The sequence below is a fragment of the Microbacterium sp. I2 genome (assembly GCF_051364985.1).
In the GTDB taxonomy this organism is placed as follows: domain Bacteria; phylum Actinomycetota; class Actinomycetes; order Actinomycetales; family Microbacteriaceae; genus Microbacterium.
Genome location: NZ_JBLWIH010000010.1, coordinates 226,661 through 339,176 on the forward strand (window position 1 = coordinate 226,661; position 112,516 = coordinate 339,176).

A 112,516-nucleotide genomic window follows, 5' to 3' on the forward strand; every position below is an offset into this window, starting at 1 on the left:
CTCACCGAGGTGCTGGCGAGGCTGGAGGACGCGGCGGCCGAGGGGGAGCCGCTCGCGCTCCGCGACCACGCGATGATGGAACTGCTCTACGGGTCTGCAGTACGTGTCTCAGAACTGTGCGGCCTGGACATCGACGACATCGACGCCGAGCGGCGCACCGCGCGCGTCCTCGGCAAGGGCGCCAAGGAGCGGGTCGTGCCCTTCGGCCTTCCGGCGCTGCGCGCGGTCGACGCGTATCTCGTGCGCGGTCGGACGACCCTGCTCGCACGCCGCGCCGTGCCCGACGGTCAGCCCGCGCTCTTTCTCGGAGCCCGTGGCGGGCGGATCGCGCCGAGGACGGTCTATGCGCTCGTCGCGCGCGAGCTCGGCCCGGCGCTCGGCGGCACGATCGGCCCGCACGCCTTGCGCCACTCCGCGGCCACCCACCTGCTCGACGGCGGCGCCGACCTCAGGGCGGTGCAGGAGATCCTCGGGCACGCGAGCCTCGGCACCACGCAGATCTACACGCACGTCTCCAGCGAGCGCCTCACCGCGTCGTACCGGCTCGCCCACCCCCGCGCGTGACACGCAGCAGAGCCGGACCCGAGTCAGCGCGGAGCCTCAGCAGCACGGGAGCAGGATCGCGCGCGGAACTCCGCCCAGCAGCAGCATCGGGTTGATGTACTCGCCGTGCAGGCGCACCCCGAAGTGGAGCGACCCCGCGCTGGCATGCCCACCGGCGCCGATCGTGCCGACGAACTCGGACGCCGCGACGGCCGTCCCCGGGACGAGGACGGAGTCGATCGGCTCGAGCGTGGTCACGAGCCCGTCGCCGTGGTCGATCGTGAGGACGGGGCGGCCGGCGACCTGTCCCGCGAACGCGATCGTGCCTGCTGCCGGAGCCCGCACGTCTCGCCCTCCCACCGCCCGCAGATCGATGCCGCGGTGGCCCGGTCCATAGCGGTGCGGCGGTGCGACGAACGCACGCTCGAGCCGGTACCCGGCCAGCGGCCAGATCCACCGACCGTTCGCAACGGGCGCTTCCGTCGCGACCGGCGCGGGTGCGGCGAGCCCGCTTGCCGCCGGTGTGACGACGACGAGCAACGCGGTGAGCGCGAGTGTCACCACGATGCGACGAGGACGGATGCCGGAGGGCCGGTGAGGACGCATGACCCGAGCATCGTCGGGTCCGCGCGCGCAGCGGCTCTCACCACCGGGATCAGTGGACAGTCGCCCGCCGGACCGCGCAGGGGAGGAGTCGCTGCTGGTACACTGGGACCCGCACTCCGCTTGTCGGGGTGACTCCGCGTGCCCACAGCGCCGCGAACTCCGGTTCCCCGGTCCCTGAGCTTTGTCGAAGGGCGCGGCGCGGCATCCACTCCCTACGGTCCTCTCGATCGGTCTGAAAAGACCTGAGAGGCGGGCGTGTGCCGGGCACCAGGCACGCCGGTCGCAGACCGGCGAGAAGACAACCGCAACAGGCGCCCCGGCGCCGGAACAGGAGAACGGCCATGGCCGTCGTCACCATTCGCCAGCTGCTCGACAGCGGCGTGCACTTCGGGCACCAGACCCGTCGCTGGAATCCGAAGGTCAAGCGCTTCATCCTCACCGAGCGCAGCGGCATCCACATCATCGACCTGCAGCAGTCGCTCGCGTACATCGACAAGGCGTACGAGTTCGTCAAGGAGACCGTCGCACACGGCGGCACCGTCCTGTTCGTCGGCACCAAGAAGCAGGCGCAGGAAGTCATCGCCGAGCAGGCGACGCGCGTGGGTCAGCCCTACGTGAACCAGCGGTGGCTGGGCGGGCTCCTCACCAACTTCCAGACCGTGTCCAAGCGCCTCGCGCGCATGAAGGAGCTCGAAGAGCTCAACTTCGACGACCCGGCGGCGAGCGGCTTCACCAAGAAGGAGCTCCTCCTCAAGAAGCGCGAGCTCGACAAGCTGCACAAGTCGCTCGGCGGCATCCGCAACCTGCAGAAGACCCCGTCGGCGATCTGGGTGGTGGACGCCAAGCGCGAGCACCTCGCCGTCGACGAGGCCGCCAAGCTCGGTATCCCGGTGATCGGCATCCTCGACACCAACGCCGACCCCGACGAGTTCCAGTACCCGATCCCCGGCAACGACGACGCGATCCGTTCGGTGAGCCTGCTCACGCGCATCATCGCCGACGCGGCCGCCGAGGGTCTCATCCAGCGCCACCAGCCGACCGAGGAGTCCGCTGACGCCGAGCCGCTGGCCGACTGGGAGCGCGAGCTGCTCGAGCAGGGCGCGCCGGTCACCGGTGACGCCGAGGTCTCGATCGCCGCGACCGAGACCGAGGCTGACGCCGCCGGCGCCGCCGCTCACGACGAGGCGATCGCCGACGCCGCGGGCGAGACGACCGAGGCCGTCGCCGAGGCCGAGGCCGAGGCATCCGCCGTCGATGCCGAGGCTGTCGCCGACGCCGCCGAATCCGCCGTCGCGGATGCCGACGTCGCTGAGGCCGCAGCGGCGTCCGACGCCGACAAGTAACGGTTCTCCTCCATCAGCAACGCCTGGGCGGGGTCGCGATGCGGCCCCGCCCAGGCATCCGGGAATCCACCACAATCAAGGAGCCGCCACCCATGGCAAACTTCACGATCGCCGACATCAAGGCGCTGCGCGACCAGCTCGGCACGGGCATGGTCGACACGAAGAAGGCGCTCGAAGAGGCCGACGGCGATGTCGAGAAGGCCGTCGAGATCCTGCGCCTGAAGGGCGCGAAGGGCAACGCCAAGCGCGCCGACCGTTCCACGAGCGAGGGCCTGGTCACCGCCCGTGAGCAGGGCGGCAAGGTCACGCTCATCGAGCTGGCGTGCGAGACCGACTTCGTCGCGAAGAACGACCGCTTCATCGCGCTGGCCGACAAGGTCGCGGATGCCGCGGCCGCCGTCGCCGCCGACTCGGTCGAGGCCGCCCTCGCGGCGCCCGCCGGCACTCAGACCGTCGCCCAGCTGATCGACGACGAGGCCGCGATCATCGGCGAGAAGGTCGAACTGCGCCGCGTCCGCACCCTGACCGGCGACAAGTTCGAGGTCTACCTCCACAAGACCAGCAAGGACCTGCCGCCGCAGGTCGGCGTCGTGCTGGCCTACTCGGGGGACGACGCCGAGACGGCACGCAGCCTTGCGCAGCACATCTCGTTCGCGAACCCGTCGTACCTCACGCGCGACGAGGTCCCCGAGGCCGAGGTCGAGAAGGAGCGCGAGATCGTCACCGAGATCTCGCGCAACGAGGGCAAGCCGGAGGCTGCTCTCCCGAAGATCGTCGAGGGACGCGTGAACGCGTTCTTCAAGCAGGTCTCGCTCCTCGACCAGGACTACGCCAAGGACAACAAGCAGTCCGTGGCCCAGGTGGCCAAGGACGCAGGGCTCACCCTGACGGGCTTCGCCCGCTTCAAGGTCGGCGCCTGAGACATCGCGAGGGCCCGCATCGTATTCCGATGCGGGCCTTTTCTCATGCCCTTCGGTAGGTTGTCATAGGCGAGAGGACCACAGTGATCAACGAGACCACCGGACGCCGCCGCGTCCTCCTGAAGCTGTCCGGCGAGGCGTTCGGAGGCGGCCAGCTGGGTGTGAACCCCGACGTCGTCAGCCAGATGGCGCGCGAGATCGCAGCCGCGGTCGACCGAGTCGAGATCGCGGTCGTGGTCGGTGGCGGCAACTTCTTCCGCGGCGCGGAGCTCAGCCAGCGCGGCATGGACCGTGGTCGGGCCGACTACATGGGCATGCTCGGCACGGTCATGAACGCGCTCGCGCTCCAGGACTTCCTCGAGCAGGCCGGCGCCGCCACGCGGGTGCAGTCCGCGATCTCGATGACCCAGGTCGCCGAGCCGTACATCCCGCGCCGAGCCGAGCGCCACATGGAGAAGGGCCGCGTCGTCATCTTCGGCGCCGGCGCAGGGCTGCCGTACTTCTCGACCGACACGGTTGCCGCGCAGCGCGCTCTCGAGATCGGCGCCCAGGAGGTGCTGGTGGCGAAGAACGGCGTGGACGGCGTGTACACCGCGGATCCGAAGAAGGATGCCTCGGCCACCCGCATCGACCGGATCACGTACCTCGATGCGCTCCAGCGTGGGCTCAAAGTGGTCGATTCGACGGCCTTCAGCCTCTGCATGGACAACCGGATGGACATGCGCGTGTTCGGCATGGAGCCGTCGGGCAATGTCACCCGCGCGCTGCTCGGCGACTCGATCGGCACGCTGGTCACGGCCTGACGGCCACCCGCCGATACACTTGAGCAGCCCCATCAACGCGAAGGAGACACTGTGATCGCGGACGTCTTGGCCGAAGCCGGAGCGCGAATGGACCGCGCCGTCGAGGCTGCGAAGGAGGACTTCGCGACGGTTCGCACCGGGCGTGCGAACCCGCAGCTGTTCCAGAAGGTCCTCGTCGACTACTACGGCACCCCCACACCGCTCGCGCAGCTGGCTTCGATCAACAGCCCCGAGGCGCGGTCGCTGATCATCACGCCGTATGACAAGTCGGCGCTGAAGGCGATCGAGGAGGCGATCCGCGACGTCCCGAATCTGGGCGTGAACCCGACCAACGACGGCAACATCGTGCGCGTCACGATGCCCGAGCTCACGCAGGAGCGTCGTAAGGAGTACGTCAAGCTGGTGCGCTCGAAGGGTGAGGACCACAAGGTCCACCTGCGCGGCATCCGGCGCAAGGCGAAGGACGACCTCGACGCCCTCAAGAGCGAGGTCGGCGAGGACGAGCTCGGCCGCGCCGAGAAGGAGCTCGATGCCCTCACGCGTGCGCACGTCGACGCGATCGACGACGCGCTCAAGCGCAAAGAGGCCGAACTCCTCGAGGTCTGAGGTCCGTCCATGACCGACGCACCCGGGGGAGCCGACAGCGGGAGCGAACCGCGGGACGTCCCGCGCACGCGCCGCGAGATGGGCGAATCGCGCCGCGCTGTCGACCCCAACGACCCCGCTGCCATGCTGCAGTCGCACCTGCGGGCGGCGCGGAGCGAGCTCGAGAGTCAGGTCGCGCAGGCCAAGGCAGAGTTCGAGGAGGCCAACGAGCGCATCAAGGAGCGCACCGGGCGAGACCTGATCCTCGCGATCCTGATCGGCCTCGCCATCGGCGCGGTGCTGCTGGGCTCGCTGCTGTTCGTCAAGTGGGCGTTCCTGGTGTTCGCTCTGGCCGCAGTGCTGCTGGCGATCTTCGAGTTCTCGCGCGCCCTGTCGGCGAGTGGGCGCCGTGTCGACCTGGTTCCGCAACTCGCCTCCGGCGCCGTGATCGTCGTCGCGGCCTACTTCGTCGACGCCTGGCTGCAGTGGATCGTGCTGTTCGTCTGCCTCGCCGTCGTGATCGTCTGGCGCCTCGTGGCGCAGATGGCGTCCAACGACGGGCGCACATACGCACTGGTGCTGGGCGATGTCCTCGTCGGCGCCTTCATCCAGCTCTACGTGTCTTTCCTCGCGAGCCTGTGCATCCTGCTGCTCGCGCAGGAGGGCGGGGAGTGGTGGGTGCTCGCCTTCATCATCGTGGCCGTCGCGGTCGACACCGGCGCCTACGTCGCGGGCATCTCGTTCGGCAGGCATCCGATGGCACCACGGATCAGCCCCAAGAAGACGTGGGAGGGCTTCGCCGGCGCTGCCGTCGCCGCGATGGTGGCGGGCGTCCTCGTCGGCATGTTCATGCTCGGGCTCGACTGGTGGATGGGGCTTGTGCTCGGCATCCTGATCCTCGGCACGGCGACTGCCGGCGACCTGGGAGAATCGATGATCAAGCGCGATCTCGGCATCAAGGACATGAGCTCGTGGCTTCCCGGACACGGCGGCGTGCTCGATCGCCTCGACTCGATCCTTCCGTCGACGGTCGCGGCACTGGCCTTGTACTACCTCTTCACCCCCTTGGCGGCAATGTGACTCTCAGCACCGTGACTCTCAGCACCGTGACGGACGTCTCGTGACGGCTCCGGAAGCCGCGGCCCGCGCATCCTTCCCGGAGGCGCACGGGCGGGAGAAGGGCTACGACAAGCACGCGGTCGACGAGTTCATGGATCGGGCTCGCGCCGCGTTCGAGACCGGCTCCGACGATCTCTCCTCGACGGACGTCCGCCATGCCGCGTTCCCACTGGTGCGCCACGGGTACGCCATCGCCTCCGTGGACGCCGCTCTCGGACGCATCGAGGATGCCTTCGCGGCCCGCGAACGGGCGGACGCCATGTCGCGCGCCGGCGCGCGGGCCTGGGTCGGCCACACACGCGAGACCGCACAGACAGTGCTCGACCGTCTGTCGCGGCCACGTCGGCACCGGTTCGACCGGGTCTCGGCCCTGCGCTACGGCTACCGGATCGACGAGGTCGACCTCGTCTCCGACAAGATCTCGCGGTACCTCGAGACGGGCGATTCACTCACCGCCGAGCAGGTCCGCTCGGTGGCGTTCCGCATGCAGCGCGGCGGCTACCGCGAAGTGCAGGTGGATGCCGTCCTCGACGCCGTCGTCGAGGTCATTCTCGCCGTCCGGTGACGCGCCCAGGCCATCGGATGGCACGGTGCGGTGGCCATGGCTAGAATCGGGACCACTGTGACTTCCGGAACCGAGCTGACCCCCACCCGGCGCGCCCGGCGTCAGTCCGTCTCGACCGTCGTCGCCACGTCTGCTCCCGCGTCCGCGCGGCGCGCACCTGCGCCGACCCGATGGTCGCGTCGCCGCAGTGTGCTCGGTGTGTTCGCCGCGTTCGCGGCCGTCGGCTTCGTCGCCGCGTACATCGGACCGACCGGTCTTGCACTGACACAGGCCAGTGCCGAGGAGAGCCCGCCGATCTCGCTGTACGCCAGTTCGCTGGGCGACATCCAGCGGGTCGTCGCGGCCGAGGAAGCCGACCCCGCCGAGCCGACGGCGCTCGACCGAGGCGGGTACACGGTCTTCGTGAAGCCCAAGCCCACGCCCACTCCGACGGTTCAGGCGCGAGGCACAGGGTCCACGTCCGGGGGCTGGCGACCGCCTTTCGTGACTCCCGACCCCGGGTCCGCCCAGGCCATCGCCTACGACATGGTGCTCGCCCGCGGCTGGGGCGACGACCAATTCGCGTGCCTGGTGGCGCTGTGGAAGAAGGAGTCCGGCTGGCGCGTCAACGCCTACAACGCGTCGAGCGGTGCCTACGGCATCCCGCAGGCTCTTCCCGGCAACAAGATGGCGACCGCCGGTGCCGATTGGGAGACCAACCCCGCGACGCAGATCGCGTGGGGACTGGGTTACATCGGCGGACGCTACGGCACACCGTGCGGCGCGTGGGATCACTCGCAGCGCGTCGGCTGGTACTGAGCCATGCCGCGGTCTCATCGCCGCCGCCCCGAACCCAGCGGCGACGACTCGCTTGAGCGCCTGCTGGCGGGGTGGAAGCGCACCGAGATGCGGCGCGGCGTGGAGTGGACGGTGCAGCCGGTCTCGGCGGTGCAGGCGCAGAAGGCTTACATCTGTCCCGGCTGCGGGCGCCAGATCGACATCGGTGTCGCGCATCTGGTCGCGTGGCGCGCCGACGGCGTGCTCGGAGACGCGGCCGACCTGGCCGCGCGACGTCACTGGCATCAGCACTGCTGGAAGGTGGCCTGACATGGAGATCCGCGGTCCGATGCAGCTGCCTGCTCGGCGTGAGGAGATCGAGCTCCACACGCTGGACGGGCTGACGCTCGTGGGCGAGCTCGCCCTGCCCGAGGAACGAGACCCCGTCGCGACCCTGGTGACGCTTCACCCGCTTCCGACAGCGGGCGGGTTCATGGACTCGCACATCCTCCGCAAAGCCGCGGCGCGGCTGCCGGCACTGGCGGATCTCGCCGTGCTCCGCTTCAACACGCGCGGCACATCATCTCCGCGCGGCACGAGCGAGGGGGCGTTCGACGGCGGACGTGCCGAAGCCTTCGATGTCGCAGCCGCGATGGACTTCGTGCACGAGCGGGGGTTGCCGCGCCCGTGGCTCGTGGGATGGTCCTTCGGTACCGAGCTGGCACTGAAATACGGCCGCGATCACGCCATCGAGGGTGCGGTGCTTCTCTCGCCGCCGCTGCACCGCGCGACGGACGCCGAGGTCGCCGCATGGGCCGGCGACCCGCGCCCGCTGATCGTCGTGGTGCCGGAATTCGACGACTATCTCCGTCCGGATGCCGCCGCCGAGCGCTTCGCGAGCGTGCCCGAGGCCGTCCTCATCCCGGTGGAGGGCGGCAAGCATCTATGGGTCGGAGAGGCCCAGACGCGGCGTGTGCTCACCGAGATCGTCGCGGCGGTCCACCCCGATGCGCTGCCGCTGCCGACCGAATGGGATGGGCCGGTCTTCGTCGGCGCGTGATCAGCGCTCGTTCTGGCGCGGGATCACGACCTGGCGGTAGATGATCAGGATGCTCGCGGCCACGGGGATCGCCACCAGTGCGCCCAGCAGACCCAGCAGCGATCCTCCGGCGAGAGCCGCGATGACCACGACGGCCCCCGGCACCGCGACGGCGCGGCCCATGATGCGCGGCGAGATGATGTACGCCTCGATCTGCATGTAGATCAGGTAGTAGATCGCGGCGATGATCGGCGCCGTCGCGGGCGTCCCGAGGCCCGGGATCAGACATGTCAGCACGATGATCGTCGAGCCGGTGAGCGTACCCACCAGCGGGATCAGCGAGAAGAAGAAGGCGATGACGGCGAGGACGGCGGGGAACGGCGCCCCGATGATCGTGAGAAGGATCGCGCTCAGGACCCCGTTGATCACACCGAGACTCACCTGCCCGATGACGTAGTAGCCGACCGAATCGGTGATCTGCTCGCCCAGATCGATGAAGCGTGCGCGCTTGGATGCCGGAACGAGCTGGTAGACCGCTCGCTTGAGGTTCGGCGTCGAGGCCGTGAAGTAGATCGTCAGGATGAGGATGATGAATGCGCCGCCGAATCCGGCGATGATCGAGCCCACCACGGCGATGATGCCGCCGCCGATCTCGCCGCCGATCGCTCCGATATCCAGCGACGCGTACCAGTCCTCGACGTACGCCCACACGTCGTCGACGTTCAGCGTGGGGAAGACGGCGTGGAGCCAATCCTGGATCCCGCCGACGGGATCGTCGAAGACCCCGTCCTCGGCGAGCTTCTGGATCTCTGCCACGAGCTGGCCGATCTGCTGCACGATGATCGGCACGATCATCAGGATGATCCCGGCGAAGGCGGCGAGCACGGCGAGGATCGTGATGAGCACCGCTGCCCACCGCGGGAGCTTGCGCCGCTCCAGCCAGGAGACGACGGGCTCGAGACCCAGCGACAGGAACAGCGCCGTGCCGACGTACAGCAGGATCGTCGACAGCGTCTGGATGCTGCCGATCAGCAGCAGCCCCAGGCCGACACCGAGTGTGGCGACCAGCGCCACCCTGAACGGGTTGTGGATCTTCACCGGACGGATCCCCTCCTCGGCGTGATCGCCGCTCTGCCTTGTCAGGTCAGGATACGCATGACTGGCGTTCAGGCCGGGGAATGGTGCCTCCCGGGCCCCTTTCAGGTCATGTTCGCTAGTCTGAAATGTCGAATCGAAGGACCGTGCCCTAAACGCGTGTCCTCGGAAAGGTGTACTTCGTGCGTTTCGTGTGGGCCGTTGCGGCGTTCGTGCTCGCCGCCGTGATGATCGGGGCGGGCATCGCCCAGCGGACGATCTTCCAGGGACCCCGGACCGAGACCGCGTCGATCTCGGTCGAGGAGGATGCTCCCTACCTGATGATCGACGGGGCCGTGCTCAACCAGATGCCCGGCACGCAGACGCTGCGCGTGCAAGGGGAAGGCGACCTCTTCGCCGCCTACGGGCGCGCCGCCGACGTTCAAGCGTGGCTGTCGGACGCCGAATACAACCGGGTCACGGTGGACCGCGATGGCGAGGTCGTCACCACCCTCGTCGAGCCTGAGCCGGTGGATCCGGCCGACGCCGAATCCGGTGAGGCCGCGGACCCGGCGGCGACCGAGCCGCCGGCAACAGAGCAGGCGGCTCCAGGGGATGAGACGGGCGATGGCGCGACCGGTTCTCCCGGCCGCAATCCGGTCGGGTCCGACCTGTGGCTGGACGAGTTCCAGCAGTCCGACATCTTGATCGCCCCGCTGCAGCTGCCCGAGGACATGAGCGTCTTGGTGGCCACGGACGGCACCGCTGCCGCGCCGAGCACCGTCTCGGTGTCGTGGCCCCTGCAGACGACGACCCCGTGGGCGGGTCCGCTCATCGTGGGCGGTGGCATCCTGATGGCGATCGGCGTCTTCCTGTACATCCTGGGGATCCGCCATGCACGTCGCTCGCGCGGCCCGCGCCGCAAGGGGCTGCCGCTGCCTGTCACCGAGCCGATAGATCTCGCGGTCGACGGTGCCGACAAGGGCGTCATCAGCAGCTCGGATGCCCCGACCCGTCGTCGCGCGGTCACGTCGGGTCGCCGGGCATTCGCCGTCGTTCCCGCAGTCGCCGTCTCGGCGCTGCTGTTCACCGGTTGCGCAGCTGACGCCTGGCCGCAGTTCGGCGCGACGCCGACACCCACTCCGACCGCGACGGTGATCGCCCCGGAAGGTCAGCAAGCGCCCGCCGTGACCAAGCCCCAGGCGGAGCGCATCCTCACCCGCATCGCCTCGACGATCGCCGATGCGGACGCCGCGATGGACGCCGAGCTCGCAGCGACGCGCCTGGAGGGCGCGGCGCTGGCGGCCCGTGAGACGAACTACAAGATCCGCGGGAGCCTGGCCGACTACCAGGCTCCGGCCGGGATCCTCTCCAAGCCGCTGAAGGTCATCCTTCCCCAGGCGTTCGACGGCTGGCCGCGTTCGGTCATCGCCGTCGCCGATGACTCGGCCTCCAAGACGTCGAGCATCATGCTGATGACGCAGCAGGATGCCTGGTCGGACTACAAGCTGTCGTACATCGCCAGCCTCGAAGCCTCAACCCCGCTGCCCGACCTTGCCCCCGCCTACATCGGCGCGACGCAGGTCGAGCCGGATTCGCCGTTCCTGCTGATGGCGCCCGAAGAGATCGCGGCCGCGTACGCCGATGTCATCGACAACGGCGAGGAGAGCGCGTTCTACGACGTGTTCGACCCGGAGGGCGACCAGATGCGCGCCAGCATCGCGGCGGATCGCCAGCGACGCCTGGACGAGTTCAACCAGACGGGAACGGGGACGGGAACCTTCGAGTTCCAGGCGAGCGCCGGCACGCAGCCGCCGTTCGCACTCGCTACCATCGAGAGCGGCGCGATCGTGGCGGTCAACATCCACGAGACCGACACCGTCCGGCCGACCACCGAGGACGCCGTGATCAAGACCGAGAACAATCCGCGGGCCAAGGTGCTCACCGGTGCCGATCAGTCGGCGACGGGATTCACCACGACGTTCACGGATCAGGTCTTCTTCTACGTCCCTGGTTCCGGTTCGGGCGAGAAGATCCGCCTGCTCGGCTATTCCTCTGACATCCTCGACGCGAAGGTGATCTCTTGAGCGATCCCGCCCTCGGCCCCACTCTGCGCGGAGCCGTCGATCTGTCGACGCTTCGCAACCGCCCCGCCCAGCCGGCAACCGGCGGCCAGGCCGTGCCCGCCGGAGCACCCGGCCCTGCCGGTACCCCCGGCGAGGCTGTGGTGGTGCCCTCGTTGGTGATGGACGTCACCGACGAGACGTTCCCGCAGATCCTCGAGCTGTCGCGGGTCGTTCCCGTGGTGATCGATCTGTGGGCGGAGTGGTGCGGTCCCTGCAAGCAGCTGAGCCCCGTGCTGGAGCGCGTGGTGACCGAGCTCGCAGGTCGTCTCGTCCTGGCCAAGGTGGATGTCGACGCGAACCCGCAGCTCTCCCAGGCTTTCCGTGCGCAGTCGATCCCGATGGTCGTCGCCCTTGTCGGCGGCCAGCCGGTGCCGCTGTTCACCGGGGCCGTGCCGGAGCAGCAGGTGCGCGACGTGTTCGCGCAGCTCCTGCAGCTCGCCGCGCAGAACGGTGTCACCGGCACCGCTTCGGCGGACGCAGACCCGACCGCCGAGGCACCCGAGGCGCCTGCGGAGCCGCCGCTGCCGCCCCTTCACGCCGAGGCGTATGCCGCCATCGAAGAGGGCGACTACCCGCGCGCGTTCACGGCGTACGAGCGCGCGCTGGCCGAGAACCCGCGGGATGAAGAAGCACGGGCCGGTCTCGGCCAGGTCAGGCTTCTCGACCGCGTGCAGGGCGCCGATCTGCAGGCCGCGCGCGCCGCAGCCGCCGCAGCCCCCACGGACGTCGCCGCTCAGCTCGTCGTCGCCGACCTGGACCTCGCCGGCGGACATGTCGAGGATGCCTTCGCGCGCCTGCTCGACCTGTTCGCGCAGCTGCCTTCCGACGAACGCGGACCGGTGCGTGAGCGCCTGCTCGAGTTCTTCGCGCTCGTCGGCGATGCCGACCCCCGCGTCCTGTCGGCACGCGGGCGCCTCGCCTCGCTGCTGTTCTGACGGCAGCCCGACGCGAATCGGCTGGGGCTCCGTCAGCCTCGTGAGGGCGACGGGATGTGCGCCTGCGGGTCATGCCGCAGCCACAGCACGCCCAGCGGCGGCAGGACGAGCGAGGCTCGCCCGCTCTCCGCGGCGTGAACCACGCCGAGGTTGCCGACTCGCGAACCGCCGTACTCCTGCGCGTCGGTGTTGAGGATCTCGTGCCACACCCCGGCCTCGGGCAGGTCCAGCTCGTACGAGGTGACGGGCGAGCCGGAGAAGTTCGCCGCCACCACGACCGCGTTGCCGTTCCAGTCGCGGCGGGCGAACGCGATCACGTTCGGGTTCCAGCGAGGGGCGCCCAGGCGTGAGAACGCCGCGCCGTCGCTGTCTCTCGCCCACAAGGCCGAGTGCTCGCGGTAGACGCGGTTGAGCACGGCGACGAAATCGTGCAGCTGGGCATGGGAGGGCTGGTCGAGCAGCCACCAGTCGAGCGAGCGCCCCTCGGACCATTCCGAGAGCTGCCCGAACTCCTGGCCCATGAACAGCAGCTGCTTGCCGGGGTGACCCCACATGTATGCCAGGAACGCGCGCATGTTCGCGAGCTTCTGCCAGTGGTCGCCGGGCATGCGTGCCAACAGGCTGCCCTTGCCGTGGACGACCTCGTCGTGGCTGATGGGGAGCACGAAGTTCTCGCTGAAGGCGTACACGAACGAGAACGACATCTCGCCTTCGTGATGCGAGCGGTGGATGGGATCCCTCGCGATGTACTGCAGCGAGTCGTTCATCCACCCCATGTTCCACTTGAAGCCGAATCCTAGCCCCGCCTGGCTCGTCGGCGCCGTCACGCCCGGGAAGCTGGTCGACTCCTCGGCGATCATCGAGATGCCCGGATAGCGCTTGTAGGCCGTCGCGTTCACCTCCTGCAGGAACCGGATGGTCTCGAGGTTCTCGCGGCCGCCGTGGACGTTCGGCACCCATTCGCCGTCCTCGCGCGAGTAGTCGAGGTAGAGCATGGACGCCACGGCGTCCACGCGCAGGCCGTCGACGTGGAACTCCTCGAACCAGTACAGGGCGTTCGCGACGAGGAAGTTGCGCACCTCGTTGCGACCGTAGTCGAAGATGTAGGTCCCCCAGTCGCGGTGTTCGCCGCGACGCGGATCGGGATGCTCGTACAGGGGTTCGCCGTCGAAGCGTGCGAGAGCGAAGTCGTCCTTGGGGAAGTGGCCGGGCACCCAATCCATGATCACGCCGATGCCGGCCTGGTGCAGCCGGTCGATCAGATATCTGAGATCGTCCGGATGGCCGAATCGGCTGGTCGGCGCGTAGTAGCCCGTGACCTGATAGCCCCACGAGCCGCCGAACGGGTGCTCCGCCAGCGGCAGGAACTCGACGTGCGTGAATCCCTGCGCGGCGACGTAGTCGATCAGCTCTTCCGCGGCATCGCGGTAAGAGAGTCCCTGGCGCCACGAACCGAGATGCAGCTCGTAGACCGACATGGGCTGCGACACCGGCGCTGTGCGTGCGCGCTCCGACAGCCAGGCCCCGTCGCGCCACGTGTACGACGACTCCATGACGACGGATGCCGTCGCCGGCGGCAGTTCGGCATACCGGGCCATCGGATCGGCCTTCACGACCCATTGCCCACGCCTGCTCAGCAGTTCGAACTTGTAGCGGGTTCCGGCGCCGATGCCGGGGACGAACAGCTCCCACACGCCGCTGCCGCCCATGGAGCGCATCGCGTGGCCCTGTCCGTCCCAGCCGTTGAAATCGCCGACCACCCGCACCGCGCGGGCATTCGGCGCCCACACCGTGAAGGCGGTGCCGAGTGAGCCGTCGTGCTCGCGCACGTGCGCGCCGAGCACGCGCCAGAGCTCCTCGTGTCGTCCCTCGCCGATGAGGTGCAGGTCGAGCTCGCCGATGGTCGGCGTGTGCCGGTACGGATCGTCGGCGGTGTAGTCGGGGCCATCCGGGTAGCTCGCGACCAGTTCGTATCGGTCCGGCGAGCCGGCACGCGTCCCCTCCCAGATCCCTTCGCGCACGTGCTCGAGAGGCACGCGGGTGCCGTCGTCGAACACCGCCGTCACGCTGCGCGCCAGCGGACGGCGTGCCCGGATGGTCCAGGTCGTGGTGCCTTCGGCATCCGTACCGGGATGCATCCCCAGCACGGCGTGGGGGTCGTGGTGCGAACCCGCCGCGACGGCATCCAGTATCTGCTCGATCGGTGTCATCGCGGCTCCTTCACGTGGAGGATGTGGACGGGCTCGGTGAACGCGTCGAGCATCACGTAGTTGTGGTCGGACCAGGTCCAGCGGGCTCCGGTGACGAGGTCCTCGACCTCGAACGGCTCGCCGGGCTCGACGCCCCACACGCGCGTGTCGAGGTGGACCATCGTCTGGCGGACCGAGTGCGCGTCGGTGTTGACGACGACGATGATCGTGTCGTTCCGGCCGTCGGGTGAGAGCGCGCCGTCCAGGTGCTTGGAGTAGACCAGGATCGCGTCGTCGTCACTCCAGTGGATGCTGAGGTCGCGGAGCTGACGAAGGGCCGGGTGCGCGCGGCGGATCTCGTTGAGCCTCGTCAAGAACGGGGCGAGCGAGTCGCCGTGTTCGATCGCCCCCGCCCAGTCGCGGAACTTGTACTCGTACTTCTCGTTGTCGATGTTCTCTTCCGAACCCGGCCGTGCCACGTTCTCGAACAGCTCGTATCCCGCGTAGACGCCGTAGGTGGGGGCCGCAGTGGCCGCGATGGCTGCGCGGATCCGGTACGCCGCGCGCCCGCCGTACTGGAGGTACTCCGTGAGGATGTCGTGGGTGTTCACGAAGAGGTTGGGTCGCATGTAGTCCGCGGTCTCATGCGCGATCGACGTGAGGAATTCCTCGAGCTCGGCCTTCGTGTTGCGCCAGGTGAAGTACGAGTAGCTCTGCTGGAAACCGACGGCGGCGAGGCTCTGCATGACAGCGGGGCGGGTGAACGCCTCCGAGAGGAAGATCACCTCGGGACTCTCTGCGTTCACCGTGGCGATCAGCCACTCCCAGAATTGCAGCGGCTTGGTGTGGGGATTGTCGACCCGGAAGATCTTCACGCCCTGGGCCACCCAGTGACGCACGATCCGGAGGACCTCGGCGTAGATGCCGTCAGGGTCGGTGTCGAAGTTGACAGGATAGATGTCCTGGTACTTCTTGGGCGGGTTCTCGGCATAGGCGATCGTGCCGTCCGGGAGCACGGTGAACCATTCCGGATGCTCGGTGACCCAGGGATGATCCGGTGAGGCCTGCAGCGCCAGGTCGAGCGCGACTTCCATCCCCTCGCCCGCGGCGGCGCGGACGAACGCCCGGAAGTCCGCCGGTGTGCCGAGATCGGGATGGATGGCGTCATGTCCGCCCTCCGGCCCGCCGATCGCGTACGGGGAACCGGGGTCGCCGGGCAGCGCCTCGAGGGTGTTGTTGCGTCCCTTGCGGTTGGTGTGACCGATCGGGTGGATCGGCGGCAGGTACACGACGTCGAAACCCATCGCCGCGACGGCGGGAAGCCGCTTCATCGCGGTGCGAAAGGTCCCGCTCTTGATGGAGCCGTCCTTCATGCGTCGAGCGCCTTCCGAACGGGGGAAGAGCTCGTACCATGCGCCGACGCCGGCGCGTGCCCGCTCGACGAGCAGCTCGCGTTCTTCGCCGATCGTGACGAGCGACATGGCGGGTCGCACTCGGAAGATCTCCGCCAGAGCCGGATTCCGCACGACCTCGAGCGCGCCCTCGTCGTCCACCGACACGTCTCGCAACGTGGTGGCGGCGGCGGTGAGGGTGCGACGCTCGGCGGAGGGCCGCGCCTTGTCAGCGGCGGCGCTGTCGAACAGGCGTGCGCCAAGCTCGCGCATGAGGCCGGGATCCACCCCCGCGGCGATCTTGACGTCGGCAGCATGCTGCCACGTTGCGAAGTCGTCGCCGAACGCCTCGAAGCGGAACCGCCACACCCCCTCCTCGAGGACCGCGACTTCGGCCTGCCATCGGTCCCACCCGTCCAGAAGCGGACGGAGGCGATGAAGCGACTCGTCACCGGAGGGCGCGAACAGCCGCACCTGGACGCCGATGCGGTCGTGGCCCTCACGGAACGCCGTGACGCGGAAGGGCACAGCCTCCCCGGTGAAGGCTTTCGGGCGGAAGTCGCCCCATGGGACGGATGGCGCGGGCTGGGCCAGCGGAACGCGCCGCGACGTCGTCGGGGGCTCGGTCAGCGAAGGGCGGGCGTCGCGGACAGGGATGGCCGAGGCGCTCCGCCACGGGCGGGAGCGCGCGGAGCGCGTCGTCGTGACCACGTCTCGAACCTACCCTGCGACGGGGCGAGACGACAGGCGAGGGACCGGGCGGGCACGTCCGGTCGCGAGGTCGGTCACTCCACTCGGAAGAGGCGCATGGAGGTGCCGGGAAGGGTCACTGCGTCTCCGGGGCCGAGAGGCGAGCCGCCCTCGTCCGGCGCTTCATCGGCGCTCGACCACAGCGGAACGAAGCGCGTCGCATCGTCGATGCGGGGGAGCGTGACGTCGATCGCCCGCTCCGTGCCGTGGATCATGAGCAGCACCCGGTTGAACTCCTCGAATTCGGGAGTGGAGGCCGCCACGTACTGCAGTGTGCGGTGCGAAGGATCGGTCCACCGATCGATCGACATCGTCTCACCATGCTCGTCGTACCACTCCATGACGGATGCGGACGGGGTGTGCTCGCCCCATCGCGCGAACCGCACCGGACGCAGCGCCGGGTTGTCGCGCCGCAGCCGCAGGAGTCGCTGCACGTGGGCGTGAAGATCCTGCTGCCAGGGCGCGTGCTCCCACGAGAGCCAGGTAAGGGCGGAGTCGTGGCAATAGGCGTTGTTGTTTCCGCGCTGGGTCCTGCCGAACTCGTCGCCGGCGGTGAGCATCGGCACACCCGCCGAAAGCAGCAGGGTGCCGAGCAGATTGCGCATCGCCTTGCGCCGTGTCGAGAGGATCGACTCGTCGTCGGTGGGTCCCTCGGCGCCGTGGTTGAACGAGCGGTTGGTGTCGGCGCCGTCGCGATTGTGCTCGCCGTTGCCGAGATTGTGCTTGACGTCGTAGCTGACGAGATCGCGCAGGGTGAATCCGTCGTGGGCGGTGACGAAATTGACCCCTGCCAACGGGCCGCGCTCGGCGCTGAAGGTGTTGGCGGATCCGGCCAGACGGTGCGCGAGTCCTCCGATGCCGACCGGAGAGGTCGACGCGCGCCGCGCGTAGTCGACGTCGCTCAGCCAGAAGTTGCGGACGCGATCCCGGTAGCGGTCGTTCCACTCCGTCCAGCCGTCTCCGAAGTTCCCGGTCTGCCAGCCGCCCATCCCCACGTCCCACGGCTCGGCGATCTTCTTCACGTTCGCCAGGGCCGGATCGTCGATGATCGCCCGCAGCAGCGGGTGGTCGGGGGTGAAGGTGTGGTGCGCGTCGCGCCCGAGGGTCGCGGCGAGATCGAAGCGGAAGCCGTCGATCTGCACCTCCTCGGCCCAGTAGCGCAGCGAATCGAGCACGAGGCGGGCCGCAGCATCCGTCGACGTGTTCAGGGAGTTGCCGCAGCCGGTGACGTCGATGTACGCGCCGTCGTCGTCCTGACGGTAATAGGCGCGGTTGTCGATGCCCCGAAGGCTCGAGCGCGGGCCGCCGATGCCCTCTTCGGCGGTGTGGTTGTAGACGACGTCGAGGATGACCTCCAGCCCTGCCTCGTGGAGCAGCCGGACCATGCCCTTGAACTCCCGGAGAATCGCCTCGGGACCCTGCCTGCGTGCTTCTTCGGTGGCGTACTCGGGGTGGGGCGTGAAGAAGTTGAGTGTGTTGTATCCCCAGTAATTCGTCAGTCCGTGCTGCAGGAGTCGCGGCTCGGTCGCGAACGCGTGCACGGGGAGCAGCTGGATGCTGGTCACTCCGAGACTGAGGAAGTGCTCCACCATCGCGGGGTGGGCCAGTCCCGCATACGTGCCGCGGAGGGCGCCGGGGACGCCCGGATGCCGTTTGGACAGCCCTTTGAGATGCCCTTCGTAGAGCACCGTGCGATCCATCGGCACCGCGGGTTTGCCGACCCCGCCCCAATCGAAGGAGCCCTCGACGACGACGGACCGCCAGCCGTTGAAGCCTGTACGGACGAGGCCGCGCGAGTGGGGCTCGAGCAGAAGCGTCCCGCGGTTGAACGTGTTTCCGGCCGCCTGTGGTCCGTCCACGCGCACCGCGTACCGCGTGCCGGGCCGCAGCAGCGGCGTCGTGGCGGTCCAGATGCCGCCGTCTTCGGACGCGAGTGGCACGGTGTCGGTGATCCAGTCGAGGTCGGTGTCGTCGAAGACCACGAGCTCGACGGATTCGGCCGCTCCCGACCACACGCGCAGCGTGGCGGCGTCGGCTCCGAGCGTGACGCCGAGGTCGTCGAACCGTGCACCGAGCATGTCGTCGGGTGCGATCGCGAGGGCGGCGTCCGGGCTGACCATGCGGACTACCATAACGATGGTGTGAGTCGCCGGCGTTACGGGACTCGGTTCCGGGCGCGGCGGCACTCCGACCCAGCCGCGGCCCAGCCGTCGCAGGTACCTGACGCGGCGACGAGCGAGGGGGAACGACGGATGACGGTCTATCTCGACCACGCCGCGACCACGCCGCTGCGGCCGGAGGCCCGCGCGGCCTGGCTCGAGGCGGCGGAGGCTCTCGGCAACGCGTCATCGATCCACGGCCCCGGCCAGCACGCCCGACGGCTCCTCGAAGAGGCCCGTGAGCGGCTCGCGGCCGTGCTGGACTGCGATGCGATCGAGGTGGTCTTCACCTCGGGCGGCACCGAGGCGGTGAATCTGGCGGTCAAGGGCCTGTGGTGGAGTCGCGAGCCGGGTGCGGACGCGATCGTCCTGCCGGACGGCGAGCATCACGCCACGATCGATGCGGTCCATTGGCTCGAGGGCGAAGGCACCGAGGTCCGCGCCGTGCCGCTCGACGCCGACGGCCGCATCGGCCTGCACCCGTTCGCAGCGGCGCTTCCCGGCGCCGCTCTGGCCACTGCACTCGTGGCCAACAACGAGGTGGGCACGGTCAACGACGCAGCGGGGCTCTCGGTGGCCGCGGCCGACGCCGGCGTGCCGTTGCACCTGGATGCCGTCGCCGCCTTCGGGCATGTGCCGGTGGCGTTCCGCCGGTGGCGCGGCGGCGGCCCCTCGAGTGGCGGCCTGGCGGCGCTGAGCGTCTCGGCGCACAAGGTCGGCGGCCCCGTGGGCGTGGGAGCCCTTGTGGTCTCGCGGACGGCGAAGCTGTCGGCGCTCGTGCACGGCGGTGGTCAGCAGCGAGGGCTTCGTGCCGGGACGCAGGACGTCGCAGGCGCCGCCGCGTTCGCGGTGGCAGCCGAGCTGGCCGAGTCCGAGCGCGAGGCCGAGGCGCGGCGGCTCGCAGCGCTCCGCGACCGCCTGGTGGACGGCATCCGGAACAGCGTCCCCGGTGCCGAACTGCTCGGCGATCCCGTCGAGCGGGTGCCCGGCAACGCACATGTGCTCTTTCCTGGGGCTTCGGGTGAGACGTTGCTGTTCCTGCTCGACCGGGCAGGGGTCGCCGTCTCTACGGGGTCGGCGTGCCAGGCGGGAATCCCAGAGCCTTCGCACGTGGTCACCGCGATGGGAAGGACGGATGCCGAGGCCAGGCAGGTGCTGCGGTTCACCCTCGGGCGCACCAGCGCCGACGACGACATCACCGCGGTGCTCGCCGCCCTCCCCGGGGCCGTCGAGCGCGCACGAGCGGCGTCCGGCCCGCGTCCAGCCGGCCGTTCGTAGACTGGACCCATGCGGATCCTTGCGGCCATGAGCGGTGGCGTCGACTCGGCCGTCGCGGCGGCGCGCGCCGTCGAGGCGGGACACGACGTCGTCGGCGTGCACCTCGCGCTGTCACGCGCCGGCGGAACGCTGCGCACTGGCAGCCGCGGCTGCTGCACGATCGAGGACGCGATGGATGCCCGGCGCGCGGCCGATCGCCTCGGGATCCCCTTCTATGTGTGGGACTTCTCGGAGCGGTTCCGCGACGACGTCATCGACGACTTCATCGCCGAATACCAGGCCGGTCGCACGCCCAACCCGTGCATGCGCTGCAACGAGAAGATCAAGTTCGCGGCCCTCCTCGAGCGCGCCCTCGAGCTCGGCTTCGACGCGGTCTGCACCGGCCACTACGCGACGCTCGTGGACGGGCCTGAGGGGCTGGAACTGCATAGGGCGTCGGATGCCGCGAAGGACCAGTCCTACGTGCTCGGCGTTCTGACGGCCGAGCAGCTGGGACACACCTACTTCCCCCTCGGCGCGACACCCTCCAAGGCGCTCGTGCGCGCCGAGGCCGAGGCCCGTGGGCTCACGGTCGCGCAGAAGCCGGACAGCCACGACATCTGCTTCATCCCCGACGGCGATACGCGCGGGTGGCTCGCCGAGAAGGTCGGCGCGACGCAGGGTGATGTCGTCGACCGCTCCGGGGCGGTCGTCGGGACGCACGAGGGTGCGCACGCCTTCACCGTCGGCCAGCGGCGAGGATTGTCGCTCGGCGTGCCGGCACCTGACGGCAAGCCGCGATTCGTGCTCGAGGTGAGGCCGGTGTCGAACACCGTGGTGGTCGGGCCGAAGGAGGCTCTGGCCACGGCTGAGATCGCGGGGGAGCGCTTCACGTGGGCAGGACGGGCACCTCGGGCGACGGCATTCGCGTGCCATGTGCAGATCCGTGCCCACGCCGACCCGGTCCCCGCGGCGGCTCGCCTCGAGGACGGACTGCTCACCGTCGTGCCCGAGTCCCCGTTCGACGGCGTCGCGCCCGGACAGACCGCTGTGCTCTACGACGGCACGCGCGTCATCGGCCAGTTCACGATCGACCGCACCGTCTCGGCGGTTCCCGTCGAGGCGTGACGCCGGGCCGTGCGAGTCCGGCCCTGCGCACGTCGGGGCCCGCTTCTAGACTGACGGGGTGACGGATGCCCCACTTCCCGCCGACCCCGGTCTCGAAGGCGCGCGTGCCGAATCCCAACAGCTGATCGAACGCATCATCGGGGCGCGAGACGCCTACTACGGGCGCGACGCCGAGATCGTCGACGATGCGACCTACGACTCGTGGATGCACCGTCTCGAAGAGCTCGAGCGCCTGCACCCCGAGCTGCAGGGCCAGGATTCGCCGACGCAGACCGTCGGCGCGGCCGAGAGCTCGATGTTCGCGCCCGTCGAGCACGCCGAGCGCATGCTGAGCCTCGACAACGTCTTCAGCTCCGACGAGCTGCGCGACTGGTGTCTGAAGGCACGAGCGTCCGCCGGCCGCGACGTGCGGTGGCTCACCGAGCTCAAGATCGACGGCCTGGCGATCAGCCTCCGGTACGAGCGCGGGATCCTGACGTCGGCCGCGACACGCGGTGACGGGCGGGTCGGTGAGGACGTCACCACGAACGCGATCCGGGTCACCGGCATCCCGGAGCGCCTGTCGGGCACCGGGCATCCGGATCTCGTCGAGGTGCGCGGCGAGGTGTTCATCCCGGTCGCGGCGTTCGAGAAGCTCAATGCGCTGCAGGCCGACATGCGCGACCGTGTCGTCGAGGATGCCCGGGCGCGTGCCCGCGGCTTCGACGAGGCGAAGGCCCGCGTGAGTGCCGAACGCCGGTTCCCGTCGTTCGCGAATCCCCGCAACGCGGCGTCGGGCGGCCTGCGTCAGCAGCTCGACAAGAAGGACGGCCTCGAGCGCGAGGCAGGCCAGGCGCGGCTGGATTCGCTGCGCCTGTTCGTCCACGGCATCGGGGCCTGGGGGCGTCCGCCGGTGTCGTCGCAGAGCGAGATCTACGCGCTGCTCGCCGATTGGGGGCTGCCGACGAGTCCGTACTTCCGCACATTCGACGACATCGACGGAGTGCTGGGATTCGTCGAGTACTACGGCGAGCATCGCCACGCCGTCGAGCACGAGCTGGACGGGATCGTTGTCAAGGTCGACGAGCTCGAGCTGCACGACGAGCTCGGCGCCACGAGCCGCGCCCCGCGGTGGGCGATCGCCTACAAGTACCCGCCCGAGCAGGTCAACACGAAGCTCCTCGACATCGTGGTGTCGGTGGGTCGTACCGGCCGAGCCACACCGTTCGCTGTCATGGCCCCCGCGCGCGTCGCGGGCTCCGTGGTGCGCCAGGCGACCCTGCACAACCAGGACGTCGTCCGCGCCAAGGGCGTGCTCATCGGCGACACGGTGGTGCTGCGCAAGGCCGGAGACGTCATTCCCGAGATCCTCGGTCCCGTCGTCGAGCTGCGCGACGGCACCGAGCGCGAGTTCGTGATGCCGGCCGACTGCCCCGAATGCGGATCTCAGCTCGCTCCCGCGAAAGAGGGCGACATCGATCTGCGCTGCCCCAACACGCGGGCCTGCCCCGCGCAGGTGAGGGGGCGCGTCGAGCACATCGGATCGCGCGGAGCGCTCGACATCGAGGCGCTCGGCGAGGTCACCGCGGCGGCGCTCACGCAGCCGTCGGTGCCTGAGACGCCGCCGCTCGAGACGGAGGCGGGGCTGTTCGATCTGACCCTGGACCAGCTCGTGCCCATCGAGGTGGTGGTGCGCGATGCCGAGACCGGCGAGCCACGCGTGGACGCCAAGACCGGTGAAGTCGTGCGTCGGGCCCCCTTCCGTCGCAACCCCAGCGCTGCCGAGAAGAAGGCGGGGGCGACCGGACCGCAGCCCTCGGCCCAGGCGCTCACGCTGCTCGACCAGCTCGAGCGCGCCAAGACCAAAGAGCTGTGGCGGTTCCTCGTCGCGCTGAACATCCGGCACGTCGGCCCGGTCGCCGCCCGGGCGCTGGCGCAGTGGTTCGGATCGGTCGACGCGATCCGCGTGGCCACGCGCGACGAGCTCGCCGGGGTCGAGGGGGTCGGCGGCATCATCGCGGATTCGCTCACGGACTGGTTCGAGATCGACTGGCATCGCGAGATCGTCGACCGGTGGGTCGCCGCCGGAGCTCGGCTGACGACCCCCGGGCACCCCGGCCCCGGGGCCGCGGCGGCAGGCGGGGGAGTGCTGGACGGCCTCACGATCGTCGCCACCGGATCCCTCGACGGCTACACGCGCGAGGGCGCGCAGGAGGCGATCCTCAACGCCGGCGGAAAGGCCGCCTCGAGCGTCTCGAAGAAGACGGACTTCGTCGCGGCGGGGCCCGGCGCGGGCTCGAAGCTCGCCAAGGCCGAAGAACTCGGCATCCGGATCCTTGACGCGGCCCAGTTCCACCTCCTGGTGACGCAAGGCCCTTCCGCCCTCGAACCACCGGCGGAGTGAAGACATGACGCGACGGATCACTGTGGTGACCGGTGCGGCAGGCGGCATCGGGTCCGCGATCGTCGACGTGCTCCTCGCTCTCGGCGAGGGCGTCGTGGCGATCGACCGCGGTCCGACCGGACGAGCCGTGTCCGACGCCTTCGCCGAGGTGATCGGCGACGCCGGCGATCCCCGGGTGCTCGACGACGCGGTCCAGGAGGCATCCGGTCTCGGCCTGCTGACGGGCTGGGTGAACAACGCCGCGGTGTTCGACGACGTGTGGCTGGACACCGGCGCCGAGGGTGCGGTGAGCACGGCGATCACCGCCAATCTCCAGCCGGCGGTGAACGGATCGGCCGCCGCGGTGCGAGCGTTCCTGAACGCCGGCACCCGTGGTGCGATCGTGGCCGTCAGCTCTCACCAGGCCAGGCGCCCGGTGCGGGGAAGCTTGGCGTACGCCACGGCGAAGGCAGCGCTCGAGGGGCTCACGCGCTCGCTCGCGGTCGACTACGGACCGGACGGGATCCGCGCGAATGCGGTCGCGCTCGGGTCGATCCGGACGGCACGCTATGACGCCCATCTCTCGTCGCTGCCGGACCGCGGGCGGGCGGAGTTCGAGGCGTCGATCGCCGCACTGCAACCGCTGGGTCGCGTCGGTGACGCGACCGAGGTGGCGGCGGTCGTCGCGTTCCTGCTCTCCGAAGAGGCGTCCTTCGTCACCGGTGCCGTCGTGCCCGTCGATGGCGGGCGCGCCGCGCGGGGCGGCGATCCCGAGGAACGAAAGCGGACTACTTCCCGGTCGTGAGCGCGAGCAGGCGGTCCCGCACCTGACGGCGCAGCACCTTGCCGATCAGCGACTTGGGCAGTTCGTCGACCACGAAGACACGACGCGGCACCTTGTACGGGGTCAGGATGCCGCGGGCGAACTCGCGGACCGCCTCGACATCGACGTCGCCCGCGTCCGGGGCGCAGACGATCGCGGCGACGACCTCCTCGCCGGAGTGATCACTGGGCAGCCCGACGACGGCGACGTCCTCGACCATCGGATGCTGTCGCAGTGCGTTCTCCACCTCGGTGGGCGCGACATTGAAGCCGCCGGTGATGATGAGCTCCTTGATCCGGTCGACGATGCGCACGAAGCCGGCGTCGTCGATCGTGACGATGTCACCGGTGCGGAACCACCCGTCGGCGAACACGGCCTCGGTCTCTTCGGGCTTGCCGTAGTACCCGCTGAAGACCTGGGGGCCGCGTACGAGGAGTTCGCCGCGGTCTCCGGGAGCGACATCCTGTGTCGGGTCGTCGGGGTCGACCACGCGGCACTCGGTGCCCGGCAGCGGCAGCCCCACCGTACCGGGCACGCGATTGTCGGCGACGGGGTTGGCCATCAGCACCGGCGAGCATTCGCTCAGGCCGTAGCCCTCGACCAGGTACCCGCCGGAGGCCTCCTCGAATGGCACGACGAGCTCGTGCGGCAGGGCCATCGCCCCCGAGATCGCCACCTGGGTGCCGGCGAGCGAGATGCCCTTCTCTCGTGCAGCCTTCAGCAGCCGATCGGCGATCGGCGGAACGAGCGGGAGGAAGGTCGCCGGATGCTTCTTCGTCACGTCCAGCACCATGTCGGGGTCGAAACGGGGGAAGAGCACGAGGCGGGCACCCATCGACATCGCGAACGTGAGGCACAGCGTAAGCCCGTAGGCGTGGAACATCGGCAGCACGGCGTACACGACGCATCCGTCGCCGCGCACGATCGAGGGCACCCACGCACGCGCCTGCGCCGCGTTGGACAGGAGGTTGCGATGCGTCAGCGACGCCCCCTTCGGGCTGCCGGTCGTGCCGCTGGTGTACTGGATGAGAGCGAGATCGTCCGTTGCGGGCTTCGGGTGAGTCTGCGGGAGCGGGTCGGACCCGACCACGTCCTCCCATGCCACGGCGCCGATCACCCGTTCGGTCAGAGCGGCACGCGCTTCGCGGGCCTTGGCGATCGGCAGGCGCAGCGCCGCGCGTGTGCGGAAGGGCATCGCCGTGGTGATGTCGACGGTGATGATCGTCGAGACCGCGAGATCCGCAGGGAAGTCCTGCACGGACTTGACGATCTTGCTCCAGACGATCGCGTGCTTCGCGCCGTGATCCTCGAACTGCTTGCGCAGTTCCCGCGGCGTGTAGAGCGGGTTGTGCTCGATCACCACCGCGCCCAGGCGCAGGACGGCGTAGAAGGCGACGATGTGCTGCGGGCAGTTCGGAAGAACGATGGCCACCGGGTCGCCGGCGCGCACACCGCGGTCACGCAGACCAGCCGCGGCCCGCTCGATCTGCTCGTGGAGCGACCGGTACGACGTCGTGCGTCCGAAGAACTGCAGGGCGACCGCATCCGGATAGTCGCGCGCCGATGCCTCGACGATGTCGACCAGGGAGCCCGTGATGGGCGGCAGATCCGCGGGCACTCCCTCGGCGTAGCTGGCGATCCAGGGGCGCGGCGGGTCGTAGGTCGTCACGCGCCAAGCCTATGCCGGGCCCCCGCGCCCTCGGAGGTGCCTCGCGGTCCGAATAGACTGTCGTGGTGTCTGAAATCACCCCCGATCTCGTGCGTCACCTCGGTGTGCTCGCCCGGATCCAGCTCAGCGACGAGGAGGTCGAGCGCCTGACCGGCCAGCTCGACGTCATCGTCGACAACATCGCGAAGGTCTCGGAGGTCGCCACGCCCGACGTGGCGGCGACGAGCCACCCGATCCCGCTGCAGAACGTCTTCCGCCCCGACGAAGTGGGCGATCTGCTCACCCCGGCGCAGGTGCTCCAGAACGCACCGGATGCCGCCGACGGGCGATTCCGCGTCACCGCGATCCTCGGCGAAGAGCAGTAAGGGGCCCCCGTGACCGATCTGACGAAGTTGAGCGCCGCCGTGCTCGCAGACAAGCTCGCCTCGGGCGAGGTATCCAGCGTGGAGGCCACGCAGGCCCATCTCGACCGCATCGCGGCCGTGGACGCCGACATCCACGCCTTCCTCCATGTGAGCGAGCGCGCACTCGACGTCGCGGCCGGCATCGACACCCGCCGCGCGGCGGGTGAGCAGCTGGGGCCGCTGGCCGGCGTGCCCCTCGCGATCAAGGACGTGCTCGTCACGACCGACATGCCCTCCACGAGCGGTTCGAAGATCCTCGAGGGCTACATGTCGCCGTTCGACGCGACGGTGGTCGCACGCTCCCGCGTGGCGGGCCTCGTCCCCCTGGGCAAGACCAACATGGACGAGTTCGCGATGGGATCGTCCACCGAGCACTCGGCGTACGGCCCGACCCGGAACCCCTGGGATCTCGATCGGATCCCCGGCGGCTCCGGAGGCGGCTCGGCCGCCGCCGTCGCCGCTTTCGAGGCGCCCCTCGCGCTGGGCTCCGACACCGGTGGCTCGATCCGTCAGCCGGCGCACGTGACCGGCACGGTCGGGATGAAGCCGACGTACGGCGGGGTGAGCCGGTACGGCGCGATCGCGCTGGCATCGTCGCTGGATCAGGTCGGTCCGGTGACCCGCACCGTGCTGGATGCCGGGATGCTGCACGACGTCATCGGCGGGCACGATCCGCACGATTCGACCTCGCTGGCCGAGGCCTGGCCCTCGTTCGCCGCGGCCGCTCGCGAGGGCGCCACCGGCGACGTGCTCAGGGGCCTGCGTGTCGGCGTCATCAAGGAGCTGCCCGACAGCGGCTTCCAGGCCGGCGTGTCGGAGTCGTTCCGCACGGCTCTGGACGCGATGCAGGCGCAGGGTGCCGAGATCGTCGAGATCAGCGCACCCCATTTCGAGTACGGCGTCGCCGCCTACTACCTCGTGCTCCCTGCCGAGGCGTCCAGCAACCTGGCGAAGTTCGACTCGGTGCGCTTCGGCATGCGTGTCGACGTGCCCGGCGGCACTGTGGAGGACGTCATGGCGGCCACGCGCGACGCCGGATTCGGCGACGAGGTCAAGCGACGCATCATCCTGGGCACCTACGCGCTGTCGGCCGGATACTACGACGCGTACTACGGCTCGGCGCAGAAGGTGCGCACCCTCATCCAGCGCGACTTCGACGAGGCCTTCGCGCAGGTGGACGTGATCGCCACGCCGTCGGCGCCGACGACCGCGTTCAAGCTCGGCGAGAAGGTCGACGACCCGCTGCAGATGTACCTCAACGACGTCACGACGATTCCCGCGAACCTCGCGGGCGTTCCCGGCATCTCGATCCCCTCGGGACTGGCCGCCGAGGACGGGCTGCCGGTCGGCATCCAGTTCCTCGCTCCGGCGCGGCAGGACGCCCGCCTGTATCGGGTGGGCGCCGCGCTCGAGGCCGTGCTCGTCGACTCCTGGGGCGGACCGCTCCTCGACAAGGCACCGGTGCTGGACACGATGGGGGGCGCGCGCTGATGGCGAAGGACGCACTGATGGACTTCGACAAGGCACTCGAGTTGTTCGAGCCCGTGCTGGGTTTCGAGGTGCACGTCGAGCTGAACACCGAGACGAAGATGTTCTCGTCCGCGGCGAACCCGGCGAACTCCGCCAACCACGCCGCCGGGCCGAACACGCTGGTGGCGCCCGTCGACATGGGGCTGCCCGGCTCGCTGCCCGTGGTGAACGAGACGGCCGTGCGCTACTCGATCAGCCTCGGGCTGGCCCTCGGCTGCTCGATCGCTCCGTCGAGCCGGTTCGCGCGCAAGAACTACTTCTATCCCGACCTGGGCAAGAACTACCAGATCTCGCAGTACGACGAGCCGATCGCCTTCGAGGGTCACGTCGACGTCGAGCTCGCGGACGGCACCATCGTGCCCGTGCCGATCGAGCGTGCCCACATGGAAGAGGATGCCGGCAAGCTCACCCACGTCGGCGGGGCGACCGGCCGCATCCAGGGCGCGGAGTACTCGCTGGTCGATTACAACCGCGCCGGCGTTCCGCTGGTCGAGATCGTGACCAAGCCGATCTTCGGCACAGAGCACCGCGCTCCGGACGTGGCCAAGGCCTACGTGCAGACGATCCGCGACATCGTCCTCAGTCTCGGGATCTCTGACGCCCGGATGGAGCGCGGCAACCTGCGCTGCGACGCGAACGTGTCGCTCCGTCCGCGCGGCCAGGAGAAGCTGGGCACGCGTACGGAGACCAAGAACGTGAACTCCATGCGATCGGTGGAGCGGGCGGTGAGGTACGAGATCCAGCGGCAGGCGGCGATCCTCGCCGCCGGCGGCACGATCACGCAGGAGACGCGCCACTGGCACGAAGACACCGGAACCACCTCGCCCGGACGCCCGAAGTCCGACGCCGACGACTACCGGTACTTCCCTGAGCCCGATCTGCTTCCCGTGGTCCCGGCGCCGGAGCTGATCGAGCAGCTGCGCGGGGCGCTGCCGGAGCCTCCCGCCGCGCGTCGCCGTCGCTTGAAGGCCGAATGGGGCTTCACCGACCTCGAGTTCCAGGACGTCGTCAACGGCGGGCTTCTGGCCGAGGTCGATGCGACGGTGGCGGCGGGCGCCGCGCCGGCGTCCGCTCGCAAGTGGTGGACCGGCGAGCTCACGCGGATCGCGAACGCGATGAGCGCGGAGGGCACCGCGCGAGAGGTGTCCGATCTGGCCACTCCGGCGCAGGTCTCCGAGCTCCAGCAGCTGATCGACGAGGGCACGCTGACCGACAAGCTGGCACGCCAGGTGCTGGAGGGCGTGGTCGCGGGCGAGGGCTCGCCGAAGGAGGTCGTCGCAGCACGCGGACTGGCTGTCGTCTCGGACGACGGTGCGCTCATCGCCGCGATCGACGAGGCGCTCGCGTCGCAACCCGACGTGCTCGAGAAGATCCGCGACGGCAAGGTCCAGGCTGCTGGCGCTGTCATCGGCGCGGTCATGAAGGCCATGAAGGGCCAGGCCGACGCCGCACGCGTGCGCGAACTGGTTCTGGAGCGCGCGGCGCAGTAGTCCGGCTTCTCGTGCTCCGGGTCCGGCGATGGCCCGGAAGCACGCGATGTCGGCGGTGCGGCGCAGAATGGACCCATGGGGCGCGGCGACGGATCGGGCCGGCTCGTCTCACCCGAGGGTGCCGACGACGCCGGCACCGGCATCCTTCATGTCGACATGGATGCGTTCTACGCATCGGTTGAGCAGCTCGACGACCCATCGCTGCGAGGCAAGGCGATCATCATCGGTGCGCCCGACGGTCGATCCGTCGTCTCGAGTGCCTCTTACGAGGCACGCCGGTACGGCGTCCGTTCGGCGATGCCCGTGGGGCAGGCGCTGCGCCTGTGCCCGCACGCGATCGTGGTGCAGCCGCATTTCGATCGCTACCTCGCGCTGTCGGCGACGGTGATGGGCATCTTCCGCGAGATCACTCCGCTGGTCGAGCCGCTGTCGATCGATGAGGCCTTCCTGGACGTCCGCGGAGCCCGCAGGCTGTGGGGATCGCCGGGCGAGATCGCACGGATGCTGCGTGCCCGCGTCGTCGAAGAGACCGGGCTGACCTGCAGCGTGGGAGTGGCGGCGACGAAGCACGTGGCCAAGATGGCGTCGACCATCAGCAAGCCCGACGGGCTGCTCATCGTTGCCGAACACGACACGGACGCCTTTCTGCGGCCGCGGCCCGTCCGCGCGCTGTGGGGCGTAGGGCCGAAGACAGCGGAGGCACTCGAGGGCCGCGGCATCCGCACCGTCGCCGATGTGCTCGACACGCCACGGACCGTGCTCGACCGTGTTCTCGGCGGGGCGATGCGCGAGCGGATCTGGCAGCTGTCCCGGGGAATCGACCCGCGCCCGATCGACACGCACCGGGTGGAGAAGAGCATCGGTCACGAAGAGACCTTCCTCGAAGACATCGCCGACGACGCCATCCTTCGCGCGGAGTTGCGCCGGCTCGCCGATCGCGTCGGAGCGCGGCTGCGAGCGGGGGAGTGGGAGGCGGCCACCATCGCCATCAAGGTCCGCTTCGCGGATTTCACGACCATCACCCGCTCGCAGACCCTCACGGAGCCCACAGCGGTCGGCCAGCGGATCGGGGATGCCGCGCACGAGCTGTTCGCCGCGATCGAGCGGCCGCTTCCGGTGCGGCTTATCGGCGTCCGTGCGGAGCGCCTGCGGCCGGCGGGTGGCGCGGCGCCTGCGCTCTGGGACGACAACGAGGAGTGGCGGCGGGTGGAGGACGCGCTCGACGGCGCCGCGGCCAAGTTCGGTCGTGGCGCGATCACCCGTGCCACGCTGCTCGGCCGAGCACGCGCGGGCAGCACCCTGCCGTCGAAACCGCCTGCACCGGGTACGGACGGGCCGGAACGGGCATTGGGCTGACCGAGCACTGGGCTGAACGAGCACTGGGCTGAACGAGCACTGGGCTGAACGAGCACTGGGCTGAACTAGCACTGGGCTGAGGCCTGTGCGCCCGCTACCGTTGAGCCATGCCCAATATCGCACTGGAACTCGGCAAGCAGTCCGCGGCCCTCGGCGTCAAGAGCGCCTACGGGGAGCAGCAGGACGTCGACGGCATCCGCCTCATCCCCGTCGCACTGACCTGGTCGGGATTCGGAGGCGGCTCCGACGAGGCGGGGAACGGTGGAGGCGGCGGGGGCAGCTACGCCATTCCGGTCGGCGCATACATCCGGCGCGGGGACGACCTCCGTTTCGAACCGAACATCGTGGCACTCCTCGCGGTCGCCGTGCCGTTCGTGTTCATCGCCGGCCGCGCGCTCAGCCGTGTCATCCGCGCCCTCAAGAAGTAGTCCCGATCCGGTCGCGGTATCGCTGGACGCGGCCGTCACCGATCTCGTCGCCGCGATCACGCGAACCGCGGCGTCCAATCCCGTCGTCCTCGTCGACGGTCGCAGTGGAGCGGGCAAGACTTCTCTGACGCGCGCCCTCGTGACGCGCTGGCCGCTCCGGGGCCGAGTACAGCTCGTCGCTCTCGACTCGATCTACCCGGGCTGGGACGGCCTCGATGACGGTGTCGAAGCCGCGCGGGAGCAGATCCTCGTGCCGCACGCGCGTGGCATCGTCGGTGTGTGGCAGCGCTGGGACTGGGAGCTGCAGCAGCCCGCCGAGGCTCACGCGGTCGATCCGTCGCTGCCGCTGATCGTGGAAGGCGCCGGTCTCCTGACACCCGCGACGGCACGCCTCGGAGACATCCGCGTGTGGCTGGAATCGCCGGATGCATCGCGACGGCACCGCGCACTCTCACGTGACGGCGAGACGTACGCTCCCCATTGGGAGCGCTGGTCGCGCCAGGAGCAACGTCATATCGAGCGTGACGCGCCGACGCGCCACGCGACGCACGTCTTCCGCATCCCCTGATGCCCCGGATGCCTCAGGCTTCGTCGTCGAGCGCGGAAACGAGCCCGTCCAGGCGGTAACCGAGCCAGTCGTAGATGCCGAAGCGGGGGTTGTCAGGATCGTGATCCTCCGGCCCGGTGATTCCCAGGCGCGTGGCGAGGACGAGCCGGACGGCGGCCAGAGTCCGAAGCCACGCTTGCGCGACCTCGGGGTCCAGACGCACCTCCACCGATTCCATGAGTGCGGGGTCATCCGGGTCGTCGGGGATCTCAGGGGCGTCCGCGAGCGAAGCCAGGACGACGCCGGCGTCGGTTCGGCGGCGGTCGAGAAGGTGCGTCTCGGTGAGGTCCCGGAACTCCCGGGCATCGCGCTCGTCGGTATAAGCCGGCGGCACCAGCCTGCCGATGGCCGGATCGCCGTCGTCGGGCGCCGCGTCCGACACGAGCTCGAGGAACTGACCGACGATCCCGACGAGATGAGCCGCCTCCAGTCGGGCCAGCTCCATGACGATCACCCGGTCCGTCATTGCGGCTCCTGGCGGACGGTCGCCCACAGGCCGTAGTCGTGCATCGCCTGCGCGTGAAGCTCCATCTGCTCTCGCGCCCCGACAGCGACGACAGCATGCCCCTCGTTGTGCACGGCGAGCATCAACCGCTCGGCCTCGGCCCGGGACAGCCCGAAGTACTCGCGGAAGACATGGGTGACGTAGCTCATGAGGTTGACAGGATCGTCCCAGACAACGGTCTGCCACGGGCGGTCCGGGTGCGGATTCTCTCGAAGTTCGGATTCCCGCTCGATCGACGGTGTCGCCAGCGCGGACATCACGCCCACCCCAGTTCATGCAGGCGGGCGTCGTCGATGCCGTAGAAGTGCGCGATCTCGTGCACCAGTGTCGTGTGCACCTCGTCACGCAGCGCACCCTCATCGTCGCAGGCAGCCAGATGCGCCTCGCGGTAGACGATGATCCGATCCGGAAGCTCGCCGCCGCCGTACCGATCGCGCTCGGTGAGCGCCCATCCGTCGTAGAGGCCGAAGAGATCGAGACCGCCGTCAGCGGACCGGTCCTCGACGACGAACACGACGTTGTCGAGCCCTTCGACCATGTCATCGGGAAGGGCGTCGAGCTCATCGATCACGAGCTGCTCGAACGTCTCGGCATCCATCTCCATCATGATGCCTCGGTTCGCCGACACGGAGGGCCGCTGACGAGGCCCCGATCCGACTGCTTGGGGTGAGTAACGGGACTTGAACCCGCGGCCCCCTGGACCACAACCAGGTGCTCTACCAACTGAGCTATACCCACCATGTCTCCCGCTTGAGCGGGCAACCAGAAGATTCTCTCACACCTCTGGGGCAAACGACGAAACGACGGAGGCTGCCACGGCGCGTGCCCCGTCACTGGTCGGACCCGGCTCCGGCACGAAGACCGCCTGCCGGTAATAGGCGAGCTCGCGGATCGATTCGAGGATGTCGGCGAGGGCGCGATGGCCGCCGTCCTTGGCCGGCGCATGGATGTACGCACGGGGGTACCAGCGGCGCGCCAGCTCCTTGATGCTGGACACGTCCACGTTGCGATAGTGCAGCCACCGGTCCACGCGGGGCATGTACTTCGCGATGAACATCCGGTCGGTGCCGATCGTGTTGCCGGCAAGAGGTGCCTTGCCCTCCAGCGGGACGAACCGCTGGATGTACTCGAGCACCTGGAACTCGGCATCCGCGACCGTGACACCGTGGGGGATCTCGTCGATGAGCCCCGACGTGCGATGCATGTTCGTCACGAACTCGTTCATGTTCGCCAGCGCCGAGGCATCCGGCTTGATGACGATGTGGAAGCCCGGGTCGAGCACGCGCAGCTCGAAGTCGGTCACGACGACCGCGATCTCGACGAGTTCGTCGACTTCGAGATCGAGCCCGGTCATTTCGCAGTCGATCCACACCAGACGATCGTTCTCAGAAGCCCCCACCATGCGGTCCATCCTATTGACGCCCCGGACAGCGGGCTCGGCGGGGTCGCCGAGCCCGGAGCCCCTCCGGGAGGATTCGAACCCCCGACCTTGCGGGTAGAAGCCGCTCGCTCTGTCCCCTGAGCTACGGAGGGAAGGGTGGGTGACCAGATTACCCGGTCGCCGTCGCGCGGCGGATCTGGCGTGTCAGCGCGTTGCGGCGTAGCGTCGGCATCGGAGGCCTCGAAAGGAGTTCACCATGAGCACCACGCAGACTCACCGCCCGCTCTGGGTCGCCTACGGCGCTTCGGGCGTCGTCGGCAGCATCCGCAAGGACGATGAGGGCTACATCGTCACGATGGCGGGCGCCGACTCGTCGCTGGGCGCGTTCCCCAGCATGGAGATCGCGAAGGGTGCCCTCCACGCCCACATGACGCCGGGCAGCGACTGGCCCCAGTTCCGGGAGCATTAGACCCCGAGGGTCTTGTCCGGCGCGCCCTGTGAGGGCTCAGGACACCGTCTGATCCGCCCGCGCCGGGGCGCGAGCGGGTCGCTGAGTGTCGAGCAGAGGCAGCGCGACATGCACGAGCGGGCCGATCAGAAGTGCGAACAGTACGGTGCCGATTCCGACGGTGCCGCCGAGCAGCCAGCCGACCAGCAGAACGGTCAGTTCGACGAGCGCGCGGCACAGCCAGATCGGCCATCCGAGGCGCGAGTTCATGCCGGTCATGAGTCCGTCGCGGGGTCCCGGTCCGAATCGTGCCCCGATGTAGAGTCCTGACGCGAGCGCCACCAGCAGGATGCCGCCGAGAAGCAGGGCGATCTGCGGCAGGAGGCCCGCCGCGGGCGGGACCAGCCACAGCGTGGCCTGCATGCTGGTGCCGACGAGGAGGATGTTGGCGATCGTGCCCACCCCTGGCTTCTGCCTCAGCGGGATCCACAGAAGCAGCACGAAGAAGCCGAGGATGTTGGTGATCCACCCGATGCCGATGCCGGTGTGAAGCGAGAGCCCCTGAGCGAACACGGTCCAGGGGTCGACGCCGAGTCCCGCTTCGATGGTCAGTGCGCACCCTGCGCCGTAGAGGAACAGGCCGACGAGCAGTTGGGTGACGCGACGAGGCATGCCACCATCCAATCGCATGATTGGACTGCGCATGGCGGTCCAATCCGGCTAATGTGGCTGCATGGACTCTCGAGTGTCGGCAAGGGCGCTGTCGGTGGCCCTGGGTGGCTGGCGCACGAAGGAGCCGGTGTACGAGGCGCTGGCCGACGGCATCCGGCTGCTCTGCCTCGACAACCGGCTCGCACCGCGAACGGCGCTTCCGGCGGAGCGGGAACTCGCCGGCGCGCTTCAGGTGAGCCGCAGCACCGTCGCGGCGGCCTACCGCAGCCTGCGGGACTCGGGCCACATCGCCAGTCTGCGCGGCTCGGGCAGTGTCACGCTCCCTCTCGGACGGCACGACCCCGGACGTGCCGCCGCTGCCGACGGCACGATCGATCTGCAGCAGGCGAGTCCTCCGGCGTGGCCGGGACTCGCCGGTGTGATGGCCGAGGTGGCGCAGTCCGCGTCGTCGCTCGTGGCGCGCGTCGGCTACGACGTGCTGGGGCGCATCGAGTTGCGTGAGGCGATCGCCCGGCGCTACGAGCGCCGCGGCATCCCCACGCGCCCGAGCGAAGTGCTGGTGACGACGGGGGCGCAGAGCGCGATCCACCTGGTGGCGTCCGTGCTCCTCGGACGCGGTGACCGCGTCCTCATGGAGACGCCGACGTACCCCCACGCGGTCGATGCGCTGCGCAGAGCAGGGGCGCGTCCGGTCGGCGTGCCGGTGACGACCGATGACGGATGGGACCTGGACCGGGCCGAGCAGGCATTCGCGCGGACTCTGCCGGTCATGGCGTATCTCATGCCGGACTTCCACAATCCCACCGGCCGGTCAATGACGGCGGCCGAGCGTGATGTGTTCCTCCTCGCCGGCGAGCGGGCCGGTTCCGTGCTCGTGCTGGATGAGACGACTTCCGAACTCGATATCGACCGCGGCCCTGTCGCCCCTGGTTTCGACGCGACCGAATCCGGGACCATCGTGCGGATCGGCTCGCTGGGCAAGACCGTGTGGGGAGGGCTTCGCGTCGGCTGGGTGCGAGCCGAAGGCGATCTGATCCGGCGCCTCGTCGCCGCGCGACCAGCGCAGGACCTGGGCACGCCCGAGTTCGAGCAGGCGGTGGTGACCCATCTGCTCGACGACTTCGACGAGATCCTCACGCAGCGCTCGAACCTGCTGCGAACCGGGAGGGACGCCCTCGTCGGTGCGCTGGCCGAACACCTCTCGCAGTGGCGTGTTCCCTCCGTGCACGGGGGAGTGTCGCTGTGGATCGAGCTCGATGCGCCGCTCAGCTCGGCGGTGGTGATCGACGTGCGCTCACGCGGCGTTCTGTTGTCGGCCGGACCGCGCTTCTCGATCGAGGGCGGCCACGATCGCCACCTGCGGATTCCCTTCACGGCGCCGCCCGAGCAACTCGTCCGCGCTGTTCGCGAATTGGCTCGATCGTGGCGCGATGTCCGCGCCGGCGCCCCGGTGACGTCCGTCGACCGCGTGAGTGCGGTGGTGTGAAGCGCGCCTGACACCCGTCCCGGAACGGGGTGGCGGTGCCGAGCTCACCGGGCGAATCGGAGGCAGTCGATGGCCTCCTCGATTCGCCAGAATTCGCCGAGCTCGAGGAACGCGCGGGACGAGGCGCGAAACCGGCGAACCCGGTAGCGGATGCCGCTTCCGTCGGCGATCGCTTGGAGGTGACCGATCACATGCCCCTTGCGATCGATCACGCGCCACAGTGCAGGCGCCGCGGCTGCCAGTCGAACCGGTACTCCCGAAGGCAGCCGCGGGGGATCCAGGTGTGCATCACGTCGCAATGTCTGGTCCATTTCATCTCCCTTCCCCTCGAAGATATGTGCGACCTCCGACATTGCCGGCACGCTCGCTCAGCAGCCCTTCCTCCACAACAGGGACTCCGGACTCGCTTGTCCCCAGAACGCACCTGGAGCCACGACCGGCTCGCGCCGCGGGCGCAGGCTGAACATGCCGCCGGCGTTCACCGGGCACGGACGCCGGCGGCACCGGGGACGGTCCCCGGGCTGGCAAGAAGGGAAGCGACATGAACGACACGATCACCATCACGGGGAACATCGCGACGGAACCGGAGTTCAAACGGATCGGCAGCGGGGTGCCGGTCATCAACTTCCGCGTCGCGAGCGGACTGCGCAGATTCGATCGCGCTGCCAACACGTGGGTAGACGCGGGCACCAACTGGTACTCCGTCTCCGCGTTCCGCGGGCTCGCCGAGCACGCGTTCGATTCGCTGCACAAGGGCGACAGGGTGTTGGTCACCGGGCGACTGCGACTGCGCGACTGGGACACCGGAACGAAGCGCGGAACAGCGGTCGAGATCGACGCGGAGGCCATCGGCCACGATCTGCTGTGGGGGACGAGCACGTTCTCCAAGTCGAGCCGGCCGTCCGAGCGATCCGAGCAGGAGAGCACGTGGGGACCGAACGAGTCGGATTCGTGGGCGGCGCCTGGAGTCGACTCCGCCGGTGCGCCCGCCGGTGGCGATCCCGCCGCCGGCGCGGCGGGATCCGATTCGTCGCTCCTCGCCGTCGAGGCAGATGAGTCGAGTGACACGCGGGTGCTCGCGGGAGCCGAGGCGCCGTTCTGACGCGTTCAGGTGGCGCTCGGGATGCCGGGCCATAGACTCTCCCCGTGCCCCGACATCCCGAGCCCTCCCGCCCCCGGGGCGTGATCGCGACTGCCCGTGGGGCACGCTTCCTGGTCGCCGCGGCGGGTGCCGCCCTGCTGGCCGGCTGCACCGCTCTGGCCCCCGCACCGACTGGGACGGACGGCGGGACTGCCGGGCCCACTTCGACTCCCGAGCCCTCCTCCACGAGTTCCGCGCCGTCTGAGCCCGTCCTGGTGGTCGGCGGCTCGGCGGCCGAGAACCTCCCCGTCTTCACCTCCGTGACCAACTCCGTGTGGAGTTCGGAGCAGCGCGAATCGGGTCGTGCATATGTCGATGCGCTCGTGGCAACGGGATTCGACAAGGCCGCCATGCAGGTGACCGAGGACTTCTCGACGGTAGGCAATCCTGCCGAGAGCATCCAGTTCTCGGTGCGCTGGGGGGACGAGTGCCTGATCGGACAGGTAGGCTCCGCGACGGGCGAGCCGGTCACGGTCGTCGCGCCGGTGCTGGCTGAGGGAACGTGCCTCATCGGCCAGACGCGCTCGATCGACTGGTGACCCGGACCCGCGGGTAGGCTGGGACGCTGACGTCCGTACTCCAAGGAGAGCAGAAACCCGCATGGCTGAGTACATCTACTCGATGGTCCGCGCGCGCAAGGCGGTCGGCGACAAGCTGATCCTCGACGACGTGACGATGGCGTTCCTTCCCGGCGCGAAGATCGGCATGGTCGGCCCGAACGGCGCCGGAAAGTCGACGATCCTCAAGATCATGGCGGGCATGGACACGCCGTCCAACGGCGAGGCCAAGCTCTCTCCGGGGTTCTCGGTCGGCATCCTGATGCAGGAGCCCGAGCTCGACGAGTCCAAGACGGTGCTGGAGAACATCCAGGACGGCATCGCCATCAAGGCCAAGGTCGACCGCTTCAACGAGATCTCCGGCCTCATGGCCGACCCGGACGCCGACTTCGATGCACTGCTGGCCGAGATGGGCACCCTGCAGGAAGAGATCGATGCCGCGGACGCGTGGGATCTCGACTCCCAGCTGGAGCAGGCGATGGACGCGCTGCGCACCCCTCCCGGCGATGCCGAGATCGGTCCGCTGTCCGGCGGTGAGCGGCGTCGAGTGGCGCTGACGAAGCTGCTGCTGCAGAAGCCGGATCTGCTGCTCCTCGATGAGCCCACGAACCACCTCGACGCCGAGAGCGTGCTGTGGCTCGAGCAGCACCTGCAGAAGTATCCCGGTGCTGTCATCGCCATCACGCACGACCGGTACTTCCTCGACAACGTGGCCGAGTGGATCGCCGAGGTCGACCGGGGGCGTCTCATCGGCTACGAGGGCAACTACTCGACCTACCTCGAGAAGAAGGGCGAGCGCCTCGCCATCCAGGGCAAGAAGGATGCCAAGCTCGCCAAGCGCCTCGCCGAGGAGCTCGACTGGGTCCGCTCGAACGCGAAGGGGCGCCAGGCGAAGTCCAAGGCGCGTCTGGCCCGCTACGAAGAGATGGCCGCAGAGGCGGACCGCACGCGCAAGCTCGACTTCGAAGAGATCACGATCCCGCCCGGGCCGCGCCTGGGCAGCATCGTGATCGAGGCGAAGAAGCTCCAGAAGGGTTTCGACGGTCGCTCGCTCATCGACGGGCTCAGCTTCAGCCTTCCCCCGAACGGCATCGTCGGCGTCATCGGCCCGAACGGCGTGGGAAAGACGACACTGTTCAAGACCATCGTCGGCCTCGAGTCGCTGGACGGCGGGGAACTGAAGATCGGCGAGACGGTCAAGATCAGCTACGTCGACCAGAGCCGCTCGAACATCGACCCCAACAAGACTCTGTGGGAGGTCGTCTCGGACGGCCTGGACATCATCACCGTCGGCAAGACCGAGATCCCCTCGCGCGCCTACGTCTCGAAGTTCGGGTTCAAGGGGCCGGACCAGCAGAAGAAGGCGGGCGTGCTCTCGGGTGGTGAGCGCAACCGGCTCAACCTGGCGCTGACGCTCAAGGAGGGCGGCAACCTGCTGCTGCTCGACGAGCCGACCAACGACCTGGACGTCGAGACCCTGCAGTCTCTCGAGAACGCGCTCCTCGAATTCCCCGGCTGCGCCGTCGTGATCACGCACGACCGGTGGTTCCTCGACCGCATCGCCACCCACATCCTCGCCTACGAGGGCACCGACGAAGACCCCGACAACTGGTATTGGTTCGAGGGCAACTTCGAAGCCTACGAGGAGAACAAGATCGAACGCCTCGGTCCGGATGCCGCCAAGCCCCATCGCTCCACGTACCGCAAGCTCACACGCGATTGAGCCGAACGCAGTCGAGCTGCTCGATGCTGAGGCGATTGATCGTGGTGACGAACGAAGTGAGGAGCACGCGTGACTGAGACGAGCGAAAACGACGTCGCCGTCCCGTCCGGCCCCGCGCCGGGCGGGACGCCGCGCCGCCTGCATGTGCCGATCCATCTGCGATGGGGCGACCTCGACGCGTTCAACCACGTCAACAACACCGCGATGCTCAAGCTGCTCGAAGAGGCACGCGTCCGTGCGTTCTGGGCGCCGGAACCCGGCGAGGAGGCCCCAGAGACGGCTCTGCTCGACTCGAGCATCTTCAGCGGCGTGCTCACCCTCATCGCCCGCCAGGAGATCGAATATCTCGCGCCCGTGCCCTACCAGCGGCATCCGCTCGACGTGCAGATGTGGTTCGGCAAGCTCGGCGGTTCGAGCATCGAAGTCTGCTACGAGGTGTTCAGCCCGGTCGAGACCGCCTCGCCCGATCAGACGCTGTACGCCCGCGCCACGACGGTGGTGGTCAAGGTGGATGCCGCATCCGGCCGCCCGTTGCGGCTGAGTGCCGAGGAACGAGCCGCCTGGACGCCGTACCTCGGCGAGCCGATCGGGTACACGCACCGGCGCTGACGGCTCGCGGTCGCGAGCTGATCAGTCCGCGTCGGGGACGCGGACCATGATCTCCTGAGCGACGCTGGCCAGCAGGACGCCGGCGGCCGAGTACACGCGGCCCGTCGCCAGCCCGCGGCCTCCGCGCGCGCTCGGGGACTCCTGGACGTACAGCATCCATTCGTCGGCGCGTCCGAACCTGTGCCACCACATGGCGTGGTCCAGACTCGCGACCTTGAGCCCCGGCGTCGCCCACGCGATCCCGTGAGCCCGCAGGATCGATTCCTGGATGGTCAGGTCGCTGACGTATGCCAGCGCCGCGCGGTGGATGCCCGCCGCGTCCGGCAATTGCCGCCGCACCCGCATCCACACCGCCTGACGGGGGACCCGCTCGCCCTGCACGCTGGCATATATGGGCGATGGGATGTGGCGCAGGTCGACCGGCCGATCCGTGAAGAGCCGCTTGGACATCGGATGCAGTCCCTCGAGGTGCGACTCGACATCGGGCAGCTCGTCCGGCCCCGGAATGCCCTCCGGCATCGGCTCCTGATGCTCCAGCCCCGGATCCTCGTCCTGGAAGGAGGCGATCATGGAGAAGATCGGCACGCCGTCCTGGAACGCCTGCGTGCGGCGGGTCGAGAACGACCGGCCGTCGTGGATGCGGTCGACGGCGAACGTGATGCCCTTCGTGGAGTCGCCCGGCCGCAGGAAGTAGCCGTGCATCGAGTGCACGATGCGGCCGTCGGGAATGGTCCGCTCGGCGGCGACGATCGACTGTGCGAGCACCTGACCGCCGTAGACGCGCCCGAGCGGCATCGACTGCGACGTGCCGGTGAAGATGTCCTCGCTGGTGCGCGCATCGGATCCGCTGAGGTCGAGCACCGCGAGCAGCGAGGCGACCGGATCGGCTTCGACGGTCGGCTCGGCGTCGTTCACGGGGGCTCCTCTCCGGGGCGGCCTCCGCCCGTCGATCTGCTTGGTAGCTTAGGGCGATGTCTCCGCGCCTGCTCCTCGCCGACCCGGCCTCGGCCGCGGACGCGCTCACGTTCGCCGGCCGCGCCGCGCGCTTCACCACGGAAGGCGTTCGGCTGCAGGCGAGCGGCGGTGTGCTGGCCATGACCGCGGCGCCGCTGGCGCCGAAGGGCATCGGAGACGCCACGCCCACGGTCCTGGCGATGCGGACGCTGGCCGCGGATCCGGAGCTGGTGTGCGACCTCGTCGTCGAGGCATCCGTCCTGTCTGCGGTCCTCGACGAGCCGAGCGCCGTGAGCCTTCCCGAGACGGCGCTGTCACCGGCGTGGGCGGGCATCGCGCCGCCGCGAAGCGGATGGGAGCCCCGGGCATCGCTCGACACTGCGCTGCTCGCGGCCAAAGCACAGGGCGGGATCGCGCGGGTCGCGGACGAGGTGCCGACGGATGCCGGGGAAGACGCTGTGCGAGCCGTCCGCGCACACGTCTGGGGAGCACCCGACGATGAGCTGGGTGGTCTGCCACTGGGCGCCGCGTTCGCTGCGCTCAGCATGGGGTTCATCAGCGGCGGCGAGTCGGCCCGCGTCCTCGTGAGCGGCGCCTGGACGCGGGTGAGCCTGCAGCGCGGACACGTCCTGGTGCGCGGGCCGGTGGCGAGCGGTCTGGGGCCGGTACGGCGCACCGGCGGGCGCTGACGGCGTCAGACAGCCGCAGCGACAGCGCGCCCCGCGACGCGCCCCGAGAAGAGGCATCCGCCGGCGAACGTGCCCTCGAGCGCGCGATAGCCGTGCACCCCGCCGCCACCGAACCCGCTCGCTTCGCCCGCGGCATACAGCCCCGGAATCGGCTCGCCGTTCGCCCCGAGAGCGCGCCCGGACAGGTCGGTCTCGATGCCGCCGAGGGACTTGCGCGTGAGCACGTGCAGCTTGACGGCGATGAGGGGGCCGGCACCGGGGTCGAGGATGCGGTGAGGGCTCGCGGTGCGGATCAGGCGGTCGCCCCGGAAGGCGCGGGCAGAGCGCAGCATCGCGATCTGGGCGTCCTTGGTGAAGTCGTTGGCGACTTCGCGGTCGCGCGCCTCGAGTTCGAATCGCACTCGCTCCGCGTCGAGGACCTCGCCACCCGGCAGCGCCCGCATGCCGGAGATGAGGTCGTCCAGTGTGTCGCGCACGACGAAGTCGGCCCCGTTGTCCATGAAGGCCTGCACAGGCCCGGCGGCGCCCTTTCCGAGCCGGGACTTCGCGAGGAGACGGACATCCTTGCCGGTGAGATCGGGGTTCTGCTCGCTGCCCGAGAGAGTGAACTCCTTCTCGATGATCTTCTGCGACAGCACGAACCAGGAGTGGTCGTAGCCGGTCGCCCGCAGGTGCGCCAGCGTGCCCAGCGTGTCGAAGCCGGGGAAGAGGGGCACCGGCAGGCGCGTGCCGGTGGCGTCGAGCCAGACCGACGACGGTCCGGGGAGGATCCGGATGCCGTGATCCGGCCAGATGGGATCCCAGTTCTGGATGCCCTCGACGTAGTGCCACATCCGATCGCCGTTGATCAGTCGCGCGCCCGCGGCCTCGGTCACGACCTGCATGGAACCGTCGACGTACGCGGGCACACCGGTGACCATGGCCTCGGGAGGTGTCCCGAGGCGCTCGGGCCACCACTTCCGCACCAGCTCGTGGTTGCCCCCGATGCCGCCGGACGCGACGATCGTGGCTCCGGCGGTGATCGCGAACGAACCGACGGCCTCCCGAGAGCTGGCGACGCCGCGCGCGGCGCCCGAAGGCGCCAGGATGTCGCCCTCCGCCCCGACGACCACGCCCGACGTCGTGGTGAGCGACGTCACCTTGTGCCGGGGGAGGATCGTGATGCGGCCTCTGCTCTCGGCGTCCTCGACGGCGGCCTGGAACGGCGCCACGATGCCGGGTCCGGTGCCCCACGTGATGTGGAACCGCGGCACCGAGTTCCCGGGTCCGGTCGCGGTGTATCCGCCGCGCTCCGCCCACCCGACGATCGGGAAGAACCCGACGCCCTTCTGACGCAACCAGGATCGCTTCTCCTCGTGGGCGAACTGCAGATACGCCTCCGCCCACCGCCGCGGCCACAGGTCCTCATCGCGGTCGAAGCCGGCGTTTCCGAACCAGTCCTGGCGTGCCAGCTCGAGCGAATCGCGCACCCCGAGCCGGCGCTGTTCGGGGGAGTCGATGAAGAACAGCCCGCCGAACGACCACCACGCCTGACCGCCGAGATTCGTGCGCGGTTCCTGATCGACGATCGTCACGCGCTTCCCGGCAGCCGCGGCCTCACTCGCAGCGACGAGTCCGGCGAGCCCCCATCCGATGATGAGGACGTCGGTGGAGTGTGTGGCGAGGGGCATGTCGACTCCTTCGTCGGCGGGGTGGATGCGTCAGGGCGATGGGTCGGGAGGCGCCGCGGTGACCGGCAGGGATCCGGCGGCGCGGCCGTCGCTGGCAGGACCGATGCCCGTCGGCTCGAACGTGTTCACCATCGCGAACGCGGCGCGCTGGAGATAATCCCACAGCGTGGTCTCGTGCAGCGGCGGCAGATGGAGCTCGTCGACGGCTGTCCGCATGTGGGCGAGCCAGCGATCGCGAGCGTCCGGATTGACGTGGAAGGGCGAGTGGCGCATCCGCAGGCGCGGGTGCCCGCGCTGCTCGCTGTATGTCGACGGCCCACCCCAGTACTGCTCGAGGAACGTCGTGAGGCGCTCCTTCGCCGGGCCGAGGTCCTGCTCGGGGTACATCGGCCGGAGCACCTCGTCGTCGGCGACACCACGATAGAAGGCGTCGACGAGCCGGACGAACGTTTCGTGGCCGCCGACCTCGTCGTAGAAGCTCAGGGGTGCGGCGCCGGGCGCGGGGGTGGCGTCTGCGGGAGCGGAGTCGGTCATGGCGTCCCTTCCGGGGAGGTTCCGGGTGCGGCGTCGCCGCCGGGCTGCGGCTGCGACTTCTTGCTCGTGCGCTTCGGCCGCCACACCGGACGCTCGACTGCCGCCGGCGCGACCGGGTTGGGTTTGGTCTTCGGCGGGTTCGCGCCTCGCACCCGCAACGCCCCCTCGATGCCGGTGGGCATGATCGTGTTCAGCGCCGGGAGGGTGATGCCCATCTCGTCGACGGCGTGCTTCAGTCGCATCCGCAGTTCGCGCGCCACATCGTCCTTCGCGTTCGCACGGGTCTTCATCACGAGGCGGATGACGAGGGCATCGCCCGAGATGGACTCCAGCCCCCATACCTCGGGCTGCTCGAGGATCCGGGTGCGCCACTTCGGGTCCTTGGCGAGACCCTTCGCGGTGTCGAGCATGGCCTTCTCGACCTCTTCGATGTCGGAGTCGACGGCGACCGAGAGATCGATGATGACGCGCGACCAGCCCTGCGACAGGTTGCCGATCCGCGTGATCTCGCCGTTGCGCACGTACCACAGCGTGCCGTTGACGTCCCGCACGTGGGTCACGCGCACGCTGACGTACTCGACGATGCCGGTGGCGAGCCCGAGGTCGACGACGTCGCCGATGCCGACCTGGTCCTCGGCGACGATGAAGATGCCGTTGAGCACGTCCTTGACGATGTTCTGCGCGCCGAAGCCGAGGCCGGCGCCGATCGCCGCGGTCAGCAGCGTCAGCGACGCCAGGGCGTTGGGCGCGAAGACGTTGACGATCAGGAGCAGCGCGATCACGACGATCGTCACGTTGACGATGTTGTGCAGGATCGATCCCAGCGTGCGGGTGCGCTGCACGAGTCGTACCGAGGCGAGCGGGGAGCGCTCCAGCGCCTGGGTGTCGTCGACGTTGGCCTTGGATTTCGCGCCGCTCACGATGCGGTTCACGACGCGGTTGATGACGAGGCGCAGGACCCACACCAGCAGGATCGCGCCGAGGAGGATCCCCACGGCAGCGACGAGGTTCCACCCCGCGCGTACGAAGAAGTCACCGATCTCCTGCCAGAGAGCGGGGTCGGTGATTTCGGGGGTGTCGAGGGGAACGCGGATCATCGTCACGATCCTAACGACGGATGCCTCCGCCTCCGCTGAACGCCCGCTCCTGGCTCGTCAGTGATGTGTGTCGGGCGGGAGGGGTGCCGACGCGTCCACAAGGCGGTGGCGGTGGGCCAGGATGACGGCGTGCACCCGGTCTCTCGCCCCGATCTTCGCCAGCACGCGGCCGACATGGGTCTTCACGGTGGACTCGCTCACGAACAGATGCCGGGCGATCTCGGAGTTGGTCATGCCTTGGGCGATCGCGAGGAACACATCGCGCTCCCGATCGGTGAGGTCCGCCGTGGGATCGGGCTCCCCTTCGGCGAGCGCCGGAGCGGGCGCCGCGCGCAGACGCTCGACGAGCCTTCGCGTGACCGGGGGAGCGAGCACCGCGTCGCCGCGGTGCACGGCTCGGATCGCCGCGGTCAGCTCTGACCGCTGCGCGTCTTTCAGGAGGAACCCGCCCGCGCCGGCATCCAGTGCGCCGAAGGCGTACTCGTCCAGATCGAACGTCGTCAGCACGAGGACGCGAGTTTCAGGGTGCGCGCGCACGATCTCGCGTGTCGCGGTGATGCCGTCGGTGCGCGGCATCCGGATGTCCATCAGCACGACATCCGGCGCGTCCGCGAGCACGGCACGGATCGCCTCGTCGCCGTCCGCCGCTTCGCCGATCACCTCGATGTCGGGTTCTGCCTCGAGGACGAGGCGGAACCCGAGGCGGATGAGCTCCTGGTCATCGACCAAGAGGACGCGGATGGTTCGGGTCATGTGGCGTCATCCTCGAGCGGGGACCGCGGGCGTGGGAGGGAAGCGCGCACGATCCAGCGGTCGTCATCGACGAGACCCGCCGAGAGCGAGCCGCCGACGTGGGCGACTCGCTCGTGCAGCCCCGGGATCCCGTACCCGCCTCGTGAGCCGGCATCGGCCGAGCGCGCCCCCTTCCTGGCGCCGTCATTGACGATGAGCGCGTCGACGGCATCCTCGCGGACGACGACCCGCACGTCGATGATCGTCGCCAGCGGGGCATGGCGCATGGCGTTGGTGAGCGACTCCTGCACGATGCGGGTCAGGGCCAAGCGCAGGTCGGCAGGGAGAGCGTCCGGGCTTCCCTCGGTGTGCAGCACGACCGGGTAGCCGGCGCGCTGTGCGGCCTCGACGGCGGCGGCGACGTTCGCGGACTCGGCCGGTGCGAGCAGCGCCCCGTCCGCGACGTCGGGGTCGCGCAGCACACCGAGCATGGAGCGCATCTCGGTGAGCGCACCACGGGCGGTCGTGGCGATCTGCTCGGTGGCGGCCCGTGCGCGCCCGGCGTCGGGAGTGGCTGTGGCGCCCTCAGCGAGGGCGACGACCACCGTGAGGTTGTGAGAGACGATGTCGTGCATCTCGCGCGCGATTCGCGTGCGCTCGGCGGCGGCGGCGAGCTGCGCCTGCTGGTCGCGCTCCACCATCAGCTGGCGAGACCGGTCGATGAGTGCCTCGAGATAGCGCCGCCGGTTTCCGACGTTCGTCCCGATGAGACCGCCGATCAGCAGTCCGACCACTGCCGAGACCAAGGTTGACACCAGGAAGGGCAGTTCGGAGGGGAGGGCGATCGTCGCCGCGGCGGCGTAGACCACCAGCGCGCCGGAGGCCACACCGAACGCCGTCCAGCACGCCCGCGCCGAGCGGTACACCGCGACGGCGTAGAGCGCGAATGCCGGAATCAGGTGCGTCGTCGGCGCGAGGCTCGGTGGAAGAACGATCGCCGGGATCATGGCCGCGACGAAGACCGTCAGGGGGCGCGTGCGACGAAAGACGAGGGCGACGCAGGCCAGCACCAGGAGGATGATCGCGAACCAGGTCTGCACGGGAGTGGGGACGATCGCGAAGTCGGTGCGGAACGTCGCCGCCGGCGCCGACAGGAGCAGGGCCAGGAGCGCGACGAGCACATCGGCGAATCGCGGATGACGAGACCAGAAGCGGCGGAGAACGCCCGGCGGCCGAGGCAGATGCAGGCCGTCGTCGGTGCCGGGAAGGGCGCCGACGACGGCCTGCGATTCTGGACGCGACATCCGCTCGACTCTACGCGTCGCGCGTCCGCAGCACGCCCCAGCCGATCACCAGCGGGGCGAGCACCCAGCCGGTCAGGGCCAGCAGCGGAGCAGCCAGTTCTTCGGTGCCGGGTGACGCCAGCGCTGCCGCGGCGTTCATCGGCAGATAGTCCGCGAGGTCGACGATCCAGCGCCAGTCCTCGCCGGCCATCGAGAACAGGCTGAACACGATCGGCAGCACGAACAGCACGCCGACGGTGACGGCGATCGCGCCGGCGCCGTTACGCACCATGAAGCCGAAGCCGAGACCGATCAGCGTGAAGGCGACCATGGACAGGACGCCGAACGCGAGCGGGACGATGGACTGCGACGGCTCGGACCAGTCGATGCCCTCGGTGAGGATGGAGGCGGTCGCCGCGATGGCGATCGCGTAGATCACCACGCTGGTGACCGCCATGAGCACGGCCACGACGACGGCCTTGGCCAGCACGACCGCGCCGCGGCGGGGCTCCGCCGTGAGGGTGGAGCGGATCATTCCGGTCGAGTACTCGCCCGTGATCACGATCGCGCCCAGAACCCCCGCGACCAGCATCGTGAACTGCGTCGGCGACAGGATGGCGCTGACGGCCGGATAACCGGGTCCGAAGCTCGAGGATGCGGCGGCGATCATCATCGAGATGCCGATCGAGAGCACAGCGGCGACTCCGAGCGACCACCACGTCGACCGCAGCGTCACGATCTTGACCCACTCGCTGCGGAGCAGATGGGCGAAGCTGAGCCGGTAGGCCGAGGGTCGGGCGTCCGAGCGTGTCGTGGGCTCGGCGGTGAGGACGGTCATGCGATCTCCTTGGTCTTGTACTCGACGGAATCCCCGGTGAGCGCGAGGTACGCGTCTTCGAGGGAGCCGCTGCGTGAGGTGAGCTCGTGCACCGGGACGCCGAGCGAGGCCGCGAGGTCACCGAGAGCCGCCGCGGTGATGCCGGTGATCTCGGCCATGCCCGGCTCGGACGCCGTCACCGTGATCTCCGGGCCGGACACCGCGGCCACCAGCTCGCTGAGGCGCGGGGATCGGACCAGGACGGCGTTGCTGGTCCATGCCCGCACGAGTGCCGACAGATCGGCGTCCGCGAGGACCTGACCGCGTCCGAGGACGATGACGTGGTCGGCCGTCTGCGCCATCTCGCTCATGAGATGGCTCGACAGCAGCACGGTGCGTCCCTCTGCCGCCAGATGCCGCACGAACTGACGTACCCAGCGCACGCCTTCGGGATCGAGCCCGTTCACGGGCTCGTCGAGGATCAGGGTGTGGGGATCGCCGAGCAGCGCCGCCGCGATACCGAGCCGCTGCCCCATGCCCAGCGAGAACTTGCCGGCGCGCTTGCCTGCCACCGACCCGATGCCGGTGAGCTCGATCACCTCGTCGACGCGCGTGCGCGGGATGCCGTGGGTCGCGGCCATGGCCCGCAGGTGATTGCGGGCGGTGCGTCCGGTGTGGACTGCTTTGGCGTCCAGCAGCACCCCGACCTCGGTCAGGGGCGAGCGCAGCTGGGCGTAGGGGCGTCCGTTGACGGTGACGCGGCCACCCGTCGGACGGTCCAGCCCGACGATCATGCGCATCGTGGTGGACTTGCCCGCGCCGTTGGGGCCGAGGAAGCCGGTGACCTTTCCCGGTTGGACGGTGAAGCTGACATCGGCGACGGCGCGCTTGGCGCCGAAGCTCTTGCTGAGGTTCTCTGCGACGATCATGCAACCGACGCTACGGACAGACCCCCCTGCGTCACATCGGACGACAGGGGGGTCTTTCGCTGGTGGCGTGGTACCGGAGTACTACTCGGCGTCGCGTCCCTGCACCGACAGGGCGCGCTCCACGCCCGCGAGATTCTCGGCGACGAGACGGCGCAGCGCCGGCGCGGCGGCGGCATTGGCCTCGAGCCAGGCGCGGGTCGCGTCGCGAAGAGCGACGTTCGCGAGCGGCGCGGGGTAGAGCCCCGCGATCAGGTACTCGGCGATCTTGTACGTCCGCGACTCCCAGATGGGCAGCACCGCATCGAAGTAACGCGGCACGAACGCCTCGAGCAGGTCGCGCCCCGCGGGGTGGACGAACCCGAGCGCGGCCGACCGGACGAGCGTGTTGGGCAGCTCGTCGCTGTCGACCAGCGATGCCCACGCGGCAGTTTTCGCCTCGGCGGTGGGCAGGGCTGCCTTCGCCTGGGCCGCGAACTCGCCGCCCTTGGCGGTGTTGTCGGACGCGAGCGCATCGTCGATGTCGGCGGTGGTGACGAGCCCACCGGCGGCGAGCGACACGAGCAGCTGCCACGACAGGTCGGTGTCGATCTCGAGGCCCTCGAACACGACACCGCCGTCGCGCACCTGTCGCACCTTCTCCCACTGGGCGGCCGTCGCGGCGGCGCTGGCGAATGCGGTGACGAACTGCAGCTGGCTGTCGCTGCCCGCCTCGGCGCTCTGCGCGAGTCGCCAGAGTGCCTCGGCCACCTTCTCGCGCGTGGCCTCGCGCTTGTCGGGCGCGACGTACGAGTTCGCGGCGAGCTGCAGCTGGGCGAGCGTCGTACGGACAGTGGTCGACTCCGTCTCGGTGCCGATGTTGCGCAGCACCAGGTCGACGTAGTCGGAGGCGGAGCCCTCGGCATCGCGCGTCTGGTCCCACGCGGCACCCCACACCAGGGACCGCGCGAGCGGATCACTGATCTTGCCCAGGTGGTCGATCGCGGTCTGGAGTGAGCGCTCGTCGAGGCGGATCTTGGCGTACGCGAGGTCGTCGTCGTTCAGGAGCACGAGATCAGGACGCTTGCGCCCCTTCAGCTCAGGCACCTCGGTGAGGTCGCCGTCGACGTCCAGCTCGATGTGGTGTACGCGAACCAGCGCGTCGCCGTCCAGGTCGTAGAACCCGACTCCGAGGCGGTGGGGGCGGATCGTGGGGTAGTCGGCCGGGGCCGTCTGCACGATCGCGAAACGAGTGATGGTGCCGTCCACGTCGGTCGCGATCTCGGGGGAGAGGGTGTTGACTCCGGCGGTCTCGAGCCACTTCTTCGACCAGGTCGACAGCTCACGCCCGCTCGTGGTCTCGAGTTCGGACAGCAGGTCGCTCAGCTCGGTGTTGGACCACTCGTGCTTCTTGAAGTAGGCGGCCACTCCGGCGAAGAACTGCTCGATGCCCACCCACGCGGCCAGCTGCTTCAACACCGATCCGCCCTTGGCGTACGTGATGCCGTCGAAGTTGACCTGGACGTCTTCGAGGTCGTTGATCTGCGCGACGACGGGATGCGTCGAGGGCAGCTGGTCCTGGCGATAGGCCCAGGTCTTCTCCATCGCGTTGAACGTGGTCCAGGCCTCGGTCCACTCGGTGGCCTCGGCCGTGGCGATCGTCGACGCCCACTCGGCGAACGATTCGTTCAGCCACAGGTCATTCCACCACTTCATCGTCACGAGATCGCCGAACCACATGTGGGCCAGCTCGTGCAGGATCGTGACGACGCGACGCTCCTTGATGGCATCCGTCACCTTGCTGCGGAAGACGTAGCTCTCGGTGAAGGTCACGGCGCCGGCATTCTCCATGGCGCCGGCGTTGAACTCGGGGACGAAGAGCTGGTCGTACTTCGCGAAGGGGTACGCGTAGTCGAATTTCTCCTCGAAGTAGGCGAAGCCCTGGCGCGTCTTGTCGAAGATGTAGTCGGCGTCGAGGAACTGCCACAGGCTCTTGCGTCCGTAGACCCCGAGGGGGATGACGCGGCCCGAGGCGCTCGTGAGCTCCGAGAACGTGGCCTCGTACGGACCCGCGATGAGGGCGGTGATGTACGACGAGATGCGTGGTGTCGGCTCGAACCGCCAGGTCGCGGTGCCGTCGCCGTGCTTCTTCGGCTCGGGCGTCGGCGAGTTCGAGACGACCTTCCAGGGCTCGGGCGCCGTCACGGTGAACTGGAACGTCGCCTTCAGGTCGGGCTGCTCGAACACCGGGTACATGCGGCGCGAGTCGGGCACCTCGAACTGCGAGTACAGGTACACCTCGTCGTCGACCGGGTCGACGAAGCGGTGCAGTCCCTCACCGGTGTTCGTGTAGAGGCAGTCCGCGTCGATCACGAGCTCGTTCTCGGCTGCGAGGTCATCGAGCGCGATGCGGGAGTCGGCGAAGGCGCGGTCGGGGTCGATCGCCCGGCCGTTCAGCGTGATCTCGCGGATCTCTCGCGCGATGAGGTCGATGAAAGTCGATGCACCGGGGGTTGCCGTGAAGCGGACGACGGTGCGCGAGCCGAAGACCTCGGCGCCCTTCGTCAGGTCGAGCACGACGTCGTACGACTGCGTGTCGACGATCGCGCGGCGCTCCTGCGCCTCGATGCGGGTGAGGTTCTCTCCAGGCACTTGTTCTGCTCCCGTAGGTGGACGGTGACATCGCGCCGTCCGGTGCGGATGGCGCCGGCGACAACCGTCCCAGCCTATGCCAGCGCGCGTGCACGAGAGGAGCCTGGGGATAGGGAGCCCATGGACGAAGCGGGGCGGCGGCGGTGTCAGGATGGTGGGGTGACTTCTGGTGAGCAGCACATGGTTCCGTTCGCGTCTGCGGCCGCGGCATCCGGTCGCCCTCACGTCGAGGAGCCCGTCGCTTACGACGCGCTGCTGCTCGCGGGATTCGGCGGTCCCGAAGGCCAGGATGACGTCATCCCGTTCCTGCGGAACGTGACGCGTGGACGGGGGATCCCGGACGAACGGCTCGAAGAGGTCGCGCACCACTACCGTCACTTCGGAGGCGTGAGCCCCATCAATGCGCAGAACCGTGCGCTCAAGGCCGCCCTCGAGGCGGAACTCGCACGGCGAGAGATCGACCTGCCGGTGTACTGGGGCAATCGAAACTGGTCTCCGTACCTCGAGGAGGCGGTTCAGGATGCCGCGGCCGTCGGCCGCACGAACCTGCTCGCCCTGGCGACCAGCGCGTACTCGTCGTTCTCGAGCTGCCGCCAGTATCGCGAGGACTTCGCCCGTGTGCTGTCGGAGACGGGCCTCTCCGGCGCCGTGACGATCGACAAGGTACGGCAGTTCTTCGACCACCCGGGGTTCGTGCAGCCGTTCGTGGACGGGGTCCGCGACGCCGTCGCGACGTTCCTGGCCGAGGGCATCGCTCCCGGCGCGGTGCGCGTGCTCTTCTCGACCCACAGCATCCCGACGGCGGATGCCGAGCGCTCCGGCCCCCGTGAGGGCGACGAGCTCCACCGCGCGTTCGGCGAGGGCGGCGCCTACGCCGCGCAGCACCGAGCGGTGGCTGAGGTCGTCATGGCGGCGGTCGCGGCGGAAGTGTCCGGCGCCGAGCACGTCGCGTGGGACCTCGTCTACCAGTCGCGGTCGGGTCCGCCCAGCCAGCCGTGGCTGGAGCCGGATGTGAACGATGTGATCGAACAGCTGCCGGGGGCGGGCGTCGAAGCCGTCGCCATCGTGCCGCTGGGATTCATGAGCGACCACATGGAAGTGCTGTGGGACCTCGACACCGAGGCGATGGACGCCGCGGCCGCGGCCGGGCTGCGCGCTGTGCGCACACCGACACCGGGCATCGACCCGGTCTTCGTGTCGGGCCTGGTCGACCTCGTCGAGGAGCGCCTGCGCGGGACGCGCGCCACCGATCGCCCGCACGCCACGGACCTGGGCCCGTGGTTCGACGTGTGCCGTCCGGCGTGCTGCGAGAACGTGCGCGCGGGATTCAAGCCGGCGGCGGCCGGGATCGTTCCGTGACCGCCGTCGGCTGAACGATCCGTACGGTCCCTAGGATTGTGACCATGCGCATCCACATCGCGACCGACCACGCCGGCCTCGAGTTCTCGACGCAGCTGCAGCATCACCTGGCCGAAGCCGGCCACGAGGTGATCGACCACGGCCCGGTCGAGTACGACGCCCTCGACGACTATCCGGCGTTCTGCATCCGGGCGGCGCAGGCGGTCGTCCGCGACCAGTCCGCCGGCATCGAGACCCTCGGCGTCGTCTTCGGCGGTTCGGGCAACGGCGAGCAGATCGCCGCGAACAAGGTGCTCGGCGCGCGGGCCGCTCTGGTGTGGAGCATCGCCACAGCCGAGCTGGCGCGCGAGCACAACGACGCCAATGTGATCGCGATCGGCGCGCGGCAGCACACCTTCGAGGAGGCTGCGGCGTTCATCGACCGCTTCATCTCGACGCCGTTCTCGGGCGAGGAGCGCCACGCGCGCCGCATCGCGCAGCTGGCGGCGTACGAGCAGGATGGCACTCTCGAGCCCGACCCGCGGGCACCGATCCCTCGCCCGGACGTGCTTGCGGCCGACGACAGCTCGTTCGACCCCGAAGCGGGCTGAGGCGCGATGCCCGAAGGACACTCCGTCCATCGCATCGCCCGCCAGTTTGATCGCAACTTCGTCGGCCGGACGGTCGAGGCATCCAGTCCGCAGGGCCGGTTCGTCGAAGGTGCCGCCGTCATCAGCGGTCGCTCGGCGACCGAGGTGCGCGCGGTCGGCAAGCAGATGTTCCTCGGGTTCGACGACGACCTGTGGCTGCGAGTCCACCTCGGGATGTACGGTGCGTGGGACTTCGCCGGCGAGATCCTCGTCGACCCCACCATCGCGTCGGCCAACGGCCGCATGGGACAGACGAACCAGCGCGGCACCGATGTGGACGGGCCGATCCTCGACGATGCCGGCGAGAATTCCCTGACGTCGATCGGCGCGCCCCGGCGGGCTCGCGTGCACGTGCGCATGTCGGAGCAGACGACCGGTCTTGCCGATGAGGGCGACGAATGGCCGCCTCCGGTCGTCGGGCAGGTGCGACTGCGGCTGCTCACGCCGACGACCTGCGCCGATCTGCGGGGCCCGACAGCGTGCGAGCTCCAGACACCCGACGAGGTCGCCGCGACGATCGCGAAGCTCGGGCCCGACCCTCTCGTCGATGATGTGGCCGAGGGGGAGGAGCGGTTCACGGCAGTCGTCCGCCGCAAGCCGACGCCGATCGGCCTTCTCCTGATGGACCAGAACGTGGTGAGCGGCATCGGGAACGTGTATCGGGCCGAGTTGTTGTTCCGGGCGCGGCAGAACCCGCACACGCCGGGGCGCGAGGTGCCCGAGGATGTCGTGCGGGAGCTCTGGCGGGACTGGGTGCGGCTGATCGCCATCGGGGTCGAGACGGGTCAGATGATGACCATGGACGACCTCGACCCGGTGTCGTACCGCAAGGCGATGGCGAGCCGGGACGACCGGCACTGGGTCTACCACCGGGCCGGACTGCCGTGTCGTGTGTGCGGGACCTCGATCGTCGTGGAAGAGGCGGCGAGCCGCAAGCTCTACTGGTGCCCCCGATGCCAGGCGTGACGCGCGTCAGGTCCGCAGCTCACTCGTAGGCTGGTGCCATGCGCCAGAACCCGAGCTTCGCGATGACCGATGTGGCCGAGATCCGCCGGCTGATCGCCCGAAACCCGTGGGTGACTCTCGTGAGCTCGACCGACAACGGCCTGGTCGCGTCGCACTATGCCGTCCTCCTGGACGACGAGCGCGACGATCTGACCATCGTCGGGCACGTGGGCAAGCCCGACGATCTGGTCCACGGGCTCGGTGAGCGCGAACTGCTGGTCGTCGTGCAGGGCCCGCACGGGTACGTCTCGCCGGGGTGGTACGGCGACACACCGAGCGTGCCGACCTGGAACTTCGTCTCTGCGCACCTCAGCGGCATCCCCGAGATCCTCACTCCCGACGAGAATCTGCGCGTGCTCGACAAACTGGTGGCGCATTTCGAGAACGGGATGCCGCAGCCCCGCCTGCTGTGGGAACGTCCGAACGACCCCGATTTCGTGACGCGGCTGGAGAAGGGAACGGTCGGATTCCGGCTGACGCCCACGCGGGTGGTCGGCAAGCGCAAGCTGAGCCAGAACAAGTCGGACGAGGTCGTGGAGACGGTCATCGCGGAGCTCGACGGCGGCGGTGCGTACGCGGATCCGCGGCTCGCGGATGAGATGCGCCGCGATTTCGAGGCGCGCAAGGCCGCGCGGTGACAGCGGTCAGGGGAGAGTCGCCCGACGTCATCGCCGACGTGCGGCTGACCGGAGCGGAACGCACCGATCCGTTCGGGAACGAGCCGGTCGACGTCCACATCGCGGACGGACTCGTCGTCGATATCGCGCCGGCTCGCGCCCTGCCCCGCCGGGGACTCGTGCTCGAGGCGCACGGTCGCTGGCTGGTCCCGGGTCTGTGGGATCATCACGTGCACGTGGTGCAGTGGGCGCTCGTGGCACAGCGCGTGCCCCTGGGGTCGACGACCTCGGCCGCACACGCCGCGGCCGTGATGGGCGCGGCGCAGCCGCTGCCCGACGGTCGCCGGGTCGGAACCGGATTCCGGGACGCACTGTGGCCCGATACGCCGAGTCTCGCCGTCCTCGATGCCGCGACCGGCGAGACCCCGACCTATCTCATCAACGCTGACGTTCACAGCGTGTGGCTCAACTCTGCGGCACTGCGGCGAGAAGGCTTCGAGCCCGACGGCGTCGGCATCCTCCGGGAGGAGCCGGCGTTCGAGATCTCGCGCCGTCTCAACGCGGTGCCCGCCGACGTCGCCGACCCCCTCGTCGCGCGCATGGCGGACGACGCCGCATCCCGAGGTGTGGTCGGGATCGTCGACCTCGATATGGCGTGGAACGAGGAGGCGTGGGTACGTCGCGTCGCGGCAGGATTCGACGCGCTCCGGGTGTCGTTCGGCATCTATCCCGAGTTCCTCGACCGCGCGATGGCCGAGGGTCTGCAGACCGGCGACATCGCGCGAGGCGGGGGATCGGATCTCGTCCGCGTCGGAGCGCTCAAGGTGATCACGGACGGCTCGCTGGGCACGCGTACGGCCGCGTGCTCGCACGCCTACCCCGGAGACCCTCACAACCACGGCGTGATCACGGTCGACACGGCGACCCTCGTCGACCTCATGACACGCGCGACCGGTGCCGGCATCGCGTCGGCGATCCACGCGATCGGCGACGTCGCCAACTCCCATGCGCTGGACGCGTTCACCGCGACCGGTGCGTGGGGCACGATCGAGCATGCGCAGCTGGTCGCGCACGCCGACATCCCGCGTTTCGCGCGCCTCGGCGTGGGCGCCAGCGTACAGCCCGAGCATGCGCTCGATGACCGCGACCTGACCGATACCATCTGGGCGGACCAGACGGCGCAGCCGTACCCGTTGCAGGCTCTCGCGGACTCCGGTGCCACGCTCCTCTTCGGCTCGGACGCACCCGTCTCGCCCCTGGATCCGTGGGCCGCGATGGCCTCAGCCGTCTTCCGCACGCGCGACGGCCGCGAGCCCTGGCAGCCTCACCAGCGCCTCACTCCCGCGACCGCGCTGTCCGCTTCGACGCGGGGCGGATCGGCCACGCCGGCGCGTCTCGAGCCGGGTGACGTCGCCGACCTCGCCGTCGTCGAGCACGACCCGCTGCGGGCGGACGAGGCGTCGATGCGGACCATGCCCGTCTACGCGACGCTTCTGGCCGGCCGGCTCACTCACATCGTGTAATCCGCCACTTCGTGCGGGGGCCCGCCCCCCTGCGGTTCCGGGAGGGTGTCGGATGCCGTGCGCGGGTCTCGATCGCGAGGCTGGAGGCATGACTTCCGCTCCACCTGCCCCTCCTGCGCCGCCTCGCGTGCCTTCGCCATCCGGCGACGCAGCGGCTCCCCGCCGTCGTCGCGGACGCCGCCGACTCGTGATCGCTCTGGTCTCGGTGCTCGGAGTCGTCGTCCTGCTGATCGGCGCCGCCGCCGTGTGGTTCGCCACCAATTCCGTCCGACGCACACCTCCGGCAGCGGGCACGGTCGAGTTCATCGCGCCGCTGCCGGTGCCCGAGCTCGCCCCCTCGCGCGTCGAGGACGGCGTCCGGGTGTTCGAGCTCTCGGCTCAGGAAGGGACGACAGCGTTCGTGCCGCAGGGCGTGACCCCCACGTTCGGCTACAACGGTTCGTATCTGGGACCGACCCTCGTCGCCGCGCGCGGCGAGCGGGTGCGCGTCGATGTCGCCAACGGACTCTCCGACCCGACCACCGTGCACTGGCACGGCATGCACCTTCCGGCTGCGATGGACGGGGGACCGCACTCGCCCATCGCTCCCGGAGCGTCGTGGCATCCCGAGTGGGGCATCGACCAGCCCGCGGCCACCCTCTGGTACCACCCTCACCTGCACGGGCGTACGCGCGAGCAGGTCGACGCCGGTCTTGCAGGCATGTTCCTCGTTCGTGATGACGAGGAAGCGGATCTCGCACTGCCGCGCGACTACGGCCGGGACGACATCCCGGTGATCGTGCAGGATCGCGCCTTCAACGCCGACGGCTCGTTCGCCGGCGGAATCGGCATGCAATTCGACGGTGTGCTGGGCGACACGATCGTCGTGAACGGTGTGGTCTCGCCGTACCTCGAGGTGACCACCGAGCGGGTGCGCCTGCGCCTGCTCAACGGGTCGAGCGCACGGATGTACGACTTCGCGTTCGCGGATGGCCGCGAGTTCGACCTCATTGCGACGGACGGCGGCCTCCTGGAGGCCCCCGTCCCGTCCGAGAGCATCCCGCTGTCGCCGGGTGAGCGGGCCGAGATCGTGGTGACGATGGCGCCCGGCGAGTGGGTCGCATTGCAGTCCACAGCGCCTGACCCCGACCTGCACGCCGGGTCGGCGACTTTCGACGTGCTCGAGCTGAGGGGGGCCGCGTCGCTCGACGACGCGCCCGACGTGCCCGCACACCTGACCGACCTTCCCTCGCCGGATGCGACTGCGGCCGCCGCCGAGCGCACGTTCGAGATGTCCGGTCATGAGATCAACGACCGCGAGATGGACCTCGGCCGAGCCGACTTCACCGCCACGGTGGACACCAGCGAGGTCTGGACGGTGCGCAACGACAATCCCCTCCCGCACTCGTTCCACGTACACGACACTCAGTTCCGCGTGCTGAGCGTCGATGGGGAGGATCCGCCGGCGCAGCTCGCCGGCTACAAGGACACGATCGCGCTGGAATGGAATCGCGAATACCGGCTGCTGGTCCGCTTCGAGGACTATGCCGACGCGAGCACACCGTACATGTACCACTGCCACCTGCTGTGGCACGAGGACCAGGGCATGATGGGACAGTTCCTGGTCGTCGAACCGGGCCAGCAGCCCGACCTGACGCGTCCCGAGGGAGACAGTGATGACCACGACCACTGACGCGGTCCGCGTACCGCGGCCGGCAGGCACCGCTACCCCAGGCTTCTGGGCCACCTACGCGCGGTGGTGGCTGCACACACCGGGCAGCGCGCTGTACCTGCTCGTGGTCTTCGTCCTCGCGATGATCTCGATCGGCGTGCTCGCACCGTTCTTCTGGACGGGGGTGGGGCTGCTCATCCTCGTGATCGGGCTGCCGCTGGTCGTGCTGACCCTCCTGATCGCCCGTGGCTTCGGGATCGCCGACCGCTTCCTCCTGCAGGTCACCGGACTGCCCGGGATCGCCGAACCCGAGTGGAATCGCGACAAGACGGATGCCACCGGCTTCTGGGTCACCCTCACGCGGCCGGTGCGCAACGCGCACTACTGGGCCTACCTCCTCCACGGCATGATCCTGAATCCGATCATCAGCACGATCTCGTTCGCGGTGACGGTCACGTGGCTGAGCGTGGGACTCGGCGGCTTGACGTACTGGTTCTGGGGACTCTTCCTGCCGCGCAACTGGAATGAGGACGGCTCCGGGGGAGAGTGGGGTCACTACGTCTCGGACGCGGTTCCGTGGTTGTTCGGGGGCTGGAGCAGCTGGACGGTCGAGGTGGTGCTCTACCTGATCGCCGGTGCGCTGTTCACCTTCACCATGCCGTGGGTGCTGGGCGGCCTGGCCCGCGCACACCATGCCATCGCGCAGGGGATGCTCGGCCGGTGGACATCGGATGACCTCGTCACCGAGGTGCGCGCCGAGGCGGCGGCCCGTGGCGCCGCCGTGCACGCCGAGGATGTGGCGCTGCGCCGGCTGGAGCGAGACATCCACGACGGCCCGCAGCAGCGGCTCGTGCGCCTCCAGCTCGACCTGGCAGCCCTGGAACGCCGTGCCGGCGCGGGGGAGACGGATGCCGCGGCCGACCTCGCACGAGAGGCCCGTGAACACGCGAAGGCAGCGCTCGACGAGCTGCGCGCCCTCTCCAGCGGCGTCGCGCCGCCCTTGCTGCAGGACCGGGGCCTCGCGGCCGCGCTCGATGCGGTGGCGGCGGCGTCCCCGCTCCACGTGAATGTCGATGTCGATCCCGCCCTCGATCGGATCGTGGGCCCGGAGGTCGCACGGACGGTGTACTTCGTGGTCGCCGAACTGCTCACCAATGCGATCAAGCATTCCGGCGCGAGCGCCGCAACCGTGAAGGCATCGTTGCGTCGGCCCGTGCCCACGGCTGCGCCGACGCACCTGGACGTCTGGGTGGTCGACAACGGCCGCGGCGGCGCTTTCGCCGCGGGCGGACATGGTCTGGAGGGACTTCAGCAACGGGTCGCCGGCCTCCGCGGCGTGCTCGTCATCGACAGCCCGGCCGGCGGCCCGACCACGATCGGAGCGCACATCCCGCTCGGAGCGGGGCCGGCATGAGTCATCCGTATCCTGAACAGATGGCGTCGGCATCCGCACCCCTTCGCGTTGTTCTCGTCGAGGACTCCGTCCTGCTGCGGGAAGGCCTGATCCGTCTCTTCGACGAGGCCGGCTACGTGACGGCCGGAGCGTGGGGGGATGCCGAAGACATCGTCGACCGTGTGCGGGGCGCACGAGCGGACGTGGCGATCCTCGACGTCCGGCTTCCGCCCGCGTTTCGCGACGAGGGCATCCGTGCCGCGCTGACGCTGCGGTCGGCGCTTCCCGACGTGGGCATTCTCGTGCTCAGCCAGTACGTGGAGGGCGTCTACGCCCGTGAGCTTCTCGCCGGCGGCGAGGGCGGCGTCGGCTACCTCCTCAAGGATCGAGTCACGTCGCTCGACGAGTTCACGGACGCCGTCGAACGCGTCAGGGAGCGCGGCACCGTGCTCGATCCTCTCGTCGTCCAGGGTCTGCTCTCGTCCAGGCCGAACCCCCTCTCGGCGCTGACGCCGCGGGAGCGCGACGTCCTCTCGCTCATGGCAGAGGGTCGCAGCAACGCGAGCATCGCGGAGCGCCTGTACATCGGGGTCGGTGCCGTGGAGAAGAACATCAGCGCGATCTTCGCCAAGCTCGGGCTGGAGGAGTCCGGAACCGAGCATCGCCGCGTCCTCGCCGTCTTGGCGTTTCTGCAGCGGCCGTGAAACACGAAGGCCCCGGCGTTGCCGGGGCCTTCGTGACGCGTGTCAGCTCACTCCGCGAGATGGGCGAAGAGGAACCAGCGGTCCTTCTCGAGGCTCTCCTTGATGCCGATGGCGATGTCCTGGCTCGTGAGGTCGAACTCGTCGAGACCGTCGATCGCCGCCTGCACGTCCGTGATCACGGCGTCCATGTCGCCGATCACATTGCGGATGAGGTCGTCCCACTGCGTGAATCCGGCGGGCACCGCGGTGGGGGCCGTCTTCTCCGCCACTGTCGACACCCGCGCGTCGATCGGCAGGCCGAGGGCGACGATCCGCTCGGCCGCCTGGTCGGCTCCGGCCTGCGCATGGGCGACGACCGAGTCCAGCAGTTCGTGGATCGCGATAAAGTTGGCGCCGCGCACATTCCAGTGCGCCTGCTTGCCGTTGACGGCCAGGGCCTGAAGGCCCAGCACCACGGGGGTGAGGAACTGTGCGGTCGCCGATGCGACGTCGGGGTTCGCGGCGGTCGCGGGGATGGTGTTGATCTTCGTCATGTCTCTCGCCTCCAGCTTCGGGAGGGCCGCTGCGATCGGCGGTCGTCCTCCTGTGACAGCAACGCTACTCAGCCCTCCGCATTCCGCAAGCAAGAGAAGGCTGGGCTAAACAGGGGTTTCGCCTGTCGGTTCTGGCGACACCCACGACACCGGCTAACGTCGATTCGTGCCTTCCGCCGACCATGACCTCGGACCGCAGCATCTGGACGTCCCCGCCAAGATGGTGACCAAGGAGCCGCTCGACCGTTCGCCCGAACACGCCGAGCCCTCGCGGTTCATCCCGCACGTGCAAGGACTGCGTGCGATCGCGGTGCTGTGCGTCGTGCTCTATCACTTCTGGCCGGCGCGGTTCCCCGGCGGCTACATCGGCGTCGACATCTTCTTCGTGATCTCGGGCTTCCTCATCACGGCGCACCTGATGCGCGAGCTCACCGCCACCGGCACCGTGCGGCTCGGACAGTTCTGGGCGCGCCGCGCGCGGCGCCTGCTGCCGGCATCCCTCCTCGTCCTGCTCTTCTGCGCCATCGTGGTGATGTCGCCGTACCTCATGCCGACCTCGGCGCTGCCGAACGAGGTGCGCGAGATCCTCGCCTCGACGTTCTACGTCGAGAACTGGTACCTCGCCCTGAACTCGGCGGACTACCTGAACCACTCGGGAGACCCGACGACCGTCCAGCACTACTGGTCGCTGTCGCTCGAGGAGCAGTTCTATGTGATGTGGCCGCTGCTCATGCTGCTGGCGGCATGGATCGGCCTGAAGTGGTTCCGGGGCGCTCGTCGTCGCGCGGTCCTCGTGACGCTCGGAATCGTCTCGGTCGCCTCCTTCGCGTTCTGCGTCGTGTTCACGATGACCGACCCCGCCCCGGCCTACTTCGTCACCTTCGGACGCATGTGGCAGTTCGGGGTGGGCGCGATGATCGCGCTCGTGCCGCTGCTGCGCGTGCGCAACGCGGCCGTCAGCTTCGTGCTCGGGTGGGCCGGGGTGCTGGTGCTGGTCTACGTCACCTTCACGTTCGACGGCCAGACTCCGTTCCCGGGCTACATGGCCGCTCTCCCGACACTCGGCGCCGCGGCCGTCATCGCGGCGTCGAACACCGAGCGATGGTGGTATCCGACCCGGATCCTCGCGGTGCGCCCCGCGCAGTTCGTGGGCGATATCTCCTACTCGCTGTACCTGTGGCACTGGCCGCTCATCGTCATCGCGCCGTCGGTTCCCTTCTGGGGTCTGACGATCTACCACCGCGTCGCCCTGCTGGGCATCTGCTTCGTGCTGGCGTGGCTGACGAAGCGGTTCGTCGAGGATCCCGTCCGGGGATGGAAGGTGCTCACGTCGCGCCGGGCACGCGTCACGCTGTGGTCGTCGCTGGCGGCCATGATCGTCGTGGGTCTGGTGGCCGGCACGGCGTGGCTCGTGAACGAGCCGCTCTACAACGAGGGCACGCGTGACATCCAGCTGCTGCAGGAGAACCCCCCGGAGTGCTTCGGCGCGGCATCCGTCCTCGATCCGTCGTGCGAGGGCACGGACTTCGGCGCGACGATCCTTCCCGCCCCCGGTTTCGCGGGGATCGACAGACCCAGCGACGAGCAGTGCTTCGTGCAGCTCACCGACGCCCGGCCGGTCTCGTGCACGTTCGGCTCGGAGGAGCCCGACGCGCCCCGCGTCGCACTCATCGGCGACAGCCACGCGTATCAGCTGCTGTCGACGTTCCAGCGCATGGCGGACGAGAACGGGTGGCAGCTGGTCACGTGGTTCAAGGGCGCGTGCCCGTGGAACACCACCCCGCTCGCAACGCCGGGCGCTTTCGGCGACGCGTGCACGCAGTGGCGGGACGGTGTGCAGGCGGCCCTCGCCGACGCCGACCTCGACGCCGTGTTCACCGCCGCCATCGCCACGACGCCGTACTCTGCGGCCGGGTACGACTCTTCGTACGACGCGGCCGTGGCCGGATACCGGGATGCTTGGAGCACCGTGATCGACCGGGGAATACCCGTGGTCACCGTCGTGGACAACCCGGTATGGGAGACGGACCCGAACAAGTGCCTCCGCACGCGCGACGTCGCCGAGTGCGACGCACCGCGGTCGGAGGTGCTGGTGGCCGACGATCCGCTCCGGGACGCGGCATCCGGTCTCGATCAGGTCACGCTGCTCGACTTCACGGACGTGTTCTGCCAGACCGACTCGTGCTCGCCCGTCGTGGGTGGGGCCAACGTGTACCGCGACCAGGATCACCTGACGGTGACCTTCGCCGACACGCTCGCGCCGTGGTACACGGAGTCGATCCAGTCCGCTCTATCGAGCAGAATCGCACCATGACCATTGCTTCAGGTGCCTCTGTGCTCACAGCCGCGGGCCGGACGCCCGTGCTCGATCCCTCCGCGTTCGTCGCCGCAGGAGCCCGCGTCATCGGCGGCGTCACCCTCGGTCCCGGCGCCAGCGTCTGGTACAACGCCGTCCTGCGGGCCGACGGCGACACCATCACGGTGGGGGCGGGGAGCAACCTCCAGGACAACGTGTCGGTGCATGTCGACGCCGGCCGCCCGGTCGTCATCGGCGAGAACGTCTCGGTCGGGCACAATGCCGTCGTGCACGGCTGCACGATCGGCGACGGATCCCTGATCGGCATGGGCGCAGTCGTCCTCAACGGGGCGAGGATCGGTTCAGGATGCCTCATCGCGGGCGGCGCCGTGGTGCTCGAGGGCGCCGAGATCCCCGACGGGTCGCTCGTGGCGGGCGTGCCCGGCAAGGTGCGCCGAGAGCTCACCGAGGAGGAGCGGGCCGGTCTGCTGCGCAACGCCGAGCACTATCTCGCGCACATCCAGGAGCACATCGACGCCGCGCCGGCGGTGTGATCGCATGCGCATCGAATCACTGCGGCCGAACGAGGTGTTCGTCTTCGGCTCGAATGCCGACGGCGCCCACGGGGGAGGAGCGGCGAGGTTCGCCCTCGACCGGTTCGGTGCGATCTGGGGCCAGTCCGAAGGTCTGCAGGGCCAGTCGTACGGCATCGACACGATGTCGGGCCTCGATGTCTTCCAGGAGCAGGCGCGGCGATTCGTCGAGTTCGCGACCGCCCATCCCGAACTGCGGTTCCTCGTGACCGAGGTGGGCTGCGGCATCGCCGGATACGCACCCGAGCAGGTCGCAGGGTTCTTCGCCGGTGCGCCAGAGAACGTGGTGCTGCCGGACTCGTTCGTCGAGGTGATCGCGGGGAAGTGACTTCAGGCGCTCGAGCCGCTCTTGGGCCGGGGGTGGTGCTTGCCGCGGTGCACTTCGTACAGGCGTACGTGCCCCGGCCACTGGGGGTCGTTCTGGATGGGCTGATCGTCCATGAACAGCCGGATGACGTGGGCGAGCTGATCGGGGTGGCTGAAGTTGATCGCGTGCGCGGCACCCTCCAGCAGCACGACGAGCACATGGCTGTCGGTCTGGCTCGCGATCTCGTCGACGCGATGTGCGTGGGGGAGCAGGGGATCCCTTTCGCCGAGCACGACGAGAGTCGGGATCCGCATCTCCAGCAGGCGCTGGAGGCTCGGGTACTGCGTCAGCGCGCGGAAGAGCCGCAGCGTGCTGGGCACGCCGAAGCGCACGTAGTCCGGCACCGCGACGCGCGCCATCCGCGTCGGCTCGCGCGTCGCGTCCGCCGACAATTGCCCGATGGCGCGCCGTAGGGGCTGGTTGTGGAGCCCGCCGGCCGGTGAGACGAGCACGGCGCGATCGATGCGCTCGGGGTACCGGTGCGCGAACTCGATGATGACGGGGCACCCCATCGAATTGCCGACGAGCGTGGCCTTCTCGACACCGCGGTCATCGAGGAAGTCCGCGGTGGCGTGGGACAGATCGGGGATGTCGAGCATGTTCTTGCGTCTGCCGCTGCGTCCGAATCCGGGCAGATCGGGAACGAAAGTACGGAAGTCGTCTGCGAGCCGTTCGGCGGTCGGCAGCAGGTAGCGGCCCGAGAGCCCGAAGCCGTGGATGTGAGCCATCACGCGCCCGTCGGCCGGAGGCCGGGGAGACTCGCGGTAGAACACGTCGACGCCGTCGATCCGCGTCCATTTCTCAGCCAGCGTCGAGGCCGGCCGGCGCGGCAGTTTGCGGGGCTTCGGCGGCGGTGCGGGCGAGGTGTTCATGGCGACTCCTGAAGGCAAGGTCAGTGCCGTATCCAGTGTGGCGCCCGCCAGGTACCGCGGGATAGTGCGGATCGCGTGATCTTCGAGTGGAGGGGATGACGGGAATCGGCCACTGCGCCCCTCCACGCGCCGCTGGCGCGTCGCGGAGCCTCTGGCGCAGCGGGACCCCCCGAAGCGGATCGCTTCGGACGGCATCCGCGCGAATGCCCCGTCAGGGCGACTTTCGGCCGGCCTGACGGGGCATTGGAGGGGATGACGGGAATCGAACCCGCACCATCAGTTTGGAAGACTGAGGCTCTACCATTGAGCTACATCCCCGCAGCGGTGAGCCGCGGCATCCGCCATTCTATGTCACGAATGCGCGCGCCCCGTGCGCGAAGGCGAGTGCCGGGCGCGTCGGCTAGACTTCTCGGGGCCGAATGGCGCACGCACGTGCGCGAACCCGCCCGGGGCGTAGCTCAGCTTGGTAGAGCGCCCGCTTTGGGAGCGGGAGGCCGCAGGTTCAAATCCTGTCGCCCCGACATCACGGCCCACAGAATTCCGAACCCCAGACCTTCAGCCGCCGCGCTCGCGCGCGGTCCGATAGAGGAGAACGAACAGGCATGGTGAACAGCACCGTCGAGAAGCTCAGCCCGACCCGGGTCAAGCTGCACATCACGGTCAGCCCCGACGAGCTCAAGCCGTCGATCGCGCACGCGTACGAGCACATCGCGCAGGACGTGCAGATCCCGGGCTTCCGTAAGGGCAAGGTCCCGGCGCCGATCATCGACCAGCGCGTCGGCCGCGTCGCCGTGCTCGAGCACGCCGTGAGCGAGGGTCTCGACAACTTCTACCGCGAAGCCGTCGCAGCCAACGAACTGCGCGTTCTGGGCCGCCCCAGCGCCGAGGTCACCGAGTGGCCGAACGAGAAGGACTTCTCGGGCGACCTCGAGGTGCAGGTCGAGGTGGACGTCCGCCCCGAGTTCGAGCTTCCGGCCCTCGAGGGCACGACGATCGAGGTCGACGCCGTCGAGGTCGACGAGGCTGCCATCGAGGAGGAGCTCGACCGCCTCCGCAGCCGCTTCGGCACTCTCGTGACGGTGGACCGCCCGGCCGCGACCGGCGACTTCGTCGAGCTCGACCTCGTCGCGACGATCGACGGCACCGAGATCGACCGCGCCGAGGGCGTGTCGTACGAGGTGGGCTCGGGCGAGCTGCTCGAGGGCATCGACGAGGCGATCGAGTCCCTCACCGCCGGTGAGGAGACCACCTTCCGCTCGAAGCTCGTCGGGGGCGACCACGCCGGTGAAGAGGCAGAGGTCGCCGTCACCGTCAAGGCCGTGAAGGAGCGCGAGCTTCCCGAGGCCGACGACGACTTCGCCCAGATCGCGAGCGAGTTCGACACCATCGCCGAGCTGCGCGAGAGCCTCAAGGAGCGCGTCGGCCAGCAGTCGGTGTTCACGCAGGGCTCCGCGGCCCGCGACAAGCTGATCGAGACGCTGCTCGAGCGCGTCGAGATCCCGGTTCCGCCGCAGCTCATCGAGGACGAGGTGCACAATCACCTCGAGGGCGAAGGTCGCCTCGAGGACGACGTGCACCGCGCCGAGGTCGCGGAGGCCAGCGAGAAGCAGTTCAAGACGCAGATGCTGCTCGACAAGATCGCCGAGTCGGCCAACGTGCAGGTCTCGCAGGACGAGCTCACGCAGTACCTCGTGCAGTCGTCCGCGCAGTACGGCATGGCGCCGCAGGACTTCGTGAACGCGCTGCAGGAGGGCAACCAGCTGCCCGCCATGGTCGGCGAGGTCGCGCGCAACAAGGCACTGGCCGTCGCGCTCGGCAAGGTCACCGTCGTCGACACGAACGGCAAGGCCGTCGACCTCACCGGGTTCGTCGCCGTCGAGGACGAGGACGCTGCCGAGGAAGAGGTCGTCGAAGAGGCGCAGGACATCGCGGATGCCGCGGCCGACGCCGACACCGTGATCGAGGCCGAAGAGGCCGAGGCGAAGCCCGCCAAGAAGAAGGCACCGGCCAAGAAGAAGGCCGCCGCCGACAAGGAGTAGTCGCTGCGACAGCAGTGACAGGGGACGGATGCCGCGGCATCCGTCCCCTTCTTCATCGAGGAGGAACCGTGCACGACGAATGGGCGCTGCGGATCGACGCGATCTGGAACGACGAGACACTCAGCGACGACGACCGCGTCGCGCGGATCGACGCTGTCGCCGGCGAGCGGCCGGCGCGGGATGCGGTCGCGCTCTTCGAACGCGCCGGTGCCCGAGACGCGGCGGGGCTCGAACAGGACGCCGTGCCCCTGTACCGAGCGGCCCTGGATGCCGGGCTCGACGACGCCCACCGGCCGCAGGCGGTGATCCAGCTCGCCAGCACGTTGCGGAATCTGGGGCGCGCTGACGAGGCGGTCCGGATGCTGCAGGCCGAGGTCGATCGTGAGCCCGTCTCGCCGTTGCGAGACGAGGCCGCGGCCTTCCTGGCCCTCGCGCTGGTGTCGCTCGGGCGGGAGCGCGAGGCGGCATCCTTGGCCCTCCTCACCCTCGCGCCTCACCTGACCCGGTACACGCGCTCGGTGACGTCGTACGCCGAGCAACTGCGTGAGGACGCGCGCTGATCTGCCCACGGCGAACACGGGCGGGTCGCTCGTGGCACCCCGGTAGATTCAATGGCGACCCAAGGAAACAGGAGCACACATGGCCGAACCACTTGTCGCGACGAGCGTCTTCGACAGGCTGCTGAAGGACCGCATCATCTGGCTCGGGTCGGAGGTGCGGGATGACAACGCGAACGAGATCTGCGCGAAGATCCTCCTTCTCGCCGCCGAGGACTCCGAGAAGGACATCTACCTCTACATCAACTCGCCCGGCGGATCGATCACGGCCGGCATGGCGATCTACGACACGATGCAGTTCGTGCCGAACGACATCGTGACCGTCGGCATCGGCATGGCGGCGTCGATGGGGCAGCTGCTGCTCACCGCCGGAACCAAGGGCAAGCGGTACATCACGCCCAACGCGCGTGTGCTGCTGCATCAGCCCCACGGCGGATTCGGCGGCACGGCCAGCGACATCCAGACCCAGGCGCAGCTGATCCTCGACATGAAGAAGCGTCTGGCCGAGATCACCGCGGTGCAGACCGGCAAGACCGTCGAGCAGATCAACGCCGACGGCGATCGCGACCGCTGGTTCAGTGCCGACGAGGCGCTGGAATACGGCTTCGTCGACCACATCCGCGAGTCCGCGACCGACGTCATCGGCGGCGGCGGAACCGCCAGCTGAGCGCACCGAAGGCGAAAGAGAGAGAACCCGCAATGCAGACACCCACCTTCGGATCGGGCGCCCCGCAGGCGCTCCAGATGCCCGGCAGCCGTTACATCCTTCCGCAGTTCGAGGAGCGCACGGCCTACGGCTACAAGCGCCAGGACCCTTACAACAAGCTCTTCGAGGACCGCGTCATCTTCCTGGGCGTTCAGGTCGACGACGCCTCGGCGGACGACGTCATGGCCCAGCTTCTGGTGCTCGAGAGCCAGGATCCCGACCGCGACATCATCATGTACATCAACTCGCCCGGTGGCTCGTTCACCGCCATGACGGCGATCTACGACACGATGCAGTACGTCTCGCCGCAGATCCAGACCGTCGTGCTCGGGCAGGCAGCCTCCGCGGCCGCCGTGCTCCTCGCGGCAGGTGCGCCCGGCAAGCGTCTGGCGCTGCCGAACGCCCGAGTTCTCATCCACCAGCCCGCGATGGGCGAGGCCGGCCACGGACAGGCCTCCGACATCGAGATCCAGGCGGCCGAGATCATGCGGATGCGTACGTGGCTCGAGGAGACCCTGGCGAAGCACTCGAACAAGACGCCTGAAGAGGTCAACAAGGACATCGACCGCGACAAGATCCTGTCGGGCGCGGAGGCAGTCGCCTACGGCCTGGTGGACCAGGTGCTGACGACTCGCAAGCGTGGACAGCAGGCGCTGACCAAGTAGCACGGATCCTTCGACGCCCCGTCGCCCGCAACCCGGGTGGCGGGGCGTCGTCGTGCGGGAGGGCCCGTGTTCTGCTCTGGGCGGACGGCCCTCCACAACGTGCGTCGCAATCCCGCCCGATGTCGCCGTCAGAGGTTAGGCTCGGAAGACAGCCGGGGGACTGGCCCCATGTCACGAGGAGGCGCCGCATGGCACGCATCGGTGAGAGCGCCGACCTGTTCAAGTGCTCCTTCTGCGGCAAGAGCCAGAAGCAGGTCCAGCAGCTGATCGCCGGCCCCGGCGTGTACATCTGCGACGAGTGCGTCGAGCTGTGCAACGAGATCATCGAAGAGCGCATGGCCGAGTCATCCTCGGGCGTCGTCGCCGAGTTCGACCTCCCGAAGCCGCGTGAGATCTACGCGTTCCTCGAGGAGTATGTCGTCGGTCAGAACGACGCCAAGCGCGCACTCTCGGTGGCCGTCTACAACCACTACAAGCGCGTCCGCGCGCACGGCACGATCCAGTCCGCCGAACAGCGCGCCGACGAGATCGAGATCGCCAAGAGCAACATCCTGCTCCTCGGTCCGACCGGCTGCGGCAAGACGTACCTCGCGCAGACCCTGGCCAAGCGCCTGAACGTGCCGTTCGCCGTGGCCGATGCCACGGCGCTGACCGAGGCCGGCTACGTCGGCGAAGACGTCGAGAACATCCTCCTCAAGCTGCTGCAGGCAGCCGACTTCGACACCAAGCGGGCCGAGACCGGCATCATCTACATCGACGAGGTCGACAAGATCGCCCGCAAGGCCGAGAACCCGTCGATCACCCGCGATGTGTCGGGCGAGGGCGTTCAGCAGGCGCTGCTGAAGATCCTCGAGGGCACCGTCGCCTCGGTGCCGCCGCAGGGCGGGCGCAAGCACCCGCATCAGGAGTTCATCCAGATCGACACGACGAACGTGCTGTTCATCGTCGCCGGCGCCTTCGCGGGACTCGAAGACATCATCTCGTCGCGCGTGGGCAAGCACGGCGTCGGATTCGGCGCCCCGCTGCACAACAAGGGCGACGACCTCACCTTGTTCAGCGAGGTGCAGCCGGAAGACCTGCACAAGTTCGGCCTGATCCCCGAGTTCATCGGCCGCCTGCCGGTGGTGGCGTCGGTCGCTCCGCTCGACCAGGAAGCGCTCATGGAGATCCTGACCGAGCCCAAGAACGCACTGGTCAAGCAGTATCAGCGCATGTTCGAGCTCGACGGCGTGACGCTCGAGTTCGACCGTGAGGCACTCGAGGCGATCGCTGACCTGGCCGTGGCCCGCAAGACCGGTGCGCGAGGTCTGCGCGCGATCCTCGAGGACGTCCTCGGCCCGATCATGTTCGAGATCCCGTCGAGCGACGACGTCGACAAGGCGATCGTCACTCGCGCGGCCGTCGAGGAGGGCGCACCGCCCACGCTGGTGCTGAGGGAGAAGCGCAAGAGCGCCTGAGGGGCTCGGCGGGTGTCGGAGCCCGCCGCTAGCGTCACAGGATGACCTTGACGCGACCGTTCACGATTCACGTTGCCGACGCCGAGATCGCCAACCTGCACGAGCGGCTGGATCGGTTCCGGCCGCTGCCAGACTCACCTCGCCGCCCGGATGCCGGCATGAACGCCGCCTACCTCGCCGACCTTGTCGACAGCTGGCGTCGTTTCGATTGGCGGGAGCGGGAGGCGTGGCTCAACGGGCATCCGCAGTTCCTCGCGGACATCGACGACGCGACCGTCCACTTCGCGCATCTGCGCTCCGAACGAAAGGACGCGCCGGCTCTTCTCGTGATGCACGGCTGGCCGCACACGTTCGCCCTGCAGCTCGAATTCGCCGACCTGCTTGCGGACTTCCATGTCGTGGTGCCGAGCTTTCCGGGATTCGGATATTCGACTCCCTACGCGGCCGGTCCCATGACCGAGGTGCGTCTGGCCGCCACGATGCACGCTCTCATGACCGACGTGCTGGGGTACGAGCGCTACTTCACGTACGGCGAGGACGTCTCTGCGAACGTGAACGACCTGATCGCCGGCACGTACCCCGAATCGGTGATCGGTATCCTCGTCACGCATTCGCACTTCCCTGCACAGGCCGAAAGACCGTCACTCACGGCTCCGGACGAGATCGCGTTCTTCGAACGGCTCGACCGGTGGGGCGGCGCGAACGGCGGGTACGGGCACATCCAGGCCACCAGACCCGACACGCTCGCGGCGGCGCTGAACGACTCGCCGGCCGGGCTGCTGGCGTGGCTCGCCGAGAAACTCGCGGAGTGGAGCGACACCCCCGGCGGCGACCCGGCGGCCGTCGAGCATCGCCTCTCGCGCGAGCGCATCCTGACCGAGGCCATGATCTACTGGACGACCCAGTCGATCGGGTCGTCCTTCCGGCCGTACTACGAGGGCGCCGACCAGCCCGACGTGATGCCGGTGGTCGAAGTGCCGGCATCCGTCCACATCCAGCGCCACGAGTGGGACTACCCCGAGTCACTCGCCCGCCGCTTCTACCGCGACCTGCGCACGTTCGAGCGCCTCGAAGAGGGAGGACACTTCACCATCGGGGAAGTACCGCAGGCGATGGCCGCTCGCATGCGCGCGTTCGCGCAGGGGGTCGGCGCGCTCTGAAGCGGCGGCGACTGCGACGATGAGCCCGCCTCGCTGGGCGCGGGAATGCCGGCGCCTGGCCGATTCGGGCCACCCAGGAATGGCGAGTCTGTGCGAGGCGGTGCGAGACGAGCAGCCCGTTGAATCAGGGCATGTCAGATTTCGCTCTTTCACCTCATGATGCCGCGGTCGTCTACAGCCGTTCCGCGCCCGTCGAGGCCCGTGCCCCGCAACGGTCATGGGTCGGCAGTGTGCGCATCACGCGACGCTGGAACGGCCCCCGCCGCTCGGCCAACGGTGGTATCGCTGCCGGTCGCATCTCGCAGCACGTCGACGCCGACGTCGTCACCGTCGTCCTGAATCGCCCGGTTCCGCTCGATCGGCCACTCGATGTCTTCGACGACGGGCGTGGGGCGGTTCAGGTCCGCCACGGCGGTCGGGTGATCGCAACGGCGCGGCCCGGGCGACTGGACGAGTCGCGGTCGCCCGATGCACCGAGCTTCGAGGATGCGGTCGCCGCGCGCGCCGCCCACCCGTTGGTCGGCACCCGCCACCTCCTCTCGGACTGCGCCGTCTGCGGACCGGATCGAGCCGATGGAATGCACGTCACTCCGGGACCCGTTCCGGGACTTCCCGACCTGCTCGCATCGCCCTGGATCGTCGACACCCGCCACAGCCGTGCCGGCATCGCCGACTACGCGGCGGTGTGGGGTGCGATGGACTGCACGAGTTATCCGGCGACGGCGTTGCGCGACGGCATCCTGTGCCTGCTCGGCACGATGACTGCACAGGTGGTCCGTCGGCCGCGCGTCGGGGAGCGTCTGGTCGTGCATAGCTGGACGCGCGAGGTGCACGGCCGTCGGTATGAGACTTCCGTCGCGATCACGGATGCCGCAGGCGAACGGGTCGCACGCGCAGACTCGACGTGGGTCGCTCTGAAGCGCCAGCGGCTCGCCCGTGTGCTGGGGCGGGTGCTGTGACCGGTCTTCGCGGGGTGGACTCAGCCGATCGGCGGGAAGCCCGCGGTGCGGGTCGTCGTCGCCCACTCCCGGCGCACGGATCGGTGTCGCATACTGAGGGCGTGTCCAGCACCGTCGTCGTGAACCACGCGTGGTCGGGCTCCGACGACGTCGCCTGGTCGGAGATCGGCTCCGGGCTCCCGGTGCTCGTCGGCGGCTGGTGGATGAGCCACCTCGAACGCGACTGGGACTATCCACCCCTGCGCGGGTTCCTGCAGACGCTCGCCCGGCATCGGCGGGTCATCCGTATGGATGCGCCGGGGAACGGACTCTCGCGCTCACGGTCCGCGCCGGCGGACAGCATCGAGCCGCATCTGGACGCGATGCGGGCGGTCCTCGATGACGCGGGCGTCGAGCGGGCGTCGCTGTTCGCCGGATCATCGGGGTGCGCTGTGGCCGTGGAGTTCGCCGCACGATTTCCCGAGCGCGTGCGGCGCCTGATCCTCGCCGGAGCCTACCTCGACGGGAGCGCCATCGCGCCGGCTGCGGACCGGGCAGCGCTGATCGAGCTCGTACGTCAGAGCTGGGGCGTGAGCTCACGCGTGATGTCGGACATCTTCTACCCCGACGCCACCGCCGAGCAGCGCGCCGCGTACGCCCGGCACCAGCGATCGACGGCGACCGCACAGGCGGCGGCAGCGGGTCTGGAAGCGGTGTACGCGTATGACGCGGTTCGATCCGCCGCCGCGGTGACCACTCCGACGCTCGTGATCCACCGCCGCGGCGACCGGGCCATCCCGCTCGCACTCGGCGTGCAGACGGCCGCCACGATCCCGGGAGCTCAGCTGAAGGTGGTCGATGGTGTGGCGCATCACCCGTGGCACGGCGACGTCGCTGCGGTTCTGCGTCCTGCCCTGGTGTTCGACGGAGTCGACGAGGCTTCGCTGAGAGGGGAATCGTTCGCGCTCGATCACGGCGCCTCCACAGTCGCCGACGCGCCGGCGACGGACGTGATCTCGCCACGTGAGCGCGAGGTCCTTCTTCTCGTGTCGCAGGGGAGGACGGACGCCCAGATCGCCGCAGAGCTGTTCCTCAGCATCCACACCGTGCATCGACACGTCGCCAATGCGCGGACGAAGCTGAGCGTGTCGTCCCGGTCGGCTGCCGCGGCATGGGTGGCCGCGCACCCCGTTTAGCGCCGCCTTCGCGGCATCGTCAGTCGGCGAGACCTCGCCGCTTCAGGAGCGGCTGGATCTCGGCATCCCGCCCACGGAAGTCCCGGTAGGCCTCGAGCGGGTCCTTCGAGCCGCCGACGCCGAGCAGTCGCTCGCGGAAACGATCGCCGTTCTCGCGCCGCAGGCCGCCGTTCTCGCGGAACCATTCCACCGTGTCGGCATCGAGCACCTCACTCCAGATGTACGAGTAGTACCCCGCGCTGTACCCACCGGAGAAGATGTGCGCGAAGTAGGTCGAGGAGTATCGCGTGGGCACGGCGGGGTTGTCGAGACCGATGTCGGCGAGAGCGGATGCCTCGAACGCTGCCACGTCGAGGTCAGCGGTCGCCTCGGTCGTCGACAGGGAGTGCCACGCCTGGTCGAGCCACGCCGCGGCGAGGTACTCGCTCGTCGCGAAGCCTTGATTGAACGCCTCGGACGCGTGGAGCTTCTCGACCACGTCAGCGGGCAGCGGCTCGTCGGTCTCGATGTGCCGGGCGTAGGACGTCAGGATCTCGGGCCAGTAGATCCACATCTCGTTCACCTGGCTCGGGAACTCGACGAAGTCACGGAAGACGTTCGTGCCGGCGAAGTGGGGATACGTGACGGTCGCGAACAGGCCATGCAGCGCGTGGCCGAACTCGTGGAAGAGCGTGGTCACCTCGTCGAGCGTCAGCAGGGTCGGGCTTCCGGGCGCCGGCTTCGGGACGTTGAGGTTGTTGACGACGATCGGCGCGGTGCCACGCAGGTGCGACTGCAGCACGATCGAGTTCATCCACGCGCCGCCGCGCTTGGTGTCGCGCGTGTAGAGGTCCAGGACGTACAGTCCCAGTGCGCTGCCGTCGGCGTTGTGGACCTCGAAGACCCTCGTGTCTGCGTGGTAGCCGTGCAGATCCTCACGTTCGGTGAAGGTGATGCCGTACAGCTCGGTGGCGGCGCGGAACACCCCGTCCTGCAGCACCCGCTCCGCTTCGAACCACGGGCGCAGGGCCGAGCGGTCGATATCGTATTCGGCGGCGCGTACCTTCTCGGTGTAGTACGCCCAGTCGTGTGCGGCGAGCGGGAACGGCGCCGGCTCGGCGTCGATGATCCTCTGGAGCGCCTGCTGCTCGCGACGCGCGTTGCGCGCGGCCGGAACGGCGAGCCGCCGGAGCAGGTCGTGGACGGCTTCGGGGGAGCGCGCCGTCTCGTCAGAGGTGATGTACGCGGCGTGCGAGTCGTAGCCGAGCAGTGCCGCCCGCTCGGCCCGAAGACGCACGATCTCGAGGAGCGTCGCACGGTTGTCGTTGTCGTTGGCGCGTGAACCGCGGGATCGGGATGCCTCGAGCAGGCGTGCGCGGGAGGTTCTGTCGGTGAGACTCGAGAGGTACGGATGCCCGGTGAACAGAGTCAACGTGACCACCCATTTGCCCTCGAGTCCACGGTCGGCGGCCGCCTGCGCGGCAGCCGAAAGCTCCCCCTGGGTCAGGCCGTCTAGCTCTGCGACGTCGTCGAACACGACGGCGAGGTCGTTGGTGTCGCCGAGCAGGTTCTTCTCGAACTGCGTCGTCAGGGTGGACAGTCGCTGGTTGAGCGCGGTGAGGCGCTGCTTCGCGTCGTCGTCGAGGCCGGCGCCCGCGTGCGACATCTCGGTGTAGTGGCGCTCGATGAGGTAGCGCTGCTCCGGCGTGAGCGGGAGCTGATCCCGCTGCTCGTGGAGGGTCTTGATCCGCCAGTAGAGGGCGGCATCGAGCTGGATGGAGTCTTGGTGCGCCGACATGAGCGGGGCGAGCTGCTCTTCGATCGCCTGGATCTCGTCGGTCGCATCGGCCGACGACACGGTGTAGAAGGTGCGCGCGACGTCGCCGAGCAGACGTCCGCTCGCCTCGAGCGGCTCCATGGTGTTCTCGAACGTGGGCATCGATCGCACCCGCGTGATCGCCGCGACCTCGGCCGTGTGGTCGGCGAACGCCTGCTCGAATGCGGGCAGGTAGTGCTCGGGGCGAATCACGGAATAGTCCGGGAGGCCGTAAGGGAGCGCGCTGGGGGAGAGGAGCGGGTTGTCCGTGGGCATGCGGTCCAGCCTAGTGTCGCGGCATCCGGTTACAGCGGACCGTTTGCAAACAGATGAATGCAAACAAGCTGCTGCAAAGAAATGCTTGCAAAGAAGTCTTTGCATGTTCTATCGTGAGGACATGACAGACAGCGCACACGTCGATCCCGCAGCCGCGGGCCAGGCACCGCTCCGTGCAGACCGCGTGCTCGACGCCGGGGCACTGCGCGCATTGGCGCACCCCCTCCGGGTGAAGATCTACGACATCCTGAGCCAGTACGGCCCGCAGACAGCGAGTTCGCTCGCCGAGCGGCTGGGCGAGTCCTCCGGTTCGACCAGCTACCACCTGCGTGCGCTGGCGAAGCACGACCTCATCCAGGAGTGCGTCGACAAGGGGTCGGGACGTGAGCGCTGGTGGGAGCGACCGGCAGGAGGGGTGTCGTTCGCCAACGCCGAGGCGCTGAAGACACCCTCGGGTCGCGCAGCAACGCAGATCGTCATGAGCGAGTTCTTCAAGCTCCGCCAGGAGCAGCTCGTGGCGTTCGTCGATCGCGGCCTGGAGAGCGAGCCCGAGACGTGGCGGGACGGGAGCATGATCTCCACCGCCACGGCACGCCTCACTCCCGCGCAGAGCAAAGAACTGGCGACGAAGATCATGGCACTCATCGACGAGGCCGTGGACACCTATCGCAATCAGACCGGCGAGGACGTGCGGCCCGTGACGATCCGGGCCGACCTGTTCCCGCTTCCCGAGCAAGGAGGACAGTCATGACCGCCATCACATCGCCGTACTTCCGTACCCGGCTCGCGACCACTCGCACCGACATCATCGATCGCGCTCTGCTGCGCACGGCGGGTGTGCTCGACGCCTTCGTACAGGCGCGACTCGAACGCCGTGCCGGTGACGTGCGGCACCGCGCGCTCGCGGCGCAGGATGCGGCGACCACCGCTCGCCGCAACGCGGAAGCGCTGGCTGCCCTGGGCATGCTCCCGCGATGAGCGGCGCTGTCGACACCGTGAACGCCTCGGGCGGCCCGGCAGGTCCGGCGAAGCGCTCACCCCTCGGTCGCGACTTCGGCAAGCTGTGGACCGCAGCCGCGTTCAGCAATCTGGCCGACGGACTGGGACGCACCGCGGTTCCCCTGATCGCGACGACGCTGACCCGCGACCCGCTGGCGATCTCAGTGATCGGCGCCCTCGCATTCCTTCCGTGGCTCGTGTTCGGGCTCCCCGCGGGCATGATCGTCGATCGCTTCGACCGCCGTATCATCATGGCGGCGGCGAACACCCTCCGCGGCGGCGCTGCCCTCTGGCTCGCGGTCCTCACCGCGACCGGTTCGCTGGAGCTGTGGGCGCTGTTCGTGGGAACGCTCATCTTCGGGCTGGGTGAGACGTTGTTCGACAACGCGACGAACGCGGTCATCCCGGGTGTGGTCACCAAGCCGCAGCTTGATCGCGCGAACGGACGCATGCAGGCCGCGCACATCACGATCGACATGTTCGTCGCCCAGCCGATTGCCGGCCTGCTCTTCGCCGTCTCGCTCGCGCTTCCGTTGTGGCTGGGAGCGACCGGATACCTCGTGCCCATTGTCCTGGCCCTGCTGCTGCCGATCTCGGCAGCGCGCCCACTGCGCGAGCCGGCCCGAGTCACCGACCCGGCCGCCCCCGATGTGGCCGCCGGAGGCTCGGCGACTCCCGTTCCGGTGCCGCCGTCCCCGAGCAAGGTGACCGCGCGCGAGGCGATCGTCTACCTGTGGCACAACCGCTATCTGCGCGCGATGGTCCTCTACACGTCGCTCGTGGGCAGCGCTCTCTCATTTGCTCAGGCGAGCACCATCCTGTACTTCCTCGAGGATCTCGACGTCGCTCCTGCGGCGATCGGTTTCGTCACAGCGGGTGTGGGCGTCGGGGCGCTCCTCGGATCGCTCGTTGCTTCGCGCCTGGTCGAGCGGTTCGGCCGCGGACGCGTCATGCTCGCCGCCAACGTCGGGGCCGCCGTCGGATTGGGACTGACCGGCCTGGCTCCGGATGTCTTCTCTGCCAGCGCCGCCTACGCGCTCGGAGCCTTCTCGATCTCGGTGTGGAATGTGCCCTGGGGGGCATTGCGGCAGCAGATCGTGCCCGCCGAGCTGTTCGGCCGGGTGCTCGGCATCATCCGCATGCTGACGTGGGGCATGTTCCCCATCGCCACGCTGCTGGGAGGCTGGGTGGCGCGGATCGATCTGCGCCTGCCGTTCGTCGCGGCGGGCATCTTCATCCTCGTCGCGACTGTTCTCGGCTCACGCCTGCTCGTCGTGGGCACCCGCAAGGCCGGTGCCGAGGCAGGCGCCCTGCACAACTGATGTGCGCGACGGCCCCGCTGTCGGTCAGGCGAACCCGTCGTCGGGATCATGCCGGACGACGGGTTCGCCGTCCGCGCCGAGCGTGACGATGACGCCGGTGTCGAGCTCCGCGATCGGACGACCCTCGAGCCACGTGAGCGTCCATCGAGGACGCGGCTGACCGAGATCGTCGTTCGGGATCGACTCGTCGACGCTCCGGATGCCGCGGCGCAGCGCCTCGGGCACGGCACGCGGCGCCTCATCGCCCGAGGTCCAGCGGGTTCCGAGCTGCATGTCAGGCCTCCTGCGCTGCGAACTGGATGTCGGAGACGGTCAGCTCGTCGGCGACCGCGTAGCTGATCTCGGTGATCCGGCCGACCGCCTTCAGGTCGCCCTCGGCGAGGCGGAGGGCATCGAGCGACGCGGCCGGAGCGGAGACCGTCACTTGGTCGACGGGCGTCTTCTGTGAGACTTTGGCCTCTGTCTTCGCCCGCCGGATGCCGATCAGCGCGCTTCCCACGACGCTGAGCACAAACGGGTCGCCTTCGATCTCGAGCGTCTCCGGCCACGGCGCTGTGTGTACCGAGCCGTCGTTGAACCACGACCAGGACTCTTCGGCTGCGAACACGAGCACCGGTGCGAAGAGCCGCAGCAGCGTCGAGAGTGCCATGCGCAGCGCGAGGGCAGCGGATGCCTGACCCACGTCCGCCTGGTTGTACGCGCGTTCCTTGACCAGCTCGAGGTAGTCGTCGCAGAAGGTCCAGAAGAACGACTCCGTGATCTCCAGCGCGCGAGCGTGGTCGTACGAGTCCAGTGCCTTCGTCGCATCACGGATGACGTCGTCGAGGCGAGTGAGCATCGACGCGTCGATCGCGTGCGTGACCTGAGCGCCCTCGGGCACCGGGAACGACAGCACGAACTTGGCCGCGTTGAGGACCTTGATGGCCAGACGGCGACCGATCTTGATCTGCGTCGGGTTCTGCGGGTCGAAGGCCGCATCAGTGCCCAGGCGGCTGGAAGCCGCCCAGTAGCGGACGGCGTCGGAGCCGTGCTGCACGAGGATGTCGGCAGGCGTGACGACGTTGCCCTTGGACTTCGACATCTTCTTGCGGTCGGGGTCGACGATGAAGCCCGAGATCGCGGCATCCGTCCACGGCGCGCGATCGTCCTCGAGCGCGCTGCGCAGCAGCGTGGAGAACAGCCACGTCCGGATGATGTCCTGGCCCTGGGGGCGCACGTCGAACGGCGCGACGAGGTCCCACAGCTCGGGATCGCGCTCCCACCCGCCGGCGAGCTGCGGCGTCAAGGACGACGTCGCCCATGTGTCGAAGATGTCGTTCTCGCCCTCGAACCCACCGGCGACACCGCGCTGATCCTCGGTGTACCCGGGGGGCACATCCGTCGACGGATCGACGGGGAGCGTCGCTGCATCCGGCGTCAGCACGCGGCCGTAATCGCGCTCACCGTCGTCGTCCAGTGCATACCAGACCGGGATCGGCACACCGAAGAACCGCTGGCGAGAGACGAGCCAGTCCCCGGTGAGTCCGTTGGTCCAGTTCTCGTAGCGCACGCGCATGAAATCGGGATGCCACGACATCTGCTGGCCGAGAGCGATGAGCTTGTCGCGGAGGGCCTCGTCGCGGGCGCCGTTGCGCAGATACCACTGGCGGGTCGACACGATCTCGAGCGGGCGGTCGCCCTTCTCATAGAACTTGACCGCGTGGGTGAACGGCTTGGGGTCACCCTCCATGTCGCCGGACTCCTGCAGCAGCTCGACGATCCGTTTCTTGGCGCTGAACACCGTCTTGCCTGCGAGCTCCGCATACGCGGTCTTCGCGGCATCCGTCACGATCACGTCGGGCGCTTCGGCGAGGACGCGACCGTCCTGTCCGAGGATCGTGCGGTTGGGCAGGTTCAACTCCCGCCACCACACGATGTCGGTGACGTCGCCGAACGTGCAGATCATGGCGATGCCCGAGCCCTTGTCCTGCTGAGCAAGCGGGTGCGCCAGGACGGGCACCTCGACGTCGAACAGGGGCGTGCGCACCGTGCTGCCGAACAGCGGCTGATACCGCTCGTCGTCGGGGTGGGCGACCAGCGCGACGCACGCGGGGAGCAGCTCCGGGCGCGTCGTCTCGATGAAGACATCGCCCGAGCCGTCCGTCTTGTGGAACGCGACGCAATGGTACGCGGCCGGCTGATCGCGGTCTTCGAGTTCGGCCTGCGCCACAGCGGTGCGGAAGTCGATGTCCCACAGGGTCGGCGCGAGGTCCTGGAAGGCTTCGCCGCGCTCCAGATTGCGCAGGAACGCGAGCTGGCTGATCCGCATCGTGTCGTCCGAGATCGTCCGGTACGTCTGCGTCCAGTCCACGCTCAGCCCGAGCGAGCGCCACAGGGCCTCGAAGTGCTTCTCGTCTTCGACGGTGAGTTTCTCGCACAGCTCGATGAAGTTGCGACGGCTGACCGGGATCTGGTCGGCCGCGCGGCTCGACTTGTTGTCGCCGCCCTCATACGGGGGAGCGAACTGCGGGTCGTACGGCAGCGAGGGGTCGCAACGCACGCCGTAGTAGTTCTGCACGCGGCGCTCGGTCGGCAGGCCGTTGTCGTCCCAGCCCATCGGGTAGAACACCGTCTTGCCGCGCATGCGCTCGAAGCGCACCTTGACGTCGGTGTGCGTGTAGCTGAACACGTGCCCGATGTGCAGGCTTCCCGAGGCGGTTGGCGGGGGAGTGTCGACCGAGAAGATTCCCGCACGGCCGACCTCTGCGGCGCGGATCCGGTCGAACAGGTACGTGCCCCGCTCTGTCCAGCTCGCATCCCACTTGGTCTCGAGGCCTTCGAGGGCGGGCTTGTCGGGAATCTGCGCGTCGGCCATCGGGTCTCCTCGATATGTGCGGCACCGTGTGAGCGTGCCTGAGTGTGGGATGCGCGTCGATTCTACCTGGGCGAGACGTACTCAGGCGGAGCGGATGCCGGGACACCGGCATCCGCTCCGCCTGAGGTGGTGGTCAGACTGCGGCGGAGGCCGTCTCGGGTGCCGAGGCGAGCTCAGGCTCGGGCCGGCGGCGCGTGGCCAGCCATGCCGAGACCAGCGTCACAGCCGACATGATCGCGAGGACGACGCCCGGATGCCACCACGCGAAGCCCGTCGCAGTGCCCAGCTCGAACGTGAGGTACGGGACGAAGCCGCTGATCGTCGCCGCCAGCGCGTAGGCGAACGACAGCGCCGAGTAGCGGAAGTTGTCGGGGAAGAGGTCGTTCATGAGCCCGCCCAGCGCCGCCCACGCCATGGTCGGCAGGATGCCGCCGATGATCATGGTCGCCACCAGGATCGGGAAGGTCGCGAACTGCAGCAGGAAGTACATCGGGAACGTGATGAGGAGCGTCCCCAGGGCGCCCCACAGCACCACCTTCGCGGAGCCGATGCGGCTGGCCCATGCTCCGAAGAGCGGAATCGTGACGAGCTGCAGGAGACCCCCGACGGTGGTCGCGACGAGGAGGTCCTGGAAGCTGAAGCCGAGCTGCTCCACGCCGTAGTTGACGGTGTAGGTGTTCATCAGCGAATACGAGCCGATGCCCAGCAGTGCTGCGCCGATCGCGATCGCCATCGCGGCAGGGCGGCGCGCGAACATCGTGACGAAGGGGATGCGGTCGCGCCGGCCCTCCGCCACGACACCTTGGAAGACCGGGGTCTCCGAGATCGTCAGGCGCAGGTAGAGCGATACCGCCAGCAGAGGCAGCGCGAGCAGGAACGGGATGCGCCAGCCCCAGTCGGCGAGTTGCTCGGCCGGGAGGACGACGGTCATCACGATGAACACCGCGGCGGACAGGATCGACCCGACCGGTGAGCCCAGCTGGGGAATGGCCGCATAGAACGCGCGCTTGACCGGCCCGGAGTGCTCGGTCGCGATGAGGATCGACCCACCCCATTCGCCGCCGAGCGAGAGGCCCTGCACGATGCGCAGCAGGATGAGCAGCACCGCGCCGACCCAGCCGGCCTGGGCATAGGTGGGCAGCAGGCCGATGAGGCCTGTGGCCACGCCCATGACGCCCACGGTCCACAGCAGCGTCGCCCGCCGCCCGAGCCGGTCGCCCATGTAGCCGAAGAGGATGGCGCCGATCGGGCGCACCACGAAGGCGACCGCGATCGTGAGGAAGGCCACGCTGGTCGCGCCCACGCTGCCGAGGGGATCGAAGAAGAGCGGTCCGACGAAGAACGCCGAGAAGTACGCGAAGAGGTAGAAGTCGAAGGACTCCAGCGACGTCCCGACCATCGAGGCCCATGCGACGCGGCGCGCGGGTGCTGTGGTGGCGGCAGGGGAGGCGTCGGGAGTGGCGGTGGAATTCACAGTCGTCAATCTTGGCACGAGTCCAGAAACCGTGAGAGGCCCCTCATCATTCCCGGCTTGCACGGCCACGGTAGACTCGACCCAACAGCACTGATCCGGCCATCACCGGGGAGCTCTCGGAAGAACCGGGCTCGTCACGGCGAGTCCTCACTAGAACCGAGCGGGGCAGGCCCGTCACAGCCGCAGTGAAAGCGGGCGGATGCCGGTCGGCATCCCGTCAACGCAGGGTGGTACCGCGGTCCGCCGGGAGACGTCTTCCGGCAGGTCGTCCCGGCAGGACGCGAATCGAGCGAGCACCTGCGAGAGATGATGACCTACCCGAAGCCCTCCCCGTTCGGACCGGCAGCAGATCCTGCCCTCCCCACGCCCTCTCCAGTCGTGCCGAGCCCGCGCTTTCCTGACGTCGAGCGCGAGACACTGGCCTTCTGGGAGGCCGATCAAACCTTCCGCGCTTCGATCGACCAGCGCGACGGCGCCGAGGAGTGGGTGTTCTACGACGGCCCCCCGTTCGCCAACGGGCTGCCGCACTACGGTCATCTCCTCACCGGCTACGCGAAGGACCTCTTCCCGCGGTTCCAGACGATGCGCGGCAAGAAGGTCGACCGCGTCTTCGGCTGGGACACCCACGGTCTTCCCGCCGAGCTCGAGGCCATGAAGCAGCTCGGGATCACCGAGAAGAGCCAGATCGAGGCGATGGGCGTCGCCGCCTTCAACGCCAAGGCGCGCGAGTCGGTTCTGGCCTACACGCGTGAGTGGGAGGACTACGTCACACGGCAGGCGCGCTGGGTCGACTTCGAGCGCGGCTACAAGACGCTCAACGTCTCGTACATGGAGTCCGTCCTGTGGGCGTTCAAGACGCTGTACGACAAGGGCCTGGCGTACGAGGGCTACCGGGTGCTGCCGTACTGCTGGCGAGACGAGACACCGCTCTCGGCTCATGAACTGCGGATGGACGACGACGTCTACAAGATGCGCCAGGACCCGTCGGTCACGGTGACCTTCCCGCTCGTGGGGTTGAAGGCCGAGGCGCTGGGACTCACCGGAGTGCGCGCGCTCGCGTGGACGACGACGCCGTGGACGCTGCCGACGAACTTCGCCCTCGCGGTCGGCCCCGACATCCGCTACGCGGTCGTGCCGGGCGGACCGAACGGCGCCACGGACGTGCACCACACCGCCGACGGGCACGCCGACGAGCCCGAAGAGGCGTATGCCCACCGGTATCTCCTGGCAGAGGAGCTGCTCGGCAACTACGCGAAGGATCTGGGCTACGACTCGGCCGAGGCGGCGCGCGAGGCGGTCGTGCAGACCGTCCAGGGTTCCGAACTGCAGGACGTCGCATATGACCGGCTGTTCGACTATTACGCCGATGCCGCCACGTGGAACACCGGGAACGCGTGGCGCATCCTCGTCGACGACTACGTCACCACCGCGGACGGCACCGGGATCGTGCACCAGGCCCCGGCCTTCGGCGAGGACGACCAGCGTGTGACCGAGGCGGCCGGCATCCCGCTCATCATGAGCCTCGACGACGGCGGACGCTTCCTGCCGCAGGTGACCGATGTCGCCGGCGAGCTGTGGATGGACGCCAACCGGCCGCTCATCCGGCTGCTTCGCCAGGAGGGCCGGCTGCTGCGTGAGGCGAGCTACGAGCACTCGTATCCGCACTGCTGGCGGTGCCGCAACCCGCTCATCTACCGCGCCGTCTCGAGCTGGTTCGTGCGCGTGACCGAGATCAAGAATCGCCTGCTCGCCAACAATGAGCAGATCACGTGGGTGCCCGAGAACGTCAAGCACGGCCAGTTCGGCAAATGGCTCGAAGGTGCGCGCGACTGGTCCATCAGCCGCAATCGCTACTGGGGATCGCCGATCCCGGTGTGGAAGAGCGACGACCCGGAGTATCCGCGGATCGACGTCTACGGCTCTCTCGAGGATCTCGAGCGGGACTTCGGCGCGCTCCCGCGCAACGCCGAAGGCGACGTGGACCTGCACCGCCCGTTCATCGACGACCTGACTCGGCCCAACCCCGACGACCCGACGGGGCGCAGCACGATGCGCCGCATCGAGGACGTCTTCGACGTATGGTTCGACTCCGGCTCGATGCCGTACGCCCAGGTGCATTACCCGTTCGAGAACCAGGAATGGTTCGACGAGCACGCGCCCGCGGACTTCATCGTCGAGTACATCGGGCAGACGCGCGGCTGGTTCTACGTCATGCACGTGCTGTCGACGGCCCTGTTCGACCGTCCGGCGTTCACGGGCGTGTCGTGTCACGGCATCATCCTGGGCAACGACGGATTCAAGGCCTCGAAGTCGCGGGGCAATTATCCCGACGTCTCCGAGACGTTCGACTCCGACGGCTCGGATGCGACGAGGTGGTTCCTCATGGCGAGCAACGTGCTCCGCGGTGGGAATCTGATCGTCACCGCCGAGGGCATCCGCGCCGGTGTGCGCGAGCTCATGCTGCCGCTGTGGAACGCGTGGTACTTCTTCGCGACCTACGCGAACGCCTCCGGGCCGGAGGGTTACGAAGCGTCGTGGCGGACCGACTCGACCGACGTCCTGGACCGGTACATCCTGGCGCTCACGGGCGACCTCGTGCGTGATGTCGCGACAGACCTCGATGGCCTGGACTCCACGATGGCGGCCTCGAAGCTCCGCGACTTCGCCGAGGCCCTGACCAACTGGTACATCCGCCGTTCGCGCGATCGCTTCTGGGTCGGCGTGACCGACGATCCGAAGAGCCGCGAGGCGTTCGACACGCTCTACACGGTGCTCGAGACGCTGACCCGCGTGGCGGCGCCGCTCATCCCGCTGGTGTCCGAGAAGGTCTGGCGGGGTCTCACCGGCGGACGCAGCGTCCACCTGCAGGACTGGCCGGATGCGGCGGCATTCCCGGCAGCCGACGACATCCGCGCCGCGATGGACGCCGTCCGGCAGGCCTCCAGCGTCGCGAACGCCCTCCGCAAGAAGGAGGGCAAGCGCGTTCGCCTTCCGCTCTCGAAGCTGACGGTGGCGATGACGGATGCCGCGTCCCTTGCGCAGTTCGAAGGAATCCTGCGCGACGAACTCAACGTCAAGGCCGTGGAGCTCGTCGAGCTGGGTGACGACGTCGCTCAGCGCTACGGCATCACCAGCCGCTTGTCGGTGAACGCGCGCGCGGCCGGCCCCCGCCTGGGCAAGCAGGTGCAGCACGTCATCGCCGGTGCGAAGGCGGGCATCTGGGAGGAGACGGACGGCGGCGTCATGGTCGACGGCATCGAGCTGCACGAGGGTGAGTACGAGCTCACCCTCGAGGCAGGCGGTGTCGACGAGGGAACCGCGATCGCACTCCTGGGCGAGGGAGGCTTCGTGCTGCTGGACACCACCACGACACCCGATCTCGAGGCCGAGGGCCTCGCACGCGACGTGATCCGAGCCGTGCAGGACACGCGCAAGGCGGCCGGGTTCGACGTGAGCGACCGCATCCGCCTCGAGCTGGCCTTCGACGACGTCGAGGATCGCATCGCGGTGGAGTCCGCGTTCGAGACCGCCGGCGTGGCGAGCGAGACGCTGGCCGTCGAGCATTCGCTCTACGGCCCGAGGGGCAGTCGCCCCGCGAAGCCGGCCCCGGAACACGTGGTGTCCTTCGACGCCGGTGCTTTCGCCAACACCGGCGCGTTCGAAGTGGCCGTCACGAGAGTCGAAGCGAACGCATTCGACGCACTGAGCGAGCGGAGCGAGTCGAAGTGACAGATCGCGAGCGTGCCCGCGCCGACGCCGTCTACGCGGCGCTGCTGGAGCGGCAAGGGGAGCGGTGGGTGCAGCCGCGCGTCGAGCGCACCCGGCGCGTCCTGGAGCTGCTCGACGACCCGCAGAAGACCTATCGCGTCGTCCACGTCACGGGAACCAACGGCAAGACATCGACGAGCCGGGTCATCGAGAGCCTCATTCGCGCGCACGGGCTGCGTACCGGGCTCTTCACGAGCCCGCATCTCGAGCGCTTCACGGAGCGCATCATGATCGACGGTGAGCCGATCTCGGACGCAGCCGTGGCCGATGCGTGGGACGAGGTCTCACCGTTCGTCGACCTCGTCGACGCCGAGCTGGCGGCGGCGGGCGACGCTGCGCTCACCTTCTTCGAGCTGCTCACGGTGCTCGCCTTCGTCGCGTTCGCCGACGCGCCGATCGATGTGCTCGTGCTGGAAGTCGGCATGGGCGGCTCGTGGGACTCGACGAACACCGCCGACGGCGACGTGGCGGTCTTCACGCCGATCGCCCTCGATCACGCCGATCGCCTCGGGCAGACGATCTCCGAGATCGCCGCCGTGAAGGCCGGGATCATCAAGGACGGCGCCGCGGTCGTCTCGGCCCGACAGGATGCGGCGGCCGAGGCCGAACTGCGGCGGGCCGCAGCGGCCCGCGGCGCGAGCATCGCGTTCGAGGGCGAAGGCTTCGCGCTGGCCCAGCAGCGCCTCGCGGTCGGCGGGCAGCTCATCAGCATCCGCGGACTCGCCGGCGTCTACGAGGACGAGTACCTGCCGCTTTACGGCGCGCACCAGGGCTTCAACGCCGCTCTCGCGATCGCTGCGGTCGAATCGCTCCTTGGCGGGGGCGCACAGCCGATCGCCGGCGACGTGCTCGCGGAGGGCTTCGGCGGCGTGACCTCCCCGGGTCGCCTGCAGCTCGTGGGCGCGAGTCCTACGGTCGTCGTCGACGCCGCGCACAACCCGCACGGAGCGCGAGCGCTCGTCGCGGCGCTGAGGGAAGCCTTCGACTTCGACGAGTGGGGCGTCGTCCTGGGCGTCCTCTCCGACAAGGACGCCGACGGGATCGTCGACGCACTGGCTTCCGCAGCCGCGCACGTCTTCGCCACGGCACCGCATTCCGAGCGCGCGAACGATGCCGACACGATCGCCGACCTCGCAGAGGCACGCGGGGTCCCCGTGACCGTGCACGCCGATCTGGGCGACGCCGCGGAGTCCGCACGTGAATGGGCGGCGGCATCCGATCGTCGCGCCGTCGTGATCGCCGGTTCCGTCGTGCTCGCAGGCGAGGCGCTGGCGCTGTCGGCCGCCGAGGATTGGAAGAGCGGGTGGGAGCGGTGACCGCCGAAGCGCCGCGCACCCGCCGCACTCGTGGCGCGGCGGAATCGCTGGGCACGATCGTGCTCGGATTCGAGTCGATGATCGCTTTCCTGGCCGGCCTGGTGATCTACGGGCTGCGGGCGCTGCCTGAGCCGATCGCCCCGTGGTGGGGAATCGTCGGCGGTGCCGTGCTGGCGGTCGTCATGATCCTCACGACGCGCGCCCTGCGCCATACCTGGGGCATTGCGCTCGGCTGGGTCCTGCAGGTCGTCGTGGCGCTCGGTGCGTTCCTCGTTCCGGCGCTCGCGCTTGTGGCCCTCATTTTCGGCGGCATGTACGGATATGCCACGATCAAGGGGGCCGCGCTAGACCGGCGCAATGCGCAGCGCGCAGCCGATTCCCCCTCGTCCTGAACACCCTCGACGCAGCCGGCGACGGCGAACGGAGACACCCATGACCACGGAAGAGACCCTCGTCCTCATCAAGCCCGACGGCGTCGCACGCGGACTGACCGGCGCGATCCTGGCCCGCATCGAGGCGAAGGGCTACGCGCTCGTCGATATCCGCCTCGTCGAACCGGATCGCGAGACGCTGGAGCGTCACTACGCCGAGCACGAGGGCAAGCCGTTCTACGAGCCCCTCGTCGAGTTCATGATGTCGGGGCCGTCGGTCGCGATCCGGCTTGCGGGCAACCGCGTGATCGAAGGGTTCCGCTCCCTCGCCGGCACGACCGACCCGACCACCGCCGCGCCGGGAACGATCCGTGGGGACCTGGGCCGCGACTGGGGCCTGAAGGTGCAGCAGAACCTCGTGCACGGCTCCGACAGCCCCGAGTCCGCGGCGCGCGAGCTCGGGATCTGGTTCGGCTGAGTCCGCCCGGCGGGGCTCAGAACGCCCGGCCGAGCACGTCCAGCTGCAGCTGGGCGAGGATCGCGATGATCGCGTAGCTGACCACCGTGATGAGAGGCACCCAGCCCATCAGACGGTCCGCGGCGCGGCGCACGGCGGTCGGGGCGGGCAACAGTCCCGCACGCAGCACGTGCAGCGTCACCGCGTAGAAGGTCGGGATCGTCACCACCCAGGTCACCACGCACCAGGGGCACAGCGTGCCGAGCACGAAGAGACTCTGGACGATCAGCCAGCAGACGAAGCCGAACGCGAACAGCATCCCGAGTTCGAACAGCAGCCAGAACCAGCGGGCGAACCGCGCACGGGCGAGAAGCGCCATGCCGACCACGATGGGCGCGACCCAGCCGGCGACCCCGAGGAGCGGGTTCGGAAAGCCGAAGACGCTGCCCTGCCAGGACTCGAGATTCGCAGAGCACTGCACCAGCGAGTTGAAGTCGCACGAGGCGATCGCGTTCGGATCCTCGAGCTTGTGCAGTCGCTCCATCGTGAGGGTGAACGCCGCCCACCAGCCGATGACCCCCGCGATCACGAGCCACACGGCCAGCACGGTGGGACGGGTGTGGGTCTGACGCTCGGGCATGCTTCGGATTATGGCATCGAGGCCTGGACGGATGCCGCGCCAGCGGGCCGCGGAGCGTGACCGGTCGGGGGACTCTCGCACACCCGGCGTGCCGCGAGTGCGCAATCCGGCGGGGGAAGTGCGATAATGGGGCTCGATGACACGCGGCCGCGCCGCGATGGGCATCACCGAAGACTTCAGGGCGATGGACGCCCGTGGCAGCGAGAACATCCGCCGAGAGCAGGATTCCGCTGCAGACCGAGTGAGTTCGCGGCACCGCAGGTGCGGCGCCGCACGAGATTTCGCCGGGCGGCGCGCGGTGCCGCCCCGCAGGGAGTGCGCCAGTGATGGCAGATGGAAACGATTCAGACCTCAACCCTCAGACCGACTCGGAAGCTCCGCTGACACCGGAGCAGCCGGAATCGCCGCAGACGGGGCCGTCCGACGAGCAGGAGACGCCGGCTGAAGAGCCGGATGCTCCCGCCGAGGTGTCCGCAGCCCCCGCAGCGTCTGCCGTCGAGGCGGACGAGGAGCCTTCCAAGGCACCGTCCGCTGAGCCGGAGCAGGAGACTTCCGAGGAGCCGTCCGCTGAGCCGGAGCAGGCTGCCGGGGGCGATGGTGCCGCCGAGCAGGCGCAGGACGAGACGGACCCGTCGAAGCCACCGACCGCGGTGAGCCTGGGACTGCTCCCCGAGGAGTTCGTGTCAGCGGTATCGACGCAGCTCGTCTTCTACGCACCCGAGATCGCGCCGCTGCCACCGCTGCCCGGTCGATCGACCGAGCCGGAGGCAGAACCCGCTCCGGCCGGTGGCTCACGCCGTCGCAACCGTCGCCGAGGCGGAGACGTCAAGGACGAGGCATCCGGCGCCGCCGAAGAGGCCCACCCGCGCAAGCGTGCCGTCGAGCTCATCACCGAGCCGCAGCGCATCAAGGGCTCCACGCGTCTCGAGGCCAAGAAGCAGCGCCGTCGCGACGGCCGTGAGGCCGGACGCCGTCGAGCCGTCGTCACCGAGGCGGAGTTCCTCGCACGCCGCGAGGCCGTCGATCGTGTCATGATCGTGCGCTCGCGCAACGGCCGCATCCAGATCGCGGTGCAGGAGGACAATGTGCTCGTCGAGCACTATGTCGCCCGCAACCAGGACGCGTCCCTCATCGGCAACGTGTACCTCGGGCGCGTGCAGAACGTGCTCCCGAGCATGGAGGCCGCCTTCGTCGACATCGGTCGCGGACGCAACGCCGTGCTGTACTCGGGCGAGGTCGACTGGGACGCCGTCGAGACCGGCAACCAGCCGCGCCGCATCGAACTCGCGCTCAAGACCGGCGACAAGGTGCTCGTGCAGGTCACGAAGGACCCGGTCGGGCACAAGGGTGCACGTCTCACCAGCCAGATCTCGCTGCCGGGCCGCTACCTCGTGTACGTGCCGGGCGGAGCGATGAACGGCATCTCGCGCAAGCTGCCCGACACCGAGCGGGCGCGGCTGAAGAAGATCCTCAAGGAGGTGCTGCCGGAGTCGTCGGGCGTCATCGTCCGCACCGCCGCCGAGGGCGCCACCGAGGATCAGCTCACTCGCGACGTGCAGCGACTCACCAACCAGTGGGAGCACATCAGCAAGCAGATCGAGTCGATCCAGGCGCCCGCGCTGCTGCACTCCGAGCCCGACCTGCTGGTCAAAATCGTTCGGGACGTCTTCAACGAGGACTTCTCGAAGATGCTCATCCAGGGCGACGACGCGCACCACACCATCACGAAGTACCTCGAGTCCGTCGCACCCGACCTGCTCGATCGTGTCGAGCGCTACGAGGGCGACCAGGATCCGTTCGACGAGTTCCGCGTCACCGAGCAGATCGAGAAGGCGCTGGACCGCAAGGTCTGGCTGCCGTCCGGCGGTTCGCTCGTGATCGACCGCACCGAGGCGATGACGGTGGTCGACGTCAACACCGGCAAGTTCGTCGGATCGGGTGGAAACCTCGAAGAGACGGTCACCAAGAACAACCTCGAGGCCGCCGAAGAGATCGTCCGTCAGTTGCGGCTGCGCGACATCGGCGGGATCATCGTCGTGGACTTCATCGACATGGTGCTCGAGTCCAACCGTGACCTCGTGCTGCGCCGGCTGGTGGAGTGCCTGAGTCGCGACCGGACCAAGCATCAGGTGGCCGAGGTGACCTCGCTCGGACTCGTGCAGATGACCCGCAAGAAGCTGGGGCTCGGCCTGCTCGAGACCTTCAGCGAGCCGTGTGAGGTCTGCGCCGGCCGTGGCGTCATCGTGCACCACGACCCCGTGGTCAAGCACCGCCCGACGGGTGGCGGCGGAAGTTCCTCGCCTGGACGACGCACCCGTGGCGGCTCGACCCCGCCTGCAGGCGGCTCGAACGGCACCCACGTGATCACCGAGGGCGTGAAGTCGGCCCTCGCCCAGATCGCGGCATCCACGATCCATCAGGGTGACGAGGCGGCGGCCCCCGCGGCCCCAGAGGTCGAGGAGCCCGTGGTCGAGCGCCCGAAGAAGGCGCGGAAGAAGCGTTCGGATGCCGGGACGAAGGCACCGAAGACCGAGAAGGACCTGCTGCTCGACTCAGTGCTCAACGCGCTGCCCGAGCCCAAGGCTCCCGGTCAGGGACGCGCGCGACGTCGCGTCACGACGGCCGCGCTGACGGGGACTCCGGTCTCGCACGCACCCGCCGAGGACTGAACTCGCTCACGAAGGAGCGTCGTGGACTAGCGTCCGCGACGCTCCTTCGCTGTGATGCGCAGCCCCGATGCGATCAGCCGCCGTACCAGCTCGTGGCCGCTGACGTGCTCTGCCCCCGCGGCCACCAGCCGCGCGTGCGCGTCCTCCGGGACGTCGTAGTGGTCCAGGTCGAATCCGCGCCCGGGGATCCCGTTCGCGGCGGCGAAGGCGTGCAGCTCATCCAGGTCGGAGTCGCTCACCAGATGCGCCCAGAGCCGGCCGTGAGCCGGCCAACGGGGGTCGTCGATGAGGATCGCCACGTGCAGATCCTATGCACGAGGGCTGCCGCGACGGGCGATCGGCTCCCTGTGGAAAACTCCGCAGGCGTGCCGGCGACCCCGGATAGCGTGGACGGGTGAAACTGCGAGCTCTGGCGGTGTCGACGGCCCTGGCGGCGTCGATGGTCCTCCTGACCGGATGCCTCGGCGCACCGCCCGAGCCGACCCCGACGCCTACCGCCGTGTTCGCGAGCGAGGCCGAGGCGTTCGCCGCCGCCGAGGAGACCTACCGCGCGTACATCGACGCGGTCAACGCCCGCTGGGCGAACGCGCAATCCTCGCCTGCGCCCGACCAGTTCCTGATCGGTGAAGCGTTGGAGACGGAACTCGAGGTCGAGCGCGAGTTCGCCGAAGCCGGAATCCGTATCGTGGGGGAGAACACCGTTGAGCGGGTGGACCGGATCAGTGCGCGCCCCGCCGAGGGTGCGGTCGTTCTCGATGTGTGTGTGAATGCCGAGCAGAGCCGTGTCCTGAACGCGTCAGATCAGGACGTGACCCCGGCAGATCGTGCGCCCCGAGTACTAGTCAGAGTCGATTTCGCGCACGTCGGAAGCGACACGTTGATTGAGCGGAGCATCACTGCGAAGGAAGACGGATGCTAGCGACCTCGTTGATCTTGGTTGCGCTGATGCAAGTCGTGAGCCCCAGCACTGGCCAAGTGGGAGCATTTTGCACGCCGGCTCAGATCTCCGCGGGGTTCTGCCGTGAAGACGCCTCGAGTACTGGAGATGCTGTGGAGGTCGTGGGATCCAGGCTCGAGGAAGGCGGTGCTGCTCCCGGCGGGTCAACGGCGCCGGGCGAGCACGTTCCGGTGCCGACCATGCCGCTCGAGCCGACGAACCCGAGGCCGTGCGATACCCCGGACGGGTGGTGCGAGCGCCCGGAACTGCCCCCTGAACCCGGGGAAGCGGGCTTCCCCGATGTCACGCTCGCGGACCTGGTGTCGTTCCGGCCCGCCACGCCGCAGCTGACCGGTGAGCCTGCCGGGTTCGGCGTGGTCGGGATGCCGGCGAACTTCGTCGCCGCAGCATCCGAGCAGGTGGTCCCCGGGGTGCTGCTCGGCTACCCGGTGACGGTTCGCTTCACGCCGACGGCGTTCGTCTTCTCGTACGGCGATGGCACGTCGGGGCGCAGCCCGAGCGGGGGAGTGACGTGGGAGCGCGCGGGCGTGGTGCAGTTCACCCCGACCGACACGAGTCACGCCTACCGGGAACGCGGGACATACATGTCCGGTGTGACGGTGGAGTACGCGGCGTCGGTCGACTTCGGCACGGGCTGGCGTGCCGTCGACGGTGTCGTCACCGCGGCATCCGCCGAATATCTTGTCGAGGTCGTCGAGGCGCGCACAGCCCTCGTCGACCGCACGTGCGATGAGGACCCTGCCGGTCCGGGATGCGGCTGACGGCTCGAGTGCGCACGGCCCGGCGCGCTTTCGCGGAGTGATCCGGCATCTGGTAAAGTAGACCCTTGGTGCGTCGACATTTCCGCGCCAAGTCTTTCCTGACGTCCTGAGCGCGTGCGCGTGCTCCCAGAAGAAATAGGTGTGAAGTGGTTTACGCAGTTGTGCGCGCCGGCGGCCGGCAGGAGAAGGTCGAGGTCGGCACGATCGTCGTTCTCGACCGTCAGGCCGCGAAGATCGGCGACAAGATCGAGCTTCCCGCGGTGCTCCTCGTCGATGGCGACGCCGTCACGACCGACGCCGACAAGCTCGCGAAGGTCACCGTGACCGCCGAGGTGCTCGGTGAAGAGCGTGGACCGAAGATCGTGATCCAGAAGTTCAAGAACAAGACCGGTTACAAGAAGCGCCAGGGCCACCGTCAGGACCTCACGCGCGTCAAGGTCACCGGCATCAAGTAAGCCCAGGGGAGATGTAGAGATGGCACACAAAAAGGGCGCAAGCTCCACCCGCAACGGTCGCGACTCCAACGCTCAGCGCCTGGGCGTGAAGCGCTTCGGCGGTCAGCAGGTTCTCGCCGGCGAGATCATCGTCCGTCAGCGCGGCACCCACTTCCACCCCGGCGCCAACGTCGGTCGCGGTGGCGATGACACGCTCTTCGCTCTCGCAGCGGGCGCAGTCGAGTTCGGCCAGAAGGGCGGCCGCAAGGTCGTCAACATCGTGGCGGCCGCGGAGTAATCCACGGACTCACACATTCTCGAGGAAGGGGCGGGCTTCGGCTCGCCCCTTCCGTTATTACCCTGGGCTTGACCCAGAGCTGAGGGGGACCGCATGGTCACGTTCGTCGATCGGGTGACGCTGCACCTGAGTGCCGGCAAGGGCGGCAACGGCTGCGTGTCGGTGAAGCGCGAGAAGTTCAAGCCGCTCGCCGGTCCCGACGGCGGCAACGGCGGCCACGGCGGCGACATCGTGCTCGTTGCCGACCCGCAGGTGACCACGCTGCTGTCCTACCACCACTCGCCCCACCGCTCAGGCGGCAACGGCGGGTTCGGCATGGGCGATCATCGCTCCGGCGCCCACGGCGAATCTCTCGAGCTGCCCGTCCCCGTCGGCACCGTCGTGAAGGATGCCTCTGGCGAGACCCTCGTCGACATGATCGAGCCGGGCATGCGTTTCGTGGTCGCCCCGGGTGGCCTCGGTGGCCTCGGCAACGCCGCGCTGGCCAACCCCAAGCGCAAAGCGCCCGGCTTCGCTCTCTTGGGCACACCCGGCTGGGAGGGGGACGTCCTCCTCGAGCTGAAGACCGTGGCCGATGTCGCCCTGGTCGGCTTCCCGTCCGCGGGCAAGTCCAGCCTCATCGCCGCGGTGTCGGCGGCACGGCCCAAGATCGCCGACTATCCGTTCACGACGCTGCATCCGAACCTCGGTGTCGTTCAGGCAGGCGACGTGCGCTTCACCGTCGCCGATGTCCCCGGCCTCATCGAAGGCGCGAGTGAGGGCAAGGGTCTCGGCCTGGAGTTCCTCCGTCACGTCGAGCGCTGCACCGCGCTCGTGCACGTGCTGGACTGCGCGACCCTCGACCCGGGTCGTGACCCGCTCTCGGACCTCGAGGTCATCCTCGCCGAGCTCGCGGCCTACCCGGTGCCCGAGGGGCAGCTCCCGCTGCTGGAGCGACCGCAGCTCGTCGCGCTGAACAAGGTCGACGTCCCGGAGGCCAAGGATCTCGCCGATCTGGTGCGCCCCGAGCTCGAGGCACGCGGCTTCCGCGTGTTCGAGATCTCGACGGTGAGCCACGAGGGACTGCGCCAGCTGACGTTCGCACTCGGCGACATCGTGGCGGCGCACCGCGTCGAGCAGGCCAAGACTCCCGCCCCCGAGCGCGTCGTCATTCGTCCCCGTGGCTCGCAGAAGGAGTTCTGGGTGCGCGTGGAAGGCGGCACCTACGGCAACATCTACCGGATCCTCGGCGAGAAGCCGCTTCGCTGGGTGCAGCAGACCGACTTCCAGAACGAGGAGGCCGTCGGGTACCTGGCGGATCGCCTCGAGAAGCTCGGCGTCGAGGACGAGCTGTTCCGTTCCGGTGCGACGCCTGGCGCCACAGTGGTCATCGGTGAGGGCGACGGCATCGTGTTCGACTGGGAGCCGTCGGTGCGGTCCACCGCAGAGCTGGCCACGGCACCTCGTGGCACCGATCCTCGCCTGCTGCAGAACGGCCGACGGACGACGTCGGAGCGGCGCGAGCGCTATCACGACATGATGGACGCCAAAGCTCAGGCGCGCGCTGAGCTCGAGGCGGAGCGGCTGGCATCGGCGGAGCGGAGCGCGGAGGGCGACGAGTGAGGCCGCTGGAACGGGACGGGCTGCCCACCGCACGTCGGGTTGTCGTGAAGGTGGGGTCGTCGTCCATCAGCGGTGACAACGCCCACAAGATCGCCCCCCTCGTGGACGCACTGGCGGCGGCACACGACCGTGGCACCGAGGTCGTACTGGTGTCGTCGGGCGCCATCGCTACCGGGATGCCGTATCTCCTGCTCGATGAGCGCCCGAGCGACCTCGCGACCCAGCAGGCCGCCGCCGCCGTCGGTCAGAACGTGCTGATCTATCGCTATCAAGAGGCCCTGCGCCCGTTCCGCATCGTGGCAGGACAGGTGCTGCTGACTGCCGGAGACCTCGAGAACCCCACGCACCGCTCCAACGCGCGGCGCGCGATGGAGCGGCTGCTCGGGCTTCGCATCCTGCCGATCGTGAACGAGAACGACACGGTCGCCACGCACGAGATCCGCTTCGGCGACAACGACCGTCTGGCGGCGATGGTCGCGCAGCTGATCGGCGCGGACGCGCTGGTGCTCCTGAGCGACATCGAATGCCTGTACACACGGCCTCCGGGCGAACCCGGCGCGGCACCGATTCCGCGCGTGGCGTACGGCGCCGACCTGCACGACTTCGAGTTCGGCTCCGTCGTGGTCAACAGCGTCGGCACCGGGGGAGCGGCGACCAAGGTCTCGGCGGCGCGGCTGGCTGCGGCATCCGGAATCGGAGTGCTCGTCACGAGTGCGGATCTGGTGGACGCAGCCCTTTCGGGTCACGAGATCGGCACGTGGTTCCAGCCGAATCCCGAACCCACCGCGCCGGCTGCGACCGGCCCTGTCCGCACGGCCGCCGATAGGCTGGGTTGACGACGATCCGCGCTTCGTCGGCATTGTCGTCGTGTGAGGCATAAACTGGATCAGTCCCGCGCCTGCTGAGGCGAATCCGAACGGAGCACGAATGAGACTCGCCACGATCATCGCCCTGGCCGCCGAGGAAACCGAGCACCACGGCAACGTCGCACTCGAGACGGTCGGCTACGGGATCGTGGCGATCCTGGTGTTCGCAGCACTGGCTCTGGTCACGCTGTCGTACCGGAACGTCGCCAACCGCCACGCGCACAAGGCGGACGCCTACGCCCGCGCCCACGCGAACGACGTGCAGCGATCGGGGCACGGCCACTAGGCCGACTGCATGTCGGTGACAGGTGCCCCGAGGATCGGGGTCATGGGTGGGACGTTCGATCCCATCCATCATGGTCACCTCGTCGCTGCGAGCGAAGTGGCGCAGTGGTTCGACCTCGACGAGGTCGTGTTCGTGCCCACCGGCAAGCCCTGGCAGAAGGAGCAGGTGTCGCCGAGCGAGCACCGCTACCTGATGACGGTGATCGCGACCGCATCCAATCCCCGATTCACGGTGAGCCGGGTCGACATCGACCGCACGGGTCCCACGTACACGATCGACACACTGCGAGATCTGAAGGCATTGCGCCCCGATGCGGAGCTGTTCTTCATCACCGGCGCCGACGCCTTAGCGCAAATTCTCAGTTGGAGGGACCATGATGAGTTGTGGGACCTCGCCCATTTCGTCGCGGTGTCCCGACCGGGGCACGTGCTGAACACCGATGGATTGCCCAGCGACGACGTCAGTCAGCTCGAGATTCCCGCCCTCGCCATCTCGTCGACGGACTGTCGCGATCGCGTGAGTCGGGGGCACCCGGTGTGGTACCTCGTTCCCGACGGGGTCGTCCAATACATTGCGAAGCATCACCTCTACCGGAGCAAGGAATGAGTACACCCGAGCAGCCGGCAACGCCACCCCTGACGCGCAAGCAGATGCGCGAGATCCGCAACACCGGCTCGAATCCGGTGATCCCGCCTGGGTCGACCGCGGACCCCACGCCCGCCGCAGAGACCCCTGCGCCGACGCCCGAGCCACCGACTCCCGAGCCACCGACTCCCGCAGCGGCCGCGCCGGTCGATGCCGTTCCCGCCTCGGCCATCCCGCTCGCACGCCCGGCGACGCCGGCGGCCGTGCCGCCACCACCGGTGGCCGACTCGGCTGTCGACCTCGGCGTCTCGCCGCTCACGCGCCGGCAGGCACGACAGCAGGAGCGCATCCGCACGGCATCCGTGCCCGTCATCACCCCCGAGGTCGTCGCCGCACACGCCGGTGGTCCGGCGGCGTCCGTGCCGACCTTCGCGTTCCCCGCGGCAGCGGATCGTCCCGTCGAGGATGCGCGCTCGGCCCTCTTCGCCGAGCCCGAGGTCGCCGAGCAGGATCACGCTGCCGCTGAAGAAGTCCCCGCCGAACGCGACAGCGCGGAGGCCGTGACCAGCGACAGCGGACGGCACCCCCTGTTCGGCTTCTCGGGATCTCAGCCCGAGCCGCAGCGTGAGCCGGTCGCTCCCGCGTTCCCGTGGGCGCAGCAGGAAGCCGCGGATGCTCCTGCACCGTCCGAGTCGCAGGCAGACGTCTTCGCCGACGAGGCGGGTGCCGCCGAGGCGTCGCCGTTCGGCGACCTTCCTTTCGCTCCCGCTGAGGACGCCGCCTCCTCTTCGGACGAAGAGGAGGCCGACGATGAGCGCGCCCGCGCGGTCGTCAATCCGCTGTTCGGCGCTGGACTCCTCGGTGCGCCGTCCGCTGCCGAGCCCATCGCAGATCTGCCGCCGTCCTTCGACCAGCTGCTCTCACGCACGACCGGCTCGATCTCCGTCCCCAACGCGCTCATCGTGTCGCAGGCCCCTGAGGTCTCTCCCCTCGTCGCACCGGTGACCGCCACCGGCGAGGTCCTCGTGACCGGGACCTTCAACCTGCCCGAGGGTCTCGGATCGACGGGTCATGCCAATGGCACGGCCGACGGCAAGGAGATCGACGCGACGCTCGTCGACGGCGAGCTGCCGTCACACTCGTCGCCCACGCCGATCGCCGCCAGTTCCGCGGTCAGCACAGTCAAAACCCCGGGCGAAGTCATCAAACCCCCGGTGCCCGAGAAGGGCAACCGACTGATGATGTCGCTCGCGATCACGGCGGGCGTCCTGGCGCTCGCTCTCGTGGGCGTGCTCATCCTCGCCTTCGTGACAGGAGTCTTCTGATGACGGCGAGCACCCAGTCTCACGACATGCTTCAGATCGCGGCAGTAGCAGCGGACGCGAAGGGCGGCGAGGATCTCGTCGCCCTCGACGTGTCGGCGCCGTTGCCGCTCGTGGACATCTTCCTACTGGTGACGGGCCGCAGCGAACGCAACGTCGCCGCGATCGCGGACGAGATCGAAGACAAGCTGCTCGAGGCCGGCCACAAGCGGCTCCGGCGCGAAGGCCGTCAAGAGTCGCGCTGGGTGCTCATCGACTTCGGTGACCTGGTCGTACACGTCTTCCATGAGCAGGAGCGCGTCTACTACGGCCTTGAGAGGCTGTGGAAGGACTGCCCCCTCGTGCCGATCAACCTGCCCGCATCGGCGGCCACAGAAGAGTGAGCCTGGTTCGGACCACGCTTGCAGATGTTGTAAGCTAGACGAGTTGTCCCGCACTGTTCGGGGCGGCATCCGGGCCTGTGGCGCAGCTGGTAGCGCACCTGCATGGCATGCAGGGGGTCAGGGGTTCGAGTCCCCTCAGGTCCACCAAAACTCCCGGTAAAGCACCGAAACTTCACTCCCCGATCAGGGAGTTTGAGTGTTTGGTAGTCGTTTACTGGACACTTCGCCGAGTAACCGCAGCGCGCTCTCGAGCCTTCTAGAGCTATCTGTAAGGTACGCGGTGACGCCCACGCACCTTCGCTGTATGGACAGCGGTGGCACCTCAGAGTCGGGACTCGGCAACTACGTCTCGTTGGCTGAGCTTGCCGCCGAGTTGGAGGTTTCCGTTCAGACGATCTACGACCTCCGAAGCAAGGGGCGCGGGCCGCATGGATTCCGTGTCGGCACCCAGTTGCGGTTTCGCAAGACCGAGATCGATGCGTGGGTCGAGCGCATGGAACAGGCTGATGAGCAGCGCCACGCGGGCGGCGCAGCATGAACGGCGGACGGCCACGCACCCTGATCGGCTCCTATGGGGCAATCAGCGTTACCAGGCGCGGCACCTCGTACGTGGCTCTCGCGCGCATCCGCGACGCCGACGGGCGCCTGCGCAGAGTCACCGGTGCTGCGCGCACCGAATCGGCGGCTCGAGCCCGTTTGAAGGAGCGTCTCCTCGACAGACCCGGGTTTGGAGCTGGCGGACTCCTCGACCTCAGTAGCTCCTTCCGAGACCTCGCAGACCTCTGGCTCGAGGATCTGGAGCTGCGCGAGTTGTCGGACGGGACGAAGAAGAACTATCGCGACGATCTCCGGCTCCGAGTAAGGCCACAGTTCGAGCACTTCTCCCTCGGGGAGATCACCACGGGCCGCGTGGAGTGGTTTCTCAGGTCAGAGAGCGCAGTGTCCTTCTCCCGCGCGCACCACTCGCGAACCGTGCTCAACCAGCTCTTCGCGTTTGCGCTCCGACACGATGCGATCCCGCGGAATCCCGTGCAGGGGACGAGCCCGCTGCGGCGTCCGAAGGGCGAGCGGCACGCGCTGAACATCGAGCAGATCAGCGCAATCCGCGACGATTGTGGCGGATGGTGATCGGGATCACCTGGCTGACGGTGCCTTCTGTGGGATTCTCAATGACTGACCTCAACGTCACCGAGTTGGGTATTCCTCAGTGGTGGCAGTTCATGTATCCCCTTCTGCAGGTCGCTGCGGACGGAAGGGAATGGGCCCGGCGCGACCTATACTCTGCTGCGCTTGATCGCGCGGGCGTACCCGAGGATCTGCGCCTGATTCAGTACGGCCCGTCGGGCAATTACGCGGCGGAGAACCGCGTGGGATGGGCAAAGTCGGCATCGACACGTGTGCGACTGCTCGAGTCGGTGCGTCGTGGAGTGTTCCGCATCACTAACGCCGGTCGCGCCTTCCTGGCGGATCACCCATACGAGTTCAAGCAATCGTAACTTTGAAGCGCTACCGGCGTGGGATGAATACGAGGTGAAACGTCGTGTTTCCACCCAGCACGAGTCCTTGCCCGAGATCGTCGACACTCCTTCCAGCGATCCCGACGATCTCCTCGATGCCGCCGAGGCCGCCACCGATCAGAGCGTCGCCGTGGATCTCCTTCAACGGCTACGCGACCGGGACTGGCGCTTCTTTGAGCGCACCGTTCGGTCGCTGCTCACGGCCATGGGGTACGGAACCGAGGGCACGAAGCTGCGCGCCACAACCTCCGGCGACGGCGGAATCGACGGCGTGATCAATCGCGACGCCCTCGGCCTCGATCGCATCTACATCCAGGCGAAGCGCTTTCGGGAAACCGCCGTAGACAGTGACACTGTCCGGACATTCCTGGGCTCGCTCGACACACAGAAGGCCGGCTCCGGAGTGTTCTTCACCACAAGTCGCTACACGAGAGATGCCGAAGTGGCCGCGGACCGCAGCAGCAAGAGCGTGGTTCTAATCGATGGCGAGCGGCTGGCTAGTCTGATGATCCGGTACCGGATTGGCACCCAAGTGCGTCGGACGGTCGAGATCGTCGAAGTCGACGAGGACTTCTTCGAGTAAGCGATCCCCTTTCGGGCGATGTACGAAGAGCGGTCGTATAGGTGCATCCGCGCATGTCCGCAGGCGCTGATCGAAGCGCCTCGCGCATTGGCTAGCCGACGCTGGCCAGGAAGGGTCCGATGCGCCGGAGGTTGGCCCCCTCCGGACGCGCCCCGAGCCTTGCAAGAGCGCACTTCTGCGATGCTCTTCGGCGACGGACCACGAGCGTGCTTAGGCGTGCTCGGCGAAGACCTCAGCCGCGATGCCGTATCCCTCGAACGCGCGCGCGACGCCGGCATAGGCGGCGATCTGGATGAAGACCTCGACGATCTCCTCCTTGGTGGCTCCGCTGTTGAGGGCGATGCGCAACTGGCCTCGGAGTGGTTCGAGCACGCCGAGGGACGCCGCGATGGTCACCGACACGAGCGCGCGGGTCCGCGTGTCGAGGTGGTCGGTGCGTGGCCAGGCGTCTCCGAACGCCTGGATCGTGGCGATCCGCTTGAAGTCCTCGGCGTTCTCCGGCTCGGTCGTGGCGGTCCCGAGGTAACGCTCGAGTCGGAAGCCGAGCAGCTTCTCGGCTTCATCGAGCGCGGTCGCGTAGTCGCGGTCGGTGGATTCGGACATTGCAGTCTCCTTGCGTTGGGGTGGTGAGATGCGGTGGGGCGACGTCGGGTGGCTCAGGGAGCCGGGGGCGGAAACTCCACCGGGAAGGGTTCGCCGATGTCGGCGGAGTGGCTGACGGGAGCCCACCGCAGGTCCGAGGCCAAGAGCTTCTGGTCTAGGGCGACGCTCATTTCGGTCGCGTTCACGCCGACGGGCAGGTTCTCCGGGATCTCAGACTGCTTGGCCAGTGCGACCAGAATCTCGGCCACACGCGCCGGGTCGCCCGGGGCCTCGCTGGCGAGCGCCCGCAGCACACCGCTCACCTGGCCGACCGTCGCGGCGTACTCCTCCGGCACATCCTGGACCTCCATGGACGACCCCGCCCAATCCGTCCGGAACCCGCTGGGCTCGACGACGAGGACCTTCGTGCCGAATGGTGCGATCTCGGCACGGAGCGAGCGGCTGAAGCCGTCGATCGCGAACTTCGCGGCCTGGTAGGAAGCGATGCCCGGGGAGCCGCCGACCCGCCCGCCGACGGAGGAGAACTGGACGATCAGGCCGCTCCCCTGTTCGCGCAGCAACGGGATCGCCGCCCGGGACACGTGGTAGACGCCCCAGAAGTTCGTCTCGAACTGGCGACGGAAATCCTCCTCCGATGCCGTCTCGATCGGGGCCACGTTGGCATAGCCGGCGTTGTTCACGACCACGTCAATGCGCCCGAAGCGCTGGTGCGCCTCGTGCAGGGCGTCGACAACACGGCTCGGATCGGTGACGTCGAGCGCCAGCGGGAGGATGCTGTCTCCGAACTCGGAGACCACCTCGTCGAGTTGCTCGGGCCTGCGTGCGGTGGCGACGACGCGATCGCCCGCACGCAGTGCCGCGAGAACGAGAGCGCGACCGAAGCCGCGCGAGGACCCTGTGATAAACCATGTCTGACTCATGGAGTTAATGAAACCCCATTGCGCTAAATAGTACAACCCCGTTGCGCTAAACTGGTGTCATGACTGACTCTGCACCGTTTCAGCGCGCGCGATCCGCGGAAGCGAAGGCCGTGCGCGAGCGGGCGATCTTGGACGCCGCCCGCACGCTCGCCGCCGAACGGAGCATCCGCGCGATCACCTTGACCGACATCGCTGAAGCCGTCGCAATGCACAAGTCGGCGATGCTCCGCTACTTCGAAACCCGGGAGGAGATCTTCTTGCGGCTCACGGCTGACGGGTGGGCGGAATGGACAGCCGTCCTCTGCGACCGCCTTGCCGACGCGTCCGGTCCCGCCGAGGTCGCCGACGCGTTCGCGACCACGTTGGCCGCACGCGGTCTTCTATGCGACCTCTTCGCGCAGACGCCGATGAACCTCGAGCGCAACGTCTCCGTGGAAGCCGTACGCGCCTACAAACTGGCCATCGGCGACCATCTGGACCGGATCGCCGCCGCCACCCGCGGCGCGGTGCCCGCTCTGAGCGACGAAGCCGCCCGCGACCTCGTGGCCGTCGCCACCTCGATTGCCGGAACCTTCTGGCAAATCTCGACACCACCCCCCGAGATCGCGGCGCTGTATCGCGCCGATCCCCGGCTCGGACACGCACTCGTCGACTTCGAGCCGCGGCTCAGCCGCATCCTCACCGCTTACCTGGCCGGCAGCCTCATCGCCGCGTGAGCGATGAACGGCGGATCCCTCGACGGGCGACAAGGAGTACGCAGCGGCGGCCCAGGCGACGATTCAGCAGTTCCCAGAGGTCATCGACTACTACATTCGCCAGCAGGAGGACCGTGGGGATCAGGCGGTCGGGCTAAGCGCGCGGCGTCGCGAGGAAACCTCCGTCCTGCTTGTTGACATGGTGCAGCAGGCAGTGGCTGCGATCACAGCCAACACAACGCTCGACTCCACCCCGCTGACGAGCTACGACGAAGCAATAGCTCGCGCGCGTGGATTCAAGCGTTACGTGGAGGACTCGGATGGCTACAAGCTCCTCAACAGCCAAGGCGTGAAGAAGCCCTTCTCCCGAGAGCAGGATGTCCAACTCTTCTTTGGCCTGATCTTCTTCGCCGACGAGTTTGACGTCAACAGGGAGGTCAACAACGGCCGCGGGGGCGTCGGCGGCGAACACGTGTCGCACCCGGCCGTGCTCGTCGACGACGGCGCAGAGGTCGTCGTGCACGGGCGGGCCGGGCCGGCGGGCCTTGCTCCGCTTGGGCTTGCCGAACGCGCTGAACCAGCCATTGCTCGACGCGATCCGCCACGCGGTCCGGTCCGACATCGCCTCACCGTTGTCGCGGGCCTCGTCAGCGAGCAGCCGATGCCCGAACTCGCGGTCGTCCTTGTGGGCGTCGAACAGCGCGTTCGCGCGATACGCCTCCACCACCTCGCCTGTGGCGCAGCTGGTAGCGCACCTGCATGGCATGCAGGGGTCGGGGCAGGCCCCTGAGTCTTGCAAGAGCGCACGTCCGCGATCCTCTTCGGCGACGGAGCACCAGCGTGCTCAGGCGTGCTCTGCGAAGACCTCAGCCGCGATGCCATATCCTTCGAACGCGCGCGCGACGCCGGCGTAGGCGGCGATCTGGATGAAGACCTCGATGATCTCCTCCTTGGTGGCTCCGCTGTTGAGCGCGATGCGCAACTGTCCTCGGAGTGGTTCCAGGACGCCGAGGGATGCCGCGATCGTCACGGAAACGAGCGCGCGGGTCCGCGTGTCAAGGTGGTCGGTGCGTGGCCACGCGTCTCCGAACGCCTGGATCGTGGCGATCCGTTTGAAGTCCTCGGCGTTGTCCGGCTCGGTCGTGGCGGTTCCGAGGAAGCGCTCGAGTCGGAAGCCGAGGAGCTTCTCGGCTTCATCGAGCGCCGTTGCGTAGTCGCGGTCGGTGGGCATTGCAGTCTCCTTACGATGGGGCGGTGAGAGCGGGTGGGTCACGAAGCCGCGGGGATTCCGTCGCCGGCGCCTCGGATGACTTCGGGCGCAGTCCTGCAGACGGCCGCAGTGCGATGGGCCTCGTGGAACTCGGTCGAGGCCGCCGGAGGTCAGGGTCGCGAGGAGGCGATGAGTCCTCGGATGTCGCGAGCGAAGCCGGCGACTGAGAATCCGTCCGGCAGCGAGTCGATGAAGACCAGGTCTGAGATCGTGTTCATGGTGCGCATCGGCAGAATCGCCTGGTATTCGGCCGACTCGTACCACGCTCGCGCGGCGGCGCGATCCGGGAACTCCATCAGCACGACCGATCCCGGCCATGCTCCCTCGACGGTGTCGGGATCCCCCTGCGCCAGCCATCGTCCGCCATGAGGAGCGACCGTGGCCTCGACGTTCTCGAGATAGCGCAGCGCCTCCTCGTTCGGCACACCGCCGGGAATTCGCAGATGATTGATCAGGTAAGTGGGCATGGCTCGGTCCTTTCAGGACAGTGCGTCGAAGGCCTCGCGGATGAGATCGGCGACAGCGGTCGGGGTGGAGACCATCACGGAATGGGAGGCACCGTCGACCTCGACGGTCTTGCGCGACCCGGCCCGTTCGGCCATGTACCGATGCGCCTCGACCGGAATGTTCTTGTCTGCGGACCCGAACACGAACCATGACGGCAGGGACTTCCAGGCGGCGACGTCGCCGGGCAGTCCCTCGTTGAGCGCGAAGTCGCGGATCGGTCGCTGCGTCGCACCCGCAATGCGGGCGTCAGTCAACGCAACATCCCCCGCGAACTGATCGGGGAAGAGCGCGCGGTCGACGAACAGGTCGTTGGTGCCGTCCCCCAAAGGGATCGGTCGCACAGTGTCACCCAGTGTGCTGCCGGGGAACAGGGCGGTGAGTCCGAGGGCGGTTTCGCCGGGCTCCGGAGCGAACGCGGCCACATAGACGAGACCTGCGACCTTCCTGCTGCCGGCGGCCGCAGCTGTGATGACCGGGCCACCGTACGAGTGGCCCACCAGCAGCACGTGGCCGTCGATCGCGTCGACGGCGGCGCGGACGTTCTGCGCGTCGGTGGTGACGCTGCGGAGCTGGTTGGGAGTGGCGATCGCGGTGATCTGCGTAGCGGCGAGATCGGCGATCACGCCGTTCCAGCTCGCAGACTCGGCGAACGCCCCGTGCACCAGCACGACGGTGAGGGTGTTCATGATTTCTCCTTCTTGTTGGCGCGCCTTGCGGCGTGGTGGGTGGAGGGAAGGTCACTCGAACTCGACGATCAGTTCGACTTCGATCGGTGAGTTCAGGGGGAGTACGGCGACGCCGACGGCACTGCGCGCGTGGACGCCCGCGTCACCGAAGACTTCGCCGAGCAGTTGGGAGGCGCCGTTGAGCACGGCCGGTTGCCCGAAGAACGCCGGGTCGGATGCCACGAATCCGACAACCTTGACGACCCGCGTCACCCGATCGAGCGAGCCGATGGCCTCTTCGACGGCGGCGAGGGCGTTGATCGCAGCGGTGCGTGCCAGCGTGTGCGCATCCTGCTCACCGACCTCGGCACCGACCTTCCCGGTCATCGGCAGAGTGCCGTTGACGAAGGGAAGCTGACCGGCCGTGTAGACGGCCCCGCGGCTGACCGCAGCCGGCACGTAGACGCCCGCCGGCTGAGCGGGCTGCTGAGGAACCACGATGCCCAGTGCCTCCAGACGATCACTGATGTGCGACATGAAGACTCTCCGTTCTCTGTTCGTGTGCGCCGGAGTGCTCAGCGAGCTCCCGGCGACTCCTCGGACGTCGTGAGGATCGCCGTCGCCGCTCCCCAGAGTGAGCCGATGTTGCGTCGTCCTGGCTGCCGTTCGAGCATCCGGTGGTAGAAATCGATGGCGTTCGACGCTTCACGTTCCACTTCGGCGACATCGCGCAGGTACTGGATAGTGGCGTCGATGTCGGACGCCGAATCGGGTCGAGTGGCATCCTTGTGGGCGCACACGACCCAGGTCGGATGCAGCGCCTTCACTCGCTCGAGAGCGGCGATCCATGAAAGCCGCGTCTGAGCGGTAGTGGTGGACAGGTACGGATAGGTGTTGTTGTAGACGACGTCGCCGGCGGCGAGGACGCCGGCGTGCGGCATCCAGAGCACCGTGGTGTCAGGACTGTCGGTCGTCCCGGTCTCGACGATGTGCGCCTGCTTCCTTCCGACGGGAAACGAGGTGCTTTCGACCGGGTCCGGAAGCACCGGCACGGGGATCTTCCCGGGGAACAGCCGCTCCCAGAAGCCGTCGCGCATCGCGGGTGCCGCTTGCTTCCGCAGATTGGCGATCGTTGCGGCCGTAGCCAGGAACCGGGCGTCGGGGAATGCCTCGCGCAACTGGCCGACCCCGAACGCATGATCGCCGTGGCCGTGCGTGATGTAGACGGCCGAGAGGTGCTTGTCCCGGTGACGGATCCACTCGATCAGCCTGTCGTTCTCATCGATGGTGAGCAGGGTGTCGACCAATACTGCCTCGTCGTCGGCCCAGATGAACGTGGAGGTGTTGGAGACTCCTCGCTGGTCCTCGTGGCCATCCGGAAGATCGCGGACGAGGCCGTCGCGGGCTGCCGTGTAGGTGGCGTAGTGCATGCGTGTTCCGTCCTGCTGTGTCGGAGATCGTGTTCCGACCGTAAGATTGCGACGCCCACAAGGCCTCAGACGAGCCGACTTAATTGCTCTGGATCACGACTGAGATTGGCCCGACGATGCCGCACGTCGATGACCCGCAGATGCCGCTCCTCGGCCGGGAGCACGCCCTCGGCGTGCTGCAGTCGGCCATGGATCGGCTGTTCGAAGCGGGATCCGTCATCCTCATTGAGGGCGACGCGGGCGTCGGCAAGACGGCCGTGCTCGACCACCTCGACGCCGACGCCCGCGCTCGCGGATTCAGCGTGCTGAGAGGAACCGGCGTCGAAGCGGAGGCGGATGTACCCGCGGCCGCATTGCACCAGATGCTCCACGGGTTCCCCGACAGCATCGCGGCACTGCCTGCGCCGCAGCGCGACGCCCTTCGCGTGGCGTTCGGGGAACTCGACGGGGCGCCGCCCACCGGGTTCCTCCTGGGCCTGGCGGCGCTGACTATCCTGTCGGAGCGTGCAGTCGGCGCCGGGCTGGTCGTCATCGTGGACGATCTGCACTGGGTGGACGCCGTCAGCGCGGGCGCCCTCGCGGTTGTCGCGAGGCGGATCGCCAACGAGCCCATCCTGCTCGTCGTGGCCGCGCGCAGCGGAACCACTCCGCGCGAGTGGAGCGAGTCCGTGGGCACGAGAGTCACCGTCGCCCCCCTCGATGCGGCGGATTCGACCAGGTTGGTCGAATCCGCCGCCCCGTCTCTCACGCCCGCCGAGCGCGACCTCGTGATGGCGTGGGCGCAGGGGAACCCGCTCGCGCTCATCGAACTGAGTGCGTCGCGGCACCTCCGCGACGGACGCGGTCCGGAGGTCATGACGCTGACATCGCGTCTGGAGCAGGCGTTCTCGCACAAGCTCGAGGCACTGGACGACGTCTCGAGGGCCGTGCTGCTCGTGGCGGCGGTGAGCCGTGACGATGATCAGCGTGCGATCCTTGACGCCGCGGGAGCCATGCTCGCCAGAAGCCTCGCGGTGCACGACCTCGCGCCGCTGGTCGAGCGGAAACTGATCTCATCATCCGGTGATCGGGTGGTCTTCACGCATCCGCTGATCCGTTCGGCCGCAGTCCACAGCGCCACCCCGAAGGAGCGGACTCACGCACATCGGGCCGTCGCCGCTCTGTTGCCTCGGGGCTCCGATCGTGCGTTGTGGCATCTGGCTGTCGTCGCCGACGAACCCGACGAAGACCTCGCCCGGGCGATCACCGCCGGAGCCGGGCGGCTTGCGGCGATGGGGGCGATGGATTCAGCCATCGTTGCCTACACCCGAGCCGCCGAGCTCACCGACGCCGCCGACGAACGCGCACGCCGGCTGCTGCTTGCCGCGGAAACCGCATGGAACGCCTTCCGCCTCGAGCGGGCGACGTCCTTGCTGTCCGAGATTGAAAGAGTCACGAGTGATCCGGTGCTGCTTGCCCGCGCCGCGTGGATCAGACAGCTTCTCCCTGGCGGCACGGTGACCGCGGGGGAGTGGGAATCGGCGCTCGCCTCGATCGAGGAGATGAGTCGGGCGGGCAGCGGCGATTCCGTGCTCACCGCTCTCTCGACGCTCGCGTTCAACGGAGTGACCTCCATTCCGGGGCCGGTGTGGCAGCGGATGATCCGGGCAGCTGATCAATCGGGTGCTCCGGCATCCGACCCGCGTCTCCTTCAGATTCGCGCCTTCGGCGCACCCCGCGACGCAGCGCATGTGGAGGCGCTGCTCGCCTCCGTGGCGATTTCGGACATCCGTGAGACAAGCGCACTATGGCTGCTGTCGCTCGCCGCGATGGCAACGGGATCCATCTCTCAGACGGCGCGATTCTGCACGCCCGCGATCGCACGGCTGAAGTCCGAGGGTCGACTCACCGGCCTCGGTCATCAGCTCGTGCTCGCATCAACGAACGAGCTTCACCGTGGTGAGTTCCGGGCAGCCCGTCGAGCGGCGCAGGAAGCGAGCGCGTACGGAACGGAGGCTCGTGATGCGCTCCTCACTCTGACGGCTCGACTCGTGGAGCTGCAGGTGGATGCGGTCAACGGCGCCCCCGTAAGCGAGGAGGTGCTCCGGGCGGAGCACCCGGAGGCGGCCGCCGGACTGTCGCGGGGCATCTACCGGATGAACTATCTCCTGGCGGTCGGCGTCTCCGAGGCATCGTGTGGCCGCTTCGCGTCGGCATTCGCGGCTCTTCGCGAGATCGTCGACGCGAATGGCGCATCACATCATTGGCAATGCGGCTCGTGGGGCCTCGCGGAGTTCGTCGATGCTGCCGCGAGGTGCGGCCAACTCACCGCAGCAGCGGCGACCGTCGCCTACTACCGTGGGCTCGGCTCGTACGCGGACTCCGAGCGCTTGGCGGGCCAGCTGCGGTTCGCGGAGGCGGTGCTCGCAAGCGTAGATCGGGAGGATGCGCTCCTGCGCGCCTGCGATCCCGGTGAGAACCCGCTCCCCTACACCCGCGCGCGCGCGTCCCTGTTCTACGGACAGTGGCTCCGTGGGCAGGGCCGTGTCACCGACGCGAGGCCGTGGCTGCGGCAGGCTCGGGATGCGCTTGACGGCTTCGGCGCCCACCGCTGGGCCGGCGTCGCGCGCGCGGAACTCGCTGCTGCGGGCGAGCGCAGTTCGCGACCGAAGCCGGACGTCGGTGTCTCGCTCACACCACAGGAGGAGCGCATCGTGCGACTTGCCGCAGACGGCCTCAGCAACCGCGAGATCGCCGAGGCGCTGTTCCTCTCCCCGCGAACCGTGGGTGCGCACCTCTACTCGGCGTACCCGAAGCTCGGAGTGTCGTCGAGAGGAGAACTCCGCTCGAAGCTCTGACGACCCTCAAGGATCGAGTCGCCGGGCGGCACGCCTGCCGCTTGAGCTGTAGTCACTTACTCGACAGTTCAAGTACCTCGAGAGTCATCGAAGGCGGTCCGGAAGCATCGAAGGTCTGTCGCCTATGCTGACTGTCACCACCACCGGAGTGACGCCGAAGGGCAGGATTCCGGGGGTTTTGAGCATCCGCGAGACCATCCGGGCCTGTGGCGCAGCTGGTAGCGCACCTGCATGGCATGCAGGGGGTCAGGGGTTCGAGTCCCCTCAGGTCCACCAAAACTCCCGGTAAACCACCGGATCTTCCCGCAGGGTGTTCGCCAGCCGGTCCTCGACCGAGCCGTTGGCAGCGACGCGACCTGCTCGACTGCGCATGCAGCTGGGCCGTCGGCGATGATGTCAGCATGGAGTATGTGTCCAGGGTGCCCGGTCCGCCGCTCGACGGGCTGATCGACGACCTCTACTACTTGGAGGGCACCCCGCCGTACTCCCGGCTCCTGCTGCCGGCGGCCCCCGCGCCTTTGCTCATCGTCAACCTCGGGGCGCCGTTTCTCATCCGCGCCGGCAGCGACGTAGAGGCCCTGGAGTACACCGACGGCTGCGTGGTCACGACGCCACCCGGGCGTGGGAGTTCGGCTACCCCACCCCCACGCGGTCCGTGGGCGTGCACTTCAAGCCGTGGGGGCTGGCACCGATTCTTCCGATGTCCGCGGCCGAGTTGTGCGACCGACCGGCGACGGTGGAGCAGATCTGGGGCCAGCCCGCTGCCGCCGGGTTGCGCCACCGGCTGACTTCGGCCGACGCTCCGCACGAAATGCTGACCGTGCTCGAGGAGGAACTGCTGCGACGGCTGCGCGCGATCGACGGTCTCGACATCGTCCGCCACATGAGCAGCGCCATCGCGGCGACCGGCGGAGCGGTGCCGATCAGCGAACTCGGCATGGCAGCCCGCGCCAGCAGCACCTACTTGGCGAAGCGGTTCAAGGAGGTCATCGGCGTCACGCCGAAGCGGCTGGCACGCAGCTACCGATTCACCTCCACCGTCTTGGCGTTAGACGTCGCTGCGCCGGTCGACTGGGGCGACGTCGCCGCCCGCGCGGGCTACTTCGATCAGGCCCACTTCGTCCGCGAGTTCCGGGAGTACACCGGGCTCACCCCGACCCGGTATGTCGAAGTCCGGCAGCGCTTCCTCCGCGAGCATCCCGGCCACGCGCTGGATGGCTGGCCGCTGCCGGCCGATTGATTTCTTACAAGAGCGCCCACTCAGGACACACGAGACTTGGGAATCCGAACAGAGGAGGATCCCATGGGGAAAGTAGTCATGAATGCGTCGGTCTCGGTGGACGGCTTCATTGCGGCGGAGAACGACGATCCTGGCCCACTGTTCGAATGGCTGGTCGGCGGTGACGTGCCATTGGACGACAGCGGTGTACTGAACGTTTCGCAAGCGTCCTATGACCACATCCGGCCGTACTGGGACGAGATCGGGGTGACGATCGCCGGCCGCCACAGCTTCGACATCACGGACGGCTGGGACGGGAAGCCTCCGAGTGGGATCGACCATGTGGTTGTCGTGACACACCGACCGGTGCCCGATGGCTGGGACCCAAGTGCCCCCTTCCACTTCGTCCACGGCATCGAGGCGGCGGTGTCCAAGGCGCAAGAACTCGCGGGTGACCGCACGGTCGAGGTCACTGCCGGCGACGTCGGCGGCCAGGTGCTCGCTGCAGGTCTGGTCGACGAGGTGCGGATGGACGTCGCACCCGTCGTGCTCGGGTCCGGCAAGCGCTACTTCGGCTCGGTCGACTCGCAGCACCTGCTCGAGAACCCAGACGTAGTCGTTCAGGGCAATCGGGTACTTCACCTGCGCTATCGGGTGAGGCGCTGACCGCACGCCTCTGCGCCGGTGAGCCACGCTCTGCGTCGGAGTTCGGCCTCGGACGCCGAAGGGGATCTCCATGCGGCCACCGGGCCGTCTTTTCCG

111 protein-coding genes and 6 tRNA genes (1 of these 117 only partly in view) are annotated in these 112,516 nt (G+C 68.7%); 77 read left to right on the plus strand and 40 right to left on the minus strand.

What is annotated here, in order from left to right; all coding sequences use genetic code 11:
* Positions 1-564, plus strand: the 3' portion of a protein-coding gene (locus tag ACLKM7_RS10235; RefSeq protein WP_436447084.1) for a tyrosine recombinase XerC. 342 nt of this gene lie to the left of the window's left edge; the window shows 564 of its 906 coding nt (coding positions 343-906); its start codon lies beyond the left edge, outside the window; it ends in the stop codon at positions 562-564.
* A gap of 36 nt (positions 565-600) precedes the next feature.
* Here the strand turns inward: ACLKM7_RS10235 and ACLKM7_RS10240 are convergent, their stop codons facing one another.
* Positions 601-1,149 (minus strand): murein hydrolase activator EnvC family protein, encoded by a 549-nt coding sequence (locus tag ACLKM7_RS10240; RefSeq protein ID WP_436447085.1) that lies wholly within the window; start codon positions 1,147-1,149, stop codon positions 601-603.
* 341 nt (positions 1,150-1,490) lie between these two features.
* Between ACLKM7_RS10240 and rpsB the strand changes: the two genes are divergently transcribed.
* From rpsB to ACLKM7_RS10285, 9 genes are all read left to right on the plus strand, one after another.
* Positions 1,491-2,492, plus strand: coding sequence for a 30S ribosomal protein S2 (gene rpsB, locus ACLKM7_RS10245; RefSeq protein WP_436447086.1), 1,002 nt, complete (start codon positions 1,491-1,493; stop codon positions 2,490-2,492).
* 92 nt (positions 2,493-2,584) lie between these two features.
* Positions 2,585-3,412, plus strand: coding sequence for a translation elongation factor Ts (gene tsf / locus ACLKM7_RS10250; protein WP_436447087.1), 828 nt, complete (start codon positions 2,585-2,587; stop codon positions 3,410-3,412).
* A gap of 83 nt (positions 3,413-3,495) precedes the next feature.
* On the plus strand, positions 3,496-4,215 hold the full coding sequence (gene pyrH, locus ACLKM7_RS10255) for a UMP kinase (protein ID WP_168914118.1): 720 nt from the start codon (positions 3,496-3,498) through the stop codon (positions 4,213-4,215).
* A gap of 51 nt (positions 4,216-4,266) precedes the next feature.
* Positions 4,267-4,821, plus strand: coding sequence for a ribosome recycling factor (frr, locus tag ACLKM7_RS10260; RefSeq protein WP_436447088.1), 555 nt, complete (start codon positions 4,267-4,269; stop codon positions 4,819-4,821).
* Positions 4,822-4,830: 9 nt separating this feature from the next.
* A complete protein-coding gene (locus ACLKM7_RS10265) occupies positions 4,831-5,880 on the plus strand; it encodes a phosphatidate cytidylyltransferase (protein WP_436447089.1) in 1,050 nt (349 codons plus the stop codon).
* A 40-nt stretch (positions 5,881-5,920) separates the two neighbouring features.
* On the plus strand, positions 5,921-6,484 hold the full coding sequence (locus ACLKM7_RS10270; protein ID WP_436447090.1) for a DivIVA domain-containing protein: 564 nt from the start codon (positions 5,921-5,923) through the stop codon (positions 6,482-6,484).
* Between the two features lie 57 nt (positions 6,485-6,541).
* Positions 6,542-7,282 carry a lytic transglycosylase domain-containing protein gene (locus ACLKM7_RS10275; protein ID WP_436447091.1) on the plus strand — a complete coding sequence of 247 codons (741 nt, stop codon included), beginning with the start codon at positions 6,542-6,544 and terminating at the stop codon, positions 7,280-7,282.
* Between the two features lie 3 nt (positions 7,283-7,285).
* A complete protein-coding gene (locus ACLKM7_RS10280; RefSeq protein ID WP_436447092.1) occupies positions 7,286-7,570 on the plus strand; it encodes a hypothetical protein in 285 nt (94 codons plus the stop codon).
* Position 7,571: 1 nt separating this feature from the next.
* Complete coding sequence (locus ACLKM7_RS10285; RefSeq protein WP_436447093.1) at positions 7,572-8,300, plus strand: alpha/beta hydrolase; 729 nt, start codon at positions 7,572-7,574, stop codon at positions 8,298-8,300.
* Here the strand turns inward: ACLKM7_RS10285 and ACLKM7_RS10290 are convergent, their stop codons facing one another.
* Positions 8,301-9,377, minus strand: coding sequence for an AI-2E family transporter (locus ACLKM7_RS10290; RefSeq protein ID WP_436447094.1), 1,077 nt, complete (start codon positions 9,375-9,377; stop codon positions 8,301-8,303). It lies immediately after the preceding gene.
* A gap of 179 nt (positions 9,378-9,556) precedes the next feature.
* On the opposite strand from ACLKM7_RS10290, the gene ACLKM7_RS10295 reads away from it, so the two are divergent.
* On the plus strand, positions 9,557-11,440 hold the full coding sequence (locus tag ACLKM7_RS10295) for a glycosyl transferase (protein WP_436447095.1): 1,884 nt from the start codon (positions 9,557-9,559) through the stop codon (positions 11,438-11,440).
* The gene (locus ACLKM7_RS10300) at positions 11,437-12,414 is read left to right on the plus strand and encodes a tetratricopeptide repeat protein (RefSeq protein ID WP_436447096.1); all 978 of its coding nucleotides are present in this window, start codon (positions 11,437-11,439) and stop codon (positions 12,412-12,414) included. The genes ACLKM7_RS10295 and ACLKM7_RS10300 overlap by 4 nt, the downstream gene beginning before the upstream one ends.
* A 32-nt stretch (positions 12,415-12,446) precedes the next feature.
* On the opposite strand, the gene glgB is transcribed toward ACLKM7_RS10300, so the two are convergent.
* The 3 genes from glgB to glgX form a co-directional block, all read right to left on the minus strand.
* Positions 12,447-14,624 carry a 1,4-alpha-glucan branching protein GlgB gene (glgB, locus tag ACLKM7_RS10305; protein ID WP_436447097.1) on the minus strand — a complete coding sequence of 726 codons (2,178 nt, stop codon included), beginning with the start codon at positions 14,622-14,624 and terminating at the stop codon, positions 12,447-12,449.
* Complete coding sequence (locus tag ACLKM7_RS10310) at positions 14,621-16,705, minus strand: alpha-1,4-glucan--maltose-1-phosphate maltosyltransferase (RefSeq protein ID WP_436447098.1); 2,085 nt, start codon at positions 16,703-16,705, stop codon at positions 14,621-14,623. The genes glgB and ACLKM7_RS10310 overlap by 4 nt, the downstream gene beginning before the upstream one ends.
* 74 nt (positions 16,706-16,779) lie before the next feature.
* On the minus strand, positions 16,780-18,864 hold the full coding sequence (gene glgX, locus ACLKM7_RS10315) for a glycogen debranching protein GlgX (RefSeq protein WP_436447099.1): 2,085 nt from the start codon (positions 18,862-18,864) through the stop codon (positions 16,780-16,782).
* Between the two features lie 132 nt (positions 18,865-18,996).
* Between glgX and ACLKM7_RS10320 the strand changes: the two genes are divergently transcribed.
* From ACLKM7_RS10320 to ACLKM7_RS10335, 4 genes are read left to right on the plus strand one after another with little or no spacing between them, the layout of a single operon-like run.
* Complete coding sequence (locus ACLKM7_RS10320; protein WP_436447100.1) at positions 18,997-20,181, plus strand: cysteine desulfurase family protein; 1,185 nt, start codon at positions 18,997-18,999, stop codon at positions 20,179-20,181.
* 9 nt (positions 20,182-20,190) lie between these two features.
* On the plus strand, positions 20,191-21,288 hold the full coding sequence (gene mnmA, locus ACLKM7_RS10325; protein ID WP_436447101.1) for a tRNA 2-thiouridine(34) synthase MnmA: 1,098 nt from the start codon (positions 20,191-20,193) through the stop codon (positions 21,286-21,288).
* Positions 21,289-21,346: 58 nt separating this feature from the next.
* Positions 21,347-23,671, plus strand: a complete 2,325-nt coding sequence (gene ligA / locus ACLKM7_RS10330) for an NAD-dependent DNA ligase LigA (protein ID WP_436447102.1) — start codon at positions 21,347-21,349, stop codon at positions 23,669-23,671.
* A gap of 4 nt (positions 23,672-23,675) precedes the next feature.
* On the plus strand, positions 23,676-24,455 hold the full coding sequence (locus tag ACLKM7_RS10335; protein ID WP_436447103.1) for an SDR family NAD(P)-dependent oxidoreductase: 780 nt from the start codon (positions 23,676-23,678) through the stop codon (positions 24,453-24,455).
* Here the strand turns inward: ACLKM7_RS10335 and ACLKM7_RS10340 are convergent.
* Complete coding sequence (locus ACLKM7_RS10340; RefSeq protein WP_436447104.1) at positions 24,439-26,142, minus strand: long-chain-fatty-acid--CoA ligase; 1,704 nt, start codon at positions 26,140-26,142, stop codon at positions 24,439-24,441. The genes ACLKM7_RS10335 and ACLKM7_RS10340 overlap by 17 nt on opposite strands.
* Before the next feature lie 65 nt (positions 26,143-26,207).
* On the opposite strand from ACLKM7_RS10340, the gene gatC reads away from it, so the two are divergent.
* The 6 genes from gatC (at position 26,208) to ACLKM7_RS10370 (ending at position 31,918) form a co-directional block, all read left to right on the plus strand.
* Positions 26,208-26,507, plus strand: a complete 300-nt coding sequence (gene gatC / locus ACLKM7_RS10345) for an Asp-tRNA(Asn)/Glu-tRNA(Gln) amidotransferase subunit GatC (RefSeq protein WP_168914101.1) — start codon at positions 26,208-26,210, stop codon at positions 26,505-26,507.
* Between the two features lie 9 nt (positions 26,508-26,516).
* Positions 26,517-28,037 carry an Asp-tRNA(Asn)/Glu-tRNA(Gln) amidotransferase subunit GatA gene (gene gatA, locus ACLKM7_RS10350; protein WP_436447105.1) on the plus strand — a complete coding sequence of 507 codons (1,521 nt, stop codon included), beginning with the start codon at positions 26,517-26,519 and terminating at the stop codon, positions 28,035-28,037.
* Entirely contained in the window at positions 28,037-29,566 is a 1,530-nt protein-coding gene (gatB, locus tag ACLKM7_RS10355) for an Asp-tRNA(Asn)/Glu-tRNA(Gln) amidotransferase subunit GatB (RefSeq protein ID WP_436447106.1), read from the plus strand. Before gatA ends, gatB begins: the two co-directional genes overlap by 1 nt.
* Before the next feature lie 75 nt (positions 29,567-29,641).
* Positions 29,642-30,922 (plus strand): DNA polymerase IV, encoded by a 1,281-nt coding sequence (gene dinB, locus ACLKM7_RS10360; RefSeq protein ID WP_436447107.1) that lies wholly within the window; start codon positions 29,642-29,644, stop codon positions 30,920-30,922.
* Positions 30,923-31,029: 107 nt separating this feature from the next.
* Entirely contained in the window at positions 31,030-31,350 is a 321-nt protein-coding gene (locus tag ACLKM7_RS10365; RefSeq protein ID WP_436447108.1) for a hypothetical protein, read from the plus strand.
* A complete protein-coding gene (locus ACLKM7_RS10370; RefSeq protein ID WP_436447109.1) occupies positions 31,325-31,918 on the plus strand; it encodes a hypothetical protein in 594 nt (197 codons plus the stop codon). The genes ACLKM7_RS10365 and ACLKM7_RS10370 overlap by 26 nt, the downstream gene beginning before the upstream one ends.
* Before the next feature lie 13 nt (positions 31,919-31,931).
* Here the strand turns inward: ACLKM7_RS10370 and ACLKM7_RS10375 are convergent, their stop codons facing one another.
* The 6 genes from ACLKM7_RS10375 to ACLKM7_RS10400 form a co-directional block, all read right to left on the minus strand.
* Positions 31,932-32,423: a DUF2017 family protein gene (locus ACLKM7_RS10375; protein ID WP_436447110.1), complete on the minus strand. Its 492-nt coding sequence runs from the start codon at positions 32,421-32,423 to the stop codon at positions 31,932-31,934.
* A complete protein-coding gene (gene clpS / locus ACLKM7_RS10380; RefSeq protein ID WP_436447111.1) occupies positions 32,420-32,728 on the minus strand; it encodes an ATP-dependent Clp protease adapter ClpS in 309 nt (102 codons plus the stop codon). The genes ACLKM7_RS10375 and clpS overlap by 4 nt, the downstream gene beginning before the upstream one ends.
* Positions 32,719-33,090, minus strand: coding sequence for a metallopeptidase family protein (locus ACLKM7_RS10385; protein WP_436447112.1), 372 nt, complete (start codon positions 33,088-33,090; stop codon positions 32,719-32,721). The genes clpS and ACLKM7_RS10385 overlap by 10 nt, the downstream gene beginning before the upstream one ends.
* A 34-nt stretch (positions 33,091-33,124) precedes the next feature.
* A tRNA-His gene (locus tag ACLKM7_RS10390) sits at positions 33,125-33,200 on the minus strand.
* A gap of 37 nt (positions 33,201-33,237) precedes the next feature.
* Positions 33,238-33,864 (minus strand): oligoribonuclease, encoded by a 627-nt coding sequence (gene orn, locus ACLKM7_RS10395; protein ID WP_436447113.1) that lies wholly within the window; start codon positions 33,862-33,864, stop codon positions 33,238-33,240.
* 58 nt (positions 33,865-33,922) lie between these two features.
* Positions 33,923-33,995: transfer RNA gene (locus ACLKM7_RS10400), tRNA-Arg, on the minus strand.
* Positions 33,996-34,099: 104 nt separating this feature from the next.
* Here ACLKM7_RS10400 and ACLKM7_RS10405 point away from each other — a divergent pair.
* A complete protein-coding gene (locus tag ACLKM7_RS10405) occupies positions 34,100-34,312 on the plus strand; it encodes a methyltransferase (protein ID WP_436447114.1) in 213 nt (70 codons plus the stop codon).
* A gap of 36 nt (positions 34,313-34,348) precedes the next feature.
* On the opposite strand, the gene ACLKM7_RS10410 is transcribed toward ACLKM7_RS10405, so the two are convergent.
* Positions 34,349-34,963 (minus strand): YczE/YyaS/YitT family protein, encoded by a 615-nt coding sequence (locus ACLKM7_RS10410; RefSeq protein ID WP_436447115.1) that lies wholly within the window; start codon positions 34,961-34,963, stop codon positions 34,349-34,351.
* Positions 34,964-35,024: 61 nt separating this feature from the next.
* Here ACLKM7_RS10410 and ACLKM7_RS10415 point away from each other — a divergent pair, with 61 nt between their 5' ends.
* Positions 35,025-36,449 (plus strand): PLP-dependent aminotransferase family protein, encoded by a 1,425-nt coding sequence (locus ACLKM7_RS10415; protein ID WP_436447116.1) that lies wholly within the window; start codon positions 35,025-35,027, stop codon positions 36,447-36,449.
* Between the two features lie 44 nt (positions 36,450-36,493).
* On the opposite strand, the gene ACLKM7_RS10420 is transcribed toward ACLKM7_RS10415, so the two are convergent.
* Positions 36,494-36,802, minus strand: a complete 309-nt coding sequence (locus ACLKM7_RS10420) for a hypothetical protein (protein ID WP_436447117.1) — start codon at positions 36,800-36,802, stop codon at positions 36,494-36,496.
* 188 nt (positions 36,803-36,990) lie between these two features.
* Here ACLKM7_RS10420 and ssb point away from each other — a divergent pair, with 188 nt between their 5' ends.
* From ssb to ACLKM7_RS10440, 4 genes are all read left to right on the plus strand, one after another.
* A complete protein-coding gene (gene ssb / locus ACLKM7_RS10425) occupies positions 36,991-37,551 on the plus strand; it encodes a single-stranded DNA-binding protein (protein WP_436447118.1) in 561 nt (186 codons plus the stop codon).
* A gap of 44 nt (positions 37,552-37,595) precedes the next feature.
* Positions 37,596-38,129 carry a DUF6993 domain-containing protein gene (locus tag ACLKM7_RS10430; RefSeq protein WP_436447119.1) on the plus strand — a complete coding sequence of 178 codons (534 nt, stop codon included), beginning with the start codon at positions 37,596-37,598 and terminating at the stop codon, positions 38,127-38,129.
* Between the two features lie 61 nt (positions 38,130-38,190).
* Positions 38,191-39,870: an energy-dependent translational throttle protein EttA gene (ettA, locus tag ACLKM7_RS10435; protein WP_436447120.1), complete on the plus strand. Its 1,680-nt coding sequence runs from the start codon at positions 38,191-38,193 to the stop codon at positions 39,868-39,870.
* A 138-nt stretch (positions 39,871-40,008) separates the two neighbouring features.
* On the plus strand, positions 40,009-40,479 hold the full coding sequence (locus ACLKM7_RS10440; protein ID WP_436447228.1) for an acyl-CoA thioesterase: 471 nt from the start codon (positions 40,009-40,011) through the stop codon (positions 40,477-40,479).
* A 21-nt stretch (positions 40,480-40,500) separates the two neighbouring features.
* Here the strand turns inward: ACLKM7_RS10440 and ACLKM7_RS10445 are convergent, their stop codons facing one another.
* Positions 40,501-41,394, minus strand: a complete 894-nt coding sequence (locus ACLKM7_RS10445) for an acyl-CoA thioesterase (RefSeq protein WP_436447121.1) — start codon at positions 41,392-41,394, stop codon at positions 40,501-40,503.
* Positions 41,395-41,450: 56 nt separating this feature from the next.
* Between ACLKM7_RS10445 and ACLKM7_RS10450 the strand changes: the two genes are divergently transcribed.
* Positions 41,451-42,122, plus strand: coding sequence for a hypothetical protein (locus ACLKM7_RS10450; protein WP_436447122.1), 672 nt, complete (start codon positions 41,451-41,453; stop codon positions 42,120-42,122).
* 5 nt (positions 42,123-42,127) lie between these two features.
* On the opposite strand, the gene ACLKM7_RS10455 is transcribed toward ACLKM7_RS10450, so the two are convergent.
* The 8 genes from ACLKM7_RS10455 to pepN all read right to left on the minus strand — a co-directional run bounded on the left by ACLKM7_RS10455 (position 42,128) and on the right by pepN (position 51,812).
* Positions 42,128-43,792 carry an FAD-binding dehydrogenase gene (locus tag ACLKM7_RS10455; RefSeq protein ID WP_436447123.1) on the minus strand — a complete coding sequence of 555 codons (1,665 nt, stop codon included), beginning with the start codon at positions 43,790-43,792 and terminating at the stop codon, positions 42,128-42,130.
* A 30-nt stretch (positions 43,793-43,822) separates the two neighbouring features.
* Positions 43,823-44,326: a globin gene (locus ACLKM7_RS10460; RefSeq protein WP_436447124.1), complete on the minus strand. Its 504-nt coding sequence runs from the start codon at positions 44,324-44,326 to the stop codon at positions 43,823-43,825.
* Complete coding sequence (locus ACLKM7_RS10465; protein ID WP_436447125.1) at positions 44,323-45,423, minus strand: mechanosensitive ion channel family protein; 1,101 nt, start codon at positions 45,421-45,423, stop codon at positions 44,323-44,325. Before ACLKM7_RS10465 ends, ACLKM7_RS10460 begins: the two co-directional genes overlap by 4 nt.
* Positions 45,424-45,480: 57 nt before the next feature.
* Positions 45,481-46,176, minus strand: coding sequence for a response regulator (locus ACLKM7_RS10470; protein WP_436447126.1), 696 nt, complete (start codon positions 46,174-46,176; stop codon positions 45,481-45,483).
* On the minus strand, positions 46,173-47,459 hold the full coding sequence (locus ACLKM7_RS10475; RefSeq protein WP_436447127.1) for a sensor histidine kinase: 1,287 nt from the start codon (positions 47,457-47,459) through the stop codon (positions 46,173-46,175). Before ACLKM7_RS10475 ends, ACLKM7_RS10470 begins: the two co-directional genes overlap by 4 nt.
* A 10-nt stretch (positions 47,460-47,469) precedes the next feature.
* Complete coding sequence (locus ACLKM7_RS10480; protein ID WP_436447128.1) at positions 47,470-48,276, minus strand: ABC transporter permease subunit; 807 nt, start codon at positions 48,274-48,276, stop codon at positions 47,470-47,472.
* The gene (locus tag ACLKM7_RS10485; protein WP_436447129.1) at positions 48,273-49,184 is read right to left on the minus strand and encodes an ABC transporter ATP-binding protein; all 912 of its coding nucleotides are present in this window, start codon (positions 49,182-49,184) and stop codon (positions 48,273-48,275) included. Before ACLKM7_RS10485 ends, ACLKM7_RS10480 begins: the two co-directional genes overlap by 4 nt.
* A gap of 81 nt (positions 49,185-49,265) precedes the next feature.
* Positions 49,266-51,812, minus strand: coding sequence for an aminopeptidase N (gene pepN, locus ACLKM7_RS10490; RefSeq protein WP_436447130.1), 2,547 nt, complete (start codon positions 51,810-51,812; stop codon positions 49,266-49,268).
* 180 nt (positions 51,813-51,992) lie between these two features.
* On the opposite strand from pepN, the gene ACLKM7_RS10495 reads away from it, so the two are divergent.
* The 8 genes from ACLKM7_RS10495 (at position 51,993) to ACLKM7_RS10530 (ending at position 60,693) form a co-directional block, all read left to right on the plus strand.
* Positions 51,993-53,171 (plus strand): ferrochelatase, encoded by a 1,179-nt coding sequence (locus ACLKM7_RS10495; RefSeq protein WP_436447229.1) that lies wholly within the window; start codon positions 51,993-51,995, stop codon positions 53,169-53,171.
* A 44-nt stretch (positions 53,172-53,215) separates the two neighbouring features.
* Positions 53,216-53,761: a ribose-5-phosphate isomerase gene (locus tag ACLKM7_RS10500; protein WP_436447131.1), complete on the plus strand. Its 546-nt coding sequence runs from the start codon at positions 53,216-53,218 to the stop codon at positions 53,759-53,761.
* Between the two features lie 6 nt (positions 53,762-53,767).
* Positions 53,768-54,766, plus strand: coding sequence for an Fpg/Nei family DNA glycosylase (locus ACLKM7_RS10505; RefSeq protein WP_436447132.1), 999 nt, complete (start codon positions 53,768-53,770; stop codon positions 54,764-54,766).
* Between the two features lie 38 nt (positions 54,767-54,804).
* A complete protein-coding gene (locus tag ACLKM7_RS10510) occupies positions 54,805-55,443 on the plus strand; it encodes an FMN-binding negative transcriptional regulator (protein WP_436447133.1) in 639 nt (212 codons plus the stop codon).
* Entirely contained in the window at positions 55,440-56,945 is a 1,506-nt protein-coding gene (locus ACLKM7_RS10515) for an amidohydrolase family protein (protein ID WP_436447134.1), read from the plus strand. The genes ACLKM7_RS10510 and ACLKM7_RS10515 overlap by 4 nt, the downstream gene beginning before the upstream one ends.
* Before the next feature lie 88 nt (positions 56,946-57,033).
* A complete protein-coding gene (locus ACLKM7_RS10520; protein WP_436447135.1) occupies positions 57,034-58,617 on the plus strand; it encodes a multicopper oxidase family protein in 1,584 nt (527 codons plus the stop codon).
* Complete coding sequence (locus ACLKM7_RS10525) at positions 58,601-60,010, plus strand: sensor histidine kinase (protein WP_436447136.1); 1,410 nt, start codon at positions 58,601-58,603, stop codon at positions 60,008-60,010. The genes ACLKM7_RS10520 and ACLKM7_RS10525 overlap by 17 nt, the downstream gene beginning before the upstream one ends.
* Before the next feature lie 20 nt (positions 60,011-60,030).
* Complete coding sequence (locus tag ACLKM7_RS10530) at positions 60,031-60,693, plus strand: response regulator transcription factor (RefSeq protein WP_436447137.1); 663 nt, start codon at positions 60,031-60,033, stop codon at positions 60,691-60,693.
* Between the two features lie 47 nt (positions 60,694-60,740).
* Here ACLKM7_RS10530 and ACLKM7_RS10535 read toward each other — a convergent pair whose 3' ends face one another.
* Entirely contained in the window at positions 60,741-61,226 is a 486-nt protein-coding gene (locus ACLKM7_RS10535; protein ID WP_436447138.1) for a Dps family protein, read from the minus strand.
* 166 nt (positions 61,227-61,392) lie between these two features.
* Here ACLKM7_RS10535 and ACLKM7_RS10540 point away from each other — a divergent pair, with 166 nt between their 5' ends.
* The 3 genes from ACLKM7_RS10540 to ACLKM7_RS10550 are packed head-to-tail and all read left to right on the plus strand — an operon-like array spanning position 61,393 to position 64,443.
* Positions 61,393-63,540 carry an acyltransferase family protein gene (locus ACLKM7_RS10540; RefSeq protein ID WP_436447139.1) on the plus strand — a complete coding sequence of 716 codons (2,148 nt, stop codon included), beginning with the start codon at positions 61,393-61,395 and terminating at the stop codon, positions 63,538-63,540.
* Entirely contained in the window at positions 63,537-64,076 is a 540-nt protein-coding gene (locus ACLKM7_RS10545) for a gamma carbonic anhydrase family protein (RefSeq protein WP_436447140.1), read from the plus strand. Before ACLKM7_RS10540 ends, ACLKM7_RS10545 begins: the two co-directional genes overlap by 4 nt.
* Positions 64,077-64,080: 4 nt before the next feature.
* Positions 64,081-64,443, plus strand: coding sequence for an A1S_2505 family phage non-structural protein (locus ACLKM7_RS10550; RefSeq protein WP_436447141.1), 363 nt, complete (start codon positions 64,081-64,083; stop codon positions 64,441-64,443).
* A 2-nt stretch (positions 64,444-64,445) separates the two neighbouring features.
* Here the strand turns inward: ACLKM7_RS10550 and ACLKM7_RS10555 are convergent, their stop codons facing one another.
* Positions 64,446-65,354 carry an alpha/beta fold hydrolase gene (locus tag ACLKM7_RS10555; protein WP_436447142.1) on the minus strand — a complete coding sequence of 303 codons (909 nt, stop codon included), beginning with the start codon at positions 65,352-65,354 and terminating at the stop codon, positions 64,446-64,448.
* A gap of 244 nt (positions 65,355-65,598) precedes the next feature.
* Positions 65,599-65,672: transfer RNA gene (locus tag ACLKM7_RS10560), tRNA-Gly, on the minus strand.
* Positions 65,673-65,801: 129 nt separating this feature from the next.
* Here ACLKM7_RS10560 and ACLKM7_RS10565 point away from each other — a divergent pair.
* The 9 genes from ACLKM7_RS10565 (at position 65,802) to ACLKM7_RS10605 (ending at position 74,072) form a co-directional block, all read left to right on the plus strand.
* A tRNA-Pro gene (locus ACLKM7_RS10565) sits at positions 65,802-65,875 on the plus strand.
* Positions 65,876-65,956: 81 nt separating this feature from the next.
* Entirely contained in the window at positions 65,957-67,393 is a 1,437-nt protein-coding gene (gene tig, locus ACLKM7_RS10570; protein ID WP_436447143.1) for a trigger factor, read from the plus strand.
* Between the two features lie 68 nt (positions 67,394-67,461).
* Positions 67,462-67,953, plus strand: coding sequence for a tetratricopeptide repeat protein (locus ACLKM7_RS10575; protein WP_436447144.1), 492 nt, complete (start codon positions 67,462-67,464; stop codon positions 67,951-67,953).
* Positions 67,954-68,032: 79 nt separating this feature from the next.
* The gene (locus tag ACLKM7_RS10580) at positions 68,033-68,617 is read left to right on the plus strand and encodes an ATP-dependent Clp protease proteolytic subunit (protein WP_168914060.1); all 585 of its coding nucleotides are present in this window, start codon (positions 68,033-68,035) and stop codon (positions 68,615-68,617) included.
* A 32-nt stretch (positions 68,618-68,649) separates the two neighbouring features.
* Positions 68,650-69,321 carry an ATP-dependent Clp protease proteolytic subunit gene (locus tag ACLKM7_RS10585; protein ID WP_436447145.1) on the plus strand — a complete coding sequence of 224 codons (672 nt, stop codon included), beginning with the start codon at positions 68,650-68,652 and terminating at the stop codon, positions 69,319-69,321.
* Positions 69,322-69,509: 188 nt separating this feature from the next.
* A complete protein-coding gene (gene clpX / locus ACLKM7_RS10590; protein WP_168914058.1) occupies positions 69,510-70,778 on the plus strand; it encodes an ATP-dependent Clp protease ATP-binding subunit ClpX in 1,269 nt (422 codons plus the stop codon).
* 41 nt (positions 70,779-70,819) lie between these two features.
* Positions 70,820-71,938, plus strand: a complete 1,119-nt coding sequence (locus ACLKM7_RS10595) for an epoxide hydrolase family protein (RefSeq protein ID WP_436447146.1) — start codon at positions 70,820-70,822, stop codon at positions 71,936-71,938.
* A 131-nt stretch (positions 71,939-72,069) separates the two neighbouring features.
* The gene (locus ACLKM7_RS10600; protein ID WP_436447147.1) at positions 72,070-72,897 is read left to right on the plus strand and encodes a PaaI family thioesterase; all 828 of its coding nucleotides are present in this window, start codon (positions 72,070-72,072) and stop codon (positions 72,895-72,897) included.
* A 101-nt stretch (positions 72,898-72,998) separates the two neighbouring features.
* Positions 72,999-74,072: an alpha/beta fold hydrolase gene (locus tag ACLKM7_RS10605; RefSeq protein WP_436447148.1), complete on the plus strand. Its 1,074-nt coding sequence runs from the start codon at positions 72,999-73,001 to the stop codon at positions 74,070-74,072.
* A gap of 19 nt (positions 74,073-74,091) precedes the next feature.
* On the opposite strand, the gene ACLKM7_RS10610 is transcribed toward ACLKM7_RS10605, so the two are convergent.
* Positions 74,092-76,143: a M3 family metallopeptidase gene (locus ACLKM7_RS10610; RefSeq protein ID WP_436447149.1), complete on the minus strand. Its 2,052-nt coding sequence runs from the start codon at positions 76,141-76,143 to the stop codon at positions 74,092-74,094.
* Between the two features lie 121 nt (positions 76,144-76,264).
* Here ACLKM7_RS10610 and ACLKM7_RS10615 point away from each other — a divergent pair, with 121 nt between their 5' ends.
* From ACLKM7_RS10615 to ACLKM7_RS10625, 3 genes are read left to right on the plus strand one after another with little or no spacing between them, the layout of a single operon-like run.
* A complete protein-coding gene (locus ACLKM7_RS10615) occupies positions 76,265-76,894 on the plus strand; it encodes an ArsR/SmtB family transcription factor (RefSeq protein WP_436447150.1) in 630 nt (209 codons plus the stop codon).
* On the plus strand, positions 76,891-77,121 hold the full coding sequence (locus tag ACLKM7_RS10620; protein WP_436447151.1) for a hypothetical protein: 231 nt from the start codon (positions 76,891-76,893) through the stop codon (positions 77,119-77,121). Before ACLKM7_RS10615 ends, ACLKM7_RS10620 begins: the two co-directional genes overlap by 4 nt.
* Complete coding sequence (locus tag ACLKM7_RS10625; RefSeq protein WP_436447152.1) at positions 77,118-78,464, plus strand: MFS transporter; 1,347 nt, start codon at positions 77,118-77,120, stop codon at positions 78,462-78,464. The genes ACLKM7_RS10620 and ACLKM7_RS10625 overlap by 4 nt, the downstream gene beginning before the upstream one ends.
* Before the next feature lie 24 nt (positions 78,465-78,488).
* Here the strand turns inward: ACLKM7_RS10625 and ACLKM7_RS10630 are convergent, their stop codons facing one another.
* The 3 genes from ACLKM7_RS10630 to ACLKM7_RS10640 all read right to left on the minus strand — a co-directional run bounded on the left by ACLKM7_RS10630 (position 78,489) and on the right by ACLKM7_RS10640 (position 82,792).
* Positions 78,489-78,737, minus strand: a complete 249-nt coding sequence (locus tag ACLKM7_RS10630; RefSeq protein ID WP_436447153.1) for a hypothetical protein — start codon at positions 78,735-78,737, stop codon at positions 78,489-78,491.
* Position 78,738: 1 nt separating this feature from the next.
* Complete coding sequence (gene valS / locus ACLKM7_RS10635) at positions 78,739-81,318, minus strand: valine--tRNA ligase (RefSeq protein WP_436447154.1); 2,580 nt, start codon at positions 81,316-81,318, stop codon at positions 78,739-78,741.
* Between the two features lie 133 nt (positions 81,319-81,451).
* A complete protein-coding gene (locus tag ACLKM7_RS10640; protein WP_436447155.1) occupies positions 81,452-82,792 on the minus strand; it encodes an MFS transporter in 1,341 nt (446 codons plus the stop codon).
* Between the two features lie 309 nt (positions 82,793-83,101).
* Between ACLKM7_RS10640 and ileS the strand changes: the two genes are divergently transcribed.
* Genes ileS through ndk form a run of 4 tightly spaced genes read left to right on the plus strand, consistent with a single transcriptional unit; the run spans position 83,102 to position 88,725 of the window.
* Positions 83,102-86,521: an isoleucine--tRNA ligase gene (gene ileS, locus ACLKM7_RS10645; protein WP_436447156.1), complete on the plus strand. Its 3,420-nt coding sequence runs from the start codon at positions 83,102-83,104 to the stop codon at positions 86,519-86,521.
* Positions 86,518-87,876, plus strand: coding sequence for a bifunctional folylpolyglutamate synthase/dihydrofolate synthase (locus tag ACLKM7_RS10650; protein WP_436447157.1), 1,359 nt, complete (start codon positions 86,518-86,520; stop codon positions 87,874-87,876). The genes ileS and ACLKM7_RS10650 overlap by 4 nt, the downstream gene beginning before the upstream one ends.
* Positions 87,864-88,268 carry a DUF4233 domain-containing protein gene (locus ACLKM7_RS10655; protein ID WP_436447158.1) on the plus strand — a complete coding sequence of 135 codons (405 nt, stop codon included), beginning with the start codon at positions 87,864-87,866 and terminating at the stop codon, positions 88,266-88,268. The genes ACLKM7_RS10650 and ACLKM7_RS10655 overlap by 13 nt, the downstream gene beginning before the upstream one ends.
* Positions 88,269-88,308: 40 nt before the next feature.
* On the plus strand, positions 88,309-88,725 hold the full coding sequence (ndk, locus tag ACLKM7_RS10660) for a nucleoside-diphosphate kinase (protein WP_168914045.1): 417 nt from the start codon (positions 88,309-88,311) through the stop codon (positions 88,723-88,725).
* Between the two features lie 16 nt (positions 88,726-88,741).
* Here ndk and ACLKM7_RS10665 read toward each other — a convergent pair whose 3' ends face one another.
* On the minus strand, positions 88,742-89,344 hold the full coding sequence (locus ACLKM7_RS10665) for a vitamin K epoxide reductase family protein (protein WP_436447159.1): 603 nt from the start codon (positions 89,342-89,344) through the stop codon (positions 88,742-88,744).
* Between the two features lie 326 nt (positions 89,345-89,670).
* Between ACLKM7_RS10665 and ACLKM7_RS10670 the strand changes: the two genes are divergently transcribed.
* Positions 89,671-92,013 (plus strand): Rne/Rng family ribonuclease, encoded by a 2,343-nt coding sequence (locus ACLKM7_RS10670; protein ID WP_436447160.1) that lies wholly within the window; start codon positions 89,671-89,673, stop codon positions 92,011-92,013.
* 26 nt (positions 92,014-92,039) lie between these two features.
* On the opposite strand, the gene ACLKM7_RS10675 is transcribed toward ACLKM7_RS10670, so the two are convergent.
* Positions 92,040-92,312: a DUF4031 domain-containing protein gene (locus ACLKM7_RS10675; protein ID WP_436447161.1), complete on the minus strand. Its 273-nt coding sequence runs from the start codon at positions 92,310-92,312 to the stop codon at positions 92,040-92,042.
* 200 nt (positions 92,313-92,512) lie between these two features.
* On the opposite strand from ACLKM7_RS10675, the gene ACLKM7_RS10680 reads away from it, so the two are divergent.
* From ACLKM7_RS10680 to ACLKM7_RS10750, 15 genes are all read left to right on the plus strand, one after another.
* On the plus strand, positions 92,513-92,932 hold the full coding sequence (locus tag ACLKM7_RS10680) for a hypothetical protein (RefSeq protein ID WP_436447162.1): 420 nt from the start codon (positions 92,513-92,515) through the stop codon (positions 92,930-92,932).
* A gap of 209 nt (positions 92,933-93,141) precedes the next feature.
* Entirely contained in the window at positions 93,142-93,732 is a 591-nt protein-coding gene (locus tag ACLKM7_RS10685; protein ID WP_436447163.1) for a hypothetical protein, read from the plus strand.
* A gap of 146 nt (positions 93,733-93,878) precedes the next feature.
* Positions 93,879-94,187, plus strand: coding sequence for a 50S ribosomal protein L21 (rplU, locus tag ACLKM7_RS10690; RefSeq protein ID WP_168914039.1), 309 nt, complete (start codon positions 93,879-93,881; stop codon positions 94,185-94,187).
* Between the two features lie 19 nt (positions 94,188-94,206).
* Entirely contained in the window at positions 94,207-94,464 is a 258-nt protein-coding gene (gene rpmA / locus ACLKM7_RS10695; protein WP_168914038.1) for a 50S ribosomal protein L27, read from the plus strand.
* Positions 94,465-94,557: 93 nt separating this feature from the next.
* On the plus strand, positions 94,558-96,066 hold the full coding sequence (gene obgE / locus ACLKM7_RS10700; protein ID WP_436447164.1) for a GTPase ObgE: 1,509 nt from the start codon (positions 94,558-94,560) through the stop codon (positions 96,064-96,066).
* Complete coding sequence (gene proB, locus ACLKM7_RS10705) at positions 96,063-96,902, plus strand: glutamate 5-kinase (protein ID WP_436447165.1); 840 nt, start codon at positions 96,063-96,065, stop codon at positions 96,900-96,902. Before obgE ends, proB begins: the two co-directional genes overlap by 4 nt.
* A 91-nt stretch (positions 96,903-96,993) precedes the next feature.
* Positions 96,994-97,218, plus strand: coding sequence for a hypothetical protein (locus tag ACLKM7_RS10710; RefSeq protein WP_436447166.1), 225 nt, complete (start codon positions 96,994-96,996; stop codon positions 97,216-97,218).
* Positions 97,219-97,227: 9 nt separating this feature from the next.
* Positions 97,228-97,824 carry a nicotinate-nucleotide adenylyltransferase gene (nadD, locus tag ACLKM7_RS10715; RefSeq protein ID WP_436447167.1) on the plus strand — a complete coding sequence of 199 codons (597 nt, stop codon included), beginning with the start codon at positions 97,228-97,230 and terminating at the stop codon, positions 97,822-97,824.
* Positions 97,821-99,128 carry a hypothetical protein gene (locus tag ACLKM7_RS10720; protein ID WP_436447168.1) on the plus strand — a complete coding sequence of 436 codons (1,308 nt, stop codon included), beginning with the start codon at positions 97,821-97,823 and terminating at the stop codon, positions 99,126-99,128. Before nadD ends, ACLKM7_RS10720 begins: the two co-directional genes overlap by 4 nt.
* The gene (gene rsfS / locus ACLKM7_RS10725; protein WP_436447169.1) at positions 99,128-99,508 is read left to right on the plus strand and encodes a ribosome silencing factor; all 381 of its coding nucleotides are present in this window, start codon (positions 99,128-99,130) and stop codon (positions 99,506-99,508) included. The genes ACLKM7_RS10720 and rsfS overlap by 1 nt, the downstream gene beginning before the upstream one ends.
* A gap of 71 nt (positions 99,509-99,579) precedes the next feature.
* A tRNA-Ala gene (locus ACLKM7_RS10730) sits at positions 99,580-99,655 on the plus strand.
* A gap of 157 nt (positions 99,656-99,812) precedes the next feature.
* Positions 99,813-100,046, plus strand: a complete 234-nt coding sequence (locus ACLKM7_RS10735; protein WP_344713562.1) for a helix-turn-helix transcriptional regulator — start codon at positions 99,813-99,815, stop codon at positions 100,044-100,046.
* On the plus strand, positions 100,043-100,636 hold the full coding sequence (locus ACLKM7_RS10740; protein ID WP_436447170.1) for a phage integrase central domain-containing protein: 594 nt from the start codon (positions 100,043-100,045) through the stop codon (positions 100,634-100,636). Before ACLKM7_RS10735 ends, ACLKM7_RS10740 begins: the two co-directional genes overlap by 4 nt.
* 41 nt (positions 100,637-100,677) lie before the next feature.
* A complete protein-coding gene (locus ACLKM7_RS10745) occupies positions 100,678-101,004 on the plus strand; it encodes a winged helix-turn-helix domain-containing protein (RefSeq protein WP_436447171.1) in 327 nt (108 codons plus the stop codon).
* Between the two features lie 67 nt (positions 101,005-101,071).
* The gene (locus ACLKM7_RS10750) at positions 101,072-101,608 is read left to right on the plus strand and encodes a restriction endonuclease (protein WP_344713557.1); all 537 of its coding nucleotides are present in this window, start codon (positions 101,072-101,074) and stop codon (positions 101,606-101,608) included.
* Positions 101,609-101,818: 210 nt separating this feature from the next.
* On the opposite strand, the gene ACLKM7_RS10755 is transcribed toward ACLKM7_RS10750, so the two are convergent.
* Positions 101,819-102,211 (minus strand): carboxymuconolactone decarboxylase family protein, encoded by a 393-nt coding sequence (locus ACLKM7_RS10755; RefSeq protein ID WP_436447172.1) that lies wholly within the window; start codon positions 102,209-102,211, stop codon positions 101,819-101,821.
* A gap of 53 nt (positions 102,212-102,264) precedes the next feature.
* On the minus strand, positions 102,265-103,131 hold the full coding sequence (locus ACLKM7_RS10760; protein ID WP_344713553.1) for an SDR family NAD(P)-dependent oxidoreductase: 867 nt from the start codon (positions 103,129-103,131) through the stop codon (positions 102,265-102,267).
* 59 nt (positions 103,132-103,190) lie between these two features.
* Between ACLKM7_RS10760 and ACLKM7_RS10765 the strand changes: the two genes are divergently transcribed.
* Positions 103,191-103,847 carry a TetR/AcrR family transcriptional regulator gene (locus ACLKM7_RS10765; RefSeq protein WP_344713552.1) on the plus strand — a complete coding sequence of 219 codons (657 nt, stop codon included), beginning with the start codon at positions 103,191-103,193 and terminating at the stop codon, positions 103,845-103,847.
* A gap of 133 nt (positions 103,848-103,980) precedes the next feature.
* Here the strand turns inward: ACLKM7_RS10765 and ACLKM7_RS10770 are convergent, their stop codons facing one another.
* The 6 genes from ACLKM7_RS10770 to ACLKM7_RS10795 all read right to left on the minus strand — a co-directional run bounded on the left by ACLKM7_RS10770 (position 103,981) and on the right by ACLKM7_RS10795 (position 107,698).
* Positions 103,981-104,550: a hypothetical protein gene (locus ACLKM7_RS10770; RefSeq protein WP_344713550.1), complete on the minus strand. Its 570-nt coding sequence runs from the start codon at positions 104,548-104,550 to the stop codon at positions 103,981-103,983.
* A 120-nt stretch (positions 104,551-104,670) separates the two neighbouring features.
* Complete coding sequence (locus ACLKM7_RS10775; RefSeq protein WP_344713548.1) at positions 104,671-105,057, minus strand: carboxymuconolactone decarboxylase family protein; 387 nt, start codon at positions 105,055-105,057, stop codon at positions 104,671-104,673.
* A gap of 149 nt (positions 105,058-105,206) precedes the next feature.
* Positions 105,207-105,563 carry a DUF1330 domain-containing protein gene (locus ACLKM7_RS10780; RefSeq protein WP_344713547.1) on the minus strand — a complete coding sequence of 119 codons (357 nt, stop codon included), beginning with the start codon at positions 105,561-105,563 and terminating at the stop codon, positions 105,207-105,209.
* A 12-nt stretch (positions 105,564-105,575) separates the two neighbouring features.
* Entirely contained in the window at positions 105,576-106,289 is a 714-nt protein-coding gene (locus ACLKM7_RS10785; RefSeq protein WP_344713546.1) for an alpha/beta fold hydrolase, read from the minus strand.
* Positions 106,290-106,340: 51 nt separating this feature from the next.
* On the minus strand, positions 106,341-106,805 hold the full coding sequence (locus tag ACLKM7_RS10790; RefSeq protein WP_344713545.1) for a RidA family protein: 465 nt from the start codon (positions 106,803-106,805) through the stop codon (positions 106,341-106,343).
* Positions 106,806-106,843: 38 nt separating this feature from the next.
* Complete coding sequence (locus ACLKM7_RS10795) at positions 106,844-107,698, minus strand: MBL fold metallo-hydrolase (RefSeq protein WP_344713543.1); 855 nt, start codon at positions 107,696-107,698, stop codon at positions 106,844-106,846.
* A 116-nt stretch (positions 107,699-107,814) separates the two neighbouring features.
* On the opposite strand from ACLKM7_RS10795, the gene ACLKM7_RS10800 reads away from it, so the two are divergent.
* The 4 genes from ACLKM7_RS10800 to ACLKM7_RS10815 all read left to right on the plus strand — a co-directional run bounded on the left by ACLKM7_RS10800 (position 107,815) and on the right by ACLKM7_RS10815 (position 112,420).
* Complete coding sequence (locus ACLKM7_RS10800) at positions 107,815-110,535, plus strand: ATP-binding protein (protein ID WP_436447173.1); 2,721 nt, start codon at positions 107,815-107,817, stop codon at positions 110,533-110,535.
* A 200-nt stretch (positions 110,536-110,735) separates the two neighbouring features.
* Positions 110,736-110,811 (plus strand) — tRNA-Ala (locus ACLKM7_RS10805).
* Between the two features lie 424 nt (positions 110,812-111,235).
* Positions 111,236-111,775 carry a helix-turn-helix domain-containing protein gene (locus ACLKM7_RS10810; protein ID WP_436447174.1) on the plus strand — a complete coding sequence of 180 codons (540 nt, stop codon included), beginning with the start codon at positions 111,236-111,238 and terminating at the stop codon, positions 111,773-111,775.
* A 63-nt stretch (positions 111,776-111,838) separates the two neighbouring features.
* Positions 111,839-112,420 (plus strand): dihydrofolate reductase family protein, encoded by a 582-nt coding sequence (locus ACLKM7_RS10815; protein WP_436447175.1) that lies wholly within the window; start codon positions 111,839-111,841, stop codon positions 112,418-112,420.
* Positions 112,421-112,516 lie beyond the last annotated feature (96 nt).

Bases quoted from the DNA above. Each gene is read 5' to 3' on its own strand.
- ACLKM7_RS10240 (WP_436447085.1), bottom strand. From the start codon at position 1,149: ATGCGTCCTCACCGGCCCTCCGGCATCCGTCCTCGTCGCATCGTGGTG.
- rpsB (WP_436447086.1), top strand. From the start codon at position 1,491: ATGGCCGTCGTCACCATTCGCCAGCTGCTCGACAGCGGCGTGCACTTC.
- tsf (WP_436447087.1), top strand. From the start codon at position 2,585: ATGGCAAACTTCACGATCGCCGACATCAAGGCGCTGCGCGACCAGCTC.
- ACLKM7_RS10265 (WP_436447089.1), top strand. From the start codon at position 4,831: ATGACCGACGCACCCGGGGGAGCCGACAGCGGGAGCGAACCGCGGGAC.
- ACLKM7_RS10280 (WP_436447092.1), top strand. From the start codon at position 7,286: ATGCCGCGGTCTCATCGCCGCCGCCCCGAACCCAGCGGCGACGACTCG.
- ACLKM7_RS10285 (WP_436447093.1), top strand. From the start codon at position 7,572: ATGGAGATCCGCGGTCCGATGCAGCTGCCTGCTCGGCGTGAGGAGATC.
- glgB (WP_436447097.1), bottom strand. From the start codon at position 14,624: ATGACACCGATCGAGCAGATACTGGATGCCGTCGCGGCGGGTTCGCAC.
- glgX (WP_436447099.1), bottom strand. From the start codon at position 18,864: ATGGTCAGCCCGGACGCCGCCCTCGCGATCGCACCCGACGACATGCTC.
- ACLKM7_RS10320 (WP_436447100.1), top strand. From the start codon at position 18,997: ATGACGGTCTATCTCGACCACGCCGCGACCACGCCGCTGCGGCCGGAG.
- mnmA (WP_436447101.1), top strand. From the start codon at position 20,191: ATGCGGATCCTTGCGGCCATGAGCGGTGGCGTCGACTCGGCCGTCGCG.
- ACLKM7_RS10335 (WP_436447103.1), top strand. From the start codon at position 23,676: ATGACGCGACGGATCACTGTGGTGACCGGTGCGGCAGGCGGCATCGGG.
- gatB (WP_436447106.1), top strand. From the start codon at position 28,037: ATGGCGAAGGACGCACTGATGGACTTCGACAAGGCACTCGAGTTGTTC.
- dinB (WP_436447107.1), top strand. From the start codon at position 29,642: ATGGGGCGCGGCGACGGATCGGGCCGGCTCGTCTCACCCGAGGGTGCC.
- ACLKM7_RS10365 (WP_436447108.1), top strand. From the start codon at position 31,030: ATGCCCAATATCGCACTGGAACTCGGCAAGCAGTCCGCGGCCCTCGGC.
- ACLKM7_RS10375 (WP_436447110.1), bottom strand. From the start codon at position 32,423: ATGACGGACCGGGTGATCGTCATGGAGCTGGCCCGACTGGAGGCGGCT.
- orn (WP_436447113.1), bottom strand. From the start codon at position 33,864: ATGGTGGGGGCTTCTGAGAACGATCGTCTGGTGTGGATCGACTGCGAA.
- ACLKM7_RS10405 (WP_436447114.1), top strand. From the start codon at position 34,100: ATGAGCACCACGCAGACTCACCGCCCGCTCTGGGTCGCCTACGGCGCT.
- ACLKM7_RS10410 (WP_436447115.1), bottom strand. From the start codon at position 34,963: ATGCCTCGTCGCGTCACCCAACTGCTCGTCGGCCTGTTCCTCTACGGC.
- ACLKM7_RS10415 (WP_436447116.1), top strand. From the start codon at position 35,025: ATGGACTCTCGAGTGTCGGCAAGGGCGCTGTCGGTGGCCCTGGGTGGC.
- ACLKM7_RS10420 (WP_436447117.1), bottom strand. From the start codon at position 36,802: ATGTCGGAGGTCGCACATATCTTCGAGGGGAAGGGAGATGAAATGGAC.
- ssb (WP_436447118.1), top strand. From the start codon at position 36,991: ATGAACGACACGATCACCATCACGGGGAACATCGCGACGGAACCGGAG.
- ettA (WP_436447120.1), top strand. From the start codon at position 38,191: ATGGCTGAGTACATCTACTCGATGGTCCGCGCGCGCAAGGCGGTCGGC.
- ACLKM7_RS10450 (WP_436447122.1), top strand. From the start codon at position 41,451: ATGTCTCCGCGCCTGCTCCTCGCCGACCCGGCCTCGGCCGCGGACGCG.
- ACLKM7_RS10455 (WP_436447123.1), bottom strand. From the start codon at position 43,792: ATGCCCCTCGCCACACACTCCACCGACGTCCTCATCATCGGATGGGGG.
- ACLKM7_RS10460 (WP_436447124.1), bottom strand. From the start codon at position 44,326: ATGACCGACTCCGCTCCCGCAGACGCCACCCCCGCGCCCGGCGCCGCA.
- ACLKM7_RS10465 (WP_436447125.1), bottom strand. From the start codon at position 45,423: ATGATCCGCGTTCCCCTCGACACCCCCGAAATCACCGACCCCGCTCTC.
- ACLKM7_RS10470 (WP_436447126.1), bottom strand. From the start codon at position 46,176: ATGACCCGAACCATCCGCGTCCTCTTGGTCGATGACCAGGAGCTCATC.
- ACLKM7_RS10475 (WP_436447127.1), bottom strand. From the start codon at position 47,459: ATGTCGCGTCCAGAATCGCAGGCCGTCGTCGGCGCCCTTCCCGGCACC.
- ACLKM7_RS10480 (WP_436447128.1), bottom strand. From the start codon at position 48,276: ATGACCGTCCTCACCGCCGAGCCCACGACACGCTCGGACGCCCGACCC.
- ACLKM7_RS10485 (WP_436447129.1), bottom strand. From the start codon at position 49,184: ATGATCGTCGCAGAGAACCTCAGCAAGAGCTTCGGCGCCAAGCGCGCC.
- ACLKM7_RS10495 (WP_436447229.1), top strand. From the start codon at position 51,993: ATGGTTCCGTTCGCGTCTGCGGCCGCGGCATCCGGTCGCCCTCACGTC.
- ACLKM7_RS10500 (WP_436447131.1), top strand. From the start codon at position 53,216: ATGCGCATCCACATCGCGACCGACCACGCCGGCCTCGAGTTCTCGACG.
- ACLKM7_RS10505 (WP_436447132.1), top strand. From the start codon at position 53,768: ATGCCCGAAGGACACTCCGTCCATCGCATCGCCCGCCAGTTTGATCGC.
- ACLKM7_RS10510 (WP_436447133.1), top strand. From the start codon at position 54,805: ATGCGCCAGAACCCGAGCTTCGCGATGACCGATGTGGCCGAGATCCGC.
- ACLKM7_RS10520 (WP_436447135.1), top strand. From the start codon at position 57,034: ATGACTTCCGCTCCACCTGCCCCTCCTGCGCCGCCTCGCGTGCCTTCG.
- ACLKM7_RS10525 (WP_436447136.1), top strand. From the start codon at position 58,601: ATGACCACGACCACTGACGCGGTCCGCGTACCGCGGCCGGCAGGCACC.
- ACLKM7_RS10530 (WP_436447137.1), top strand. From the start codon at position 60,031: ATGGCGTCGGCATCCGCACCCCTTCGCGTTGTTCTCGTCGAGGACTCC.
- ACLKM7_RS10535 (WP_436447138.1), bottom strand. From the start codon at position 61,226: ATGACGAAGATCAACACCATCCCCGCGACCGCCGCGAACCCCGACGTC.
- ACLKM7_RS10545 (WP_436447140.1), top strand. From the start codon at position 63,537: ATGACCATTGCTTCAGGTGCCTCTGTGCTCACAGCCGCGGGCCGGACG.
- ACLKM7_RS10550 (WP_436447141.1), top strand. From the start codon at position 64,081: ATGCGCATCGAATCACTGCGGCCGAACGAGGTGTTCGTCTTCGGCTCG.
- ACLKM7_RS10555 (WP_436447142.1), bottom strand. From the start codon at position 65,354: ATGAACACCTCGCCCGCACCGCCGCCGAAGCCCCGCAAACTGCCGCGC.
- tig (WP_436447143.1), top strand. From the start codon at position 65,957: ATGGTGAACAGCACCGTCGAGAAGCTCAGCCCGACCCGGGTCAAGCTG.
- ACLKM7_RS10580 (WP_168914060.1), top strand. From the start codon at position 68,033: ATGGCCGAACCACTTGTCGCGACGAGCGTCTTCGACAGGCTGCTGAAG.
- ACLKM7_RS10585 (WP_436447145.1), top strand. From the start codon at position 68,650: ATGCAGACACCCACCTTCGGATCGGGCGCCCCGCAGGCGCTCCAGATG.
- clpX (WP_168914058.1), top strand. From the start codon at position 69,510: ATGGCACGCATCGGTGAGAGCGCCGACCTGTTCAAGTGCTCCTTCTGC.
- ACLKM7_RS10595 (WP_436447146.1), top strand. From the start codon at position 70,820: ATGACCTTGACGCGACCGTTCACGATTCACGTTGCCGACGCCGAGATC.
- ACLKM7_RS10600 (WP_436447147.1), top strand. From the start codon at position 72,070: ATGTCAGATTTCGCTCTTTCACCTCATGATGCCGCGGTCGTCTACAGC.
- ACLKM7_RS10610 (WP_436447149.1), bottom strand. From the start codon at position 76,143: ATGCCCACGGACAACCCGCTCCTCTCCCCCAGCGCGCTCCCTTACGGC.
- ACLKM7_RS10615 (WP_436447150.1), top strand. From the start codon at position 76,265: ATGACAGACAGCGCACACGTCGATCCCGCAGCCGCGGGCCAGGCACCG.
- ACLKM7_RS10620 (WP_436447151.1), top strand. From the start codon at position 76,891: ATGACCGCCATCACATCGCCGTACTTCCGTACCCGGCTCGCGACCACT.
- ACLKM7_RS10625 (WP_436447152.1), top strand. From the start codon at position 77,118: ATGAGCGGCGCTGTCGACACCGTGAACGCCTCGGGCGGCCCGGCAGGT.
- ACLKM7_RS10630 (WP_436447153.1), bottom strand. From the start codon at position 78,737: ATGCAGCTCGGAACCCGCTGGACCTCGGGCGATGAGGCGCCGCGTGCC.
- valS (WP_436447154.1), bottom strand. From the start codon at position 81,318: ATGGCCGACGCGCAGATTCCCGACAAGCCCGCCCTCGAAGGCCTCGAG.
- ileS (WP_436447156.1), top strand. From the start codon at position 83,102: ATGACCTACCCGAAGCCCTCCCCGTTCGGACCGGCAGCAGATCCTGCC.
- ndk (WP_168914045.1), top strand. From the start codon at position 88,309: ATGACCACGGAAGAGACCCTCGTCCTCATCAAGCCCGACGGCGTCGCA.
- ACLKM7_RS10665 (WP_436447159.1), bottom strand. From the start codon at position 89,344: ATGCCCGAGCGTCAGACCCACACCCGTCCCACCGTGCTGGCCGTGTGG.
- ACLKM7_RS10670 (WP_436447160.1), top strand. From the start codon at position 89,671: ATGGCAGATGGAAACGATTCAGACCTCAACCCTCAGACCGACTCGGAA.
- rpmA (WP_168914038.1), top strand. From the start codon at position 94,207: ATGGCACACAAAAAGGGCGCAAGCTCCACCCGCAACGGTCGCGACTCC.
- obgE (WP_436447164.1), top strand. From the start codon at position 94,558: ATGGTCACGTTCGTCGATCGGGTGACGCTGCACCTGAGTGCCGGCAAG.
- ACLKM7_RS10710 (WP_436447166.1), top strand. From the start codon at position 96,994: ATGAGACTCGCCACGATCATCGCCCTGGCCGCCGAGGAAACCGAGCAC.
- nadD (WP_436447167.1), top strand. From the start codon at position 97,228: ATGTCGGTGACAGGTGCCCCGAGGATCGGGGTCATGGGTGGGACGTTC.
- ACLKM7_RS10720 (WP_436447168.1), top strand. From the start codon at position 97,821: ATGAGTACACCCGAGCAGCCGGCAACGCCACCCCTGACGCGCAAGCAG.
- rsfS (WP_436447169.1), top strand. From the start codon at position 99,128: ATGACGGCGAGCACCCAGTCTCACGACATGCTTCAGATCGCGGCAGTA.
- ACLKM7_RS10735 (WP_344713562.1), top strand. From the start codon at position 99,813: ATGGACAGCGGTGGCACCTCAGAGTCGGGACTCGGCAACTACGTCTCG.
- ACLKM7_RS10740 (WP_436447170.1), top strand. From the start codon at position 100,043: ATGAACGGCGGACGGCCACGCACCCTGATCGGCTCCTATGGGGCAATC.
- ACLKM7_RS10745 (WP_436447171.1), top strand. From the start codon at position 100,678: ATGACTGACCTCAACGTCACCGAGTTGGGTATTCCTCAGTGGTGGCAG.
- ACLKM7_RS10755 (WP_436447172.1), bottom strand. From the start codon at position 102,211: ATGTCCGAATCCACCGACCGCGACTACGCGACCGCGCTCGATGAAGCC.
- ACLKM7_RS10760 (WP_344713553.1), bottom strand. From the start codon at position 103,131: ATGAGTCAGACATGGTTTATCACAGGGTCCTCGCGCGGCTTCGGTCGC.
- ACLKM7_RS10765 (WP_344713552.1), top strand. From the start codon at position 103,191: ATGACTGACTCTGCACCGTTTCAGCGCGCGCGATCCGCGGAAGCGAAG.
- ACLKM7_RS10775 (WP_344713548.1), bottom strand. From the start codon at position 105,057: ATGCCCACCGACCGCGACTACGCAACGGCGCTCGATGAAGCCGAGAAG.
- ACLKM7_RS10780 (WP_344713547.1), bottom strand. From the start codon at position 105,563: ATGCCCACTTACCTGATCAATCATCTGCGAATTCCCGGCGGTGTGCCG.
- ACLKM7_RS10785 (WP_344713546.1), bottom strand. From the start codon at position 106,289: ATGAACACCCTCACCGTCGTGCTGGTGCACGGGGCGTTCGCCGAGTCT.
- ACLKM7_RS10790 (WP_344713545.1), bottom strand. From the start codon at position 106,805: ATGTCGCACATCAGTGATCGTCTGGAGGCACTGGGCATCGTGGTTCCT.
- ACLKM7_RS10795 (WP_344713543.1), bottom strand. From the start codon at position 107,698: ATGCACTACGCCACCTACACGGCAGCCCGCGACGGCCTCGTCCGCGAT.
- ACLKM7_RS10800 (WP_436447173.1), top strand. From the start codon at position 107,815: ATGCCGCACGTCGATGACCCGCAGATGCCGCTCCTCGGCCGGGAGCAC.
- ACLKM7_RS10810 (WP_436447174.1), top strand. From the start codon at position 111,236: ATGTCCGCGGCCGAGTTGTGCGACCGACCGGCGACGGTGGAGCAGATC.
- ACLKM7_RS10815 (WP_436447175.1), top strand. From the start codon at position 111,839: ATGGGGAAAGTAGTCATGAATGCGTCGGTCTCGGTGGACGGCTTCATT.